This is a genomic window from Blastocatellia bacterium (assembly GCA_035275065.1).
Classification (GTDB): Bacteria; Acidobacteriota; Blastocatellia; order UBA7656; family UBA7656; genus DATENM01.
In genome coordinates, this window is record DATENM010000001.1 from 57,672 (window position 1) to 138,797 (window position 81,126).

An 81,126-nucleotide genomic window follows, 5' to 3' on the forward strand; every position below is an offset into this window, starting at 1 on the left:
TGCGTTACAACTTCGGCCTTCAGGTCTTCATCCTTATACTTTCTATCGCTAGTGATTCTAAGCGTGGTTCTCGCGAGTGATTTTAAGGACAGTGGGATTTCTTCATCCCCAACGGCCCTGTACTCCGCTATTTGCAAGTCTTCAAACCAACATCGGAAATTCCTTACAGCTTGCTCGACTGTTTGTCGCATCCAGTGGCGCACAATGATGCGTCCTGCATTGCCCGTTAGCGTCACGCTGTAAAACTGATCCTCCTTCAATGGCGTGTAGTCAGCATCGCCCCTGAATGGCAGAGTCAGAAATGAACGCACAGCCTCCGGCTTTGGTTGCTCGAAAAGTTGCGCGAAGAGGTCATTGACGGCCTCACTTTCCTTTGCCCAAAAGCAAAGGGCCATGCCGCCAATTTTGAGTCGGTGTTTTTCGTTTGAAAGCAAGAAATTCAAGGCATTGCAATAGGCCCTTACCGCTTCCGAAGAAACCGGCGCGTTGAGACTTTGTTCAAGTCCATAAGACCAGAATGCGTCTTCATAAGCTGAAACCAGAAAGACCTCGGCCTGTTTTGTGCCCGGTACTTTTTTAATTTTTGGCAGGTGAGATTTTAGGATGGGAACATCATTCTTCCCTGTCACGAGGCACAAACCTTTGACAGCGTCTTTTTCTTTAGCATCTGTTTCTCGTGCGAAGGTTGTGCGCCAATGGGGGCGAATCACCGCTTCGTCGTCTAACAGCAGATGACCATCAACCTGAAAGATGAAATTGTCAGGCCCAAGTTTGATTTCCTTTCCAAGCGAATTTTTTATCCACCAACATGGCTCCTCGTTCTCATTTTCCTGATTCAGCCCCCAGCGTAGGAACGCAGGATTGACTGCATTAGGATTGTTTACATTTTGATCGCGGAATCTGAGTAGCGCCAAAAGTGAAGAGCTTTTTGTTTCATGTGCAGCTTGCTCGATTTGCTGCCAGAAATCTTTCTGTTTGGCCTTATTATTCGCCTCGATCCTTGCTCGCTTGGCTAAATCACCCGCAGCAGCATTTGGTTCTCTATCCAAACCAAACACGGCTTCCAATTCTCCAAAGAGAAACTCGGCTACTTGCCCGCTTCCTTTGGGACGACCTGTACGGGGAACCGTAAATTCTCTCCCACCTTTTTGCGGCCTGGGGTTCTCAATCAAGCCTGCACCTTCCAACGTGCCGTCGGCCTTAAGAGGGATCGTCCAACGCACGTACTTTTTCGTGAAAGCGGCTTCTTCAATTAGCTCGTCACGACAAGCGCGTTGGTAAAAGTCATAGAGTGCTTGTAAAAGCATATCAGTGCGTGCCTCCATTTTGGCGTATAAGCGTGATGCGCGACGGATGACATTCCATTACAGAGTCGCGCACGCGAGCGTGGAAGAAAGCAGCCAAAGGCTTGATGAACGTGCCTTCTTCTTCAGGTAGTGCCTCTTTCAAAAGCTTTTTCGCTTCGCCCTTGGATAACTGCGCCGCCCGTGTTTCACGTTCAAACTTGTAGGCCGTTTTCTCTGTTGCGCTCAACCAACGAAAACCCTTTGCACGGTCTTCTTGATCGAAGAGATCATAGAGCATCAAGCCCAAATCATCCTTACCCCAAGCCTGCCAGCCATCGCTCATCTCTGCGGCGCGGCGCTGAAGGGCTGTAGACGCATCTTCTTCCCAATCAAAGTCAGCAGCGAATTCGCGCATCCCAAGACAAGGGCGATGAAAACATTTGCCGCTTTTAGCGCGTCGAGTGACTTCATCGCGGTATTTCTGTACTTTCTGCCCTGTTTTCTTTCCGAGTTCAGTTAAACGCACTTCCGCTGTGATGATGTACTCGACGCCTTGTAAGGCAAGTGTATTGCGCTGCGTAAAATCGGTCGCACCGCCGCCCGCTATGATAGGCGTCACTTGCTTGCGCCCTTCCATCCAGCTACGTGCATTGGTGAGGCTGATGCGGGCCGTCACTTCATTGCGCTTGAATGAAATCCAAGCTCCGCGCCGTACCACACGCACGGCGTCAATCAGATAATACATTTGTGGTTCCCAGAAAATGGCTTCCAAGATGCCACGAGCCGCCGACGGTGTCATTAATGGATAACTGACGCGTTCGACTTTCATTTCCGGGCGTGTGAAGCAAGCCCAATCCCCCCACACACGCACGCTGATTTTATCCGTCATTGGTTGTAATCCTCTGTTGGTCGTTGATCTACAAGCACTCCCAAATTACTGTGATAGGAGCCTTGGTTGAGAACTTGCAATTCAAGCTTGCTGTTGAATAGCAATGGCTGTAACTGGCCATTCCTTTCTAGCTTTGTGTAATCGTCTTGTCGCACGTTGACTATAAAGCGTTGCAGTTTGCGCAAATCGTCGCGTGTAAAACGTGGTTGGCCTTTGGGCGTCTGTTTTTTTCTTAAATCATCGATGAGCTTAATAGCTCTGCCGTAAGGGACGATGACACCGATGCCATTATCGGAGATTACTTTGGCTGCGCTAGCAACCGTGCGAAAGTTGAAAGCTCTGCGCTCGTCTTGAATCTGCTGACCCGTATTGGCATTTTGATAGAGCCGTTGAAAGTAGGCTGCAAAGATGTGTGGGTCAGTCGCGAGGTGTTCCGCGCTGATCGTTGCGCCCTCAAGCATGGTTTGAGTGTGTTCTGTCCCGATGCGATAAATACCAGGAGGCGTGACGTTGTCTTGCGGCACGAAGACAATGACGTGCCCAAGTTTGCTCTCACCTTGCGTATTGCGTAAATTGCCTTCACGGTTGCAACGGCCTGCGGCTTGGACGAGCGAATCAAGTGGCGCTAGTGCGCGATAAAGCGTCGGGAAATCCAAATCAACGCCCGCTTCTACCAATTGCGTAGAAACAACTCTGCAAGGCAAACCTCGCAGCAATCGCGCACGAATGCTGTCTTCTTGAGGAGCTTGTATCGCACCGATCAAGTCAAAGCGATGCTCCGCGCACATTGCGGATGAAAGATGAAAGATGCTCGCTTCTTCTTCTTCGCGCAATTGACCGCGCAAAGCTTCCCACAAAGCGAAGGCTTGCTTGCGCGTATTGACGACGCATAAGACTTGCTTTGCCGCACTCATTTCATCAGCCAAACTTTGCCAACTGTGTGTTTGACCTGTGGGCGGCAATTCGTAACGCACGCGCCGCAATGTTTTGAACATCTCTTGCGTCTTTTCGGTGATCTCTGTGACCTCGCCTTCAGAAAAACCATTGGCCAAGTTGTACTGTTTGCGGAAAGCCGGTTGGGTTGCAGACGAGAACACGAAACTGACTTTATAGGTGTCACGGAGTTCGCGCATCACGCTCAATAGCGGATCCAGCAGATGCGCCGGTAAAGTTTGCACTTCATCCAATAAAACAACCGAGCGTGCTACGTTGTGCAGCTTGCGACAGCGTGAAGGCTTGTTAGCGAATAATGATTCGACAAATTGCACTGCGGTTGTGATTACTACAGGCGCATCCCAATTCTCTGCGGCTAACACGAGCGGTGAACGCGCCCGCGCCTCGCTGGTTTTCCTTTGCTCATCATCTTCCGACTTGATGACAACGGCGGAGTGATTTTCTATGACTAAGCCAATGTCCTGCGGATCGAGTATGCGCCGGTATTCCGCAGCATTTTGCTCTATGATGGATAGATAAGGAATGACCGCAATGACACGCCGCAAGTTGTGTTGCGCCGCGTGCCGCAAGGCAAAAGCCATACTGGACAAAGTTTTGCCGCCGCCCGTTGGCACGGTCAACGAAAAGAAGCCTTGCGGAAGAGTCGCTTTAGCTAAACACTCGTCGTAAATCTCATTGCGTAATGCGGCAAGTTCTGCTGCGCCATTATTTTCTCTGACAGCCTGTGCTTTGGCTTCTTTGGCGCGTTGCAGGCTTAGCAATAGCTCTTGCGTAAGGGTTGCGTCAAGCGGCGGCACTGTCGAGCGTTGACTTTGATAATGAGCTTCTGTGTCTAGAAAATCTGCATCCACTAAGGCCGAGAAAACCATTCGGACATAAAACTCCAGGCGCATTTTGTCGTCAAATCGCGGTTCATTAAGATCGGTCGCAACAGTGGTTAACTCTTGGTTGAAGCGCGCCTCTAATAAGCGCAAGTGGTCTTTGGTTTGATAGACAGGCTTATCAATCAATGCCTCTAATTCGACAAGATCATGCAAACCCGCATGATGTCCCGCAATGGCAAACGATGGAGCAATCCATCGCTTTTGTCGCGCTAATGCCGCGCCATAGACTGCATGATGCGTTTCTGCGCTGCTTTCGCGTTTGCCGCGCAAGTATTCCTGAAACTCATCGCGATACTTGCCAAGATCGTGCAGCAAGCCGGCCCATTGCGCGGCATCTGCCAGTTGCGGGTTGGCGGCCTCAGCAAATGCCCGCGCCAATGCACCAACCGATTGCAGATGCACGCTTAACAGGTGCGGCTCGCCTTTTTCATTCTCCGTGTGCGCAAGGAATGACATGAAAATCAACTCACTCAAATGGATGAACAGATTTTCGGGCCGTTGTGAGCCCGCATACAATATGCCTATCACGCCGCGATTGCAACGTCTTTTTCATTACTATTTCGCTTAATCGATCATTGCCGCGCCGCGGCCACATGGTTCATACAACAAGTCGCGGCGCGGCTGTCGGTTCAGCTTTATGACTGATCCGAAGGCGGCGTGGCTGCCGACTGCTTCGGCGCTTTGCGCCCTACCCGCTCGATATGCCGGGCGCGCTCCCACGCCACCAGCTCGCCCGGTTCGTTGTGGAATTTGTTGCGCGCAATCGAATCCGAGCGCCGCGCCGCGGTCATGCCGCGCCCGATCTCCGCCAACGAGACCGCCCTGCCGCAGCACGGCAATGGCAAATCAACCTGAGCGGCGCGATGACCGGCCACCTCGATTTTATGGAGGGATTATTTGACGCCGACGATCAGCCCTTGAAACACTCGGCGATTCTCTGTGCCCACTTCCTCGGCTTCGATGACTAACGCCCCTTCGGCAGAGACGCGCAGCACGAACTGAATCTGCGGCACGGCGCGCGGCTGCGGACGCAGGCCCGAGAGCTGAAACCTGCCGATGTGACGGTTCTGGCTGACGCTCTCGCTGTCGCCTTCGAGCAGATGAATCTCCACGGTGGATTGTCCGTCGAAGGCCGTCGAGAATACTTCGGCCATACTCGTAGGCAGTTCCGTGCCCTGCGGGATCAGGATGGTTGCGGTGTCCCCCACCGTTTCGATCCTTAGCGACCGCGCCAGCACCGGGGCGTTTCCTGACCTGGCCGCGCCACAGTAAACACACGCAGCCGAGGGATGATTACTGTAGAGGGTTGCTCCGCAGTTGGCGCATTTCATCATGTGGTCTCTTTCCATGCCGCATCAAATCTTGCGCCGCATCACCAGGTCGCGCTGGGCGTCTGACCCGAGCTGAAAAATATGCTCGCCGACTACCTCAAAGCCCCATCGCTCGTAGAACCTTTGGGCGCGCTCGTTATGCTCCCACACCCCAAGCCACATCGTCTCCGAGCCGGCGCTCTCGGCTTCACTGATGCAGGCTTGCATCAATGCCGCGCCGACGCCGCTGCCGATCAGGCCGCTGGCGACGTACAACCGGCACAGCTCAACCGGCTGATCCCCAGTTACGCAAGGCGGCGCGGCGCTCGATTGCAGCTTGGCATAGCCGGCGGCAGTTCCAGCGATCTCGGCGATGAAGAATGTCGTGTCGGCGTCAGCAATCTCTTGCGCCTGAAGCAATGGGCTGAAGGAGGCGGCAAGATAGGCCGCCATGTCTTCGGGCGTGGTATCGCCGATGAACGTGTCATAGAAAGTGCTGGCCCCCAGCTCGGCTAAGAGGCCGGCGTCAGCCGCGGTCGCAAGGCGGATTGAAGGCATGGCTTTCTCGCTCATCGTTCCAATACTACCATCTTGTTAAGCTTGGCTAGAAGAATAGCCACAATGGCACGAAGCCACAAAGATACACAAACCCGATGGCCGGCAAGGCATCATCGTTGACCTGTATAGCGTTGGAGATTCTAATGTTGTATTTGCTTGATGGCTTTGTTACTATCTCGCGCCGGAGGGACGGACGTGGCCGCGCAAACCAATCCCGCACAAACCGGCGACAATGATTTCGTCGAGCTAAGCGAAGACCTGTCGGCAAGCCCGCTGTGGAATGCCGATCTGGCCCCCGTGCCCATCGCCCGCCGCAACTGGACGACTTATAATTACGCCGCGCTATGGATCAGCATGGCGCACTGCATTCCGACTTACATGCTGGCGTCGAGCCTGATCGATCTCGGCATGAACTGGTGGCAGGCGCTGTTGACCATCCTGCTCGGCAACTCCATCGTGCTGGTGCCGATCCTGTTGAACTCGCATCCGGGCACGCGCTATGGCATTCCCTTCCCGGTCTTCTCGCGCGCCAGCTTCGGCACCATCGGCTCGAACCTGCCGGCGCTGATGCGCGCCCTGGTCGCCTGCGGCTGGTTCGGCATTCAGGCGTGGATCGGCGGCGAAGCCGTTCACACCTTGCTGCGCACGCTGTGGCCGGCGTGGGAAACCTTGCTCGGCGGCCCCATTCAATCGCCCGCCGCAATCGCCGGCCATACGCCGACCGAATATATCGCCTTCCTGCTCTTCTGGTCGCTCAACATCTACATCGTCTATCGCGGCATGGACTTGTTGCGCAAAGTCGAGAACTGGGCCGCGCCGTTCGTGCTGGTCATGGCGGCCCTGCTGCTGGTCTGGGTGCTGTGGAAAGCGCAAGGACTGGGCAACATCATGCACGGCGAGGACAAGTTCGGCAGCTTCGGCGCGTTCTGGAAAGTCTTCATCCCGTCGCTCACGGGCATGATCGGCTACTGGTCTACGCTCAGCCTGAACATGCCCGACTTCACGCGCTTCGGGCGCAGCCAGCGCGAGCAGGTGCTCGGCCAGACCGTGGCGCTGCCGACCACGATGGTCGTCTTTGCGGCGATGGGCGTCATCATCACTTCGGCTTCGGCCATCATCTTCGGCAAAACGATCTGGGACCCGGTGCAACTGGTCGGGCAGTTCACGCAGCCGGTCGTCGTCGCCGTTTCGATGTTCACGGTCGTCGTCGCGACGCTGTCAGTCAACATCGCCGCCAACGTCGTTTCGCCGGCCAATGATTTCGCCAACGCCTTTCCGCGCCTTATCACTTTTCGGCTTGGCGGGTTGATCACCGGCCTGCTCGGCATCGTCATGCAGCCGTGGCGCTTGCTGGCCGACCCGGCGGGTTACGTCTTTAAATGGTTGGGCGGTTATTCGGGCGGGCTCGGCTCGATTGCCGGCATCCTGATCGTTGACTACTGGCTGGTGCGCCGCAAGCAGTTAATCTTGCCCGACCTCTACAAAATCAGAGGCGCGTACAGCTACGCGGCGGGGTGGAACTGGCGCGCGGTCGTGGCCGTCTTGCTGGGGTGCGGGCTGGCCTGGGGCGGGCTGGTGATCCCCGCGCTCAAGCCGCTTTATGATTACGGCTGGTTCGTCGGCTTCTTCGCGTCGGGCGCAATCTACCTGGGGCTGATGAAGCTGACCGCGCCGGTCGAACCCGCCGCCGCACAGACGCAAGCGTCTTGATCTAAAGCCGTCATCATGTTTTCCTCTTTGTAGACCTTTAATCGATCATGGGGATTCGCATTCAGCAAAAGCTATTCGGTATCGCGCTCACCGCTCTGCTGTGCATGGCCTGTGCGCAACAACCGGTGACGGCGCAAGTCGTCGTCAAGCCGTCGCCCGCACCGGAATCCGTGCTGGCGGGACTCCGAAACACCGCGGCTTCGACGCGGCGCGAGACCGCCGACCAGCTCGGCGCGCTGCGCGCACGCAACGCCGTGCGCCCGCTGACCGCGGCGCTCAAAGACAAAGACGCCACCGTGCGCGAAGCCGCCGCGTTCGCGCTCGGACAGATCGCCGACCCGCTGGCGGCTGATGCGCTGATCCGCTCGCTCGTAGACAAAGACGCCGCGACGCGCGCCGCCGCCGCCTTTGCGCTCGGCATGATCGGCGAGCGCAAATCGCTTACGGCCATTGCCGGCGTGCTCGACGACCCGGACACCGGCGTGCGCTCGTCCGCGGTCATCGCCCTCGGCCTGGCGCAGGATGGCGAAGCGGTTGACGAGCTGATCCAGATGTTGGGCGACGTCAATTTCGACCCACGCTATGACGCCGCATGGGCGCTCGGCGAGATCGGCGACCCGGATGCCGACAGCGCCTTGCGCGAGACCGAAGCGACGATTGACGCGCTAAAATTGCCCGACCAGTGGCGCGAGGCTTACCGGCAGACGGTGCGCGCGGCGCTGGCCAACTTGCGCACCATCGAGCACGGCTCGCCGACGCGGCCGCGCCGCGCTACGGGGGTCATCCCTGAGCCGTTGCGTTATTCGAGCACGACACAGCCGGCGCGCTTGCGCCAGTCGGTCGCGGCAGCGCCTACGGAAAAAGCCTTGCGGGCTCGCATCACCGGCACGGTCGGTTTGCGCTTACTGGTCGCCGCCGATGGCCGCCCGGCGCGCGCTTATGTGATTCGCCGGCTGGGCTACGGTCTCGACCAGCGCGCCGTCGAAGCCGCCTTGCAGTATCGCTTCGAGGCGGCGACGCAGAACGGCTTGCCGCAATCGACCTGGGTCGATGTGGAAGTGAAGTTTTAACACGAAGAAGTCAGAAGTCAGGAGTCAGAAGTCAGAATAGAAGCGGCGGCGATAGCCGACTGCCTTTTCCATTCTGACTTCGGTCATCTGACTCCTGACTTCCAGGAGAGCGTTATGGCAAGAACGGTACGTTGCGGATTGATTCAGGCGAAGAACGCCTGCCCGATTGATGAGCCGATTGAAAAGATCAAGCAGGCGAACATCGAAACCAATTTGCGCTTTATCGAAGAGGCGGCCCGCCAGGGCGTGCAGATCATCTGCATGCAAGAGGTCTTCACGACCCCCTACTTCTGCGCCGAGCAGAACACGCATTGGTACGGAGCCGTCGAGCCCATCCCCGACGGGCCGACCACACGGCTGATGCAAGAGACCGCCAAGAAACACGGCATGGTGATCGTCGTGCCGATTTATGAAGAAGAGATTACCGGCGTTTATTACAACACCGCGGCGGTGATTGATGCCGACGGCAAGTACCTAGGCAAGTATCGCAAAAACCACATCCCGCACACCGCGCCGGGCTTCTGGGAGAAGTTCTATTTCAAGCCGGGCAATCTGGGTTACCCGACTTTTGAAACCGCCTTTGCGCGCGTCGGCGTCTACATCTGCTATGACCGCCACTTTCCCGAAGGGGCGCGCATCCTCGGTTTGAATGGCGCCGAGGTTGTCTTTAATCCATCGGCGACGGTTGCGGGGCTTTCGGAATACCTGTGGGAGCTTGAGCAGCCGGCGCATGCCGTGGCCAATGGCTATTTCGTCGGCGCCATCAATCGCGTCGGCCACGAGCAGCCGTGGGACATCGGCGAGTTTTACGGCAAGAGCTACTTCTGCAATCCGCGCGGCAAGATCATCGCCCAGGCATCGCGCGACAACGACGAACTGGTGGTCGCTGATCTGAACCTCGACGAGATTCGCGAGGTGCGCAACGTCTGGCAATTCTACCGCGACCGCCGCCCCGAAAGTTACGACCAAATCGTCAGCGAATGAAAGGAGAGAGCAGGAAGCAGGAAGCAGGAAGCAGGAGGCAGGAAGCAGGAAACTCGGATTGGACTTCGCTGCGACACACATCCGACTTGAAAGCTTACTGCCTCCTGCCTCCTGCCTCCTGCCTCCTGACCACTGATTTATGGAATTTGCGATCACCTTCAAATCCGACATGCCCTGCACGCGCATCGTGGCGCTGGCCCGTCAGGCCGAAGCCGCGGGCTTCAGTCATAGCTGGTTCTTCGACTCGCACGTCTTGTGGCAAGACCCTTACCCGCTGATGACGATGGTCGCTGCCAACACCGAGCGCTTGCACATGGGGACATGCGTGACCAACCCGGCGGTGCGCGATGCGACCGTGACGGCGAGCTTGCTGGCGACGCTCAACCGCATATCGGGCGGCCGCATGGACATGGGGATCGGTCGCGGTGACAGCTCGCGCCGCGTCATGGGAAAGAAGCCGACGACGCTTGAGCGGTTGGAAGAGACGGTGCAGGTGGTGCGCGACCTCTGCGCCGGCAAGAAGATCGAATACGAGGGCCGCGAGATTCAAATGACCTGGGCCGACAGCGGCGTGCCGCCCGTTTGGGTCGCGGCTTATGGGCCGAAGGCGCTGCGTTCGGCGGGCCGCGTCGGCGACGGCGTCATTCTGCAATTCGCCGACCCGGAACTGATTAAGTGGTGCCTCGGCTTTGTGCGCGAAGGCGCTGAAGAAGCGGGCCGTGACTTCTCAAAGATTCGCGTGATGAGCGCCGCGCCCGTCTGGGTGTCTGACGATCTGGCGACGGCGCGCGAGCATGTGCGATGGTTCCCTGCGCTGGTGTCGAACCATGTGGTCGATCTGGTGTCGCGCTACAAACCCGAAGAACTGCCCGCCGGCTTGACCGCTTACATACGCGACCGCAAAGGCTATAACTACCTGCACCACGCCGAAGTCGGCAGCTCGAATGCCGAGTTCGTCACCGATGACATCGTGGATCGCTTCTGTCTGGTCGGCCCGGCTGAAGCGCATGTCCGCCGCCTGCGCGAGCTGCAAGAGATTGGCGTGACGCAGTTCAACATCTATCTCATGAGCGGCGACGAAGAAGACACCGTCGAGGTCTATGGGCGCGAGGTCGTGCCGCAACTCAACCGCTAGCGCGGGCCGTGCGGCGCGAGAAGGAGAAGGCATGATGAAGATGCTCGGATTCGTTTTGATTTTGCTGGCCGCGCCGGTCGCGTATGGCCAGGATGCCCAGCAGGAGATTCAGGCTAAAACCAAAAAGTTCACCGAGGCGATTGTTTCAAAAGACCTGTCGGTGCTCGATCAAGTCTTCGAGAAAGACGCGACCAACATCTACTACGACATCAATGAAGGGCCGCTTGCGGGCTTTGATCGCTTGAAGCGCGTCTGGACGGCGGCGACGACTAATTATTCGATCACGCGCTTTGAGTTCAGCGACGACATGAAAATTCTGGTCAACGGTGACAACGCCGTGCAGACAGGCACATGGACGCAGACGCAAATGAGCAAAGCCGGGCAGAGCCGCGATATCAAGGGCCGGGCGACTGTCCTCTGGCGCAAGCGCGATGGCCAGTGGCGCGTCTGGCATTATCACGCCTCGATCACGCCGGGGCGCATGCCGCGCCCACCGCAATAATCAACCGATTGCGCTCACGCCAAGACGGCGGATACGCCGAGGAATTCGCCATAACGATTGGCCGCACGGGCGATGGCGCGGCGCGCGGCGGCGCTGAATTCTTCAAAAGGCGTCGGCATAATCACCACCGTGTCTTTCTTCAGCGTGCGCGTCCACAAGCCGACCAGCTGACCTTCCACGACCACCGCCGGGCTGAAGACGCCATTGCCTGTGTTCACACGTTTGGCGTACGACGGGTCGAGCACCGCGCTGCGGTCTTTGTAAGCGACCGTGTACTCATCATAAGGCGGCAGCAAGTGAGTCGCGGGCTGTGGCGCTTTTGATATTGTCATGGCAGGCGATAGCCAGTAGGTTTGCCCGTCACTCTTCTCTTGCGCGAGGTGCGACTTGGCCATCTCAATGCCGGCTCGCGCGTCTTTCGTCGTCAGCCCCGACCACCAGACATAATCTTGCACGGTGGCCGGGCCGTGGCTGGTGAAGTAGCGGCGCGCCAGTTCCGCCAGCGCCTCGTCGCGCGTCAGCCGCCTGGCCGCAGGCACCCACTCGTCGAGCAAGGCGAAGGTTGGCTGCTTGCCTTCGCGAGCGCCGAAACAGATCAGGCCTTCGAGCGCCAGCCGCGCCACGATGTGCAGGCCGCGCCCATCGGCGGTCGAAATCCCCGCCGCCTCTAATCGCTCGTAGACGCCGGCGCGCCGCAGGCGCTTACCCCCCGCGAGGGCGCGTGTCAGCGCCTTGCGGCAGCGCACAAAGACGCTTTCATCCAGGCCGAAATAGTGCTGGCGTGCCACGCTCGCGGCAATCACTCGCGGCGTCAGCAGCTCAAGCATCCAATGTACGTCTTCTGCGGCGACAAAATGCAGCGTGCGGCGCATCGGCCATGTGCGAACGATGGCGCGCTCGGCCAGGGCGCGCTCAATCATCTGTTCGGTGGCATTGGCGGTGCGCAGCCCGACGGCCCAGAGCCCGCCCGCGTAGTCTTGAGCCTGAACCGCGCCCATAAAGCGGACGGCCTCAGTGGGCGTGTCGAACTTTGTTCCCGTGAGGTGCTGGTTCGCCAATCGTAGGCGCACGATGTCAGAGTTTTTCATCCGTCTTCCGTGTGTTGATTTCGACGCGCCCGCGTCAGGTCGCTTTGCGCCACTTGCCTGCCTGTTCTTCTTCGGCAGACACGGTCGTCAAGTATTTTTCTTCTTTAAAGGGCTTGAAGCCGCGCTTGAGATAATTCGGCAGCGCCGCCGGGTCGTCGAGCGTGCAGGTGTGCAGCCAGACCCGAGTAGCGCCTTGCTGCCAGGCGCGTCGGACGGCTTCGCTCAGCAGATGCTTGCCGAGGCCGCGCCCCAGAAATTCTTGCAGCAGTCCGAAGTAAGCGACCTCTATAGAGCCGTCCGTGTGGCGCTCAAGCTCGAAGTAGCCCGCCGGCGCGCCTTCGACAACCATTATCCAGAGCGTGATCTCTGCCCGCGCCAGGTGCGCGTTGATCTCGGCGTCCGTCCACGGCAAACGATCCGTCCAGTGATAGAGCCGCCCGACTTCCGCATAGAGGTAGCGATAAAACGACGCCGGGCAATTGCGGACTTGCACGATCTCGGCGGGCGCTTGCGGGCCGGGCGCGGCGTTCAGCTCGGCGGCGCTCGTGAGCTGCAAATAGGTGCGCGTGACTTCGATCTGTCGGCCTTCGTTCATAGCGGTTCAACCGTAAAGCATGATGACCGAGCGATGGTAGCGCGCCGCCCCAAGCGACGGCAAGCGTTGGTGGGGATCGTTTTCGCTTGAATTCATGGTGTTGAATAAGGTACTAGCTATTTATGACGATTGTTGAGGCCCTGGCAGAATTGCGGGGTAACGAAACGAACATCCGGTTCGTTCGGCTGGTTGCAATTGCCACGGCGTTTTTTGGCAATCCCCGCAAGAAGGGCAGTCATTACATTTTCAAAATGCCGTGGCCTGGCGACCCGCGCATCAACTTGCAGAGCGAAAAGGGCAAGGCGAAGCCTTACCAGGTTCGTCAACTTATCAGTGCGCTTGAAAGACTCAAGGGGGAATAGTTATGGCGACCAAAAGCGAGCATGCAACGCAAGCACAACGTTATCTTTACAGCGTCGGATGGTCAGAGCCAGACCGGGCGTTCGTCGCGCGTGTCGCCGAATTCCCTTCCCTAGCCGCGCATGGCGATAGTCCGGAGGCCGCGTTGCAGGAGATCAGGTTTGTGGTCGAGGCAGTCATTGAAGACCTTGACCAATCCGGTGAACGCATGCCGGAGCCGACCGGAGATTATGAGCAGCTTGTGGTGGAAGTAGAATTCGAGGACCGCTGTGTCATTTTCATCGACGCGCAAATGGAACGATTGATTCAGATAGGGATGAAGAGAACCGGCAGGAGCCGCGAGACAATCATCGCAGACGCACTCCGGGCCGGGCTTGAGAGCAGAGAGCTTGAGTGTTGGACGAGCTTAAGGTCAAATGAGGAAGTAGAAAAGAGGAAAAGAGCGTGAGTCCGCCCGTTCTTAAAGTGGCGGACGAAACCTGTGAGTGCCGACAGCCTTCCATAATGAAACCACGTATTATTTATCTGCTCTTGCTCTGTCTGCTGGTATCGGCAGCCGGCTCGCAGGCCGCCGAGCTTTCGACCGGCAAGCTCATCGAGCGATACAAGAAAGCCGTCGGCGCGGGCGCTCTTAAACGTGTCAAAAGCACGCAGGCAACCGGCAGCGTCAAGATCGCGGATGGTCAGGCGGGCCGCTTCACTTATCAAGCGTCGGCCCCGGAAAGCCTGCGCATAGACATCGAAGCCGGCGCGTGGAAAAGCTCGGAATGCTTCAATGGCAAGTCGGCGTGGCGCTTGGACGCACGCGGCTTGCGCACGCTGCTGGGCGATGAGGCCAAACGCCTGCGCCTCGAAGCCGTGATCGCCAACTCGCATCTGCAAGACCTCTCGCGCTACAAGATTGCGCCGCAACCCCCCGCAAGAATCACGCTCGATGGCCGCGATGCCTATCGCGTCGAGTTTGTTAAAGAGAGCGCCGCCGCGCGGCTCTTCTTCGATGCGCGCAGCTTTCTCATCATCAAGCAGGAACGCGACACCGGCGACGGCTTAGAAGAGATATTCTTTGATGATTACCGCGCCGTTGACGGCCTGATGGAGCCGTTCGCGTGGCGCATCCGGCGCGGCACGACCGCAGCCGTCATCACGATTGATCGCGTCACCCACAACGCGGTTGAGCAGGCGGCGTTTCGTTACCCGCAAGCCGAAGACGCCCGCCCGCTGCCCGACCTTGAAACCTTGATGAAAACCATCGTCGCTCATCAGGAGCAGATCGAGGAGCTGCGCGAGAAGTACACCTTCAGCGAGATCGAGACCGAGCGCGAGGTAGACGACAAAGGCCGCGCCAAAGAGAAAGAGACGCGCGCTTATGAGGTCACGCCCGTGGGCGGTCGCTTTGTGCGGCGGCTGGTGAGCCGCAACGGCAAGCCGCTCTCGAAAGACGAGCAGGAGAAAGTAGACCGCCGCGTGCGGAAGGCCGCCGAAGATTTGATCGAAGCCAAAGAGAAGCGACGGCAGCGCGCGGAGGAGCGCGAGCGGCGCGAGAAGAACGACGAGGATGGCGAAGACGACCGCCGCCGCATGTCGATCCTCAGCTTCCTGCGACTGAGCGAGGTGACTTCGATGCGCCGCGAGATGTTTCGCGGCCACGAGGTGATCGCTTTCGATTTCGAGCCGAAGAAGAACGTCAAGACGCGCAACCGCGGCGAGGCGCTCGTCAGCAAGCTGATCGGCACGATGTGGGTGGACGAGGCGGCGCAGCAGATCGTCCGCGTCGAAGCGCGCTTGAGCGATTCGTTCAAAATCGGCGGCGGGCTGCTCGCCTCGCTGTCGTCGCAGTCGGCGGTGGTGATGGAACAAGAGAAAGTCAACGGCGAAGTCTGGATGCCTTCGTACGCCGAAGCCAACCTCGCGGCTCGCGTCCTTTTGCTCGCGAAGTTCAGCGTCAATGTCGTGACGCGCTACAGCGATTATAAGAAAGTCCGGGTCGCGAGCGAGTATGATCTAAGCAAGCCGAAGGACGACAAAAAGCCCGAAAAACAGCCCTGACGCAAGCTGGACAAGCCGTGAATGGCGCTGCTAGAATTTTCAGCTTTGACAAGCGGCGAAAAAGGCGACCGAGAGACAAGCGACGCGGATGGCGCAACGCCGCAAGACGATGCGGGCGGCGCGTTGACCGATTCCCTGGCGGTCGAGCGGCGTGTCTGGAACAACATCCTCGCGGTGCTCGCCTGCGCCATCCTGGTTGCCGCCATCTTTGCCGACCTGCATTTTCTGCTCGGCCTGATTTTGGGCGGCGGGCTGGCATTGTTAAACTACAGATGGCTGCATTCATCGCTGCGGGCGATTCTCGGCACAGGCAGCACGCACGCGCCGCCGGGAACTTCGATGAAATTCATCGTCCGCTGGCTGTTGATCGCGACGCTCGGTTGGGCGGCGAACCGAACAGGTTACTTTGACGCCGTCGGCATCCTCGCCGGTCTGTTTGCGCCGGCAGCGGCGGTGATGATCGAAGCGGCTTACGTGACTTATAAAACGCTGACGCGAGGCGACGGAGAACCATAACTCATGCTGACCGTGCTACTGGCATTCTTACAGGAAGGACACGCGCCGGCAGGCGAAGCGACGACCGCGGCGGGCGAGCATGCCACAGAGGCTGTGCAACACACCACCGAAGCCGCCGGCCCTCACGCCGAGCCGTGGATCGTCGAGCAGGTCAATCATCTGCTTGGCCCCACGGTGCTGAAGATCGAGCAGGCGATCATGCCGCCGATCTATGGGCTTTTTGGCAAGACCTGGCACGCGCCCGCGGCGGGCGAGCCGGTCATTGCCGAGCATGTCATCTGGGCGGTGCTGGCATTTATCATCGCTGTCGGCCTGGTACTGTACCTGCGCGGCAAACTCTCGGTGGATCGCCCATCGCGCGGCCAGCAATTGTTGGAAGTCACCATCGAGCAGCTTCGCGGCCTGCTCGATCAAGTGATCGGCCCTTATGGGCAGCGTTACCTGCCGGTGATCGGCGGCTTTGCGGTCTTCATTCTGATTAGCAATCTGATGGGTCAGATACCGGGGCTCGGCGCGCCGACCGAAAACATCAACGTGACGGGCGCGCTCGGCATCACCTCGTTCATCTACTACATCGCTACGGGCTTCCGTCAACAGGGGCTGCGCTATCTGAAGCACTTCACCGGCGGCCTGACCGGCGCGACGTTGTGGGCGATGGGCTGGATGATCTTCATCGTCGAGATCGTTTCCAACACCGTCAGGCCGGTGACGCTGTCGCTGCGCTTGTTCGTCAATATGTTTGCCGACCATAAGATTGGCGAAGCCTTTCTCGGCCTGGTCGCGCCGTTCGTGCCGATCTTCACCATCGTGCTGGGCATCTTCGTCGCCTTCGTGCAGACGTTCATCTTCATCATGCTGTCGATGGTCTACCTGTCAGAGACCGTGCCGCACGAAGAGCACGACCACGAAGACCACGGCCACGGTCGCGACGCCGTCGCCGAAGCACACTGATTCGATTTTGGTTTCATAGATGTTTGAAAGCGGGAGACGGTCGGGGCAGCTCATAGAGTGAGCGCACGTTGCTGCTGGAGCCTTGCCGATTAGGGGTGGCAAGCGTATACCGGGCGCGTGGAAATTATCCGCGGGCTGCGCCGTGACGGTCTCCTCCGGTTGATAACTTGAATCGCTCGACGAGGGCGAGGTGGCCGCAAACGTCCGCTTCATACGCTGTTCATACTTTTGTGACGTTTGCCGCGCTTGCCCTCTTGTGAGCGGTTCCGAACACGGCGGCTCGCCTGGGCCGTTGGAGGATACGCATCATGATTCGATTCAAACTGTTTGTGATGTCGGCGCTGATGATGCTGCTGGTCGTCGGCACGGCGATGGCGCAGACCGGCGGCACCGCGCCCGCGAGCAACGGCACGAACCTCAAGCTGCTGGCGCCGTTCGCGGTCGGCATTGCGGCGTTCGGCGGCGCGCTCGGCGACGGGCGAGCGATTGCCGGCGCTTGCGAAGGCACGGCGCGCAATCCCGGCGCCGGCGGGCGCATCTTCACGATGTTGCTGCTCGGCCTGGCGCTGATCGAAACGCTCGTGCTATTCACGTTCCTGACCCTGTTCCTCGTGTAAGCGAGCGCGAGCGGACACACAACGAGGGGGGCCGCCCGGGCTCCCCTTTTTCTTGCCCCGCGGAGATAATCCCATGCAATCATTTAGAGAAAGCATCATCCGACTCATCACCGAAACGTCAACCAACCTGCCGCCCGACGTGCGCCGCGCTATGACGGTGGCGCTTGAAACCGAAAACCCCGCGACCAGCGCCGGCACCGCGCTTTCCGTGATCGCCAACAATATCGATATGGCTTGCAGTGACGAAGCGCCGATCTGCCAGGACACCGGCATGCCGACTTTCGAGATCAAGACGCCGGTCGGCGCCAATCAACTGGTGATGAAGCGCGAGATTCGCGAAGCCATCAGCGAGGCGACGCGGCGCGGCAAGCTGCGGCCTAATTCGGTTGACTCGATCACCGGCGCGAACTCCGGCGATAACCTCGGCCCCGGCACGCCCGTCCTGCATTTCGATCAGTGGGAGAGCGAAGACGAGATCGAAGTCCGCTTGCTGCTCAAAGGCGGCGGCTGCGAAAACAAAAACATCCAGTACGCGCTGCCGACCGAATTGCCGCACCTGGGACGCGCCGGGCGCGATCTGGACGGCGTGCGCAAATGTATTCTGCATGCCATCTGGCAGGCGCAGGGCCAGGGGTGCAGCGCCGGCGCCATCGGCGTCTCGGTCGGCGGCGACCGCACGTCGGGTTATCAGCACGCCAAAGAACAGCTCTTCCGCACGCTCGATGACGTGAACCGTGACGAGCGGTTGGCGGCGCTCGAAGATTATGTCATGCAGGCCGCAAACACCTTGAACATCGGCACGATGGGCTTCGGCGGCGGCGTGACGCTGATCGGCTGCAAGATCGGCGCGCTCAACCGCTTGCCTGCGAGCTTCTTCGTTTCGGTGGCTTATGACTGCTGGGCCTTCCGGCGTCACGGCGTCGTCTTGGACGCCCGTACCGGCGAGATCAAACGCTGGCTCTACAAAGACGAGCAGCCGGCGAAAGCGATGGCTACCGGCGAAGGCTTCCGGCTGACCGGCAGCGAGCGCCGATTACGCGCGCCGCTCGATGAAGCGCAGGTGCGCGAGTTAAAGGTCGGCGACGTGGTGCTGATCTCAGGCGAGATGTATACGGGGCGCGACGCCGTCCATTCGCACTTGATGAAGCACGCGCCGCCGGTTGACCTGCGAGGGTCTGTGCTTTACCACTGCGGCCCTGTGGTGATGAAAGACAACGGCCATTACCAGATCACCGCTGCCGGCCCGACGACCAGCATCCGCGAAGAGCCTTATCAAGGCGACATCATCAAACGTTATGGCGTGCGCGCCGTCATCGGCAAAGGCGGCATGGGAAGGCGGACGCTTGAGGCGATGCAGGAGGCCGGCGCGGTTTACTTGAATGCCATCGGCGGCGCGGCGCAGGTCTATGCGCGCTGCATCGAAGAGGTGCTGGACGTGAACCTGCTGGAGTTCGGCATCCCGGAAGCGATGTGGCATCTGCGCGTCACCGACTTCCCAGCCATCGTGACGATGGACGCGCACGGCAACTCGCTGCACCAGGACGTTGAGCAGGCGTCGGCAACGATGTTGGGCAAACTGGCCGCGCCGGTCTTCTGAAACAAGTCATGAGCCACCGCAGCACATCGGACGAAGGCCAGCCGGCGCGGCTAGTCGAAGGCGAGGATTATTACGTCGAAGCCGGGCTGATGGTCTTCACCGCGCTCTACCATCTGAAGCGCGGCTATTGCTGCAACTCCGGCTGCCGTCACTGCCCTTACAAAGACTCGACCGCCGGCTGCATTGAAGAGTGACTTTATCCGTCGGCGGCTAGAGCCGCTCGTAGGGCGGGCCGATGATGACGAGCAACGCGCCGCCGATGCTGTAAGGTTTGTCGTGAATGCTGCCGGCGCCGGCGATGTGATAATCGCCCGGCCCCAGGCGGCTGCCGGCGACATGAAAATCGCCTTCGAGGATGATGCACTCTTCGACGCCGGGATGGCGGTGCAGTGTGCCGGTGCTGCCCGGCAACATCTTGACCAGCGAAGTAAACGTGCCGGTTTCGGGATTATTAAACAGCCGCTTCACTAGAACGCCGGGCGATGATTCAAACCACTGGCCCTCGTCTTTATACACGGTCGTCAACTGAACGGGCGCACCGGGCGCGACCGGCGCGAGTTGCGGCGCTTCGCTGACGAAATTCATCAACCGCTCAAAGACTGGCGCCGGCGGCGCGACCTCTGCCGCATCGTAAGCGAGACCGTGAGCCACTTGCTCCGAGGCGCGCAATTCGGTTTCGCAATCATTGCAGCCATCGGCGAGATGATCCTCAAAGGCGCGCGCTTCGTTCTGCGTCAGGGTGCCGAGCGCGTAGAGCAGCGCATGCTCTTTCATCTGGGCGGCGGCGCAAGTGCTCATAGCGGTTTCTCCATGATCGGCCTCAGAGCCTCGCGCAGTTTCATCATGGCCAGGCGTGTGCGCGTCTTGACGGTGCCGAGCGGTAGCTGGAGATGCGCGGCGATCTCTGTCTGCGTCATTCCTGAGTAATACGCCAGCTCGATGATCTCGCGTTGTTCTGCTGACAGCAGGTCGAGCGCGCCGCGAACGATCTCGCGCATCTCGGCGAGCGCGGCACTGGTTTCGGGGCTGATGGCGCTGGTTTCGCGGCTGGCGGTCGTGTCGCTCAGCTCGTCTTCCTGTTGCAGCGGCTTATCCGAACGCAGACGGTCAATGGCGCGGCTGCGGGCGATGGTGGTGATCCAACCCAGCGGCCCGCCGCGCGCCGGGTCATAACGCGCGGCCTGTCGCCAGACCTGCGTGTAGACATCAAACAGCACCTCTTCGGCAACGCTGCGGTCGCCGAGGATGCGCAGGACGAGACCGAAGACCAGCTTACTGGTGCCGTCGTAGAGCGCCGAGAGCGCCTGCTGATCGCCGCCGGCAATCTGGCGGATGAGCGCCGCAAAGTCCGGCCCCGACGAAGGCACTTCGGCGGCGTTGTGGCGAGTTCCGGTCAAACCGTTTCCACCTTTGCGAAGAGAATAACGCAGGGGATATGTCTACGATTCGTGCGCCATCATACAATCAAAGCGGCGGGTTTCCAAGAAGAAAGCGCTGATTTATTGCAGGTAGGCGTTGCAGTCGTAGCACCAGGTGAACGAGCCCTGGCGGGCGGGAAGCTCGCGGATGAGCGGGTGGTGCGCGGCGAGCGCATGGGCGCGGGCATGGCCTTGCGACGACTCGCAGCAGCCCACATGGCCGCACGTCATGCAGACGCGCGTTGGCGCCGTAGCGCCGCATTCGGCGCAGTTCGTGTTGGCGACGTTCAACGCTGCTTCACTGGTCGCCGCAAGGTGCGGGCATTCTGTCGTTTTCTTTACCGCCATCGTTGTTCTCCTGTTCAAGCCATTCGCCGCCGCTTCATCGCCGTCAGCGTGTTCTTCATCAGCATGGCGATGGTCAGCGGGCCGACGCCGCCGGGCACAGGCGTCAGCCAGCCGGCGACTTCGGAAACCTCGCGCGGGTTGACGTCGCCGATCAAGGTCGAGCCGTTCTTGTCAAAGGCCGCGCGCCGTCTGGCGTCGTCGCCATAAAACCGCTCCAGGTCTTCGCGCCTCGTCACGCGATTCATGCCGACATCAACGACGACCGCGCCCGGTTTGACGTAGCCGGCATCCACCATTCCCATGCGGCCTATGGCGGCAATCAAGATGTCCGCTTCGCGCGCCACTGCCGGCAGGTTTTCAGTGCGCGAATGGCAGACCGTCACCGTCGCGTGGCGGTGCAGCAGCAGCAGTGACATCGGCAGGCCGACGATGCGGCTGCGGCCCATGACGACGGCGCGCTTGCCCTTCATCTCGACCTCGTAATGATCGAGCATCTCCATGATGCCCGCGGGCGTGCATGGTCTCAGCCCCGGCTCGTTCAACATCAGCCGCCCGAGGCTCACCGGGTGAATCCCGTCCGCGTCTTTCGCCGCGTCAACCGAGTCGAGCACGGCGGTCGAATCCACCTGGCGAGGCAGCGGCAGTTGAATGAGGATTCCGTCAATCTCTTCGCGCCGGTTCAAGTCGTTAATCAGCGCCAGCATCTCGGCGGTCGTCGTCGTTTCAGGCATCTCGATCTTTTCGGAGTAGAGGCCGAGTTGTTCACAGGTTTTGACTTTGCTGGAGACATAAATCTGCGACGCGGTGTCGTTGCCAACCAGCACGGCGGCCAGGCCGGGGCGCAGGCCGCGCGCCGCCAGCTCCGTGACTTCTGCCGCGACCGCTTCTTTAATCGCCGTGGCAACGCGCGCGCCGTCGAGAATCTTCGCTGTCATTCTTCCATCCTCAAGGTCGAGTATACAGGGGTCAGGGGGCAGGGGCTAGGGCCGGCAGTTACACCGAGATGATTGCCACCGCGGCGTTTCTCCTAACCCTAGTCCCAGGGCCTATTCATTCTCGAATAACCATCGGATATAAACCGCCAAGACGCCAAGATCGCCAAGAAAAGCTCGGCGTTCTCTTGGCGTCCTTGGCGTCTTGGCGGTTCAAGTCCGGAGAATAAATAGACCCTAGACCCTAGCCCCCAATCCTCAGATCGTGTAACATCGGGAAGGCGTTATGTTCGTTCGCATTCGATCAATCCGTGCTAGCAACTTTCCAACGGGTGAGGTTATGAACAGGAAAGCGGTATTCGTAATTTTCTTCGCCATCCTTTTGGTGCTGGCGTCTGCCGGCGTCGCGCCGCGGCGGACGAGCGCGCAGTCGCCGATGTTCTTCGGCGCGACGCGCTTCCCGTCCCTACAGATTGACGGCAACGATCATCTCTACCTGGCCATGTCTGTAGCGACGGCGCCGGCCAGCGAGCATCGCCCGCACAGCCAGATATTCTTCACGCAATCGAAAGACGGCGGCACCACTTGGGACAACCTGCCGCAGACGCGCAACCTGTCCAACTCGCGCGGCGAAGCCTTCGGCCCGTCGCTGGTGGTCTCTAAAGATGGGCCGCTGCGCGTCTACATCGCCTATCACGACGAATCGACCGGCACCTATGAAGCCTACTTGCTGCGCACCAAGAAGAAGACCAAGTTTCGCAAGCCGCAGATTCTAACAGAGGGCGATGGCGGCGGTTTCTCGCCGCGTCTGGCGATGGACGCAAGCGGCAACCTGAACCTCGTCTATGGCGACACGACCGGCGGCGTCAGGCATGTCCGCTTCATGCGCTCGACCGATCAGGGCGAGACTTTTTCCGCGCCGCTGACGCTCTCCGGCGATTCGAATGGCGCCTTCGAGCCTGAAGTCGCGATGACACAGGGCGACGCCATCAACGTCGCCTGGGAAGACGCGGGCGCCGGCGCGAGCGTCATTCTGTTTTCGCGCTCGACCGACAATGGCGTGACCTTTTCGGCTCCCAAAAAAGTTTCCCGCGGCGACGGCAATGCCACCGAAGCGCACATCACGGCGGACGGCACAGGCCGGTTGAGCGTCGTCTGGGTGCAGGCGGTCGGCGACGCCAAGCACGCCTTCTATTCGCGCTCGACGGATAACGGCCAGACGTTTTCCGAGCCGTTACAGTTGACCACGGGGCCCGGCGCTTCGATCAGCAAGCCGCTGGCGCTGGCCTATAACAACGTCGTCTATGTCTCTTATCAAAACGAAGCGCCGAACCATATGCAGGTTTACCTGGCGAAGTCTGAAGACGCCGGCGTGACGTTCGCGGACGCGGTTCAGGTCTCGAACGCCGACAACCGCTGCGGGCGCGCTCACAGCGCCTCGATGGCGGTTGACAGCGAGGGCACGCTGCACATCGTCTGGATTGATGCCTCGCACGTTCAGGGCTGTAACGATGAAGGCTTGTTGTTCTACAGCCGCTCGTCGAACGGTCGCCGGTTCTCTAGCGAGCAACTGATCCTCGCAGCGATTTGAGCAGTAGGCAGTCAAGACATCCCTACAAATGCAGAAGGCAGCGAGTCGATTATCCTTAATCACGACTCGCTGCCTTCACTGTTTTCTAACTGCCTACTGCTTACTGCCTACTTCTTCGGGCTGTAGCCCTGCGGGTGATGCAGATGCACGTCCGCTTCGGCGCTGACATCAACGCGGCGGAAGCTGTTGCCGGGCGTGTCGCTGCGGTAAGTGATGACCCATTGCAAACCGAGAAGGTCGTTCAGCTCTTTGAAGTATGGGTCGAAAGAAACGAAGATGAAGCCTGAGTAGAAGGCTTCGCCGCCGGTTTCGTCAGCCAGGCGGTTGAGTGAGCTCTGCCCGTAATTGGCTTCAAGGCGGCTGAAGCTGGTCAGGCCGACCGACGGCGCGTAGAACGAGAAGACCGCAACGCCGCGCCGCTGCGCCTCGCGAATGGCGCGCTCCAGGTCAGGCGACCGTAAGGCGCTGGCCGCTTCCACCCCACGCGACGAATCCAGCCCGTCCGTGACCATCAGCACCAGCCGCCGCCCGGCAGGTTGGCTGTCGAATCGGCGCAAGCCTTCGAGCAGCTCGACGTAAGGGTTGAACGGCGCGGCGTCGCTGCTGCTGCGCAGGATGCGCAACGAATCGGCGGCGCGGGCGCGGTCGGTGGTAAAGTCCTGGGTCACGCGCATCGCGCCGGCGGTGATATAGCCAACCATCACCCGCGAGCCTTCGGGCAGTTGTCGAATGAACCGCCGCAGTCCGTCCAGCTCATTATTGACGCTGCCGACGAGGTCGTCTTGAATAAGCACGGCGATGATGGGCGGCGCTTCGGCTGCGGATTTGACCGAGACGATCTTCTGCGCGGCCCTCTCTTCGCGCACCAGGAAATCCTCGGCGCGCAGCTTTGCGGCTTCCCTGCGCATCTTGTCATTGTGGGGGTGCGCGGTGACGACGATGGTGTGCTCGGTGCCATCAGCCGCCCTGACCGCGAGAATGGGCGTGAGGATGAAAACGACCGCCGTGAGCGCGGCGGCGAATTGGTTTTTGCTGCACATACTTCTACCTCGCTTCCGCGGCTTCCGCGCCGCTTCGTTGGTTCAAACAATCCTCTACCTTTATTCTAACAGAACCGCGCAACGACTGACGCGAGGCATGTGGCCAATGACGATGTGAGTTTATCTACAGCAGAAGAAAGAAGAAAAACGCGCCCGGCAGGGCTCGAACCTGCGACCTCCAGATCCGAAGTCTGGCGCTCTATCCAATTGAGCTACGGGCGCATTGACTTGATGAGAGATTAACGCCAAGCCTTCGGCAGTGTCAAACCACGCAGCAAGGCGCGACGTGGCCAGTATGACAGCGGTTGCTCAAGATCACCCGTTAGAACGGCGCGATAGAGCTGGCCTGATTGTGTGGGCGGTATAGCTCGTTAAAGTCGCGGACGCTGCGCTCGAAGATCGCCTGGAACGATCCGGCGTCTTCCGGGTGTATCGTCAGATTCACGCCATTAGCGAATGCCAGATAGGTGTCGAGCGTGCGCAGTTGCGGCGACATCAGCACGACATAAGTGCGGCGACGCACCTGCGGCGTCAGCGTGCTGACGTACTGCATCATCGCGCCGCCGCCCTGGTGCTCGTTATCAAAGAGCGGACTGAGAACGATGACTTCGGCGCGCGACTCGTGGAAGATTTCGATGGCTTCGGGCGCGAAATCCGCGGAGAAGACTTCGTAATGCGAGGAGTCGAGCGACAGGCGCAGCTTCTCTCTGATCGCCGGGTCCTCGACACAGAACAGGACGCGGCGGCGCTGCCACTTGGTATCCGCCTGTGGCTGCTGCGCCTGCTTGATGCCGCTCGTCAACAGCTCGACGAGCTGGCGCAGCGGGTCGGGCTCGGTCGCCATGACCTGCGGCTCAAGCAGCCCGGTCGTGCCCGGCAGGCGCGGCTCTTCTTTTGGCGGCGGCACAATCGTCACCGACTGGCGGCAGCGCGGGCACAACACATTGAACGATTCGGTCGGCAGCCGCTCGTCATCAAACGTCAAACTCATCGCGCATTGCGGACAGTTGGCTATCATCGTCGCTTTACCTTTCCACCAGGTTGGCCATGCGCTGGCGGGCGAAAGATTCCGCCGAGCGCGGCACGTAGTTGCGCTCCTCGCGCCGGCTGAGCATGTCGTCGCTGGTGCCAAGTCCCGACAATCGCAGCAGCAGGTTCGAGGGATTGGTCGCAAACGCCAGGCCGTCCTCTTGAGTCACCGTGCCATTGCGGATCATGCGCTCGATCACCTGATCGAAGTGCTGCATGCCTTCAAGCTCGCCATCGTTCATGGCCTCAAGCAGAGTCTTGCCTTCGGTCTCGCCCTGCTCGATGTACTCGCGGGTGCGCGGCGTCCCTTTCAACATCTCGACTGCCGCAATCCGCCCGCTGCCATCGGCGCGCGGCAGCAGGCGCTGCGAGACGATGTAGCGGAACGAATTCGCCAACCGCGTGCGGATGACATGCTCTTCGCTCTTCGGGTAGATGCCGATGATGCGGTTGACGGTCTTCGAGGCATCGGTCGTGTGTAAGGTGGATAACACCAGGTGGCCGGTCTCGGACGCTTCGAGGGCGATCTCGGTGGTCTCCATGTCGCGCATCTCGCCGACCAGGATGACCTTTGGCGCTTGCCTGAGCGCGGCGCGCAATCCGAGCGCAAACGACGGCGTGTCGGTGCCCAGCTCGCGCTGGTTGATCGTTGATTTCTTGTGTGAATGCAAAAACTCAATCGGGTCTTCGATAGTGACGATATGATAGCTGTATTCCTGGTTGATCTTATCGATGATCGCGGCGAGCGTCGAAGATTTGCCCGACCCTGTTGGCCCGGTCAGCAGCACGATGCCGTTCTTCAAGTGTGAAATATCGCTGAGCGCGGTTGGCAGGCCGAGGCTTTCAACTGTCGGCACACTCGTCGGAATAACCCGCATGACGATGCAGACCGAGCCGCGCTGCTTAAAGATATTGACGCGGAACCGCACCTTGCCCGGTATGGCGTAACTGATATCGGTCGAGCCGGTCTGGATCAATCGGCGCGCGGCGTCGGTGTTGCCTTCGAGCAACGCCATGGCAATGATCTCTGTGTGATAAGCCGCCAGGCTGCGCAGCCCTTTGATCTCGACGGGCGTAAGCTTGCCGTTAATTTCGACCTGCGGCGGGCGGCCTACGGAGAAGTTCAAGTCGGAGATGTTTTCCGCCGCCGCGAGCATTTTTTCGAGGATCGGCGTGAGGTCGAAGAAACTCATTCTTGACTCCAGGGATGCGCTCTACGAGCGAAAGTATGCGAAGGTCGCGTGGGGTCTGGAACCGGCAAAGGGGCAGGCATTGGGACAGCGAGGGCAGCCGCCGCAGCAGCATCGACAAGATACGTCAGGCGGATTTAAAGGGCAATACTTATTTCAGAAGGCAAAAGGCAAAAGTAAAAAGGCAAAAGGCAAAAGTGCGGAGCCGGATCAATAGATAAGAAGAGGCACCGACGAAAGCACCCGATCCTATCTATTCATTCCCCTGCCGACCTTTTGCCTTTTTACTTTTGCCTTTCTAACGGGCGCGGCTGCGCTCTGTGCGAATGACCATCTCGGTTCCGGGGTCGAGGATCAGTTGTTTGTTGCCTTCGATGTAGACGGTGCCGACGCCTGCGGCGCCGCCGATGATTGCGCCCAAGACCGCGCCTTTGACGCCGCCGGCGATGCCGCCAATGATCGCGCCTGCCGCGCCACCAATCGCGCCGCGCGTCTGCGACTCTTTGGTGCGGCTGCCGGTCTTGACGTTACCTTCCTCGTCCACTTCTTTGACGGTCTCGGATTCGATGATCTTTTCCAGGCTCGCCGTCAAATCGGCACCGCGGTCACGCAGCCGAATCGAATCAAAGGCCAGCGCCAGCTCTGTGCGCCCGCTCACTTTGCCCGACGGATTGAGCTTATCAATGTGGCCTTCGACAATCGCGCCTTCGTACGCGCCCGGCGTCGTGACTTCGGCGGTGAAGCGGTCGCCCGGCCGATTCTGCTTCGAGTCAATCCGCGAAGTCAGCCGCAGGTTGAGCTGCGTGCCCGCTGGAATGTCGAGCGGCACGCTAGGGCGGGCGTCACGGCGCGAGTCGTCACGGCGCGGCTCGTCACGGCGCGGCTCGTCACGGCGCGGGTCATCACGGCGCGGCTCGTTGCGCGCCTGGTCATCGCGCCGGTTCTCATCGCGCTGTCCCTCGCGGCGCGCCCGCTGCGCTGCCGCGAGCGCCGCCGCCTTGGCCAGCACCGCACCGTTCGTCGGCGACACAGGGTTGCGCGAGCGCCCATAGTAGCCGTCCATATAGCCGAATTCGACGCCGAGCGTGTAAGCCTGCCGGTACTCTTCAGAGTCGGCGAGTTTCGGATCGTAATTCTGCTCACGATTCTGAAATACCTGGTTGTTGCGCAGGTCGCGCGGCGTGCCGCGACCGTAATCGTCCTGGCCCGCCTTGAAGCCGGCATCGTAGCCGCGCGCATAGCCTTGATCGTAAGGCGTGGCGGGCGCGGGCGGCGGCGGCAACGGCTTGGCCGCCGGCGCAGGGCGCGCCGTTGGCCGCCGCGTCTGCCCGAGCGCCGGCAGCGCGGCGACGGTCAGCAGCACAGCGGTCAAAACAATCGATAAAACGGTTCGCACATCTCTTGACATCGCAGTCTCCTCCTTTGATAAGAAACCAGTTAACCGGGAGAATTCGACGAGCTTCTGTAATGAATGATTTGACTGAACGAAATTGGCTGACAGAGGCAATGTAACAGTCTGCCGCCGCGCAAAGCAAATCTCTCAACGCGGGCGGACGCTTGCGCGGCGCGCATTGATTCTCGCCGCCGCCGTCCGTATAGTACGCTGTCGCCATGAAGATTCACCCGACAGCGATCATCCACGACGGCGCGCAACTCGGCGCTGATGTCACAGTCGGTCCCTACGCCATTATCGAAAGCGACACGACGATTGGCGCCGGCACAGAGATTCGCGCTCACGCCTGCGTAAAGCGCTTCACGACGCTTGGCCGCGACAATGTGATTTATGAGGGCGCCATCATCGGCGGCGAGCCGCAAGACCTCTCCTTCACGGGCTGCGAAAGCCATGTGCGCGTCGGCGACCGCTGTGCGATACGCGAAGGCGTGACGATTCATCGCGGCACGCAGCCGGGGTCGGCGACGGTGATCGGCTCGGATTGCTACCTGATGGCTTACGCGCACGTTGCGCACAATTGCCGCCTGGGCGAGCGCGTCATCCTCGCCAACAATGTCGCGCTCGCCGGTCACCTGGAGATCAGCGACCGGGTCTTCATTTCAGGCGGTGTCGTCGTGCATCAATTCTGCCGGCTGGGGCGGCTGGCGATGATTGGCGGCAACGCGAAGATCGTTCAGGACTGCCTGCCGTTTGTGACCACGGATGGCGTGCCGGGGCGGGCCTGCGGGTTGAACGTCGTTGGATTGCGCCGCGCCGGCTTCACGGCAAGCGAGCTGCGGGCGCTCAAGGAAGCGTATCGCTTGCTGCTGCGCGCCGGCTTGCCGCTCGACGCAGCCTTGCAGCAGTTGGGTCAGATGAACGACGCCAACGTCAATGAGCTGATTCAGTTCGTGCGCGGCTCAAAGCGCGGGTTTTGTCATGAATGATACAGACGCTGGCCTATAGCGGATTGCCTTGCCTTGTGGCGCAATCTGTTAGATTGCGCGAGTCCGTGCGTAATCTAACAGATTGCGCCACACCTGATTGAATACCGCTCTAATGCTTAAGCTCGGACTCGACCACGGCGACCTGTAGCGGCGCGATGGCCATCTCGCGCGGCGCTTGCTGCATCTCCGGCAGCGCCGCCTCGCCGCTCGACGACAGGGCGGCGCCGAGCAGCGCCGCCGCTTCTTCGAGCAAACGTTGCTGATCCGTCGTGTAGACCGTCAGCCGAGACGAATAGAGCGTCACCACGCCGAAGCGCTGCTTGTCGCGCAGCACAGGGAAGGCCGCCAGCGTGCGATACTCGCTGAACCTCTCCGCCAGCGATGACGGCAAATCGAGTTTCGGGTCGGTGTTGGCAAAGGCTTTGCGATTCGCCAGCACCCAGCCGGTAACGCCTTCGCCCATGCCGATGCGCCGCCCCTCAAGCAAGGCCCCGTGCGCGCCCGCCGCGTAGACGACGCGAGGCTCGCCGGTTTCCGGCGCAATCAGGGTGAGGGCGCAGGTGTCATAAGGCACCACCGTCCGCAGTTTTTCGGTGAACGCCGCCAGCATCGCTTCATAGCCGCGCGCCTGGATAACGACTTGCGCCAGATCACAGAGCGCCTTCACCTCGTCGTGGCCGACGCCCGCCGCCTCTTCTTTCTTCTCTTCGGCAAACCCGGCGGCGGGCGGCACCTGAAGGGCGGCTTCAGATAATTTTTCCGTCGCCTCGATGCCAAACGTCGGCAGCGGCTTGTCGCGCGCCGCCTGGATTTCGGCCTCGAACTCCGGCAGGTGCGCAATAAAAGTGCCGACGATGCGCGGGTCGTACTGCGTGCCGCTGCCTTCCATAATCAACTGGATGGCCTCGTCGCGCGTCAGCCCCTTGCGATACTGGCGGTCTTCGCGCACCGCGTCGAAGCAATCAACCACCGAGAGAATGCGCGCCGTCAGCGGAATCTCTTCTTCTTTCAAGCCGTCGGGGTAACCCTTGCCGTCCCAACGCTCGTGGTGGTGGCGGACGACCGGCACGATGGGATAAGGAAACTCGACGCGGCTGAGAATCTGTGCCCCCGCCGTCGTGTGCAGTTTCATCTTTTCGAACTCGGCGGCGGTCAGCTTACCCGGCTTGTTGAGGATGTAATCGGGCACGGCGATCTTGCCGATGTCGTGCAGCAACGCCCCCGCGCGCAAGGCTTCGACTTCCATCTCGCTACAGCCGAGCAGGCGGGCGACGCCCGCGGCGTAGACCTGCACGCGCATGACATGCTCGTGAGTGACGGCGTCCTTGGCGTTGATGGCGACGGCCAGCGCTTCAATCGTCTGGCGGTGCGCATTTTCCATCACCGCCACGCGCTTGCGCACGCCGTCCTGGTATTGATGGTGGCTGAAATAGATCGATAGCAGCACCGGCGCGCCGATGACTGCGGTGACCAGCGGGTTGTGCTGAAAAGCGATGTACATCACACTGCTGGCGGCGCTGATCGGCAGAAACAGCGGCGCCGCGCGGAGAAAGCCTTTCAGGTGGTCGAAGACCGGCAGGCCGTGGCGCAAGGCGATGAGCGTTGATAGCAGGATGATGTTGGTGACGACCTGTACGAAGCTGCCGACGAGAATGGCGACGGTGACGGCTGGGAGCGGATACTTCCCATCGCCACTCGGTTCCTGAAAGCCGTAGTGCAAGACGGCGTTGAGCGCGGCGGCGCTAATGCCTGCGCCCGCCGACATAATGGCCGACGAGAAGAGATAGCTCGACCACCGCCGCCGCGTCCGCACCACCGACGTGAAGCCTTCGATCCCCGACACCAGCACCGCCGGGAAGACGCCGCCCCAGCAAGCGATCAGCAGCACGACGGCGTCCGACAACGTTACCGTAACCTTCTCACGCGTGAAGCGCTTGCCAATGGGCAAATGGACGTGATGCGAGAAGAAGCCGACGACGACCGTGACCGGCGTCAGCGCCAGGATGGTGATCTGCTCGCGCAGCGAATAAGCCCAGGCCACCCGCGCCAGCGCCATCACCCATAACGTCAGCCCGACGACCGTCACGGCGTTTTGATAAATATAAAGCTTTCTCTCTTTTGTCATCACTCACCCTCTGGGGCCCACACATAGAATTTCGGCACCGAACAGGTCGCTGCGAGAGCGTTATTACAGCCTCTATTCTCTGTGAGGCAGGGGCGCTCGAACCGGTCAGCACTTTATTCGTCGGCGGGCCGCTTTCAGCGGCCGCCTGTGCTGATTTTTTTTCTTAAATCTTTGGGGAGCGGCAATGTTAAAGCGCGTGTCTCCGATTGTCGCAAGGTATTTTACTGCAAGCCGCGCGCCGCGCATAGACAAAAAACGATCTGTAAGTTTTACAACATTAATTCGCCTCGGCGGATGCGGAAAGGCGCTGCCTTCGGTCAGCTTGCCCGACGCGCTTTCGTCAATTTGACAAAAAAGAGAATCGGCAAGCTACTTCTGTCTGTTGCTTTCACCACAGCGCCAGGCTTCGCCTTGAAGGCGTAAGCGTTCGAGGGTCGCTTGCAAGGCGGCTTGCTGGACTTCGGTCTCGGCTTTGCGGGCGTGACGCGCCACATAGATCGGCGCGGCGACAAAGACGGCGGCGCGTGTGAATGGTCTGGGAATTTGCAGGCGATCCCAACTGGGCAGCTCCCAGTAGCGCCTTAGCGCGACATGAAAAGGCAGGATGGCCTGGCCCGTGTGACGCGCCAGGGTCACGGCTCCGGGCTTGGCAAGGTAGGCCGGGCCGCGCGGGCCGTCAATCGTGAAGCCGGCGTCCATGCCGTTGAGCAGGCATGCGGCCATCTCCGAGAGCGCCCGCTGGCCGCCGCGCGTCGCCGAGCCGCGCGCCGTGCCGTAGCCGAAGCGCTTGATGAAGCGCCCTGTATATTCGGCATCGCGGCTGCGGCTCGACATCACGACGATGCCGCGCCCGCGCCAGAACCATGTCGCGCCAAAGATGCACGCATGCCACGAAGTGAAGATCGCCCGGTGGCCGCTCGCGTGAATGGCCGTGAGATGCTCGGCGCCATGCGCCTCCCAGCGCACCGTCGAACAAATCACTCGAATCAGGATGAAGAAGAAGAGGTCGGCGGCGCGGATGACGATCCGCTCGCGCCAGTTGAAGTGGTTAAGCGACGATTGCCCGTAGACGTGGCGGCGCAACGCTTCCACGGAAGCGTCTTCGATACCCGCGCGCTGGTCGGTCTGCATCATCGGTTCAGACTCTATGCGGCGGCATCTATGGCTGTCAATTCAACGGTTGGTCGAAGTTCGTTTACGGCGTCGTTGAAACGACCGGTCAGCGGGAGGTTCAGGTTAATGCGCGCATCGAAGTCTGGCGGGAGACATGGCCGGCACCGCAGTGGCGCAGAAGTTGACGACTGCGCGGCGGTGCCGGCGCTCGGATGGTGGCGTGCCGGCGCTTCAGTGGCGCTACTCTTTCTCGGTCTTGAAGATGTTTCCGTCAAGGGCGTTGACCCAGTAATGCGTCACCGTCGGGCTCGCCTGGTCGCCGGATAACACGACGACGTGATAAAAAATCACGCCGTCTTTCCCCAGCTTGTCGGGCGCCTCCCAGTGTTCGCCGACGAGCGTGCATTCCAGAACTTTTCCGCCCTGTTGATTGGTTGCGGTCTGGATGGCTTGATCCATCGTGACCCTTGCCAGGCGAGCAAGCTCGGCTTGTCGTTTCGAGCGGGCTTCGCGCTCTAGCCGCTCGTACTTTTCGTGCGCCTCCATCTCGGGTAGCGTCTGAAATGCGTGTTGTTGAGCGTGTAGAATTACAAAAGCCCTAGCTGTCCACGTTGTACCCGGCAAACAGGGCTGAAATACTAATCTCCAAAGCGCACGCCAACTTCTCGACATTCTCAATCGAGACATTCCTAATGCCGCGCTCAATGTCGGCAACGTAGGTGCGATGCAGCCCCGAACGCTCCGCGAGCTTTTCCTGTGAGATGCCAAGCTCGTGCCGTCGTTTCCTGACTGCCGCGCCGAACCGCTCTTTAATGGTTGGCTTCCCCTTGCGTTTGATTCATTCATTTCAGCCGAATGCAGGAAATGCGTCTACAGGAAATAAGTGACAATTAGCCCTTCCTGTAGTATGCTGTGGATCAATATGGGGCCGACGGATAAGCCATTTGAAAGCAACGGGCAAAGGCCAATAGAGGTCACACCAGAGCAATTGCTTATCATCATCCTTAAAGTGGTCTTCAAAGACAGAACCACTGATGAGGAAATCGAGCGTATCTGCTCAGTCTATTTTAAAGCCCTTGAGGACTTGTGGGGAAAGCCGTAAAGCCCGTCCCCTGTGTGATTGACATTCCTTTGGCGCGGGCGTAGGGTAAGCACGCCACTACTTATGGCAATACCTCCAAGAAAGGAGGCGCTATGCTAGAGCTAGAACTAGCCCTTCGCATAGTTGAGCTTCTTCTTCTTGGGGTGAGCATCACGCTCCATCTCAGAGGCAGAAGCCGAAAAGATAGGTAGCGAGTTTAGCGGCGGGTGTAATAACTCGCCGCTTTTTCTTTCGCTGACATGTGTTGACGGGCGGAAGCTGGCATGTATATCAGCAGAGGATTACCCCACTACCGGCCCATTGACAAAGCCGGAAGCCTGAACGTAACCTTTATTTTGAATCTTTTTGAAGCTCAGCAACGTTTCTCTCTACGCCTATGAAGCCAAGCATCTATCCCGGCATTGCTCCCGAAGACGATACCGACATCGAAGTCATTCTGCCCGAAGAGCCCGTGACCTCGGCGGGCCTGTGGTCAGAGATTAAATCGATCACCCGCGACATCATCTTCGCGGCGGTGATGGCGGTGCTGATCGTCGTCTTCGTCGTCCAGCCCGTCAAAGTCGAAGGCACCTCGATGCAGCCGCGCCTTGAAAACGAAGAGCGCATCTTCGTCAACAAGTTCAAGTACAACTTCGAGGCCATCCAGCGCGGCGACATCATCGTCTTCTGGTTCCCGGACGACCCGAGCAAATCGTTCATCAAGCGCATCATCGGATTGCCGGGCGAACGCATCGATATGGACGCGCTCGGTCGCGTGACGATCAACGGCGTGCCGCTCGATGAATCCTATCTCGCCCCGGAGCGCAACCAGATGGCGCGCAATCGCTGGGCCAGCGTGCGCGAGGATTGGAAGAACATCAAGCAGCATTATTACTTCGTCATGGGCGATAACCGCGACATGTCGAATGACAGCCGCTCGTGGGGTCTGGTGCCGGAAAAATATATTTACGGCAAAGCCATGTTCCGCTACTGGCCTTTGCAGCGCATGGGATCGCTCGATTCGACCGCCGACTACGACCCGGAACAGCAGTGAAGGAGGAGGCAGGAAGCAGGAAGCAGTTTTCAGTCCCGTAGGGACGCCATGTTTATAGTCACCGGGGATAAACAAGAACCAAGCCCCGTAGGGGCGCAATGTCTAGATGCCGCTCCTACCGAGCTTGAAGCACAAGCCGACTCGATGACTATAAACATCGCGCTCCTAACGGAGCTTGGCAAACTGCCTCCTGCCTCCGGCCTCCTGCCTCCTGATTACTGATGCGTCTTAGACTCAAACCGCTTCTGACCTTGCTCTACAACCCGTCGCGCGGCATGGCGGAAATCGCGGCGGCGGCGCCTTACATCTTCGGCGCACTGTTGGCGCTGCTCGCGACGTTTCTTTACCGTGATATTCTGAGCCGCGACCTCTTGCGCAGCTTCACCGCAATGAACGCCCGCCCGAGCCAGCCGGGAATGGTGGCGCCGATTATCTTTCTCTTCGTCCGCTGCCTGAGCCGCCTTGCGGCAAGCGCCTCGCCGATCTTCTTCCTCATCGTCGTCTTCACGCCGGCGTGCATACTCGCGGCCAACCTGCTTGACCGTCGCGCCAGTTTCAGCGTGCGACTGCGGCAGGAGTACGCGCCGCTGGTCAGTTGCGCGCTTTACGCCTGGGCGGCGGCGAACCTGCTGATGACCATTCCGGCGGCGCTGATCTATCAGCCGGGCGCTGAGTACCGGCAGATAGCCGGAACCGTCTTGCAATACGCGCCGGTGCCCTACTTTCTTTTCCTGATGGTCTTCGCGCTGTACGCGGCTTTGCGGTTGAGCGCCGGCCAGGCCATCGGCGCAACGGCCATCGGCGCATGCTCGTTTGCCGTGCTGATCGTCGTTCCGGGCGCGCTGCTGCGATTGCTAAGCTCGCCCTTCCTGCTGATCATGTTCATCCTGCTGCTCAGGAATTTCTTCGGCGACCTGATCGGCCAGCAGCGCGCCCGCGAAGACTTCAAGCGCCACCTCGAAATCGCCACGCTCAATCCGGCTGACGCCTCGGCGCATTACAACCTCGGGCTGATCTATCAACAGCGCGGCCAGCTCGACGAAGCGCGCCGCAGTTTCAGCCGCGCCGTCGAGATCGATCAGAACGAAACCGACGCGCACTACCAGCTTGGCCGCATCAGCCGCGAGGAGGGCCGTTTCAGCGAAGCCATCCAGCATTTCGACGCCGTCGTTCAGCGTAACCAGGACCACAGTCAGAGCGAGGTCTGGCGCGAGGTCGGGCGCACCTATTTCGAGGCCGGGCAGACCGTAGACGCCGCCGCCGCCTTCGAGCGCTTCCTGGCCCGCCGGCCTTCGGACGCCGAGGGCCATTACCGCTACGGGCTCGTGCTGGCGCAGCTCGGTCGCTCGGAAGAAGCCGCCGCCGAGATGCGCGCCTGCATCGAAGCGGCGCGCACCGCGCCGGCTTATAAGTACCGCACCGAAAAACGCTGGGTGAGCGACGCCGAAGCCTTTCTGCGCTCGCTCGCCGCCGACCGGTAGCGGTAAGGCGCGCGGTTATGGATAATAAAAGTTTGCGTTAAGTCCGCAACAGCCGCCCGCCGCATGCAGACCCACTTGGGCGACTGAGCGGCTGCCGATTAACGATTCGAGAGAGGGAGCATTGGAAGCAATACTCGCGCTTGAAGACGGAAGAGTGTGGCGCGGGCGCGGCTTCGGGGCGCGCCTGGCGGTGACCGGCGAGGTCGTGTTCAACACGGCGATGACCGGCTATCAAGAGATTCTCACAGACCCTTCATACTGCGGCCAGATCGTCACCATGACTTACCCGCTGATCGGCAACTATGGCGTCAACCATCAGGACATCGAAGCCCGCCGCGTCTTTGCCGAAGGCTTCGTCGTGCGCGAGTTGTCGCGCACGGTCTCGAACTGGCGGGCTGACCTGTCGCTCGACGACTATCTGGAGCAAGCCGGCATTCCCGGCATCTCTGACATTGACACGCGCGCCCTCGTCCGCCACATCCGCGAGCGCGGCTCGATGCGCGGCTGTCTGTCAACCGACGAGACCGGCGAGCAGGCGGCGGTCGAGCGTGCCCGCCGCGCCCCGGAGATGGTCGGCCTCGATCTCGCCTCGGTGGTGACCTGTAAGGAATCTTACGTTTGGACGGATGACCAGGCGTCGGCTTACGGCTCGCCGCGTCTGTTGCATCCACAGGTCAAGCCCGACGAGCAGGTCGCGCCGGGACCGCTGGCGATGGCGCCGCGCTTTCACGTCGTCGCTTACGACTTCGGTTTGAAGTACAACAGCCTGCGCAATATGGCGGCGCTCGGCTGCCGCGTAACCGTGGTGCCGGCGCACACCTCCGCCGAAGACGTCATGGCGTTAAAGCCCGACGGCATCTGGCTATCGAACGGGCCGGGTGATCCTGAGCCGCTCACCGGCGTGATCGCCAACCTGCGCAAGCTGCTTGGGCGCTACCCCATCTTCGGCATCTGTCTGGGTCACCAATTGCTCGGCCTGGCCGTCGGTGGCCGTACTTACAAACTGCCCTTTGGGCATCACGGCGGCAACCAGCCGGTGAAGGATTTGGCGACGGGGCGCGTCGAGATCACGGCGCAGAATCATGGCTTCGCCGTTGATGCAGACACGCTGCCGGCAGACTGCGAAGTGACGCATATCAACCTCAACGACAACACCGTCGAAGGTTTGCGCCACCGCGAATGGTCGGTCTATTCAGTGCAGTACCACCCGGAGGCCGGCCCCGGCCCGCACGACCCGGCGCACCTGTTCGACCGCTTCGTGCGCATGATGGAAAGCCATCGCGCGCGCGGCTGAGGCGATATCTCAAATGATCACGCGCGAGATTTGCGCCGCGTTCGACGCGCGCCAGACTGATTGTCATGGCAAGCGGAAGAGATATGAAAAGATGGGTGGCCGGCTTAATCTTTCTGACTCTGTTCTCTATGGGAAATACGCTGATGACCACTGCGCAAGAGAACCACTCCGTCAAACCGCCCGTGGCCAGGAAGTCACCAAAGACCACGACCATCCACGGCGACACGCTCTTTGACGATTATGCCTGGATGCGGGAGAAGAATAATCCTGAAGTGCTGGCTCACCTTGAAGCCGAAAACGCTTACACCGACGCCGTGATGAAGCCGACCGAGGGGTTTCAAGAGGCGCTCTACAAAGAGTTCGTCGAGCGCATCAAGGAGACCGACGCGGGTGTGCCTTACAAGAACGGCGATTATTTTTATTACTCGCGCACCGAGCAGGGTAAGCAATATCCCATACTCTGCCGCAAGCGCGGCGGCCTCGACGCGAAAGAAGAGGTCTATCTCGACCTCAACGAGCTGGCGAAGGGCTTGAAGTTCCTCGGGCTCGGCCCGGCCGCGGTGAGCGACGACGGCAACCTGCTGGCTTACTCGATAGACACCACGGGCTTCCGCCAGTTCAAGCTACAGGTCAAAGACCTGCGCACCGGCCAGTTGATGGCCGACACCGCCGAGCGCGTCACCTCGCTCAACTGGGCGCGCGACAATCGCACGCTCTTCTACACGGTCGAAGACGCGACGACCAAGCGCTCCTTTCAGCTCTACCGCCAGCGCCTCGGCGCGAGCGCCGAGATGATCTACGAAGAGAAAGACGAGCTGTTCGACCTCGACGCGGCGCGGTCGCGCAGCAAAGCATTCATCTTCGTGACCAGCGGCAGCTACAAGTCTACGGAAGTCCGCGCTATCGCCGCCGACCGCCCCGACGACGCGCCGCGGTTGCTGCTGCCGCGCGAGCCGGAGCATCGTTACTACGCCGACCATCACGGCGATTCGTTCTACATTCGCACCAACGAAGGCGCGAAGAATTTCCGCCTGGTCGCCGCGCCCATCAATGATCCGCGGAAGAAGAACTGGCGCGAAGTCATCGCGCACCGCCCCGAAGTGTTGCTCGCCGGCATGGATTTCTTTAAGGATTACTATGTCGCTTACGAGCGCCGCGACGGCCTGCCGCAGTTGCGCGTCAACGAGTTCAACACCAACGAGTCGCACGTCATCGATATGCCGGAAGCGGTCTACGCGGCCTTCCCCGCCGCCGGGCCTGAGTACGACACCAGCACGTTTCGCTTCAACTACGTGTCGTTCACGACGCCGGCATCGGTTTACGATTACGACATGAAGACGCGCCAGCGCGTTTTACGCAAGCGCACGGAAGTGCTGGGCGGCTTTGACCCGGCGCAGTACCAGGCCGAGCGCGTCTATGCGCGGGCAGCGGACGGCACGCGCATCCCTGTGTCGCTGGTCTACAAGAAAGGCTTGCAGCGCGATGGCCAGCGCCCGCTGCTGCTGCAAGGCTATGGCGCGTATGCCATCTCGTTGGACATCAATTTTTCGATCCCGCGCCTCAGCCTTTTGGATCGCGGCTTCATCTACGCCATCGCGCACATCCGCGGCGGCGGCGAGATGGGCGAAGTCTGGCATGACCAGGGCAAGATGATGATGAAGCGGAACACCTTCACCGACTTCATCGCGGCGGCGGAGCATTTGATCGCCGAGAAGTACACCTCAAGCGACCGCTTGATTATCACCGGCGGCAGCGCCGGCGGCTTGCTGATGGGCGCGGTCTTGAACATGCGCCCGGAGCTGTTCAAGGCGGCAGTCGTCTACGTCCCCTTCGTTGACGTGATGAACACCATGCTCGATGAGTCTTTGCCGCTGACGGTCGGCGAGTTCGAGGAGTGGGGCAACCCGAAGGTCAAAGCCGAATACGATTACATGCGGAGCTATTCGCCCTATGACAACATCGAAGCGAAGCGCTATCCGGCGATCCTTGTGCGCACGTCGCTGAACGATTCGCAGGTGATGTACTGGGAGCCGGCGAAATATGTGGCGCGGCTGCGGGCGATGAAGACCGACAACAACCCGCTGCTCTTCCGCATCAAGCTCGGCGGCGGCGGCCACGGCGGCGCGTCGGGCCGTTACGACGCGTTGCGCGACACCGCCTTCGATTACGCCTTCATGCTCTCGCAGGTCGGCATACGACAGTGAAGGATGTCCTATGCCGACCGCGCTGGCTAGTTGATCGCCTGGGTGATTCGCCAAAGGCTGAAATTGGTCGCGCTATAACCGATGATGTTGGTCGAGGTGGTCGCCGCGACCACCGTGGTGAGGACGCCGCTCGCGGCATCTTCGTCGATGTGGACGGCGCCGCTGCCGCTGATCCTGACGCTCTGGCCAACAAAAGAGCCATAAAAATCGCCGCTGCCGCTGATGTTCAACTGGCTGTGCGGCGCGTAGAAGATGCCATAGGTATTGGCGTTGCCGCTGAGCGTTACTGTCTGACTGGGGCCGCCGGTAAAGTTCCAGTGAATGTCTGTCGGCTTCAGATTCGGGTCTTGTAGACCGCTGCTGGCACTCATCGTCGAGCTGCCGGCGATGTTGAAGGTCACAGGCCCTTTGAAGACGATATTGCTTGAGGCGGCGGTGCTGAGCGATTGCAGGTTATAAACCGTCGTTTGCCCCGGCGTCCCTAGATAAATGGTCGCAGGCCCCGATGTGGTGATCGTCCCATAGTTGCCGGGCGGGATCGTCAGCGACCCATGAGTGACGGTGATGTCATCATAACTGCCCGCAGGCAGCGTGCCCGCCTGATTCTTGCTCCAGGTATAATCGGTGGTTCCCGATGGCGCGGGAGGCGGAGGCACATCGTTGAAGATTAAGGGCGATTCTCCGAAATGCTCACTGCTCAGTGAAAAAGAGCTTCCGTGACCGTCCTTGACCTTGTTCCCCGTCAGATCAATGTCTATTGCCAGAAAACCGGAGGGCTGAAGCAGGTAAGGCGATTGGAGCGTCGCATAGGCCTGGCCGGTGATGGTGCCTGTGCTCACATCGATGTAGCCCCATTGATTGTTGATGAATTCGTTGTTGGTGCGCAGATCACCTCTGGAGCCGATATTGGATCGGCCAATCTGACCGGGATAGGTGTTCGCCGACAGCGAGCCGCCGTAAGGCCCCAACGACGAGCGATAGCTATCAATGCGGCCTCCGCCGCTCATGTCGATCATGCCTCTGGCAACGAGGCCGGGGCCGGCGTCCGCCTGTTGCGTGACGGCGCTCGTGCTGACCGTCTGGGTGATCGGCGTCGCCGTTGCCGAGATGTAAGCCCAGAGCGTGGCGCTGGCTATCGTGGTGTTGCCGCGGTTGATCGTGCCGGTGGACTGAATCAGCCAGGTGACGCTTCCAGGTTTCAAGCTGCTAGGCGGGACGATTGAAACCAGGATGGCTTTAATCGAAAAGCGGCCTTGCCCTTCCGTCTGATTGTAGAGCTTGCCGGCGAAGTCATTGACCACCTAGGTATAGCTGAAGGTCGTTGGCGCCCCCGACGAATCATTGGCACTCAAGCTGTAGCTCGCCGGGTAGGTGTTGCTGCTGTCGCCGGCAAGGACGACATTTTTCAGAACGTTGCTGTTCAACACCTTGACCGACGTCGGAATGGTTTGCTCAGCCGAAGTCGCGCCGGCGGCGCTCTGAAAGAAGGGCGTGTTGGTGTAGCTGAGCTTTCCGGCGGCGCCCGCCGTGTTCGACGCGTATTGCGCCGGCAGGACGTAGAGGCCGGTGTTCGGATCAGCACCGAATTTCGAGGTGAACCAGCCGGCGGCGCGATGGACGCCGGATTCGGCAACGTAGAATGCCTGATTCGTCCGTATATCGTTGCCGCTGATTAACACGTCGGTCGTCGAAGCCATTAACATGGCCGCCGTCAGCAACGACAGCAATAGGGTCAGCAGAAGACAGGTCACCAGGGCGACGCCCCGCTCGTTCTTGCGCTCGGTCTGTGGCTGGTTATTCATGATCCGTCCTCCTTCCGCGAGCCGCTGTTAGAATCCCACTGCCGGGATGTACTGGCCGCGTACCTGTATCAGTGCGATAAGCTTCAACGTTCTATACTTGCCGCTCTCTAAATCCTGCCCCTGAGTGCGCGCTTGCAGATCAATCTGCACCTTGGCCACTCTGGTCGAATCAATCAAGCCGCTCGCGGGATCAAAGGCGACGGGGTCATCAATCGCATCCAGGTAGGTAAAGGTTAACCCGACCGTCCCGCTCGTGGTCAGCACGTTACGGGCAATCACTTCTTCAGCCGAGATGATCGAGCCGGCGGACTGTGTGTCTTCGTAAGCGGTCGTGCGGGTGACGGCTCCATAACGCGAATCATTCTGAGCGGTGATGACCTTATAAGTCCGGCGCTCGATCACGCTGATGATCGTGCCGGGGCCAAAGTTGCTGATGTCGGCGCCGGAAGTGATCGGCAGGAGGTCGCTGGAGTCAACGGCGATGGTATTGGCAACCGCGCCGACCGCGGTGATTTTAGCGAGGGCGCAAGCGCCGGAGACGGAATTGAGCAAGGAGACCGTCTGGCCGATGGCGAACCCGCTGGTCGTGCCTACAGAGAAGATGCCGCCGGTGTTGGCCCCGAGCGAAGTGATCGTCGTTGTCGTGTTGTTGAAGTCGCCGCGCACGATCAACGTGTCGACCGAGCCGCTCACGACGCCGTGATAGCCCGGCAGGCCGGCGCCCGCCATGCGCACTTCGTCGGTGAAGCGGTCGAATGCCGTGCGCAAGTCCTGCGCCATATCGAGGGTGGCGCGCTCGTCGCTATAGACCGTCTGGCCCTTTGAGAAGAACCACAGCGTCGCGCCCAGCACCGCCAGCAGAAGGCCGATGGCCACCATCAATTCGACTAAGGAGAATCCCGCTTCCGTCGGCTCTCTCATACTCCTCCTAGGACGCCGGACGAACCATCTCGACGCTGAAGACCACATCGCGCGACGTGTTGTTAGAGTTGCTGGCGGCGTTCTGCTGGGTATGCACGGTGACGGTCAGCACCTTGACCATGACGTGCGAAACCCCATTGGCGTCGGTGGCGCTCAGGCTGGTGCCGCCGCTGTCTGTCCAATCGCTTACCGCCGTCGTCACCTTGAAATTGCCCGCCGAGTTGTCGGTGATCTCTATGCCATCGGCGTCTGTGTAGAAGGCCCTATTGAAGTTGTTATTCGTCGTCGCCGCGTCGAAACTCGCCTGCGAGTATTGCACCTGGCTTTTTACTTTTTCGAGGACACGCTTGCAGAGATTGAGGCTGGAGACGCCCGCCTTGCTGTCGGTGTTCATGCGGACGCCGAGCGTCAGACCCTGAGCCAGCGCCCCGACCACCACGGCGAGGACGCTCATGCTGATTAACAGCTCAATCAACGAAACGCCGGCTTCCTTAGAGCGGCAGGGGGTCGGTCGTCTGGTGCTTGTCATCATCACATCCCCTTTGCTGCGCCGAGCTCATCCACTGTAAATATCACTCACTGATCGTGACCCGGCCCGCGTTGCTCAGCATCAGTATCACCTGACGGCCCTGACCGTCGCTGAGCGTCAAGCTGGTAAGCGCCGTGCCGCCGCTGGTGGCTTGCAGCGTGCCATTGCCTTTGATGGTGATGGTCGGATAAGCCGACAGCGTCACGGTGCCGGGAATCGTATAGGCGGGCAGCTCGCTCTTGGCGCCGTCACAGGTGCTGCATGTCAGCCCAAAGACCGTGTTGTTCGCGGTGCAGCCGAGCGTCAAGGTTTGACAGTCCTTGACCGCGAGCATCCGCGCCCGCTCGATCTGCCAGGCGATGTTCTGCGCCTGCTGACGCAACTGGTAACGCGCCCGCGACTTGCCGAAGATAATCAGCGAGGTGGTGGCAAGGAGGGCAATGATCGCCACGACGATGGTAAGTTCCATTACTCCGAAACCGGCTTCACCGCCGCGGCTCCTTTGGCGATTATGCTTAGACAGAGAGATAGCTACAACACTGAACATAGAAATAAACACCTTATGTCGTTTTCTCGGCGTCTCGGAGACGGCTGGAGACAGCTTGCTCGACCGCTAGAGAATGGCACCGTCCACTTCAGGTCGCCACGCGTGCTATCGCAAACCCAGGGCCACGGCGACACCGTCGCGGCTATTCGCTTGAAATCAACGGTTTGATTACCCAATCCCGGCATGCCGGCGTCCCTGCCGGGATGGGATGCGCAGGGTCCGTCGGCATAGGCCAGAGAATCAACATCAGAGTGACTGACATGGTTGAGCAGAATGATTGATGCTTATGGCCGCCTCGGCAGCGCCCTGGATCGGCGCGCAACAATTTCACAAGGTGCATGACGGGCCGCCGGTGGTATAATAAAATCATCCTAATAACAACGAGCCGACGGGGCTGGAATGGGGTAGCAACCTGATCGGCGCGGGGCGAATCCGTAAGACGCGCCCCTTAGAAGTAACGAATTGCAGGGTAGAGGAGACAAAGGATGAAGCAGACAACTCGCCAATTCATGTCAAGACGTTTGCAAACGATCACGCTTGCGCTGGCATTCACCCTCTCGATCACCGCCATAGCCAGCGCGCGCTCTGACCAGCAAGACAAGTTTTCCAAGATTCGTATCAAGAACTTCGGCCAGATGGACGAGCGCTTTTATCGCGGCGCGCAGCCGAAAGCCGAAGATATCAAAGACCTCGCGGCGCTCGGCATCAAAACGATCATTGACCTGCGCGACGATCCGACCGGCTACGAAAAAAGCGTCGCCGAAGGGCTCGGGCTGCATTATGTCAACATCCCGATGAGCGACACGCACTATCCCAAAGAAGAGCAGATTCAGCAGTTCTTGAAGCTGGCCGCCGACCCGGCGACGGGCGCGTTCTATGTCCACTGCGCCGGCGGACGTCACCGCACGGGCGTGGCGGGCGCGGTCTACCGCATGACGCTTTATGGCTGGGATTACGACCGCACCTACAGCGAGATGAAAAACTATGACTTCTACACTCGCTGGGGCCACGGCGCGATGAAAGATTATGTCGAGGATTACTGGAAGAAGGTTCAGGTGGGTCAGGTTCAAGTTTTGAACAAGTAGTCCGGCGACAACAACCGTTCCTCCATCGCCCAGATCACTCCTCCTGTGAAAGGGAAAGGGCCGCTTCATGTGAAGCGGCCCTTTCCCTTTCATGGCCTCTGATCTCTAGCCCCTGATCTTTCTTCCTCACACCAGCCGCGTCGGCTCGCTCGGCGCGGGGTCGCCAATCGGCTGCGGCTCGGGCTCGCCTTCGGGCAAGCCGGGCTGATCGGGCGGAATCCGTGGCGGCGATTGCGGGTCAGCATCCGGCGGCAGCGGCAGCGGCTCGTCAATCGGGTCTGCCGGCGGCGAATCAACGTCCGGGTTGGTAGCGCCGCCGCCTCCTGCCGGGTCTTCGATGTTGGGATTGTTTCTGCTCATGGCTCCTCAAAAATGATGCGGGAGAGCGCGAACCGACGCGCCATGAATTCGATCTCCAACGAACGCGCGTCACCTGTCCGGCTCTCCCGGCTGGTGCAGTGGTTTTCGAGTCACCCTCTCCTCGGCTCGTTATCGAAAACCGTTGCGTGATAAAAGCTACTTTACTTTCTCGGCGCCGGCGGCTTCGAGAATCTTGCGCGCTTGGTCGGCGCGGTCGTCGTGCGTGTAGACGCCGACCAGGATGCTGCCGCGCTCAATCTCTTCGTTATAAAACTTGGCTTCATGCTCGGGCAGGCCCATCCCGATGAGCGCGCCGGTCAAGCCGCCGGCTGCCGCACCTGCGCCCAAACCCGCCAGCGTCGCGACAATCGGCCCGGCAGCGACCAGCCCGATCCCCGGCACAGCGATGACGCCGAGCGCGACCAACCCTGCGGCGATGGCGCCGAGCACACCGCCAATCGTCGCTCCGGTCGCTACGCCTTCGGGCGCTTTAGTCGCCATTGCCAACCCGAACTCGCGCCCGCGTGTTGCGTCGCTCATCAACAGGCTGATGTCGTCGCGCGACCAGCCATAATGCATTAAATCTTCAACTCCCCGCTCGGCGTCAGCGCGCGAGCGAAATAACCCTGTCACAAGACTCGCCATACGTTGATCCTCCCAACCCACTGGATGTTATTGACAGACGTTTTATAGAGCAACGCGCATACCAGCGAGTCGCCGGCGAGTTGTGAATGTAAGGTGATTTACAGGTCAGGTAGAGCGGCGCAGATGCAAGAATTTGCGCGGTCATCAGCCACAGTCGCCAGGCCAATCTCTTGCAGCGACTGCGGCGTCACGTCTCCGTTTCATACAACGGGCAAGCCCGGTTGTACCGAAACCATATTGGAAGGCAAGCCTTTGCCTTTTGCCTTCCGCGCAGGTAGCGGATTATTGCTGTGGCAACGACATCAATTCGTTGACGCGGCTCTTGAAGGCTTGCGTCAGCAGTTGAATCTCTTCCGCGCTATAGTTAGCGGCGCGGAAAGCATCGCTGATCTGCTGATCGCTCAACCGCGACAGCAGTCCGCCGACCCAGCGCGCCTGCTCGACCGTGATATCTCTGAAGAGGTCGCCGCGCTTGCCGTTGTAGTTAAACTCGACTCGTCCCCGCTTGACGCCTTTGATGAATTTCGCTTTGGCGTAATCTTCCGGCTCGTTGCGCGAGCGCGAAAAGACGCCGCCGGTCTTGCCGAACGTTCCTCCGAGGTCGCTGATGATGTAGCGCAACTCTTCGCTGCCGTCGGCATTTTTCACGTGGATAATGCGATTGTTCTCGTCTTTGATGTCCCAATTATCGATCAACACCATCATCACTTTCAGGCCCTGATATTCGCGCGTACCGGCGAAGGGGTTGTCCGCCCAGCGCCAGTTTTCCAGCCGTTTGACGCCTTTGGGACGAGCTTCGAAGCGCACATTCTTGTATATCCCTTTGCCTTCGATGGTCACCTCAGGCACCAGGTAAGTGATCTCCGTCGGGTAGCCGACGGCCCACATCAATCGCGTGGCGGCGGTTTCGGGCTGCGCCTCTTTGTCGAGCTTGGCGACCCAGACGCGGCCCGCGCCGTCCTGCACGCGGTACTTCTTTGAGTAGCCGCCCGTCTGCTCTTCGATGAAGGTGACGTGGCTGAGGTCAGGCTTCATCTCCTGGCCGCCCGGTCCATTGATGAGGTCGCGGGTGCTCAGGTCGCCGGGGTCTTGCCATAGCACAGGGGTGCCGCTCATCGGCTCCTTCTTTTTGTCCTGCATTGTAGCCGTAAAGCTCACGGAGAGGATGAGCGAGAGACAAACGGCTATCATAATCGCTCGTCGTTTCATGCTGGTTGCTCCTCCTTCGCTCAAGTAACGTCGCTGGCTGATCGCACTATTGCATACAAGCCTGATGCCATTCTATGCCGATCATCTCAACTTGCAATCAAGAACGCGCCATTTTGAACTGAAGCGCAACGACGGCGCGTATTGACCGGCCGTGCCACCGGATGGCGGGCGGCGCGGCGATTTCGCTTTACAGGGGCGAGAGCGAATCGTTACGATGGCGGCGAACGCAGAGGGAACTTCGATGATCTGTCCATACTGTCAGGCGACGCTTGCCGACAACGCGCGCTTCTGCACGGGCTGCGGCTCTTCGCTCGTGCGCCCCGAAACCTCGGACAAGGCGGTTTCGGAAGCGGCGACACAGGTGATCCCGGTCGCGCCAATGGCGGCGGGCGCGGCTGCCGACCCGCTGATCGGCTGCACGCTGGAAGACAAGTATAAGATCACGGCGCGGCTCGGCGAAGGCGGCATGGGTGCGGTCTACCGCGCGACGCGGCTGCGCATCGGCGACGAAGTGGCCGTCAAGGTGATGCACGCGCAGTTTGTCAAAGACGAGGCGACGCTCGAACGCTTTCGCCGCGAAGCCCGCGCCGCCGCGATGCTGCACCATCCGAATGTCGTGGCGATTTACGATTACGGCGAAGGCCACACGCCGGAAGCGCCGGCCTTCATCGTCATGGAGATGGTCGAAGGCTACTCGCTGCGCGAACTGCTTGAGCAGCAGCAGCGGCTCGCGCCCGAACGCGCCGTCGCTTTGATCCGCGAAATCTGCAACGGCGTCGGCGCGGCGCATCGCCACGAAGTCATCCACCGCGACATCAAGCCTGACAACATTATCGTCCTGCCGCCCGGCGCGCACGGCGAGCATGAAACCGCCAAAGTGCTCGACTTCGGCATTGCCAAGCTGCGCGACATGAGCGGCAACGCGACGCTGACGCAAGCCGGCATGGTTATGGGCACGCCCTACTATATGTCGCCTGAGCAGTGCCGCGCCGAGCCGCTCGACGTGCGCTCGGACGTCTACAGTCTCGGCGCGATGCTCTACGAGATGCTGGCGGGCACGCCGCCCTTCGTGGCCAGCACGCCAACCGGCGTTGTGGCGAAACACCTGATGGACCTGCCGCCGCCGCTGCCTCATCAACTCAACGTTCCGGCGGCGGTCGAAGCGGTGATCGGGCGAGCGCTCGCCAAAGACCGCAACCTGCGGCAAGCCGACGCCACCGCTTTTGCCCGCGAGCTGCAAGCGGCGATGACCAACAATCTGACTCGCCCAATATCGCCGGCAACCCTGGTGTCGAACGCCGCGCAGGCAACTCAGATGGTCTACCCGCCCGCGGCCACCGCGCCGTATCAGGACGCGTACGGCACGGCGCCGCCGCCGCCGGCGCGGCCCACCACGCCGCCGCCCTTGCCCGCCGCGCCCTCGCGCACAGGCATGCTCGTCGCCGGCATTGTCAGCGTGGTGATGCTGATCGCCCTTGGCGTCATCGCTTACGTCGTCTTCGTGGCGCGCAAGCCTGTGCCCGGGCCAGCCCCGGCGGTGAATCCGGGGCCGAACGCCATCCCGCCGATCATCGCGACGCCTGTGCCGACGAACGCCAACCGCCCTGAGATAGCCAACCCGCCGGCGACCGACGCCAAAGGCAAAGCCGAAAGCAAGCTGCTGAACAACGAGTTGCTCGACAAGAATGAGCTTGCGGGGATTGCCGACAGCGACCTGCGCTTGCTGCGCAATATGGTTTATGCGCGCCACGGTCGCATCTTCGAGGCGCCCGATTTGCAGCGCTATTTTTCGACGCGCACCTGGTATCGCCCGCGCAGCGATTATAGTGACGCGGACTTGACGGCGAACGACCGCGCCAACGTCGCGCTGCTCAAGGCCGCCGAAGGCGCAAGCGCCGCGCCGGCTAACTCGACCATTCGCAACGAAGTGATGGAAGCGTTAAACGGCTGGGTGGAAGCGATGGGCCGTCACGATCTCGACGGCTACATTGAACACTACGCCGACAGCCTCGACACCTATTACAAACGCAGCAACGTCAGCCGCGCCGACGTGCGCGCTGACAAGGCGCGGGCGTTTGGGCGCTTTGCGACGCTCGACATGCAGTTGAACGATGTGCAGATCAAAGCGGACGAAACGGGCGGGCGGGTGGTCGTGACTTACACTAAAGCCTACGATTTCATCGAAGCCGATGGCCGTCACTTCAACGGCTCGGCGCGCTCCGGCTTATGGTTAGAGAAGCGCGGCAACCGCTGGCTGATCACCAGCGAGAAGGACCTGTAGGAAGGAAGCCGTTCACAGTCCCGTAGGGACGCGATGTTTATAGTTACAGGCATGAAAAAGAAACAAGCCCCGTAGGGGCGCAATGTTGACATTGCGCCCCTACGGGGCTTGATGAATAAACCGACCCGTGACTATAAACATCACGCTCCTAACGGAGCTTAGAAATCGCCTGCCTCCTGCCTCGTGCTTCCTGCCTCCTGCCTACTGCCTCCTGCTTCCTCTCTCCTGCTTACTACTTCCCTTCCAGCAATCGCGTCGCCGCGTCAATCTGTGCGGTCAGGGCTTGCAGGGCGGCGGCGGCGTTTTTCGCCTGCGGCTCGACTTCGTCCCACTGCTTCTGCTCGATGGCCTCGCGCACGCCGGGGATGGTCTTGACGCCATAGCCTGTGTAAAAGCCCGGCGCGTAAATCTGGTGCTTGAACCACGGGCGGCGTGGCAAGCCCGGCTCGCCCGTCAGCCGGCGCTCCGATTGATAGAGCAACTGGTTGAGCTCCTTCGCCTGCTTGACGTTGTCAAAGCCTCTCGCCGTCGCCTTCACGAGCGCCTCTTCGTAGCGGCGGGCGCTGTCACTAAGCGCCTGCACCGCCGCGCCCAGCCTGGTCAGGTTGATCTCTTTCGGCGGGCTCGCCTTTTTCGCCAGCTTATCGATTTCGTCCATGTAGCGGCGCAAGGTCTCCGCGAGGTTGGTGAACTCGAACGGCAGCACGTCGGCGTCGGCCAGCCGCATGACAATCGTGCCGTTGGTCTGAGCGAGCGCCCGGCCAAACTCAAACGTGCTGTCCGAGAAATGTGTGTACCAGTAGATCGAATCATAAACCGAATGATAGATGCCGCCGCCGCCATCGCCGCCGAATCCGGTATTCATCGCCGCAATGCCCAGGTGCTGCAAGAACGGCGTGTAATCCGACCCCGAACCCAGAGCGCTGATCCGCAGGTCGGCGCGCTCGCGCAGTTCTTTTTTGTCTTCGTCGCTCCTGGCCTGTTCCAGGCGGCGGTCGCGCATGGCTTCCCAGGCGCTCTTGTTGCTCTTCGGCTGCGCGATGTCGCGCGCCACTTCGTTAAAAAAGCGTTCGAGCGAATGCGTGCCGCCCGCTCCCAGCCAGCCTTTGCCCGTGCTGTCCGAGTTGAGATAAGCGACCGCCTTCTGTTTCAACTCGTCCGCATGGGTTTCGACCCACTCGGTAGAGCCTAACAGCGCCGGCTCTTCGCCGTCCCAGGCGCAGAGAATAATCGTGCGCTTCGGCTTCCACCCCTGCTTCAACAACTCGCCCAGGGCGCGGCCCGCTTCCATCACCGTCACCATGCCGCTGATGGGGTCGTCCGCGCCGTTCACCCAGGCGTCGTGATGATTGCCATAGATCACCCACTCGTCCGGGTATTGCGCGCCTTCGATGCGAGCGATGACATCATAGAGCGTCTTCAGCGACCAATCGAAGGCGACTTTCAGATGCACCCGCGCCGGCCCCGCGCCGACGTGATAAGTGATCGGCAGCGCGCCGCGCCACGCTTCGGGCGCGACCGGCCCGGTCAACGCTTTCAAGAGCGGCAGCGCGTCGCCATACGAGATCGGCAGCACAGGGATTTTAGTGATGACTTCGGCCTCTTCGCGCGGCAAACGCTTCGCGCCTTTGACCGCGCCGATGCCCGGCGTCAGCGGGTCGCCGGGATGAATCGGCATGTCCATGACCGAGCCGCGCTGCACGCCCTGTTCGGGACGGTAAGGCCCCTGCGGATAGACGTCGCCCTGAAAGTAACCGTCATCACGCGGGTCGGAATAGATCAGGCAGCCGATAGCGCCATGCTCGTAAGCGACCTTGGGCTTGATGCCGCGCCAGCTCGCGCCGTAACGGGTGATGACGATCTTGCCTTTCACATCGACGCCGAGCTTCTGTAGCTCATCGTAATCGGCGGGCAGCCCGTAGTTGGCATAGACCAGTTGGCCTGTCACGTCGCCATCGGTCGAGTAAGCGTTATAAGAAGGCAGTTGCCCTTGATCGCTTGAATCCGGGTCTTCGGCGACCACCGGCTCTTTCAGCTTCGCCGTGTAAGTGGTCGGCGCGACCAGTTCGAGCAGACGTTCTTTGGGCGTTGGGAAGAGCACGTCGAATTCTTCGATGCGGGCGTCGAAGCCCCACGATTGAAACTTCTCGCGGATAAACTCGGCGTTCTGTTTGTCGTAAGCCGAGCCGACGTGATGCGGTTCGGCGGCGAGCCGGTTCATGTACTCGCGCAGCAGTTCGGGCTTCGGCACCTGGCGCATTTTGGTTTCCCAATCGATCTCGGCGCGGGCGCTCTGATCCGCGTAGCCGCGCAAGCCGTGCGCCTTGCCATTGGCTTGCGCGAAAGCGGCGGGCAGCAGGCCGTTCCCGATGACGAGCAGAGTAACGACTAGGCCGGTAATTTTCTTGAGCGTGTGACGGCGCATAATTCCCTCCTGAAGGTTGGAGGGCAAGTATAACGAGCGTGCCGTGGGTCGTGCAATCTAGCGCCGCAACGCGCCAGAGAAGGAATCAAGATCAACCACAGAAACACAGTGGCACGGAGGCACAGAGTCTTCTCCATGCCATCTCCGCGTCTCTGTGCCCCTGTGTTTAATTGAGCTTCTTCACATTAAGAACTGAGTTCGCCGTACGGCGCATCCCAGGTTCCGGCGAAAGCGATTTCACCCAGCGGCTTGCGCTGCCGCGCGGCCAGTTCTCTGGCGCGGGTTTTTTCGTCCAGGTCATCGAGGCTGCCGCGATACGGGTAGCCGATGGCGATCATCGCCAGCACCGTATAGTCTTCGGGGACGTGAAACTCGCTGCGCGCCTGCTCGGTGTTGAAGCCGGCCATCTGATGCGCCGCCAGTCCCTGCGCGACGGCCTCAAGCACAAGGTTCTCGCTCCCCAGCCCGACATCATGTTGAGCGGTGCGGTTCGGCTGCTCGTTGTGCGTGAAGTTGTTGCGCGCAATCGAAATCATCAACAGCGGCGCTTTCAGCGCCCAGGCGTTGCCTTCAACCAGACAGGCGCGGGCACGGGCCATCGCTTCTTGATCGCTGCCGTCAAAGACCAGATAACGCCACGGCTGCTCGTTGAAGCATGACGGCGCCCAGCGCGCCGCTTCGAGCAAGCTCATGATCTTTTCGCGCTCGACGGCGCGGCCCTCATCAAAGAGGCGCGGGCTCCAGCGCCGCTTGATGTCCGGGTCGAGCGGGTAATCCGCCGGCGCGGGTTTCTCAGGATAGATCGTCGCAGGGTCTGTGTGTGGTGATGGGGGGGCTGATTTATTGCTCATAGTTTCCTTTCTGCGGCTGCCGCGTACCACGATACGCAAGATTATAACGAAGCGGTTTCGGCGGCCCAAACTTGATTTGCCACGGCGCTCAGCCCGTGCCCGTGGAGCAATAGACGGCCTCGGCAGGTTTTGACCGTTAGCATGGCGCAACCGAAACACGGCAAAACTCGCGCTACTGTAGGATGAGCGTGACGGTGGCCGTGCGTGTCTTGCCTGAATCATCCGTGCCGGTGAAGGTAATCGGGTACTGGCCCGGTGCTGCTGCGCCGGTCTTATACTTGAAGATCACCGCCGTGTCGGTCGTCGTCATCGAGGCATTCGGTTTCGGCTTGAGGCCGTTGCCGGGATGGCCGGGCGCAATGGTGACATTGCCGGTGAAGCCGCCCGTGCGGTTGATGTTGACTTTGATCTTCGCCTTGACGCCGGCCTGTGCGGTGACAGTTGGCGAATCGAAGCCGAGTGAGAAGTCCGGCCCCGATTGAATGGGACCAATCGCGGAGATTTTGACGATGAAGCTATTGCCCTGTCCTTGCTGCACGCCGTTAGGCGCAGGCGGCGTTGGTTGATAGGCGTTCTTGGTTGGAAAGTTGGGCGACGTAGTCTGGCCGGCGATGTAGATGTTGCCCTGCGGGTCGAGGGCGATGCCGTTGGATTCATCGTTCCCGCTGCCGCCGAGATAAGTCGAGAAAACGATCTGTCGGGTTACCGGCGCAAACACGGTGACAAATGCATCAAGGCTCCCGCCGGAGCTGCTCTGGATCGGATTTACAAGCGGGAAGAGGGAATCGCGACCGACGGCGCCAGTGATGTAGATGGCGTCTTGAGAATCAAGTATTGCCGCATTAGCAAGCGGCACCCCGTCTGCGATGTTGGTAACGCTTTTTACCGCCAGCGTATTTGCATCCATGATGAAAATGGATGCGCTTCCAGAGCAGGTTGTGTTAGGAGCAGTCGCCAAACATCCTGGGCCCAGGAATATTTCAATGTCGTTCGATTGGGACGCCTGGGCGACTTCCGTCGGCGGTTTTTGTGGCGGCGGATGGTCTCGCAACCAGTTGGCCATCGCAATTTCGGACCTCTTCCGATCTTTTATAATATCCTTGAGATCCAGGAGCCAGCCAATGACTGGGTCCCTATACATAAAACGTTCCTCGGCTTGAGGCTGTCGGCGAATACTCGCGCTTTGGGTGACTTTCTTGAAAAAGCCTTGATAAGGAACGAAAGAGCCGTCGTTGCCGGCGAAGTTGCTGGATTGAGTCTGGCCGGTTATGAATACGTCTTGGGTTGGTGGATCGACTTGTAGTGATCGAATATCATCATCGTCGTTGCCACCCACGTAGGTGGAAAAGAGCAACTGCGAGCCATCGGCACTGATGACCGACCAGAACCCATCCTCGTGCCCGTTACCGCCGGAGGTCGCTTGCGTAGGGTTCACAGTCGGGAAATCGGTCGATTGCGTGCCGCCGAAGACATACGCGCGGTTGGAAGAATCGAGAACGATCCCGCCTGGAAGGTCAAAACCGGTGCCCCCGAGATAGGTCGAGTAGACGAGGCTCGCGCCGTCGGGGCTGATCTTGCTTATGAAGAGGTCTGTACTGTTTGCCGCCCGCGCTCCTTGAAGCGGGTTTTTGGTCGGGAAATCTGATGAGCCGGTGCCGCCAGTGATGTAGGCGGCTCCGCTTGAATCTATGGCAATGCTAGACGCCCCATCAAGCGCGAAGGTGTCGCTGCCGCCCAGATAGGTCGAGTAGACCAGCGACTGTCCGTCCGGGCTGAACTTGGTGATGATGGCTGAAAGATTCTGGCTGTGATGGTTGGTCGATTGCAGTGGGTTCTTTGTTGGGAAGTCATGCGCGAAGGTATCCCCGGCAACGTAGACCGACCCGGCGGCGTCTACGGCTATCGCTTTGATGTCGGTCTCGGCGCTGCCGCCGAAGTAGGTCGCATAGACCAGCTCGGGATCAATCACCAGCGGCTTGCCGGCATCATAACTCGCCACATCGAATGCCACCCGACCATCCTCGCGCAGTACATAGCCGCCGGCGATCTCGTGCCGCTCTTTGCCGGCCTGCTGATAGATGTGCGGCGCGTGTTGGCGGACTTCGCCAACGCCTGTGTGCAATACGAGATCGCCCGCTTCGTTGATACGAACCCCTTCTGCCCCTTCAACCGCCAGGGCGATCTGGCTGGGATCGGCTCCAGGAGCCACGTTGAAGTCGTATTCAAGATTGCCTTCGTTGCCGTAGTAGATCAGGTCTATGCCTGGATAGATATTTTCATATTTCACTTTCGCAAACGACGGAACATTGGTGTGCCATCTTTTCGGATCATTGCCGATGAAGTAATTCGTCTTGCCGGGCAACTGGTCAAGCCCGGTGATGCGCGGGTTGGGATTGGCATTCACCGTCTGTAGCCGAACTACCGCGCTGTTCGTCATGGCCTGAGCTTGCTTTGCATGAAGGCCGCCGCCGGGTTGCTTGTCTTGATTGCCGGAAGGAGCAAAGACGCGCAGCACCATTTCGCGCGCGGTTAAGAACATATCGCCGCTCTGGCTGCGGGCGATGAAGCGCGCCTGGCTGTCGGTCTGTCCGGCGTTTAGCTCGAAGCGCAAGGGCAGCGACTTGAACTGCACGCCGCTCGCCTGACTGTTTTTGATCGCCTCGCCGCGCGCGGCAACCCGTTGCGTATCACCGGCACGACTGGAAGCGGCGTGCATCGGGCCGATGACGGGAATGGCAACGCACAACAGAATCAGAAGCAGGCTGATGAGCGAGCGCCCGATGAGGGTCGAGGGATGGCGGCTTTTCATGGCTGGTCTCCTGCGTAAGCAAAACGGTTGTCGCCTTGCGGCAATGGGAAATGAACTTGATAAAAGAGTGAATTCTTGCAGATGCGGTACTGGCCGCCTGAGGTCTTCACCCCGTGAGCTTTGCCCTGAGCGAGCCAGCGATAGATGCTTGGCGACTTCACCTGCGCCAGCGCGCCGGCTTGCCGTGTGGTCAGCAATTCGGTGTTGAGTTGGCAGACCGCGCAGTAGGTCGGCACCACGCGCATGACGATGCGCTCGCGCTCGAAGGCGACGATCTCGATTTTTCTTTTTGTCATCATAGCCATCGCCGGTGATATAATCTGCGGGCGCGCATTCGCCTTGAAATCGTCGGGACTCTACAGGAAGACGCCAACTGAAGTCCTGAAGTAAATGTGAAAAATTCAGAAAAAAAAGATTAGCCCGCGAGAAAACCTATGGCAGTACAGGTTTCCAAGAACTTTATTCTCGATGATTACTTGCTGGAACCCGGCAAGCGACTGATTACGCGCGCCGGCCAGCCCGTCGCCCTGGCCAACCGCCCCTTTCAAGTTCTGTTCTACCTCATCGAAAACCGCGACCGCGTCGTCAGCCGCACCGAGTTGCTCGAAACATTCTGGGATAGCAAAGAGGTTTACGATGTCACGCTGACCCAGTGCGTGGCGGCGATTCGCCGGGCGCTCGATGATCGCTCGGATCATCCGCGCTTCATCCAGACGCGCTGGGCCGAAGGTTATCGCTACATCGGGCCGCTCACGGAGCAGCCGGCGCACGACACGGCATCCATCATCGAGATCGAAAAAGTGCGCGGCGTTCGCGTCACGGTCGAGGAAGAATTTGAAAACGCCGCGCCGCAAGCGCAAGTTGCCGGTGCCAGTCAAACCGTCGCGCCGATGTCGATGCCGATCACAACCAGGCGACTCTCGCGGTCAACGAGGCTGATCCTGGCGCTTGCCATTATCATCACGGCAGCCGCCGCTGTGATCGTTTATCGCCAACTCACGGTGACCGCCAATCCATCGTCGCCGATCCGCTCGATAGCTGTGCTGCCGCTGAAAAACCTGACCGGCGATCCGGCACAGGACTATTTCAGCGAGGGCATGAGCGAAAGCCTGATCACCGAGCTTTCGAGAGTGAACGGGTTGAAAGTTATCTCGCGCGCTTCGGCGTTCACTTTCAGGGACAAAGAGGTTGATGCGCGCGAGATCGGCGAGCGCCTCGGAGTGGCGGCGGTGTTGGAAGGGAGCGTTCGCAGAAGCGGCGACAGCGTGCGCGTCGAAACCCGTCTTGTCAGCACAGAAGATGGCCGCATTATCTGGACTGGCGACAGCTACGAGCGCGCCATGAAAGACATATTTGTAATCCAAGATGAGATCGCCTGTAGCGTCGTTGGGGGACTCCGGGTAAAACTGTGCGGAGAAGGAGAGCCGGTCTTTCATCAGCACACAAATAACCTCGAAGCATACCGGGCCTATCTCAAAGGGCGATACTTCATCAACGCGCAGTACGGTGAGGCGGGGCCAGGAAAGACACTGAATAAGGCTGCCGAGTATTTCGCGCAGGCAATCGCCCTTGATTCAAACTATGCTCTGGGATATGCAGGACTGGCCGACGCTTACACACAGCTCTTGTGGTTCTCGACGGGCGATCCAAGACCGATGATTGCCAAAGCGAAAGCGGCGGCGATAAAGGCGGTTGAGCTTGACGGAACATTGGCCGAAACCCACACGGCGCTATCGGCTGCATATCTTCACGACTGGAACTTTGATGGGGCAGGGCGGGAAATCGAGCAAGCTCTGGCATTAAATCCGGGCTACGCCTGGGCGCATCACGAATATTCAACCTACCTGGGAACAGTAGGCCGAGGGGACACGCTCGCGGAGATAAAAAAAGCCGAAGAGCTTGATCCGCTCAACATTGCAATCATCGTCGACCTTGGAAACGCCCTTCTCGGCGCGGGCAAATACGACGAGGCGATGGCCCAATTCCGCAAGGCGCGTGAAATAGATGCGAATTATATCAACGACGCGAGTATCGGGTCGTGGCATGTGGATACGGGAATGTACGCGGAGGGCATCAAAGAAATAGAAGCGGCTATTGCCCACACGGGCCGAACCCCTGACCTGTTGATGCGACTGGCAATCGGCTATGCGAAGGCGGGCAAGAAAGAAGAGGCCGTAAGCCTGCTTGATGAAATGAAGCGAATTTCAAAGAAGCAGTATGTCCCGAATGGTTCCCTTGCCTTCGTCCACGCCGCGCTTGGCGAAAAAGAGCGAGCGTTCGAGTATCTCGAAAGCGCCTACCGCGAGCATGATATCAATCTGCTACAGCTAAAAGGATCGCGACTGGAAGGGCTGCACTCAGACCAGCGCTACCTAGACCTGCTGCGGCGCGTTGGCCTCTCGCAGTGAATTAGCTGGCAGGTGAGGACAGGCTAACGCCATGGCGGCCATCCAGCATCGTAGATTTTGTCTGACAACACTTTTATCAAGCCGAGTGCGGGCGTAACCTGACCGCTTGAGTGTGCCTGCTTGACTTGCCAAGGCGCAGCCCCTAGCATTCAGCCCGTGCCCGTGGAGCAAGGTTCTGCCTGTGCATTGACCCGCCCACTGCGCCATACCATTTCATCCGAGGTCATCCATGCGACGTTTACTCATCCCCCTATTCATCGCTTTAATCGCGCTGCCGGTCGCGGCGCAAGACCGGCCCGCCGCGCAATCCCTCGCCGAGCGCACACGCGGGCTGCAAAAGCTTGACGGCTACGTGCCGCTCTACTGGGACGCCGCTGCCGGCAAGATGCTGATGGAGATTTCGCGCTTCAATCAGGAATTACTCTACCAGGTTTCGCTTGCCGCCGGGCTGGGGTCAAACCCTGTCGGGCTAGACCGCGGCCAGATGGGACAGACGCGCATCGTCAGCTTCGAGCGCGTCGGCCCGAAGGTGTTGATGGTCGAGCCGAATTATCGCTACCGCGCCTTGAGCCAGGATGCCAACGAGCAGCGCGCCGTCGAAGAGTCGTTCGCGCGCTCGGTGCTGTGGGGCTTCAAAGTCGAGGCCGCTGAAGCGAACCGCGTGCTGGTTGATGCGACGGCGTTTTTCCTGCGCGACGCGCACGGCGTCATTGATGTGCTGCGGCGCACGCGGCAAGGGCAGTATCGATTGGACGAATCGCGCAGCGCTTTTTACATGCCGCGCACCAAAGTCTTCCCGCTGAACACCGAAGTCGAAACCATGCTGACGTTCGCCACCGAAGGCGACGCCGGGCCGCTGGTGCGCGACGTGACGCCGACGGCTAATTCGATCACCGTCCGCCAGCACCACTCGTTCGTCCAGTTGCCCGACGAAGGCTACAAGCCGCGCCGGCTCGACCCGCGCGTCGGTGTGTTCGGGATTACTTTTTACGATTATGCCTCGCCGTTCACCGAGCCCATCGAGAAGCGCTGGATCAGCCGCCACCGCTTGCAGAAGAAAGACCCGAGCGCGGCGCTCTCCGAGCCCATCAAGCCGATCATCTACTACGTTGATCCGGGCGCGCCCGAGCCGATCCGCAGCGCCTTGATCGAAGGCGCGTCGTGGTGGAATCAGGCGTTTGAGGCCGCAGGTTTCAAGAACGCCTTTCAAGTCCGCGTGCTGCCCGACGGCGCAGACCCGATGGATCTGCGTTACAACATGATCAACTGGGTGCATCGCTCGACGCGCGGCTGGTCGTATGGCGGCGGCGTCACCGACCCGCGCACTGGCGAGATCATCAAAGGCAACGTCACGCTCGGCAGCCTCCGCATTCGCCAGGATTACATGATCGGCACAGGTCTGGTGCCGTCCGGGCAGAGCAATCAAGGCGAAGGCGACGAGTGCCAGTTCGCGGCCTTGCCCGACGCCGATTATTTGTTCGGTGCCGATGCGTCTACGGATTCGGCGGCGATGTCGCTGGCGCGCATTCGCCAACTGGCGGCGCACGAGACCGGCCATACGCTCGGACTGGCGCATAACTTTGCGGCCAGCACCTACGGGCGCGCTTCGGTGATGGATTATCCGGCGCCGATGGTCGAGATCAAAAACGGCAAGCTCGATCTGTCGAACGCTTATGCGGTCGGCATCGGTGCGTATGACAAGTTCGCCATCACCTATGCCTACGCGCAGTTCGCGCCGGGTGCCGACGAAGCCGCGGAGCTTGAGAAGATCGTCGAAGACGGCGTCGCCCACGGCATGTTGTTCATCAGTGATGCCGACGCGCGCCCGCCGGGCGCGGCGCACCCGCTCGCCAGCCTCTGGGATAACGGCAACGACCCCATCGCCATGCTGCGTCATGAGATGGAGGTGCGAAAGATCGGGCTGGCAAACTTCGGCTTGCAGAGCATCCCTGCCGGCACGCCGCTGTCGTTGCTCGAAGCCAAGCTGCTGCCGCTCTACCTGCACCACCGTTATCAACTGCAAGCCGCCGTCAAATCCGTAGGTGGGCTTTATTACACTTACGCGGTGAAGACGGCGGCGGGCGCAAATCCCGCGGCGGTGCAGGAAGTCGTGCCGGCGGCGCGCCAGCGCGCGGCGCTCGACGCCGTGCTCGACACGATCAAGGTTGAAGAGCTGACGATACCGCAACGCATTCTCGACCTGATCCCGCCGCGCGCTTTCGGTTACGAAGGCGGCCCGACGGAATATTTCAGCAAGCGCGCCGACCCGGCATTCGATCCCGTCGCGGCGGCGACCATCGCGGCGGACTTTGCCGTGTCCGGCTTGCTCGAACAACATCGCGCGGCGCGCCTCATCGATTTCCATGCGCGCAATGCGGCGAACCCCGATTTCAGAGAAGTCGCCCGCGCTCTGGTCACGCGGGCATGGCGACAGGCGGCGGCTTTGAGCGCGCCTCAGGCAGCCATCGCCCGCGCCGTGCAGAGTCTGGTGGTCACGCGATTGATGGGGCTTGCGGCAGATGACGACGCCGCGCCGCAGGTGCGCGCCGTGGCGACCGAAGAGTTGCGCGCCCTGAGCGCGTGGCTGGCGTCGCCTGCCACCGCCACGCTCGACGCCGCGCATGTGCGAGCGACGCGTGACGACATCGAGCGCTTCCTGAGCCGCCCCGACGCGCCGCGCAAGCAGACCGCGCCGCTCCCCGTGCCGCCGGGCGACCCGATTGGCACACGTTCACAAAAACAATGATGAATGAGAAATGATGAATGATGAATGATGAATGAGGGAAAAACCTCCGGCAGTTCATCATTCATCATTCATCATTTATGCTACTGGTATGCTGAAACGAGTGCTCGCCGCCGTCTATCGTCGCCTGCCGGTGAGTCTGCGACGTGGAATCGTGTTACTGACGCAATCGCGCTTCACGGTGACGGCGGGCGCGGTGGTCACGAATGAAGCGGGAGACGTCTTGTTGCTGAAGCATGTCTTTCGACCGGGCAGCGGGTGGGGCGTGCCCGGCGGCTTTATCAACCAGGGCGAACAGGCCGAAGACGCTGTGCGCCGCGAGCTGCGCGAAGAGATCGGCCTTGAGCTTGATCGCGTCGAGCTGGCTTTCGTGCGCACGGTTGAACATATCAAGCAAATGGAGATCATCTTTCGCTGTCGCGCCAACGGCTCGCCCCACCCGCGCAACATCGAGATTCACCGCGTTGAATGGTTCAAGCTCGACGCGCTGCCCGAAGACCTGCCGCAAGCGCAACGCCGGACCATCCAACGTGCCTTGCGGGATTAACCGCTGATTAGCCTACAGTCGCGGCGCGGCGGGCTTGAGCGGCGCGGCCCAGGCTTGTGCGCCTTTGACCTTCAACCTGCGCTTATAGACTTTGTCGCCGCAGGTGGCAAACAGCGTGTCGAAGTTCTCGCCGCCGAACGTAAGGTTCGACACCGCGCCGTTCGGCGTCGGAATGATGGCATTCACCCGGCCCGCCTGATCGCAGACCTGTATGCCCATTCGCGTTGCGATATAAAGCCGCCCGTCGCGGTCTACGCGCATGCCATCGGCGCCGCTGTCATCGGCGGTGTCGGGCACGTGCAGCCAGTAATAACGCTGCTTGTAGGCGAGCCTGCCGTCCGCTTGAATCTGATAGCTGTAGACCCAGTGCGAGCGCGAATCATCAACGTATAGCAACGTCTGATCTGGCGACAGGGCGATGCCATTGGCATAGCCGAGCCCCGTGTCTACGACCTGTTTTTCGCCGTTCGGTTTGATGAGCCACACCTTGCTCGGCTCGCCCACGCCGGGGTTCGTGGCGTAGACGTTACCGCTGTTAGCAACTACGAGATCGTTGCAGTGTAACCCGCTGGCGATCACCGTCGCCTTGCCGGCGGCGGCGTAAGCGACGATCTTTTCGCCGCCGCTCGTGACCGCGTAGAGCCGCCCGTCGGGGCCGAACGCTTGCCCGTCACCTTTCTTCGAATCCGCGAGAAAGAGAGTCGCTTTGCCATCGAGTCCAACTTTGTAAGTCTTGCTGCCGGGCACGTCGTTGAAAAAGACTTCGCCCTTTTGATTGACCGCCGGGCCTTCGGTGAAGCCGTAGCCTTCGGCCACCAGTTGCCAACCTTCGCCCGGCAAGAGCAGCGCATCGAGCGTCGCGTTCTTCGACTGGCCGGCCTTGACCGGCTGCGGCCAATCTTTCCAGAGCCAGCGCATCGCGTCGGGAAAGATCGCCGTGCCGTGATTGCCGTTGTGCGCGCCTTCGCCCCAGACGTGCTGCACTTCGTAGCCCGCGAATATCAGCGCCCGCTCCATCGTCTGATTCGCCATCCACCAGTCGCCGGCATAGATGTTCAAGTCCTGCGAGCCGTCCTGCACGAAGATACGAATCGGCTTCGGCTCCATCTTACGAATCAGCGTCGCGTAGCGGTCGCCGCCGCGCAGGCCGACATAGGTGCCAATCGAGCTGAAGACGCGGCTGAACGAGTCGGGCCGCTCCCAGGCGGCGGTAAAGGCGCAGATGGCGCCGCTCGACGAGCCGCCGATGGCGCGGTCGTTGCCGTCATGTGAAAAGTGAATGGGCCGCCCGTCACTGGTCTTTTTGCTCTCGACTTCGGGAAGCAGTTCTTCGAGCAGGAAGCGCGCGTAGTTGTCGCCGAGGCCGTCGTACTCGTAACTGCGATTGAAACGGTCGAGCGCCGCGTTGGCGTCGGCAGCCGCAACGCGCCCGTGCATCACAAAGACGCCGATGGTCACCGGCATCTCTTTTTTGTAAATCAAATTGTCAAAGACCGTCGGTGCCTGCCACTGAATGCCGTCCTGATTGACGTAGAGACAGGCCGGCTTATCAGGCGTGTACTCAGCCGGCACGTAGACCCAATAGTCACGCACCGTGCCCGGAAAAATCTTCGAGTGGTCGAAGCTGAACTTCAACACTTCGCCTTTCGGCACATCGGCCTGCGGCTTGGAGTCCGGCCCTTGCGGGTACTCTTGCTGCGCAAAGCTGATGGGCGTCAAAGCGATAACGATCAAAAGTAGGAGCGGGAGTCGCGAAGGAATGGTTTTCATAGGATTGATTCAGTGAGCCATGAGAATGAGCCACAGGGCACCGCAGACACGCAGGAGGCACAGAGATAACTCTGTGCCTGCGGTGCCCCCGTGGTTTTTGTTGATCCAGCCGAAAGGTCTCTTTACAACTCTGCGAGACGTTCGAGCTTGCCGGTGCTATCGCCGATGCGCTCGGCCTGCACGCCCATGCGGTCGAGCAGCGACATATACAGGTTGGTGATCGGCGTGCCGCTCTTATAGACGACGTGCCGCCCCGTTTTCAGGCTGCCATCGCCGCGGCCCGCGACAACGACCGGCAGGTCTTCGTGGCTGTGGCGGTTGCCGTCGCTCAGGCCGCTCAGATAGACGACCAGCGAATGATCGAGCAGCGTCCCGCCGGCTTCTTTCGTCGCCTTCAGCCTGGTCAGAAAATAGGCGAACGTTTCGGCGTGCAGACAGTTGATTTTGGCGACCCGTTCAATCCAATCCAGGTTATTGCGATGATGCGTCAGCGGGTGATGCGGGTCGGGAACCTCTATCTCAGGGTAGACGCGCATGCTGCCTTCGCGCCCCAACATCAGCGTCGTCACTCGCGTCAGGTCGGCCTGAAAAGCGACCACTTGCAGGTCGAACATCAGCCGCGCGTATTCGGCGAAGGTGATGGGCACGCCGGCAGGCTTGTCCATCGCCGGCTTCACTTCCTGTTGACTCTTCTCGACGGTGCTGATGCGCTGCTCGATCTCGCGGACGGCGTAGAGGTATTCGTCGAGCTTGCGGCGGTCTGTAGCGCCCAGGCTCTTGTTGAGCTTTTCGGTGTCGGCGCGAACCATGTCGAGGATGCTCTTGCGGTACTGAGCGCGGCGTGTGCGCGTCGCCGCGTCGAGGCTGTAATCGGCCGTGCCAAACAATCGCTCGAATGCCTGACGCGGGTTGATCTCGGGCGGCATCGGCGTCGTCGGCGTGCGCCACGAGATGCTGTTGGTGTAGGCGCAGCTATAGCCCGAATCGCAGTTGCCGACGGTGCGTGAGTCTTCGCAGCCGAGCTCGATGGACGGGAAGCGCGTCTTCGCGCCGATGGCTTGCGCGGCGATCTGATCGGCAGAGATGCCATTCTGAATGTCGGCGCCGGCGGTCTTCTTACAATGCGCGCCGGTCAGAACAGAAGCGCCGGCGCGGGCGTGGTCGCCCGCGCCATCGCCGAGCGCGTTGCCGTTATGATCGTCCAGTCCCGACAGCACCAGCAGGTCGTCGCGGAACGGCTCAAGCGGCTTGAGGATGCGCGTGAACTCGAACGCCTTGCCCGCGGCCTTCGGCGTCCAGTCCTTCATGACGATGCCGTTCGGCACATAGACGAAGGCAAGGCGGACGGGCGCTGTCGCATTCGCGGTCGCGCTCGACGCCAGCGCGGGCACCATCGCATCGAGCATGGGCAGAGCGATTGCCGTCCCCACGCCTTTCAGAAAAGTGCGGCGCGGCAGATGCCGCCGTGTAATGATCATGACGCTTGATCTCCTCTGCGCATTTGAAACGGCAGGCTGCGAACGATCTCCAGCACGAGCGTCGAAAAGCGGTAATCGCCGGCGGCCAGTTGTTTAGTAATTTGCTTCACGGTCGGCCGGTCGTAACGCTCAATGCCGCGGCCCAGCGCGTAGGTCAACAGCTTCTCGGTCAAGCCTTCGGCAAAGCTGTCGCGGTCGGCGCGCAAGATGGCTTTCAGCTCGCGCGGCCCCTTGAACGAGCGCCCGTCGGGCAACGTGCCGGCGGCGTCAATAGCGAACTTGCCGTCACGCACGCGCCACGCGCCGATGGCGTCAAAGTTTTCAAGCCCGAAGCCCAGCGGGTCCATGCGCGAGTGACACGAGGCGCAGGTCGGATTGGCGCGGTGCTGCTCTAACTGCTCGCGCAGCGACGCCGACTGGCCGACCTGCGCTTCGTCGAGGTTGGGCACGTCGGGCGGCGGCGGCGGCGGCGGCGCGTTCAAAAAATTCTCCAGAATCCACTTGCCGCGCAGCACCGGCGAGGTGCGCGTCGCGTAAGACGACACCGTCAGCACGCTCGCCTGAGTCAAGACACCGCCGCGCTCAGTACCGGTCAGCTCGACGCGGCGAAAGTCCGGGCCGCTGACGCCGGGAATTTTATAAAGCTGCGCCAGCCGCTCGTTCAAGAAGGTGTAGTTCCCATCAACAAAGTCGAGGACGCTCAAGTCCTGGCGCACGATGTTGTCAAAGAACATCTCGGTTTCGCGGCGCATAGACATGCGCAGGTAGTCGTCGAACTCCGGGTAGCGCGCACGGTCGGGCTTGACCGATTCCAGCTTGCGCAGCTCCAGCCACTGGCCGCCGAAGTTTTCGACCAGCGCGTGCGACTTCGGGTCTTTCAACATGCGCCGCACCTGCGCCGCCAGCACTTCGGGCTGCTTCAACGTCCCGCGGTCGGCGCAACCGAGCAGGTCGTCATCCGGCATACTGCTCCAGAGAAAGTAAGAGAGACGCGAAGCCAGCTCGTGGTCGTTGAGCGGCGTCGCCGCATCCGCGCCGGCGACCGTAGCGGCTGCCGATTGGCCGCGCTCAATGCGGAACAGGAAATATGGCGAGACCAGCATCGCTTCAATCGCCTGCACCAGACCTTCTTCAAACGAATCGCCGTGACGCCGCGCCATCGTGATCAAGCTGACAAGCTGATTGACTTCCTGCTGAGTGACCGGGCGGCGATAGGCGCGGTGCGCCAGGTCAGCGACGAGCTTGCGCGCACAACCGGCGGTGTGGTGGCCATCGAGATGACCGCAAGTGTAGATCAGTTTCACACTCGCCGCCGCGGGCCCTTTCGCCTGATTGTAAGGCCCGCCGATCTCAAGCGCGCCGATTCGCACGCCGTTGGCCGGCACGGTTTCCGCAAGCCGCGCGTCGAATTCCTTCTTCAGCTCGGCGATGCGCTCAGGCGTCGCCTTCGGCGGCGGCTTGAACTCTGGCGGCGGCGGCTTGGGCCGCTTCGATGGGCTCGGCCCATTGTAAGCCGGCGGCAAGCCTTCATAGAGTTTGAGCAGCGACACCGCCAGCCAGTGATCGCCGGCAGGAAGGCGGACGCGGAAGTCCTGGGCTTTGCCGTCGAACTCTTGCCGGTCGGCGGCAAACGACGCCAGACGGTCGGGATCGAACTGAATGACCTGGGCTTGCTGGCCATCAATCCACAGGCTGATTTGCAGCGGCTCGGAGCCGGCAGGCCGCTCGCCGCCCAGAAAGGCGCGCAGAATGTATTCGCCATCCACGGGGAAGCGGTGCGTCGCGTGGAGCGCGTTGGGCAGGCTCAAGCCGGTCGCGTCATAATCCGTGAGCGGCGTCGTGCGCGGGGTGATCTTCTGGCCGGCGCGGTAACGCGCCAGCGTCGGCTTCAAGAGATCACTGCCGAAGACGGCGGTGCGCGCCAGCCGCTCGGCTGCCGTCAGGTACTTCTCCATCAGCACAGGCGACAGCGACAGCACGTCGCCGATGTTGTCAAAGCCGTAGCCCGAATCGTCCTGCGGAAAATCGTCTGCCGGCTTGAGCGTCACGCCGAGCAGGTCGCGCACCGTGTTGTTATATTCGCTGCGATTGAGGCGGCGGGCGGTGACGCGACCGGGATCGGGTTTGGCGAGCCGGTCTTGACGGGCGAACTCGTCTTCGATGACGCGGCAGACCTGCGCGACTTCGGTTTTATCGGGACGCGGCATGCCTTTGGGCGGCATCTCGCCGGTGCGCAGCTTGTGCAAGACCTTCTCCCAGCGGTCGCGATCCTCGGTGATGGCCGCAGCGTTCTGATAAGCCTCCAGATTCAGCCCGCCGGATTTGAGGTCGGCGCTATGACAGGCGGTACAGTTCGCTTCGATGAAAGGCTGAATGGTTTTGCGGAAGGCGTCCGTTTCTTCGCTCTGTGCGTGCGGCGCAGACGGCGCTATCGCCCTACAGATCAGCAGGAACAAGATAATCAGTAGACGTGTCAGGTTCTTTCTGCTCATACGCATGTACTTAAGATATGGAGGCGCAGGTCAGCCGAAAACGATATTATACGCAAGAAGGGCCGGAGGAAGAAACCACAGATGAGCACCGATAAACACAGATTGTAGAAAAAAGGTCGAATTTCAGGGCTTTTTTATCGGCGTTCATTTGTGGTTTTTTTCTTGCTTTTGCGCGGACGCAACAAGTGGCTATGTCTCGAAAGCCGCGCACTTCAACTCTGTGAATCGCTATCTCGATAACCCCGCGCTCACGGCATGCCTGCCTGAGCTGATCGCCTATAGCGCGTTGCCGCGGAAAGCTCTTGAATTCGAGTTCGGCATCGAACCGAGCTTCACGTCTATGTAACTTCCGGCTTGCATTCCGTGTGCGTTTGGCTACAATGGCGCAGACAGATATTAGGCTGCCACCAGAGCAGTCGGGCGCGTTCGGTTTTTCTCAACTTTTAGGCTTTCAGTCTAAGCCACAGCAGTACCGCAACCAGAGCAATTCCCCACTTAGCTGTATCGTCGGTCGGAGTTTGATTCGATGGCAAACCCCTTACGCCACACTCGCCGGGATAATCTTCGATGCAACCCGGTGTGGCGCAATCGCAATAGCTGGCGTTATCACCCGGCAGCGTATGCCCCGCAAAGGCCGGAAGGGATAGCCCGAACATGAGCAAACAAACGCAAAGCAGTCTTTTCATGGTTTCTCCTTTCAGAAGCGAACCTGCGGGATTCTACCAGGAGTTGTTGCGCGGTGTGCTGACTTATCCACAACTCGGCAGCCGGCTGATACATTTGGCAGAACAGGCGCATAGCCTTCGACAGTTCGGCAAGGTGAAAGAGTATGGGCAACTGCTTGCGAATCTACCGCTCAAGCCTTATCAAGCCATCGGTTACTACTTCTTAGGTGTAGCGGCGAATAGTAGAGGAAAGGGCGATCAAGCCGAAGCCAAGCGATTGTTTGAACTTGTAGTAAGCACTGCGCCAGATACCTACAAGGTGAAAGCCATCCTGTCATTAGGTTCAATATCTATCCGCAAGCAGGACTTTGCTACTGCCGCTAATTGCTTTCAGGAGACAACAAAAACCAGCGGCCTAACCGTGGCGGGTCTACAAGCAATCAAAGCGTTAAGTATCTTAAAGGCAATGGAAGGCAGTCACCGGCAAGCGGTGAACGATTTGGAGAACATCTTGCCGGTCATTAAGTATGCGCCCGCACATATCTACTTCGATCTTCTTAACTCCTACGCCGTCGAGCTTGGCGAGGTGGGCCGCAAAGACGAAGCGAGAAACATCATGCGCCATGTCCTTGCGTCACCATTCGCCTTCGCCTATCCTGAGTGGCAAGATACAGCGGAGGAATTGCGAGAGGCGAATCGTTCATCTGTCGCCGCCAGTCTGGCTCATTACAACGTGCTGACGATGCCAGAGCGTGAACCGAGCGAACAGCGTTCATTTGAGCCGAGACCGGCGCGAGTCTTAGACCTGAGCAAATGGAAAAAGAAGATGGCCAAGAAATCTAACGGCGATCAGACTGAGATAGACATCAGCAACATGACGGCTCAAGACATGGCCATTAAGCTGCTCGAATTGATTACCGAGAATCGCGGCGACTATAAACAGATGCAGAAGATGTTAGATTATGCACTCAAAGTCTTTTCAGAACCCCACAAACCCGCGTAATGACTTTTGATTCAGAAATCCCGTTTGAACTAAAAGTGTGTTCCCTTTCGTACTTTTGGTGCAAAGCCGCGTTTGCCGTGTAGCGCAATCTGTTAGATTGCGCTACATCCATTTGAAAACCGCTCTAAACTACCGTTCAAATAGACCCTGAGATCATGCGTAGGCAATCGCTTCGCGCACGGTCAGCCGCGAGGCGTGCCACGCCGGCACGAAACTGGCCACCGTGCTGAGCAGGATCGACACCGCCAGCCAGATCAGCAGGCCGCTCGGCTCGAAGGAGAAGTTGAATCCGCTTCTGAGCATCATCGCGACCATGAAGGTGCCGAGCGCCTTGCTGACCGGCCATGCGACGAGCGCCGCCAGCGCCCAGCTCAACAGCCCGATGACCGCTCCCTCGGCGACGACGATCAGCCAGACGACCGCCGGCGTCGCGCCGATGGCCCGCAAGACGCCCATCTCGCGCCGCCGCTCCAGCACGTTGAGGCTCATCGTCGTCGTCAGTCCGAGGCCGCCGACGCCCGCCAGGATGCCCGACATGACAATCAGGAAGACGTAGATCATCACCATGTGCTGGTCAAAGCTGTAGCGGCTATCGCCTTTGCTGGCGCTGCTCGTGGCGCGTATGCCTTCCTGCTCAAGATTCCGATCCAGGCTGACGAGGGTGCGGCTGATGGCGACCGGGTCTGTCTTTTCGAGCGCCAGCCGCAGGTTATTGACCATCCCTGCGTGGCCGCCGGGTTGCTCAGGGTAAGCTCGCGGAATGTAGGCCGTCGCCGACGAGAACGGCTCGCGGGCGATGCCGACGACGCGCCATGCGGTTTGCGCCGGGCCGATGCGCAGCTCAATCGTGTTGCCGACTTTCATTCGAGAACTCTTTCCGGCAAGCGCAGTGTTCACGACAACGGCGTCGGTATCGCCGGCCAGCAAGCCGCGCCCTTCGATCAAGTCAGGCTTGAGCATAGTGGTTTCCGCCGGCAGCGCGATAACACTGAAGCGCTCGCCGCCGCTCGCCCCGCCGCCGTGCAGGCCGCCAGGGCTTTCGCTTGCCGGCGCATCGTCGGGGCCAGGGATTGCGCCTTCGGTCATGACCCAGCCTTCCATCCGCTGCACGCCCGCCGTGTTGCTTACGGCGCGCTCGACTTTATCGAGAGAAGCCATGCTGCCGAGATTCACCGTCAGGTCATACTGCCGCGTCGCGAACAAACGGTCGAGCGTGTTGATTAGCGAAGCCCTGACGTTGAGCGCCGACATAAAGAAGACGCCGCCCGCCGCCAGCGTCGTCACGGTCAGCACCAGCCGGGCGCGCCGCCGAAAGCTGTTGCGCAGAGCGAGCAGCAGTGGGCGCGCCACGCCGCTCACTCTCGCCAGCCTGCGGTCGAGCCATTGGCTGCCGAAGGCGTCTTGAGAGACGCCGAAATCCGCCAGCGCTTCGCGCACAGAAACGCCGCTGCCGCGCCATACGGGATAGGCCGCCGCCAGCAACGGCACGATCAAGCCGACCGCGGCGACGCACAGGTAAACCCATGCGGGCACGGCAAAGCTGGTGATGTCGAAATTGAGAAAGACCGCCATGTAGCGACAGAGCGCGCGGCTGCCGAGAATGCCTGGCGGCAGCGCGGCCAGGATGGCCCCCATGCCGAGCAGCAACGCCTGTCCCAGGTAAATCCGCGCAATCTGCCAGCGCGTGCCGCCGATGGCTTTCATCATGCCGATCTGCCGGACTTGCGCGCTCATCAATGCGGTCAGCAAGTTAATGACAAGGATGCTGCTCAATAGCAGCGCAAAGAGGCCGAAGCTCGACATCGACAGCAGCAACAATCCCATGATGTCTGTGTGCGGATGTTTGCCCGGCCTGGGTATATCTATGCGGCGGACGGTGTGCCCGCGGCTTTCGATGGTTTGCTTGACTGACTCGGCGACATTGCGGATGTGCGCCTCGTCATACGGGTCTTCGGCGACCCGGATATTCAGTTGATCGAGATACGGTTCTTCGCCCAACAGCTTGAGCGTCTCCAGCGTGATGTAGCCATAAACCAGATTCTCCATGCGCGCCTGCGCCTGGCCGACATCGTGGACGCTGCCGGTGACGCGCAAGGTCTGCTCTTTGCCATTCGCGGTTCGCACCGTGACCGGGTCGCCGATGCGCGCCTGGGCGACTTGAAAGGCGTCTCTTTCGATCAGCAACTCGCCGGCGGCCGGCGGCCATGCGCCCTGCTCGGGGCTGAGCTTGCTGATGCGGATATCGCCATAGTCTTTGACGACGAAGAGGATCAGGTTGCGCCATTCGACAGGCCCTGCCTTGATGCGCCCGCTCACCACTCGGCGCGGCTCGGCATCGCTCAGGTCGTGATTCGCCTGAATGGTCGTAAGCAACTCGTCGTTGATCGCATCCGTCCGCAAAGTGGCCGAAGCCGGGTTGGTCGCCAGATAGCCTTTGTCCAGCTCGCGGGTCAGAATCGCGTAGCTCGACAGGACGGCTGAAAACGCAGCGATGCCGATGGCCATCGCCAGCACAACCATGACGGTGCGCGTGCGCTGTTGCCAGAAATCGCGGATCATCTTTTGCCGGTATGCAGACATTCGCCACCCTCTCGGTTTCGCTCAGCCGGTCACGCCCGATATCGCCTGCACGATCATGCCATCGGCCAGCTCGATGGTGCGGTCAATCAGCCTGGTGATGTCGCGCTCGTGCGTCGCAATGACTACGGTGGTGCCGAGGTCAGCGAGCTTGCGAAAGAGGTCAAGCACGGCGGTGGCGGTCACTGAATCGAGGTTGCCGGTCGGCTCGTCGGCGATGACCAGAGGCGGGTCGTTGGCAAGCGCGCGGGCAATCGCCGCGCGTTGTTGTTGACCGCCGGAGAGCGCTGCCGGCAGCTTGTCGGCTTGATCGGCGATGCCGACCATGCCGAGCAGTTCGAGCGCGCGGGCGCGGCGTTCACGCGCGGGCCGCAGGTCGCTGAAATCCATCGGCAGCATGACGTTTTCAGCCGCCGTTAACGTCGGCAGCAGTTGAAAGAACTGAAAGACGACGCCGACATGCTTGCCGCGCCAGCGCGCCAGCGCGTTTTCAGAAATCCGGTGCAGCGCCGCGCCCGCAACCATCACTTCGCCGCGACTGGGCCGATCAATGCCGCCGATCAAGTTCAGCAGGGTAGACTTGCCGCTGCCCGACTTTCCCATGATGGCGACGAATTCGCCGCTGCCGATTTCAAGGTCAATGTCGCGCAAGGCCGTATAGTCGCCCGCCGGCGTGGCGTAGCTCTTGCCGACGCTACGCAAACCGATCAATGCGTTTTGCTTCGGTGTCATTGTTCTTTGCGCTCACTCCATGTGATGATGGGACACAGACCGACTGTGAAAGATGAACCGCCGCGCCGTCAACAGGCGTTAGCAAAAGCGGCGGCGAAATCGAACAAAGAGGTATCTGATGTCCGATAAACCACCGGCGACGGAGCGCAAAATTGACCGGCGCGTGCAGCGCACGCATCACTCGCTCGGTGACGCGCTGATCGAGCTGATGCGCGTGAAGCCGTTCGCCGCCATCACGGTGCAGGAAGTCTTGGACCGGGCGCATGTCAGCCGCTCGACTTTTTACATGCACTATCGCAACAAGGACGATCTGTTCTTGAGCGACGTGGATCACTTCTTCGAGAGCATGGCCGGATTGCTGAGGCGGCGCGGCGAGGCGTCGAACCGCGTCGCCCCTGTGCGCGAGCTGTTTGCGCACGTCGCCGAATGGAGCGAGTTTTATTCAGCAATGAAAGCGACGGGCAAGGCTCAAGAGGTTCAGGAGCTGGCCGAAGGACACTTTGCCCGCGCCATCGAGCAACGGCTCGCCGTGCTTGCGCCTACGGCAGCCCCTGCGCCGCGCGCCGCTCAGGCGCATGCGCTCGCGGGCGCGTTGCTGTCGCTGTTGTCGTGGTGGATCGCTCGCGGCAAGCCTCTATCGGCGGCGCAGATGGATGACACTTTTCATCAGGTCGTCTGGTCGGGCGTTAGCGCGGCGGCTGACCAGAAACCGCCGCGCTGAGCTTCGGCAAAGCGTAGCGCAAGGCGGTTAGCTTGCGCATTGCCTGGCGCAAGCTAACCGCCTTGCGCTACACCCGATTGACTACCGCTCTAGTTGGCTTTCTGCTTGATTGCGAAAGTCTGTCCGGCGATGCTGATCTTGCCTTTGCGCGCCGCGCCGCTCGCGTTGGCCGCCACCACGTAGCTCACCACCCCATTGCCCATGCCATCGGCATTCGCCGTCACCGTCAGCCACCCGCTGCGGCTCACCGCTTCCCACCCGCACCCCGCTGCCGCCGTCACACTGATCGTCCCGCCGCCGCCCGCCGCCGCTATCGTTGTGAAGCCCGGCGCTATCGTGCAGCTGCAATCGCCGCCGCCGCGCCCTTCCTGCATCACCGTGAAGTGCTGCCCGGCGACCGTGATCTGCCCGCTGCGCGCGCTGCTGTCGAAGTTCTCGCGGACGGCGAAGCTGACCGGCGCGCTGCCGCTGCCGCTTGCCGTTGATGTCACCATGATCCAGTTGTCATTGCTCGTCGCCGTCCACGGGCAAGCGTTGCCGGCGGCGAGATTGATGTTGCCGCTGCCGCCACTGGCCGGAAAGTAGTGGCTCGTCGGCGTGATGGCATAGGCGCACGACGAGGCCGGAATGCAATAGCGGCCACCGGTGTTGAGCGTGCTGATGGACGAGCCGCCGGTGGATGGGCTGCCGCCCCAGACGATCATCTCCGTGCCCGTCCAGACGGCTGTGTGGTCGTAGCGTTCCGAAGGCGCGGCTGCCGAATCCATCACCCGCCAGCTATTGGTTGACGGGGCATAACGCCCGCCGGTGTTCGTGATTGGGTAGCCGCCCCAGATGACCATCTCGCTGCCCGTCCAGATGGCCGGGTGATGACCGCGCAGGCTCGGCGCAAGGTTGGTGCTGGTCGCCGTCCACGAATCGCTGGCCGGGTTGTAGCGCCCGCCGGTGTCGAGATAGGACGACCCCTGGTCGGTGTCACCGAAGCCGCCCCAGACGATCATGTCATTGCCTGCCCAGACCGCCGAGTGATGATACCGCGCGACGGCATCATTGACGCGGCTGGTCGGCGTCCAGGTATCCGTCGCCGGGTTGTAGCGCCCGCCGCTGTCGGTCACGTAGCCAGCACTATTTCCACCCCAGACGATCATTTCGCTGCCCGTCCACACCGCCGTGTGGCCTTCGCGCCCGCTGGGCACGTTGTTCACGCTGGTCGCTGTCCATATATCAGTTGCCGGATTGTAGCGACCGCCCGTAGTCAGCCCAACGCCGCGGTAGCCGACGTGGCCACCCCAGACGATCATTTCACTTCCCGTCCAGATGATCGTGTGAGTCCGCCGGCCGACTGGCGCATTGACGGTGCTAACCGGCGTCCAGGTATCCGACGCGGGATTGTAACGACCGCCACTGTTCAGCTCATGGGCGTTGTGGCCGCCCCAGACAATCATCTCGCTGCCCGTCCAGATCGCTTGATGCTCAGTGCGCGCTTCGGGCGCGTTGACCATGCTGATCGCCGTCCACGTATCCGTCGCCGGATCATAGCGCGCGCCGGTGTTCAAATAGCCGCTACTGCCGACGCCGCCCCAGACGATCATTTCGCTGCCCGTCCACACCGCCGTGTGCGCAGTCCTTGCGTCAGGAGCATTCGTCATACTGGTGGGCGTCCACCCATCATCATTCGTGCATGAAGCGGGAGAAGGAGCGGCTGTGGGCAGGTAATGCGCATTCGCCCGCCTGCCGGGTGGCACACCGGCGACGACGGTTCCGAGCGCCAGTGCGAAAACCAGTAGCAGCCGGGCGATCCTCTTATGCGTAAACATAACGATTGATCTCCAAAACCGGACGGCTGTCGGATTGCTCACTGCACAAGCATCATCTTAAAAAGCTCACACAGAGTCGTTCAGTTGGCTTTCTGTTTGATAGCAAACGTCTGCCCGGCGACGCTGATCTTGCCTTTGCGCGCCGCGCCGCTCGCGTTGGCCGCCACCACGTAGCTCACCACCCCATTGCCCATGCCATCGGCATTCGCCGTCACCGTCAGCCACCCGCTGCGGCTCACCGCTTCCCACCCGCACCCCGTTGCCGCCGTCACACTGATCGTCCCGCTGCCGCCCGCCGCCGCTATCGTCGTGAAGGTCGGCGACACCGCGTAGCTGCAATCGCCACCGCCGCGCCCTTCCTGCATCACCGTGAAGTGCTGCCCGGCGACCGTGATCTGCCCGCTGCGCGCGCTGCTGTCGAGATTCTCACGGACGGCGAAGCTGACCAGGGCGCTGCCGCTGCCGCTTGCCGTTGATGTCACCATGATCCAGTTGTCATTGCTCGTCGCCGTCCAGCTACAGCCGTTGGGCGCTGTCAGGTTGAAGCTGCCGCCGCCGCCTGTGGCCGGAAGCATCTGGCTGCTCGACGATAGCGCGGCGACGCACGAGGCTGCCGATTGCGAGTTGCGCGTGACGATGACCACGTTATCCTCGCGCGCGAAGGCGAACAGGCCGCCATCCGGCGAATAGGCGACTCCGGTCACATAAGAACCAGGATTGTTCGGGTCCTGGTAAAAGGTTTTGATCAGCGCGCCGTCCGTGAGGCGAAAGAATCGCACGGCCCCGTTGTAGGCGCGGTCGCCCGAGCCTGCGGCGATGACCTGCTGATCGGGCGAGAAGGCCAGGCTGATGACGCCATTGTTGTTGCCCTCGATGAAGCGCAGGAAGGCGCCGTCCGCCGCGCGCCAGAACTTGATCGAGCAATCTGTGCATTGACCATACTGGTCTATGGCGATGCTGCCGGCGGCCAGCGTCTGTTTGTCAGGCGAGACGGCCAGCGTGCGCGTCGAGACGGCCTCGCTCAAGTCCTGCACCAACGCGCCATCCGCGACGCGGAAGAGCGCCACACCGGCCTGCCCACCGAGCGCCAGCGTCTGCCCATTGTCGAGGAAGGCCAGCGCACGGATTCGCGCCCGGTAGCCGACGCCGCCGTTGAGCGTGCGGATCAAAGTCATGTCAGGCATATGCCATAGCTTGGCGGTGCCGTCATTGCCTCCCGAAGCCAGCAACTGGCTATCGGGCGAGAAGGCCAGCGCCACCGTGCCATTGTTATGCGCGCTGATACGCCCGCCGATGAGCGCCCCATCACCGACGCGGAAGACGTCGAGGTTCTGGTTGAATGCCTGTATCCCGATGGCCGCATACTGACCGTCGGGAGACAGCACGGCGGTGTTCGGGCCGTCGCCGTTGTACGGCAGCGTGAAGTCGTGCAGCAAGCGGCCATCGGCGGCGTTCCACAGCTTCGTTCCTGTCAGCAACAGTTGCCCATCGGAGGAAAAGGCGACGGACGGCCCGGCGTTGCTGGCCTGCCATACGATGTCTGGCTGATCCTGAGCCGCGGTTGACGCGCTGAACATGACCGGCAGCAGCAACAACCCGGCAATGATGAGGTGCGTGATGGCGCTCGGGCGATTCGCTCTCATGGTGGGCAACCTCCAGGAGGTTGAGTCCGGAAGGAATCGCGTCCTGTGATTGATTATACACCCGGAGGGGGGAAAGGGAAGCGCCGACCCGGCCACTTGAAAGCCGGCCAGTAAGCCTATACCCTAGTGCGACGACCGAAAGGCAAAACACCAATCACCGTGGAGGGACCAGGACAGATGCTCAGGAAATTCTCAAGACGTGCCTTCGCAAAACTGATGGGGACGGCGGCGCTTAGCTCGGCGGCGCTCCCCGGGCTCGGCTCCCAGTTGCCGAGCGTTCAACGAACGACGGCTGCCGGCCCCGGCGCTCGGCGCTTCCCCGCAGATTTCCTCTGGGGCACTGCCACCGCTTCTTATCAGGTCGAAGGCGCGGTGGGCGAAGACGGGCGCGGCCCCTCGATCTGGGACACCTTCTCGCACACGCCGGGCAAGGTGGTCAACAACGCCACCGGCGATGTCGCCGATGATCACTATCACCGCTTCAAAGAAGACGTGCAGTTGATGAAGGCGCTCGGCGTCAAAGTCTATCGCTTCTCGATTGCCTGGCCGCGCGTCTTCCCGCAAGGCGCGGGATCGCCCAACCCGAAGGGGCTGGATTTCTACAATCGCCTGGTTGACGAGCTGCTTGCCAACGGCATTCAGCCCTTCGCGACGCTCTATCACTGGGACCTGCCGCAGGCGCTACAGGAGAGAGGCGGCGGCTGGGAATCGCGCGACACCTCGAAGGCGTTCGGCGATTATGCCGGCTATGTCGCCGAGCACCTTTCGGATCGCGTCAAGCACTTCTTCACGATCAACGAGTTCGGCGCGTTCGTCGAGCTCGGCTATCGCATCGGCATTCACGCGCCGGGCGTCAAGCTGCCGCCGGGGCGATTCAACCAGACGCGCCACCATGCGGTGCTCGGCCACGGCCTAGCGGTGCAGGCGATTCGCGCTCACGCCAAACGCGGCACGCGTGTCGGTCTGGCCGAGAACATGACGATCTGTGTTCCGGTCATCGAGAGCGCGCCGCACATCGAGGCCGCCGGGCGCGCCACTCGCGAGCTGAACGCGCAGTACATGACGGTGATTCAGGAAGGCAAGTACACCGACGCTTATCTGGCGCAGGCCGGAGCCGACGCGCCGAAGTTCACGCCCGAAGACTTGAAGATCATCTCCAGCCCGCTCGACTTCGTCGGCATCAACATCTACACCCCGCTCTACATCCGCGCCGACGATTCCGCGGCAGGCTTCCGCGTCGTGCAACACCCGGCGTCGTTCCCGCACATGGCGTCGCCGTGGCTGTTCGTCGGCCCGGAGGCGCTCTACTGGGGGCCGCGCCACGTCGCTCGGCTCTGGAACGTCAAAGAGATTTACATTACCGAGAACGGCTGCTCGTCTTCAGACATCCCGGCCGCCGATGGCCGCGTCTACGACACAGACCGCGTGATGTACCTGCGCAACTACCTGACGCAGTTGCAGCGGGCGACCGCCGATGGCGTGCCGGTGCGCGGCTACTTCCTGTGGAGCCTGATGGACAATTTCGAGTGGGCCGACGGCTACACCAACCGCTTCGGCATCCACTATGTTGACTACAAGACGCAGAAGCGGACGCCGAAGCTGAGCGCCGATTTCTACCGCGAGGTGATCGCCCGCAACAGCGTAATGTAAGGCAAAAGTAAAAAGTAAAAAGGCAAAAGTAAGGAGGTAAAGTGAATAAGTGGCATGGCCTACCTTTTAATCCGGCTCCGCCCTTTTTACTTTTACCTTTTTACTTTTGCCTTCGCACAAGGAGGATGAAGATGTCTCGATATGTCGTCGTCGCAATGGCGCTCGTCGCCGCGCTGATGCTCGGCGGGCGCTGCATGGCGCAGCCGCAGGCGCAACCCGCGCCGCCAACCGCCGTCAGTAAGAACGATTACAGCAAGGCCGAATCCTGGCTCTGCCGTCCCGGGCGCAAGGACGCCTGCGCCATCGATTTGACGACCACCGTGGTCGCCGCCAATGGCAAGCTGACGCGCGAAACCTGGAAGGCAGACACGAAAGCGCCAATCGATTGTTTCTACGTCTACCCGACGGTCTCGATGGACCCGACGCCCAACAGCGACATGCAGGCCGGCCAGGAAGAGATGAACGTCATCCACCAGCAGTTCGCGCGCTTTACCTCGGTCTGCCGCCCTTACGCGCCGCTCTATCGGCAGGTGACGCTCACGGCGTTGCGCGCGGCGCTCACCGGCAAGCCGCTGGCGGCTGACCGCGTGATGGCCTATAACGATGTCGCCGACGCCTGGAAGTATTACCTTGAGCATGACAACCAGGGGCGCGGCGTCGTGTTGATCGGCCACTCGCAAGGCTCAGGCGTGCTAACGCAACTGATTCGCAACGAGATTGACGGCAAGCCGGCGCAGGCGCGTCTGATTTCGGCCATGCTGCTCGGCACCAACCTGTCTGTGCCGAAGGGCAAAGATGTCGGCGGCGCGTTCAAAAATGTGCCGCTCTGTCATTCGGCTTCGCAGACGGGCTGCGTTATCGCCTACGCTTCGTTCCGCGCCAGCGCCCCGCCGCCGGCCAACACGCGCTTCGGTCGCGTGCAAGGCGACGGCATGGTGGCTGCGTGCGTCAACCCCGCGGCGCTCGGCGGCGGCAGCGGCGAATTGCATGCGTATCTGACGAATTCAGCGGGCGGCATCATCCCGACGGCTGAGCCGAAGCCGTGGGTGACGCCGACGCAGCCGATCACCACGCCATTCGTCAGCCTGCCCGGCATGCTGACTGCCGAGTGTGTAGCCAACGAGCAAGGCTCTTACCTTGCGGTCACCGTGCATGGCGACCCGGCGGACCCGCGCGTAGACGACATTGTCGGCGACATCATCAGCAATGGGCAGGTGCTGGCCGACTGGGGGCTGCACCTGATCGATGTCAACCTGGCGATGGGCAATCTCGTAGAGGTCGCGCGCCAGCAAGGCAAAGCCTACCTCCGGCAGAAGCACGAGTAGGAGCTAGGGACTAGGGATTAGGGGCTAGGAGCTAGTAAGAAAGTAGCGTTGACCCGCGGCTTTTCCGGCTAGTCCCTAGCCCCTAACTCCTAGTCCCTTACTCATAGCGCAGCGCGACAATCGGATTGACCTTTGTGGCCCGCCGCGCCGGCAGGTAGCAGGCCAGCAGCGACACGGCGATCAAGAGCAACGCCACACCGGCGAAGGTCAACGGATCGGTCGCGCTGACGCCGTACAGCAAGCCCGCCATCACGCGCGTCAGCGCCAGCGAGGCCAGCACGCCCACCGCCACGCCGAGCAACGCCACGCGGCCTCCCTCTGTAAGAATCAGCCGCAACACGTCACGCGCCTGCGCGCCGAGCGCCATGCGAATGCCGATCTCCTGCGTGCGCTCGGTGACCGCATAGCTCATCACGCCGTAGAGGCCGATGACGGCAAGCAGGAGCGCAACCGCTGCGAAGCTGCCGAGCAGCAGCATATTGAAGCGGCGCTCGGAGACCGATTCGCCAAGCCGCTCGGCCATGGTTTCGATGTTGGCGAGCGGCTGATCCGGGTCTATGGCCTGCACCTGCTCGCGCACGCCCGCCAGCAAATCATCTGGTTGACCGCCGCCGCGAACCACAAGATACATCGCCCCGACCGGCCACGCGGGCATGCGCCGCTGCCTGTACGGCACGTACATTTCCGGCTTCACCTCTTTATCCAATCCCTTGTGCCGCACGTTGCCGACAACACCGATGATCGTCAACCACGGGAAAGGCGATTGCAACCCGCCGAGCTTGATGCGTTTGTCCAGGGCGCCATCGTCGGCGAAGAACTTGCGGGCGAACGCTTCGTTGACCACGACGTTGACCTCAGCGCCGGCGTCTCGCTCTTGCAAGGCGCGGCCCTGCACCACCGGGATGCCCATCGTTTGAAAGTAGTTCGTGCTGACGACGACGTAGTCGCTGGTCGGCTGCACGTCGCCCGGCAACCCTTGCATGCCTTGCCGCCCTTCGATGATGAAGTTGCGGTCATTGCTATAGCCGCTCAAAGGCAGCGCCGACACGACGCCGGCAGATTCAACGCCGGGCAGCGCCCCGACGCGCTCGATGAGCTGGTCGAAGAAAGCGCGCTTGCGCTCAGGCTCGGCGTACTTTTCAGACGTTAACACGATGCGCGCCGAGAGCGCGTTACGAGCGTCGAAGCCCGGACTGACCTGGCTGAGGTTGAAGAAGCTCTTGATCATTAAGCCGGCGCCTATCGACAGCGTCAGCGCGAGGGCGACTTCGGAGACCACCAACACGCTGCGCAAACGTTTGCCGCGCCGGCCATCGCTCGATGATCTGCCGCCGCCGCTTTTTAACGCCTCGTTGAGGTCGAGCAACGAGGCTTGCAGCGCCGGTGCCAGTCCGAACAACAAGCCGGTGACGACGGAAATCAACAGCGTGAAGAGCAAGGCGCGGCTGTCGATGGCGACCTCTTGCAGGCGGGGAATGTCACCCGGCGCGGCGGCGACCAGCGCCTTCTCTCCCCAGAGCGCTAACAGCAGGCCGAGCCCGCCGCCGGTGACTGCCAGCAGCAGGCTTTCAGTCAGCAGTTGCCGCATCAAGCGCCCGCGGCTGGCCCCGAGCGCCGCGCGTAGCGCCATCTCCCGCCGTCGCGTACTGGCGCGCGCCAGCAGCAGGTTGGCGACGTTGGCGCACGCCGTCAGCAGAACGAAACCGACAGCGCCGAGCAAGACGAGAAGCGCCGGGCGAACGTCGCCGACCGTCTGCTCGTGCAGCGAGACGAGATCGATGCCAAAGCCCTTCGGATACGCATCGCCGTGTTGTTCGCCGATGTGCGCGGCGAGCGCCTTCATCTCTGCTTGCGCCTGCGCAATCGTCGCGCCCGGCTTCAGCCGCGCGATCACGTCGAGGCCATGTGAGCCGCGCTCGCCTTCTTTCAGGTCGTCAGACGCGAATGCCACCGGCACCCAGACGGCGATATTTTTGTAAGGGTAGTCGAACGAGCCAGGCATGACGCCGATGATCGTGAACGGCTTGCCGTCGAGCTGCGCGGTCTTGCCGATAATGTTCGCGTCGGCGCCGAAGCGCTGCTGCCACAGACGGCCGCTGATGACCGCGACCCGCTCGGCGCCGGGCCGGTCTTCGTCTTCCGAAAACACGCGGCCCAGCTCGGGCGACACGCCGAGCAGCGGGAAAAGGCTGGCCGTGACTTTGGCGCCGACGACGCGCACCGGCTGGTCGCCGCCCGTGAAGTTGAAGCCTTGCCAGTGATAAGCCGCGAACTGCTCGAACGATTGATCGGCCGCTTGATAATCAAGAAACTCGGGCGGCGAAGCGTTCATCTGTTCGAGGCCCTCGCGGTAGAGATTGCCCCAGACCATCACCAGCCTTTCGGGCGCTTTGTAGGGCAGCGGTCGCAGCAATACCGAGTTGACGACGCTGAAGATGGCCGTCGTCGCGCCGATGCCTAAAGCGAGCGTGATGATGGCCACCGCCGCGAACCCCGGCGCGCTGCGCAGCCTCCGCCCGCCGTAGCGCAGGTCGTTCGCCATCTGCTCCAACCACCGCCACCCCCACACATCTCGTGTCACCTCTTTGACCAGCCCGACGTTGCCGAATTCTCGCAGCGCCGCCCGCCTGGCTTGCTCAGCCGTCTCGCCGCGCTCCATACGGTCGCGCACCGCCATCTCCAGGTGCGCGCGGATCTCCTCGTCGAGCTCTTCATCGCGCCGCCGCCACAACGGAAATCTCATGTTTAACTCCGCTTGCC

The 81,126-nt window shown here is 60.8% G+C and carries 68 protein-coding genes and 1 tRNA gene (1 of these 69 cut by a window edge); 28 read left to right on the forward strand and 41 right to left on the reverse strand.

The window, feature by feature from the left end:
• The 6 genes from cas8c to VJ464_00260 all read right to left on the reverse strand — a co-directional run.
• A protein-coding gene (gene cas8c / locus VJ464_00235) for a type I-C CRISPR-associated protein Cas8c/Csd1 (protein HKQ03528.1) crosses the window boundary here: on the reverse strand, window positions 1-1,307 show its 5' portion. 646 nt of this gene lie to the left of the window's left edge; the window shows 1,307 of its 1,953 coding nt (coding positions 1-1,307); the start codon lies at window positions 1,305-1,307; its stop codon lies beyond the left edge, outside the window.
• A 1-nt stretch (window position 1,308) separates the two neighbouring features.
• Entirely contained in the window at window positions 1,309-2,175 is an 867-nt protein-coding gene (gene cas5c, locus VJ464_00240) for a type I-C CRISPR-associated protein Cas5c (GenBank protein ID HKQ03529.1), read from the reverse strand.
• The gene (gene cas3 / locus VJ464_00245; GenBank protein ID HKQ03530.1) at window positions 2,172-4,469 is read right to left on the reverse strand and encodes a CRISPR-associated helicase Cas3'; all 2,298 of its coding nucleotides are present in this window, start codon (window positions 4,467-4,469) and stop codon (window positions 2,172-2,174) included. The genes cas5c and cas3 overlap by 4 nt, the downstream gene beginning before the upstream one ends.
• A 179-nt stretch (window positions 4,470-4,648) precedes the next feature.
• Entirely contained in the window at window positions 4,649-4,825 is a 177-nt protein-coding gene (locus VJ464_00250) for a hypothetical protein (protein ID HKQ03531.1), read from the reverse strand.
• An 81-nt stretch (window positions 4,826-4,906) separates the two neighbouring features.
• Window positions 4,907-5,362 carry an Hsp70 family protein gene (locus VJ464_00255; protein ID HKQ03532.1) on the reverse strand — a complete coding sequence of 152 codons (456 nt, stop codon included), beginning with the start codon at window positions 5,360-5,362 and terminating at the stop codon, window positions 4,907-4,909.
• Window positions 5,363-5,368: 6 nt separating this feature from the next.
• Complete coding sequence (locus tag VJ464_00260; protein HKQ03533.1) at window positions 5,369-5,896, reverse strand: GNAT family N-acetyltransferase; 528 nt, start codon at window positions 5,894-5,896, stop codon at window positions 5,369-5,371.
• A 180-nt stretch (window positions 5,897-6,076) separates the two neighbouring features.
• Here VJ464_00260 and VJ464_00265 point away from each other — a divergent pair, with 180 nt between their 5' ends.
• The 5 genes from VJ464_00265 (at window position 6,077) to VJ464_00285 (ending at window position 11,282) form a co-directional block, all read left to right on the forward strand.
• Window positions 6,077-7,591, forward strand: a complete 1,515-nt coding sequence (locus VJ464_00265) for an NCS1 family nucleobase:cation symporter-1 (GenBank protein HKQ03534.1) — start codon at window positions 6,077-6,079, stop codon at window positions 7,589-7,591.
• Window positions 7,592-7,638: 47 nt separating this feature from the next.
• Entirely contained in the window at window positions 7,639-8,661 is a 1,023-nt protein-coding gene (locus tag VJ464_00270; GenBank protein HKQ03535.1) for a TonB family protein, read from the forward strand.
• A 114-nt stretch (window positions 8,662-8,775) separates the two neighbouring features.
• A complete protein-coding gene (locus VJ464_00275; GenBank protein HKQ03536.1) occupies window positions 8,776-9,645 on the forward strand; it encodes a nitrilase-related carbon-nitrogen hydrolase in 870 nt (289 codons plus the stop codon).
• A gap of 139 nt (window positions 9,646-9,784) precedes the next feature.
• Window positions 9,785-10,780, forward strand: coding sequence for a TIGR03842 family LLM class F420-dependent oxidoreductase (locus VJ464_00280; protein ID HKQ03537.1), 996 nt, complete (start codon window positions 9,785-9,787; stop codon window positions 10,778-10,780).
• Between the two features lie 31 nt (window positions 10,781-10,811).
• Window positions 10,812-11,282 (forward strand): nuclear transport factor 2 family protein, encoded by a 471-nt coding sequence (locus VJ464_00285; GenBank protein ID HKQ03538.1) that lies wholly within the window; start codon window positions 10,812-10,814, stop codon window positions 11,280-11,282.
• A gap of 14 nt (window positions 11,283-11,296) precedes the next feature.
• On the opposite strand, the gene VJ464_00290 is transcribed toward VJ464_00285, so the two are convergent.
• Both VJ464_00290 and VJ464_00295 read right to left on the reverse strand, forming a co-directional pair.
• Window positions 11,297-12,370 (reverse strand): winged helix DNA-binding domain-containing protein, encoded by a 1,074-nt coding sequence (locus tag VJ464_00290; protein ID HKQ03539.1) that lies wholly within the window; start codon window positions 12,368-12,370, stop codon window positions 11,297-11,299.
• 34 nt (window positions 12,371-12,404) lie between these two features.
• The gene (locus VJ464_00295; protein ID HKQ03540.1) at window positions 12,405-12,965 is read right to left on the reverse strand and encodes a GNAT family N-acetyltransferase; all 561 of its coding nucleotides are present in this window, start codon (window positions 12,963-12,965) and stop codon (window positions 12,405-12,407) included.
• Between the two features lie 122 nt (window positions 12,966-13,087).
• On the opposite strand from VJ464_00295, the gene VJ464_00300 reads away from it, so the two are divergent.
• The 8 genes from VJ464_00300 (at window position 13,088) to VJ464_00335 (ending at window position 19,246) form a co-directional block, all read left to right on the forward strand.
• Window positions 13,088-13,327 (forward strand): toxin HicA, encoded by a 240-nt coding sequence (locus VJ464_00300; protein HKQ03541.1) that lies wholly within the window; start codon window positions 13,088-13,090, stop codon window positions 13,325-13,327.
• Between the two features lie 2 nt (window positions 13,328-13,329).
• Complete coding sequence (locus tag VJ464_00305; GenBank protein ID HKQ03542.1) at window positions 13,330-13,773, forward strand: type II toxin-antitoxin system HicB family antitoxin; 444 nt, start codon at window positions 13,330-13,332, stop codon at window positions 13,771-13,773.
• A gap of 56 nt (window positions 13,774-13,829) precedes the next feature.
• A complete protein-coding gene (locus tag VJ464_00310) occupies window positions 13,830-15,371 on the forward strand; it encodes a hypothetical protein (protein HKQ03543.1) in 1,542 nt (513 codons plus the stop codon).
• Between the two features lie 21 nt (window positions 15,372-15,392).
• A complete protein-coding gene (locus tag VJ464_00315) occupies window positions 15,393-15,887 on the forward strand; it encodes an ATP synthase subunit I (protein ID HKQ03544.1) in 495 nt (164 codons plus the stop codon).
• Between the two features lie 3 nt (window positions 15,888-15,890).
• Entirely contained in the window at window positions 15,891-16,838 is a 948-nt protein-coding gene (atpB, locus tag VJ464_00320) for a F0F1 ATP synthase subunit A (protein HKQ03545.1), read from the forward strand.
• Between the two features lie 308 nt (window positions 16,839-17,146).
• The gene (locus VJ464_00325) at window positions 17,147-17,455 is read left to right on the forward strand and encodes an ATP synthase F0 subunit C (GenBank protein ID HKQ03546.1); all 309 of its coding nucleotides are present in this window, start codon (window positions 17,147-17,149) and stop codon (window positions 17,453-17,455) included.
• Between the two features lie 73 nt (window positions 17,456-17,528).
• Complete coding sequence (locus VJ464_00330) at window positions 17,529-19,052, forward strand: FumA C-terminus/TtdB family hydratase beta subunit (protein ID HKQ03547.1); 1,524 nt, start codon at window positions 17,529-17,531, stop codon at window positions 19,050-19,052.
• Window positions 19,053-19,060: 8 nt separating this feature from the next.
• Window positions 19,061-19,246 (forward strand): DUF5522 domain-containing protein, encoded by a 186-nt coding sequence (locus VJ464_00335; protein ID HKQ03548.1) that lies wholly within the window; start codon window positions 19,061-19,063, stop codon window positions 19,244-19,246.
• Between the two features lie 16 nt (window positions 19,247-19,262).
• On the opposite strand, the gene VJ464_00340 is transcribed toward VJ464_00335, so the two are convergent.
• The 4 genes from VJ464_00340 to folD all read right to left on the reverse strand — a co-directional run bounded on the left by VJ464_00340 (window position 19,263) and on the right by folD (window position 21,753).
• On the reverse strand, window positions 19,263-19,850 hold the full coding sequence (locus VJ464_00340) for a cupin domain-containing protein (protein ID HKQ03549.1): 588 nt from the start codon (window positions 19,848-19,850) through the stop codon (window positions 19,263-19,265).
• Window positions 19,847-20,449 carry a sigma-70 family RNA polymerase sigma factor gene (locus VJ464_00345; protein ID HKQ03550.1) on the reverse strand — a complete coding sequence of 201 codons (603 nt, stop codon included), beginning with the start codon at window positions 20,447-20,449 and terminating at the stop codon, window positions 19,847-19,849. Before VJ464_00345 ends, VJ464_00340 begins: the two co-directional genes overlap by 4 nt.
• A 102-nt stretch (window positions 20,450-20,551) precedes the next feature.
• A complete protein-coding gene (locus VJ464_00350; protein ID HKQ03551.1) occupies window positions 20,552-20,818 on the reverse strand; it encodes a UBP-type zinc finger domain-containing protein in 267 nt (88 codons plus the stop codon).
• A 14-nt stretch (window positions 20,819-20,832) separates the two neighbouring features.
• Window positions 20,833-21,753 carry a bifunctional methylenetetrahydrofolate dehydrogenase/methenyltetrahydrofolate cyclohydrolase FolD gene (gene folD / locus VJ464_00355; GenBank protein HKQ03552.1) on the reverse strand — a complete coding sequence of 307 codons (921 nt, stop codon included), beginning with the start codon at window positions 21,751-21,753 and terminating at the stop codon, window positions 20,833-20,835.
• Between the two features lie 337 nt (window positions 21,754-22,090).
• Between folD and VJ464_00360 the strand changes: the two genes are divergently transcribed.
• The gene (locus VJ464_00360; GenBank protein HKQ03553.1) at window positions 22,091-23,341 is read left to right on the forward strand and encodes a sialidase family protein; all 1,251 of its coding nucleotides are present in this window, start codon (window positions 22,091-22,093) and stop codon (window positions 23,339-23,341) included.
• 107 nt (window positions 23,342-23,448) lie between these two features.
• On the opposite strand, the gene VJ464_00365 is transcribed toward VJ464_00360, so the two are convergent.
• The 5 genes from VJ464_00365 to VJ464_00385 all read right to left on the reverse strand — a co-directional run bounded on the left by VJ464_00365 (window position 23,449) and on the right by VJ464_00385 (window position 28,008).
• Window positions 23,449-24,381, reverse strand: a complete 933-nt coding sequence (locus tag VJ464_00365; protein ID HKQ03554.1) for a hypothetical protein — start codon at window positions 24,379-24,381, stop codon at window positions 23,449-23,451.
• Window positions 24,382-24,529: 148 nt separating this feature from the next.
• Window positions 24,530-24,603 (reverse strand) — tRNA-Arg (locus VJ464_00370).
• A gap of 100 nt (window positions 24,604-24,703) precedes the next feature.
• Complete coding sequence (locus VJ464_00375) at window positions 24,704-25,372, reverse strand: hypothetical protein (protein ID HKQ03555.1); 669 nt, start codon at window positions 25,370-25,372, stop codon at window positions 24,704-24,706.
• 34 nt (window positions 25,373-25,406) lie between these two features.
• Window positions 25,407-26,603, reverse strand: coding sequence for a PilT/PilU family type 4a pilus ATPase (locus VJ464_00380; GenBank protein HKQ03556.1), 1,197 nt, complete (start codon window positions 26,601-26,603; stop codon window positions 25,407-25,409).
• A 295-nt stretch (window positions 26,604-26,898) separates the two neighbouring features.
• Entirely contained in the window at window positions 26,899-28,008 is a 1,110-nt protein-coding gene (locus VJ464_00385; protein HKQ03557.1) for a hypothetical protein, read from the reverse strand.
• Between the two features lie 203 nt (window positions 28,009-28,211).
• Between VJ464_00385 and lpxA the strand changes: the two genes are divergently transcribed.
• Window positions 28,212-28,979, forward strand: a complete 768-nt coding sequence (gene lpxA, locus VJ464_00390) for an acyl-ACP--UDP-N-acetylglucosamine O-acyltransferase (protein ID HKQ03558.1) — start codon at window positions 28,212-28,214, stop codon at window positions 28,977-28,979.
• A 109-nt stretch (window positions 28,980-29,088) separates the two neighbouring features.
• Here lpxA and VJ464_00395 read toward each other — a convergent pair whose 3' ends face one another.
• The 4 genes from VJ464_00395 to VJ464_00410 all read right to left on the reverse strand — a co-directional run bounded on the left by VJ464_00395 (window position 29,089) and on the right by VJ464_00410 (window position 33,055).
• Window positions 29,089-31,104 (reverse strand): HD domain-containing phosphohydrolase, encoded by a 2,016-nt coding sequence (locus tag VJ464_00395; protein ID HKQ03559.1) that lies wholly within the window; start codon window positions 31,102-31,104, stop codon window positions 29,089-29,091.
• A gap of 369 nt (window positions 31,105-31,473) precedes the next feature.
• On the reverse strand, window positions 31,474-32,238 hold the full coding sequence (locus VJ464_00400) for a lysophospholipid acyltransferase family protein (GenBank protein HKQ03560.1): 765 nt from the start codon (window positions 32,236-32,238) through the stop codon (window positions 31,474-31,476).
• Window positions 32,239-32,457: 219 nt separating this feature from the next.
• Window positions 32,458-32,763: a hypothetical protein gene (locus VJ464_00405; GenBank protein HKQ03561.1), complete on the reverse strand. Its 306-nt coding sequence runs from the start codon at window positions 32,761-32,763 to the stop codon at window positions 32,458-32,460.
• A gap of 52 nt (window positions 32,764-32,815) precedes the next feature.
• A complete protein-coding gene (locus VJ464_00410) occupies window positions 32,816-33,055 on the reverse strand; it encodes a helix-turn-helix transcriptional regulator (GenBank protein HKQ03562.1) in 240 nt (79 codons plus the stop codon).
• A 640-nt stretch (window positions 33,056-33,695) separates the two neighbouring features.
• On the opposite strand from VJ464_00410, the gene lepB reads away from it, so the two are divergent.
• The 4 genes from lepB (at window position 33,696) to VJ464_00430 (ending at window position 39,331) form a co-directional block, all read left to right on the forward strand.
• Entirely contained in the window at window positions 33,696-34,352 is a 657-nt protein-coding gene (gene lepB, locus VJ464_00415) for a signal peptidase I (GenBank protein HKQ03563.1), read from the forward strand.
• 221 nt (window positions 34,353-34,573) lie between these two features.
• Entirely contained in the window at window positions 34,574-35,833 is a 1,260-nt protein-coding gene (locus VJ464_00420; GenBank protein ID HKQ03564.1) for a tetratricopeptide repeat protein, read from the forward strand.
• 121 nt (window positions 35,834-35,954) lie between these two features.
• The gene (gene carA, locus VJ464_00425) at window positions 35,955-37,127 is read left to right on the forward strand and encodes a glutamine-hydrolyzing carbamoyl-phosphate synthase small subunit (protein ID HKQ03565.1); all 1,173 of its coding nucleotides are present in this window, start codon (window positions 35,955-35,957) and stop codon (window positions 37,125-37,127) included.
• 143 nt (window positions 37,128-37,270) lie between these two features.
• A complete protein-coding gene (locus tag VJ464_00430) occupies window positions 37,271-39,331 on the forward strand; it encodes a S9 family peptidase (protein HKQ03566.1) in 2,061 nt (686 codons plus the stop codon).
• Between the two features lie 26 nt (window positions 39,332-39,357).
• Here the strand turns inward: VJ464_00430 and VJ464_00435 are convergent, their stop codons facing one another.
• The 5 genes from VJ464_00435 to VJ464_00455 are packed head-to-tail and all read right to left on the reverse strand — an operon-like array spanning window position 39,358 to window position 43,052.
• Window positions 39,358-40,632 (reverse strand): hypothetical protein, encoded by a 1,275-nt coding sequence (locus VJ464_00435; protein HKQ03567.1) that lies wholly within the window; start codon window positions 40,630-40,632, stop codon window positions 39,358-39,360.
• Window positions 40,633-41,133, reverse strand: coding sequence for a PilX N-terminal domain-containing pilus assembly protein (locus VJ464_00440; GenBank protein HKQ03568.1), 501 nt, complete (start codon window positions 41,131-41,133; stop codon window positions 40,633-40,635). It lies immediately after the preceding gene.
• A gap of 27 nt (window positions 41,134-41,160) precedes the next feature.
• Window positions 41,161-42,054, reverse strand: a complete 894-nt coding sequence (locus VJ464_00445; GenBank protein HKQ03569.1) for a prepilin-type N-terminal cleavage/methylation domain-containing protein — start codon at window positions 42,052-42,054, stop codon at window positions 41,161-41,163.
• 7 nt (window positions 42,055-42,061) lie between these two features.
• Window positions 42,062-42,586, reverse strand: coding sequence for a prepilin-type N-terminal cleavage/methylation domain-containing protein (locus VJ464_00450; GenBank protein ID HKQ03570.1), 525 nt, complete (start codon window positions 42,584-42,586; stop codon window positions 42,062-42,064).
• A gap of 40 nt (window positions 42,587-42,626) precedes the next feature.
• Window positions 42,627-43,052 carry a hypothetical protein gene (locus VJ464_00455; protein ID HKQ03571.1) on the reverse strand — a complete coding sequence of 142 codons (426 nt, stop codon included), beginning with the start codon at window positions 43,050-43,052 and terminating at the stop codon, window positions 42,627-42,629.
• Window positions 43,053-43,615: 563 nt separating this feature from the next.
• Between VJ464_00455 and VJ464_00460 the strand changes: the two genes are divergently transcribed.
• On the forward strand, window positions 43,616-44,215 hold the full coding sequence (locus tag VJ464_00460; protein ID HKQ03572.1) for a tyrosine-protein phosphatase: 600 nt from the start codon (window positions 43,616-43,618) through the stop codon (window positions 44,213-44,215).
• A gap of 126 nt (window positions 44,216-44,341) precedes the next feature.
• Here VJ464_00460 and VJ464_00465 read toward each other — a convergent pair whose 3' ends face one another.
• The 3 genes from VJ464_00465 to VJ464_00475 all read right to left on the reverse strand — a co-directional run bounded on the left by VJ464_00465 (window position 44,342) and on the right by VJ464_00475 (window position 46,429).
• Window positions 44,342-44,575 (reverse strand): hypothetical protein, encoded by a 234-nt coding sequence (locus tag VJ464_00465; protein ID HKQ03573.1) that lies wholly within the window; start codon window positions 44,573-44,575, stop codon window positions 44,342-44,344.
• Between the two features lie 156 nt (window positions 44,576-44,731).
• Window positions 44,732-45,220 (reverse strand): hypothetical protein, encoded by a 489-nt coding sequence (locus VJ464_00470; protein ID HKQ03574.1) that lies wholly within the window; start codon window positions 45,218-45,220, stop codon window positions 44,732-44,734.
• A gap of 282 nt (window positions 45,221-45,502) precedes the next feature.
• Window positions 45,503-46,429, reverse strand: a complete 927-nt coding sequence (locus VJ464_00475; GenBank protein ID HKQ03575.1) for a hypothetical protein — start codon at window positions 46,427-46,429, stop codon at window positions 45,503-45,505.
• A 241-nt stretch (window positions 46,430-46,670) separates the two neighbouring features.
• On the opposite strand from VJ464_00475, the gene VJ464_00480 reads away from it, so the two are divergent.
• Window positions 46,671-48,710 carry a protein kinase gene (locus VJ464_00480; GenBank protein HKQ03576.1) on the forward strand — a complete coding sequence of 680 codons (2,040 nt, stop codon included), beginning with the start codon at window positions 46,671-46,673 and terminating at the stop codon, window positions 48,708-48,710.
• Window positions 48,711-48,942: 232 nt separating this feature from the next.
• On the opposite strand, the gene VJ464_00485 is transcribed toward VJ464_00480, so the two are convergent.
• The 4 genes from VJ464_00485 to VJ464_00500 all read right to left on the reverse strand — a co-directional run bounded on the left by VJ464_00485 (window position 48,943) and on the right by VJ464_00500 (window position 55,094).
• Window positions 48,943-51,135, reverse strand: a complete 2,193-nt coding sequence (locus VJ464_00485; GenBank protein ID HKQ03577.1) for a transferrin receptor-like dimerization domain-containing protein — start codon at window positions 51,133-51,135, stop codon at window positions 48,943-48,945.
• 185 nt (window positions 51,136-51,320) lie between these two features.
• Window positions 51,321-51,986: a nitroreductase family protein gene (locus tag VJ464_00490; protein HKQ03578.1), complete on the reverse strand. Its 666-nt coding sequence runs from the start codon at window positions 51,984-51,986 to the stop codon at window positions 51,321-51,323.
• Between the two features lie 172 nt (window positions 51,987-52,158).
• Window positions 52,159-54,525: an SBBP repeat-containing protein gene (locus VJ464_00495; protein ID HKQ03579.1), complete on the reverse strand. Its 2,367-nt coding sequence runs from the start codon at window positions 54,523-54,525 to the stop codon at window positions 52,159-52,161.
• Window positions 54,526-54,791: 266 nt separating this feature from the next.
• Window positions 54,792-55,094, reverse strand: coding sequence for a helix-turn-helix domain-containing protein (locus VJ464_00500; protein HKQ03580.1), 303 nt, complete (start codon window positions 55,092-55,094; stop codon window positions 54,792-54,794).
• A gap of 135 nt (window positions 55,095-55,229) precedes the next feature.
• On the opposite strand from VJ464_00500, the gene VJ464_00505 reads away from it, so the two are divergent.
• The 3 genes from VJ464_00505 to VJ464_00515 all read left to right on the forward strand — a co-directional run bounded on the left by VJ464_00505 (window position 55,230) and on the right by VJ464_00515 (window position 60,493).
• Window positions 55,230-57,203, forward strand: a complete 1,974-nt coding sequence (locus VJ464_00505; protein ID HKQ03581.1) for a winged helix-turn-helix domain-containing protein — start codon at window positions 55,230-55,232, stop codon at window positions 57,201-57,203.
• A gap of 229 nt (window positions 57,204-57,432) precedes the next feature.
• On the forward strand, window positions 57,433-59,949 hold the full coding sequence (locus VJ464_00510) for a zinc-dependent metalloprotease (protein HKQ03582.1): 2,517 nt from the start codon (window positions 57,433-57,435) through the stop codon (window positions 59,947-59,949).
• 88 nt (window positions 59,950-60,037) lie between these two features.
• Window positions 60,038-60,493, forward strand: coding sequence for an NUDIX domain-containing protein (locus tag VJ464_00515; GenBank protein HKQ03583.1), 456 nt, complete (start codon window positions 60,038-60,040; stop codon window positions 60,491-60,493).
• 12 nt (window positions 60,494-60,505) lie between these two features.
• Here VJ464_00515 and VJ464_00520 read toward each other — a convergent pair whose 3' ends face one another.
• The 3 genes from VJ464_00520 to VJ464_00530 all read right to left on the reverse strand — a co-directional run bounded on the left by VJ464_00520 (window position 60,506) and on the right by VJ464_00530 (window position 66,233).
• On the reverse strand, window positions 60,506-62,263 hold the full coding sequence (locus tag VJ464_00520) for an SMP-30/gluconolactonase/LRE family protein (GenBank protein ID HKQ03584.1): 1,758 nt from the start codon (window positions 62,261-62,263) through the stop codon (window positions 60,506-60,508).
• A gap of 122 nt (window positions 62,264-62,385) precedes the next feature.
• Window positions 62,386-63,741: a DUF1552 domain-containing protein gene (locus VJ464_00525; GenBank protein HKQ03585.1), complete on the reverse strand. Its 1,356-nt coding sequence runs from the start codon at window positions 63,739-63,741 to the stop codon at window positions 62,386-62,388.
• Window positions 63,738-66,233 (reverse strand): DUF1592 domain-containing protein, encoded by a 2,496-nt coding sequence (locus VJ464_00530; GenBank protein HKQ03586.1) that lies wholly within the window; start codon window positions 66,231-66,233, stop codon window positions 63,738-63,740. The genes VJ464_00525 and VJ464_00530 overlap by 4 nt, the downstream gene beginning before the upstream one ends.
• A 654-nt stretch (window positions 66,234-66,887) precedes the next feature.
• Between VJ464_00530 and VJ464_00535 the strand changes: the two genes are divergently transcribed.
• Complete coding sequence (locus VJ464_00535) at window positions 66,888-67,901, forward strand: hypothetical protein (protein ID HKQ03587.1); 1,014 nt, start codon at window positions 66,888-66,890, stop codon at window positions 67,899-67,901.
• A 153-nt stretch (window positions 67,902-68,054) separates the two neighbouring features.
• Here VJ464_00535 and VJ464_00540 read toward each other — a convergent pair whose 3' ends face one another.
• Together VJ464_00540 and VJ464_00545 are read right to left on the reverse strand one after the other, a co-directional pair.
• A complete protein-coding gene (locus VJ464_00540; protein ID HKQ03588.1) occupies window positions 68,055-70,481 on the reverse strand; it encodes an FtsX-like permease family protein in 2,427 nt (808 codons plus the stop codon).
• Between the two features lie 21 nt (window positions 70,482-70,502).
• A complete protein-coding gene (locus tag VJ464_00545; GenBank protein HKQ03589.1) occupies window positions 70,503-71,210 on the reverse strand; it encodes an ABC transporter ATP-binding protein in 708 nt (235 codons plus the stop codon).
• Between the two features lie 118 nt (window positions 71,211-71,328).
• Between VJ464_00545 and VJ464_00550 the strand changes: the two genes are divergently transcribed.
• A complete protein-coding gene (locus VJ464_00550; protein ID HKQ03590.1) occupies window positions 71,329-71,931 on the forward strand; it encodes a TetR/AcrR family transcriptional regulator in 603 nt (200 codons plus the stop codon).
• A gap of 89 nt (window positions 71,932-72,020) precedes the next feature.
• Here the strand turns inward: VJ464_00550 and VJ464_00555 are convergent, their stop codons facing one another.
• A complete protein-coding gene (locus VJ464_00555; protein ID HKQ03591.1) occupies window positions 72,021-73,748 on the reverse strand; it encodes a BACON domain-containing carbohydrate-binding protein in 1,728 nt (575 codons plus the stop codon).
• A gap of 80 nt (window positions 73,749-73,828) precedes the next feature.
• A complete protein-coding gene (locus VJ464_00560; GenBank protein HKQ03592.1) occupies window positions 73,829-75,391 on the reverse strand; it encodes a BACON domain-containing carbohydrate-binding protein in 1,563 nt (520 codons plus the stop codon).
• 177 nt (window positions 75,392-75,568) lie between these two features.
• Between VJ464_00560 and VJ464_00565 the strand changes: the two genes are divergently transcribed.
• Window positions 75,569-77,041, forward strand: a complete 1,473-nt coding sequence (locus VJ464_00565) for a GH1 family beta-glucosidase (protein ID HKQ03593.1) — start codon at window positions 75,569-75,571, stop codon at window positions 77,039-77,041.
• A 131-nt stretch (window positions 77,042-77,172) separates the two neighbouring features.
• Window positions 77,173-78,366, forward strand: a complete 1,194-nt coding sequence (locus tag VJ464_00570; protein ID HKQ03594.1) for a DUF3089 domain-containing protein — start codon at window positions 77,173-77,175, stop codon at window positions 78,364-78,366.
• Window positions 78,367-78,463: 97 nt separating this feature from the next.
• On the opposite strand, the gene VJ464_00575 is transcribed toward VJ464_00570, so the two are convergent.
• Window positions 78,464-81,109 (reverse strand): ABC transporter permease, encoded by a 2,646-nt coding sequence (locus tag VJ464_00575; protein ID HKQ03595.1) that lies wholly within the window; start codon window positions 81,107-81,109, stop codon window positions 78,464-78,466.
• Window positions 81,110-81,126 lie beyond the last annotated feature (17 nt).

Coding starts and splice junctions, on each gene's coding strand:
- cas5c (HKQ03529.1), bottom strand. CDS start 2,175: ATGACGGATAAAATCAGCGTGCGTGTGTGGGGGGATTGGGCTTGCTTC.
- cas3 (HKQ03530.1), bottom strand. CDS start 4,469: ATGTCATTCCTTGCGCACACGGAGAATGAAAAAGGCGAGCCGCACCTG.
- VJ464_00255 (HKQ03532.1), bottom strand. CDS start 5,362: ATGGAAAGAGACCACATGATGAAATGCGCCAACTGCGGAGCAACCCTC.
- VJ464_00260 (HKQ03533.1), bottom strand. CDS start 5,896: ATGAGCGAGAAAGCCATGCCTTCAATCCGCCTTGCGACCGCGGCTGAC.
- VJ464_00270 (HKQ03535.1), top strand. CDS start 7,639: ATGGGGATTCGCATTCAGCAAAAGCTATTCGGTATCGCGCTCACCGCT.
- VJ464_00275 (HKQ03536.1), top strand. CDS start 8,776: ATGGCAAGAACGGTACGTTGCGGATTGATTCAGGCGAAGAACGCCTGC.
- VJ464_00280 (HKQ03537.1), top strand. CDS start 9,785: ATGGAATTTGCGATCACCTTCAAATCCGACATGCCCTGCACGCGCATC.
- VJ464_00285 (HKQ03538.1), top strand. CDS start 10,812: ATGATGAAGATGCTCGGATTCGTTTTGATTTTGCTGGCCGCGCCGGTC.
- VJ464_00290 (HKQ03539.1), bottom strand. CDS start 12,370: ATGAAAAACTCTGACATCGTGCGCCTACGATTGGCGAACCAGCACCTC.
- VJ464_00295 (HKQ03540.1), bottom strand. CDS start 12,965: ATGAACGAAGGCCGACAGATCGAAGTCACGCGCACCTATTTGCAGCTC.
- VJ464_00300 (HKQ03541.1), top strand. CDS start 13,088: ATGACGATTGTTGAGGCCCTGGCAGAATTGCGGGGTAACGAAACGAAC.
- VJ464_00305 (HKQ03542.1), top strand. CDS start 13,330: ATGGCGACCAAAAGCGAGCATGCAACGCAAGCACAACGTTATCTTTAC.
- VJ464_00310 (HKQ03543.1), top strand. CDS start 13,830: ATGAAACCACGTATTATTTATCTGCTCTTGCTCTGTCTGCTGGTATCG.
- VJ464_00315 (HKQ03544.1), top strand. CDS start 15,393: ATGGCGCTGCTAGAATTTTCAGCTTTGACAAGCGGCGAAAAAGGCGAC.
- atpB (HKQ03545.1), top strand. CDS start 15,891: ATGCTGACCGTGCTACTGGCATTCTTACAGGAAGGACACGCGCCGGCA.
- VJ464_00325 (HKQ03546.1), top strand. CDS start 17,147: ATGATTCGATTCAAACTGTTTGTGATGTCGGCGCTGATGATGCTGCTG.
- VJ464_00330 (HKQ03547.1), top strand. CDS start 17,529: ATGCAATCATTTAGAGAAAGCATCATCCGACTCATCACCGAAACGTCA.
- VJ464_00335 (HKQ03548.1), top strand. CDS start 19,061: ATGAGCCACCGCAGCACATCGGACGAAGGCCAGCCGGCGCGGCTAGTC.
- VJ464_00340 (HKQ03549.1), bottom strand. CDS start 19,850: ATGAGCACTTGCGCCGCCGCCCAGATGAAAGAGCATGCGCTGCTCTAC.
- VJ464_00350 (HKQ03551.1), bottom strand. CDS start 20,818: ATGGCGGTAAAGAAAACGACAGAATGCCCGCACCTTGCGGCGACCAGT.
- folD (HKQ03552.1), bottom strand. CDS start 21,753: ATGACAGCGAAGATTCTCGACGGCGCGCGCGTTGCCACGGCGATTAAA.
- VJ464_00360 (HKQ03553.1), top strand. CDS start 22,091: ATGAACAGGAAAGCGGTATTCGTAATTTTCTTCGCCATCCTTTTGGTG.
- VJ464_00365 (HKQ03554.1), bottom strand. CDS start 24,381: ATGTGCAGCAAAAACCAATTCGCCGCCGCGCTCACGGCGGTCGTTTTC.
- VJ464_00375 (HKQ03555.1), bottom strand. CDS start 25,372: ATGAGTTTGACGTTTGATGACGAGCGGCTGCCGACCGAATCGTTCAAT.
- VJ464_00380 (HKQ03556.1), bottom strand. CDS start 26,603: ATGAGTTTCTTCGACCTCACGCCGATCCTCGAAAAAATGCTCGCGGCG.
- VJ464_00385 (HKQ03557.1), bottom strand. CDS start 28,008: ATGTCAAGAGATGTGCGAACCGTTTTATCGATTGTTTTGACCGCTGTG.
- lpxA (HKQ03558.1), top strand. CDS start 28,212: ATGAAGATTCACCCGACAGCGATCATCCACGACGGCGCGCAACTCGGC.
- VJ464_00395 (HKQ03559.1), bottom strand. CDS start 31,104: ATGACAAAAGAGAGAAAGCTTTATATTTATCAAAACGCCGTGACGGTC.
- VJ464_00400 (HKQ03560.1), bottom strand. CDS start 32,238: ATGATGCAGACCGACCAGCGCGCGGGTATCGAAGACGCTTCCGTGGAA.
- VJ464_00405 (HKQ03561.1), bottom strand. CDS start 32,763: ATGGAGGCGCACGAAAAGTACGAGCGGCTAGAGCGCGAAGCCCGCTCG.
- lepB (HKQ03563.1), top strand. CDS start 33,696: ATGAAGCCAAGCATCTATCCCGGCATTGCTCCCGAAGACGATACCGAC.
- VJ464_00420 (HKQ03564.1), top strand. CDS start 34,574: ATGCGTCTTAGACTCAAACCGCTTCTGACCTTGCTCTACAACCCGTCG.
- VJ464_00430 (HKQ03566.1), top strand. CDS start 37,271: ATGACCACTGCGCAAGAGAACCACTCCGTCAAACCGCCCGTGGCCAGG.
- VJ464_00440 (HKQ03568.1), bottom strand. CDS start 41,133: ATGAATAACCAGCCACAGACCGAGCGCAAGAACGAGCGGGGCGTCGCC.
- VJ464_00445 (HKQ03569.1), bottom strand. CDS start 42,054: ATGAGAGAGCCGACGGAAGCGGGATTCTCCTTAGTCGAATTGATGGTG.
- VJ464_00450 (HKQ03570.1), bottom strand. CDS start 42,586: ATGATGACAAGCACCAGACGACCGACCCCCTGCCGCTCTAAGGAAGCC.
- VJ464_00455 (HKQ03571.1), bottom strand. CDS start 43,052: ATGGAACTTACCATCGTCGTGGCGATCATTGCCCTCCTTGCCACCACC.
- VJ464_00460 (HKQ03572.1), top strand. CDS start 43,616: ATGAAGCAGACAACTCGCCAATTCATGTCAAGACGTTTGCAAACGATC.
- VJ464_00465 (HKQ03573.1), bottom strand. CDS start 44,575: ATGAGCAGAAACAATCCCAACATCGAAGACCCGGCAGGAGGCGGCGGC.
- VJ464_00470 (HKQ03574.1), bottom strand. CDS start 45,220: ATGGCGAGTCTTGTGACAGGGTTATTTCGCTCGCGCGCTGACGCCGAG.
- VJ464_00475 (HKQ03575.1), bottom strand. CDS start 46,429: ATGAAACGACGAGCGATTATGATAGCCGTTTGTCTCTCGCTCATCCTC.
- VJ464_00480 (HKQ03576.1), top strand. CDS start 46,671: ATGATCTGTCCATACTGTCAGGCGACGCTTGCCGACAACGCGCGCTTC.
- VJ464_00485 (HKQ03577.1), bottom strand. CDS start 51,135: ATGCGCCGTCACACGCTCAAGAAAATTACCGGCCTAGTCGTTACTCTG.
- VJ464_00490 (HKQ03578.1), bottom strand. CDS start 51,986: ATGAGCAATAAATCAGCCCCCCCATCACCACACACAGACCCTGCGACG.
- VJ464_00495 (HKQ03579.1), bottom strand. CDS start 54,525: ATGTTCTTAACCGCGCGCGAAATGGTGCTGCGCGTCTTTGCTCCTTCC.
- VJ464_00500 (HKQ03580.1), bottom strand. CDS start 55,094: ATGATGACAAAAAGAAAAATCGAGATCGTCGCCTTCGAGCGCGAGCGC.
- VJ464_00505 (HKQ03581.1), top strand. CDS start 55,230: ATGGCAGTACAGGTTTCCAAGAACTTTATTCTCGATGATTACTTGCTG.
- VJ464_00510 (HKQ03582.1), top strand. CDS start 57,433: ATGCGACGTTTACTCATCCCCCTATTCATCGCTTTAATCGCGCTGCCG.
- VJ464_00515 (HKQ03583.1), top strand. CDS start 60,038: ATGCTGAAACGAGTGCTCGCCGCCGTCTATCGTCGCCTGCCGGTGAGT.
- VJ464_00520 (HKQ03584.1), bottom strand. CDS start 62,263: ATGAAAACCATTCCTTCGCGACTCCCGCTCCTACTTTTGATCGTTATC.
- VJ464_00525 (HKQ03585.1), bottom strand. CDS start 63,741: ATGATCATTACACGGCGGCATCTGCCGCGCCGCACTTTTCTGAAAGGC.
- VJ464_00530 (HKQ03586.1), bottom strand. CDS start 66,233: ATGAGCAGAAAGAACCTGACACGTCTACTGATTATCTTGTTCCTGCTG.
- VJ464_00535 (HKQ03587.1), top strand. CDS start 66,888: ATGAGCAAACAAACGCAAAGCAGTCTTTTCATGGTTTCTCCTTTCAGA.
- VJ464_00540 (HKQ03588.1), bottom strand. CDS start 70,481: ATGTCTGCATACCGGCAAAAGATGATCCGCGATTTCTGGCAACAGCGC.
- VJ464_00545 (HKQ03589.1), bottom strand. CDS start 71,210: ATGACACCGAAGCAAAACGCATTGATCGGTTTGCGTAGCGTCGGCAAG.
- VJ464_00550 (HKQ03590.1), top strand. CDS start 71,329: ATGTCCGATAAACCACCGGCGACGGAGCGCAAAATTGACCGGCGCGTG.
- VJ464_00555 (HKQ03591.1), bottom strand. CDS start 73,748: ATGTTTACGCATAAGAGGATCGCCCGGCTGCTACTGGTTTTCGCACTG.
- VJ464_00560 (HKQ03592.1), bottom strand. CDS start 75,391: ATGAGAGCGAATCGCCCGAGCGCCATCACGCACCTCATCATTGCCGGG.
- VJ464_00565 (HKQ03593.1), top strand. CDS start 75,569: ATGCTCAGGAAATTCTCAAGACGTGCCTTCGCAAAACTGATGGGGACG.
- VJ464_00570 (HKQ03594.1), top strand. CDS start 77,173: ATGTCTCGATATGTCGTCGTCGCAATGGCGCTCGTCGCCGCGCTGATG.
- VJ464_00575 (HKQ03595.1), bottom strand. CDS start 81,109: ATGAGATTTCCGTTGTGGCGGCGGCGCGATGAAGAGCTCGACGAGGAG.